This window comes from Ectorhizobium quercum (genome assembly GCF_026552795.1).
Taxonomy (GTDB): domain Bacteria; phylum Pseudomonadota; class Alphaproteobacteria; order Rhizobiales; family Rhizobiaceae; genus Ectorhizobium; species Ectorhizobium quercum.
The window spans coordinates 110328-223106 of record NZ_JANFPI010000005.1 but is presented as its reverse complement, the minus strand read 5'-3'; the positions used below and the strand labels follow the sequence as shown (position 1 = coordinate 223106).

The window sequence follows — 112779 nt, the reverse complement described above, 5'->3', positions numbered from 1 at the left end:
CACCTCGGTGAACTTGAAACATGGAGATTAAGAGATGTCCAAGACCCTGAAAATGATGACGACCGCCATTCTGCTTGGCTCGGCTGCTGCTGCACCGGTTGCCTATGCCCAGATGACGCCTGCGCCCTCGCAGGGGGCAGAAGACACCTCGCCCTCGGCCACGCCGACCCAGCCGGGCGCCGTGCCTGACGTGATGCCGTCCGCCCCGGCCACCCCGGGCGATTCCGCGGCCACGACCACGGAGACGCCGGGCAGCTACCTGACCGGCCAGGAGCCGGGCCAGATCGCCGCCACCAGCTATATCGGCCAGACGGTTCACAACAGCGCCGATGAGAGCATCGGCAAGGTGACGGACCTGATTCTCGATGGCGACCAGCGCGTGGTTGCCGCCGTGATTGGCGTGGGTGGTTTCCTCGGCATCGGCGAAAAGAATGTCGCCGTCCCGATCGACAGCATCGAGGCCGTTCGCGATCCGGAAAACGGTTCGCTGAAGCTGACGACGCTCGAAACCGCGGAAACGCTTCAGGCCGCACCGGAATTCAAGGCCGTGGTGACGCAGTAACCCCCATCGGCATGGCGCACGCCAAGTCGATACGATGGAAGGCCGGCATGACGCCGGCCTTTTTTCGTCAGTCCATTCTGTCGAGGGGGCGGACGTCCAGATTGTGGCGTTCCAGATAGGCGAGCGTCGCGGCGGCGTCGACGGGTTTGCCGAACAGGTAGCCCTGCCCGTAGCGGCAGCCGAGTGCCTTGAGCATGTCCGCTTCCGTTTGCGTCTCGATGCCTTCGGCCACCACGGCCAGGTCCAGCCCGTCGCACATGGCGATGATGGCGCGGATGATGTGCTCGCTCGCGCGGTCGGTCGCAATGCGCGAGACGAAGGCGCGGTCGATCTTGACCTTGTCGAAGGTGAAGTCGCGCAGGCGGCCGAGGCTCGACTGACCGGTGCCGAAATCGTCCAGCGAGATGCGCACGCCGGCCGAGCGCAGTTCCTCGATGATTCGATGCGCCGTGTCGGCGCTGGTCATCACGGCGGTTTCGGTGATTTCCAGCTCCAGCCGATTCGGGTCGAGGCCGACCCGCCGCAGGGTGGAGAGAATGTTCGCCGCCGTGCCCGGGTCCATGAGCTGCGCCGACGACAGGTTGAACGACAGGAACAGGTCCCGCGGCCAGGAGAGGGCGGCCTCCGCGGCCTTGCGCAGCAGCGTTTCGGACAGCGTGTCGATGAAGCCGCGTTCTTCCGCCAGCGGCACGAAGACGCCGGGCGAGACGAAGCCCAGATCCTTGTCGATCCAGCGCGCCAGCGCCTCGAAGCCCGTGGGCACGCCGTCGGCAATGCGGACGATCGGCTGGAAATGCACGTCGACGGCATCGGCGATGATGGCGTTGCGCAGCGTCTGTTCCAGTTGCGTGGCGCGCTTCATTTCCAGCGCGATCTCGTGCGAATAGACGGTGATCTGGCCGCGCCCGCGCCGCTTGGAGCGATAAAGCGCGGTCTCCGCGCTCTTCAGCAGGTCCTCGAACTCCTCTCCGGCGAACGGATAGACGGCAAAGCCGAAGGAGGCGGACAGGCGCACATTGCGGTCGCCGAGATCGTAGGGGGCGGACAGCACCTCGCGGATCATCTGCCCGATCTTTTCCGCGCCGGAGCGTTCGAAGATCAGCGGCAGGACGAAGGCGAACTCGTCGCCCTCGTGGCGCGTGACGATGGCGCCGTCGGGAATGCAGGCTTTCAGCCGGTGGGCCACCTGGCAGAGAATCTCGTCGCCAGCATCGCTGCCGAAGAGGTCGTTGATCGGTTTGAAGCCGTCGAGATTGGCAATGGCGATGGTGAACGGCGCGGGGTCGCTGGCGCGTTCCGCGGCCAGCTGGCGCACCTTGTCGCGCAGCCGGTAGCGGTTGCCCAATCCGGTGAGCGGATCGGTATAGGCCATTGTCTGCAATTCGTGCTGGCTGAGAGAATCAGCCAACGGCGGCAACGCCGACTTCATTCGGAACCTCGTGCTGTCTGGGCCCCGCAAGCATGCGCCCAATCCCTTAAGAATAACGAAACCGGCCACCCGCAGGTGGCTGGGGAAGAGATTCGGAATGCGGAGGAATGTCTTCGTGTTGGGCCGCGCAAGAGCCGTTCAATTGTGGGCAATTTGAGGCGCGAATGAGATTTTTCGGGTCATATGCGTTGATTTGGCACGATATTTGCCTCAAAAATTGACCCTGTGCGCCAAACGGGCGGAAATCTTGGCTTGCAGCGCCTTGCGGTCAAGTGCCGGGTGCGGACGTTAACCTCGTATCAAGGTTAACAGCATATTTCTTGCAGGAGTTTCCGGTGGGTTCCTGTGGGGTACTTGCGTTGTCCGTCAAGCGTAACAAGGATCGCGGCCGTTCCGCGTCTCTCGAGAAATGGCTGTCGCCCGCCGTTTTCGGCGTTGCCGCCTGGCTGGTTTTTCCCTCCGTGGCCGCCAGGGCCGATCTGGCGGCGCTGCTGACGGGCGCCGATGGCGGTGGCTCCGCCTGGCGCATGGTGCTGACGGATTCGCCGGCCGGCTCGCTCCACCGGTCCGAGCTGACGTTCGCCGACCTGTCCAGCGCCCCAGCGCTGGCGGGCAATTCCGGCATCGCCCTGCCGAACGGCGAGCGCATCGCCATGTCGAGCGGCCGCAAGGGCGAAGACGGGGTGACGCCCGACGAGGAGCGCGTCAACCGCTCCGCCAAGAAGGGGCGGGTGATGGCCGTCGAGCAGGTCCGGCCGCCGCGCAGTTTCACGGCGGGCGCGATCAGCGATCAGCGCGCCGGGCTGATTCTCGGCGCCCCGGCCGAAAAGCTGGAGCGCGTCGCCCTCGTCAAGCCGGACGCGGCCCGCAAGGTGGAGGTGGCGACCTTCTATCGCGCCCGCCCCGACGTTCCGGCCACGGCGTTGCCGTCCGCCATCGCCAGCCTCGTCACCAATAACGTGCCCGACAGCCTGGCCACGGCCTATGCGCCGCCCGCTCCCGACTTTGCAAGGGAATCGCCGTTCGACGCCATCCTGCGCGACGAGAGCGCAGGCCGCTTCGTGCCGAAGATCGGCCCGGGGGATCACGCCTGGGCGGCCAGCGTGCTTTCGCCCTCCGTCTTCAGTGCCGCCGAGCAGAAGTGTCTGGCCGAGGGCATTTATTTCGAGGCGCGTGGCGAAACCGTGAAAGGGCAGGCGGCGGTCGCCCAGGTCATTCTCAACCGCGTGCGCAATCCGGCCTATCCGAAGACCATCTGCGGCGTCGTCTACCAGAATGTGGACTGGACCAACGCCTGCCAGTTCTCCTTCGCCTGCGACAAGATCAAGGACGTCGTGACCGAGCCGGACCGCTGGAAGATCGCCCGCGACGTGGCGATGGCCGTCACCGCCGGAAAGATCTGGCTGGCGGAAGTGGGTTCGTCCACCCATTACCACGCCACCTATGTCCGGCCGCGCTGGGCGCGCACCATGAAGAAAATGGGCCGGATCGGCCTTCATGTCTTCTACAGAACCTATGGTGGTGGGTGGATATGATCCGTTCGCGGGCGGCCGGATCGGCCGTTGCGCGCCGATTCTTGCGGAAAGAATGGCCGTTTTGCGGCGTTTGAGACTTAAGTCTATGTTTTTCCCTGTTTAATTTGTGTTGAATCAAGGGCGGTCAATGCCTTGACTATGCGGGCGCTCAAAACTATGGTGCGCCCGACTTCAAAACGGGTAAGAAGGTATCAATCCTTGCCGTTTGCGCGTGCTTGGCAGGCTGAACAGGCGGAGCGGAAATGCCGGAAGACCGGGAAGACAGTCTTGACGAACGTCGCAAGCGCCTGGGTGCAAGCCTGAAGCGCATCAGGACCGACGAGACGATGGAAGCGAAGGCCGAGGCCAGCTCCGAGGAAAGCCGTAAGGGTTTTGCCGTGGCGATGAAGCTCTCGAGCGAGTTCATTTCCGCCATCGTCGTCGGTGCTGCGCTGGGCTGGTTCGTCGACTGGTATTTCGGCTGGACGCCGTGGGGCATGATCTTTTTCCTGCTTCTCGGTTTCTGTGCCGGTGTTTTGAATGTTCTGAGGGCGACGGGCGCCGTGCCGACGAGGCTGGCGGACACCCCGAGGGACAAGACTGACGACAGTAACCGGGACGGCGCATAGGCGCGGTTTCCGGGAAATGGTTCCGCCCTCGGGCGAGCATAGCGAGAGAGGCCTTTCAAGGTGGCAGACGATCCGACCCATCAGTTCGTGGTTTCCCCCATTGTTCCGATCGAAATCGGCGGTATCGATTTCTCCTTCACCAATGCTTCGCTGTTCATGGTGGCCACTGTCGCCTCGGCATCCGCTTTCCTCTATCTGTCGACTGCCCGCCGCGGGCTGATTCCCGGCCGCGCCCAGTCGGTGGCGGAAATGTCCTATGAATTCATCGCCTCGATGCTGCGCGAGGGCGCCGGAACGCAGGGGATGAAGTTCTTTCCCTTCGTGTTCTCCCTCTTCATGTTCGTGCTGACGGCCAATCTTCTCGGCATGGTGCCGTACTTCTTCACCGTCACCAGCCAGATCATCGTCACCTTCGCGCTCGCCCTGCTCGTCATCGGCACCGTCATCGTCTACGGTTTCTACAAGCACGGGACCGGCTTCCTGCATGTCTTCATGCCGCCGGGCGTGCCCGCCGTTCTTCTTCCGCTCGTATCCGCGATCGAGGTCGTGTCCTTCCTCTCGCGTCCGATCAGCCTTTCCGTCCGTCTTTTCGCCAACATGCTCGCCGGCCACATCACGCTCAAGGTGTTCGCGGGCTTCGTCGGCTCGCTTGGTGCGCTGGGCGCACTCGGCGTCGGCGGTGCGATCCTGCCTCTTCTGATGACGGTCGCCATGACCGCTCTCGAGTTCCTGGTTGCTTTCCTGCAGGCCTATGTCTTTGCGGTGCTGACGTGCATGTACCTCAACGACGCCGTGCATGGGGGAAGCCACTAAGGTCCACGTTAGGCGCCGCCGGCATCCCGGTTCGTGCGCCGCACAATCCAGCCGCAACAACCATTCTAAAGGAGTTCTTACATGGAAGCGGAAGCAGCAAAGTTCATCGGCGCAGGTCTGGCTTGCCTTGGCATGGCTGGTACGTCCCTCGCTCTGGGCAACATCTTCGGCAGCTACCTGACCGGTGCCCTGCGTAACCCGTCCGCCGCCGACAGCCAGTTCGGCCGTCTGGTGTTCGGCTTCGCCGTTACGGAAGCTCTGGGCATCTTCTCGCTGCTCGTTGCCCTTCTCCTCCTGTTCGCCGTCTGATTTTTCGGCGGGAGTTCGGATCACGGCCGGCCTGAAGCGCTTGCCGTGATCCTTTGCATCCGAGAATACACCTGGAGGTGAGCATGTTCATCAGCCCGGCATATGCACAAACTGCGCCGGACGAGGGAGCGACGCATACGGAAACCGGTACCGCCCACGAAGGCGCGTCCGGCGTTTTCCCGCCCTTCGACAGCCAGACCTATCCGTCCCAGATCCTGTGGCTGGTCATCACGTTCGGCCTGTTCTACGTGCTCATGCAGAAGGTCATCGCGCCGCGCATCGGCAGCATTCTGGAGCAGCGGCATGACCGTATCGCCCAGGATATCGACGAGGCCGGCCGCCTGAAGGCAGAAGCCGACGCCGCCGTCGAGACCTATGAAAAGGAACTGGCGGAAGCCAGGGCCAAGGCAGGCGAGATTGCCGCCGCCGCCCGCGACGACGCCAAGGCCAAGGCCGATGCCGAGCGCGCAGCGGTGGAAGCCGACCTGACGGCCAAGGTCGCCGCCGCCGAGGCCGGCATCGTCGAAATCAAGACCAAGGCGCTGGCCGAGGTTGGCACCATTGCCGAGGAGACGGCCTCCGCGATCGTCGAACGGCTGATCGGAACCCCGGTTTCCGAAGGCGAGCTGAAGGCAGCCGTCTCTGCCGCCAAGGAGGCCTGATCCCATGACGTTCGATGCAACATTTTTCGCATTCGTCGGCCTCATCCTCTTCTTCGTCCTTCTCGCCTTCCTGAAGGTTCCGGGCAAGGTCGGCAAGTCGCTCGACGAGCGCGCTCAGAAGATTTCCGAGGAACTGGCCGAGGCCAAGCGCCTGCGTGAAGAGGCGCAGCAACTGCTCGCCGAATACCAGCGCAAGCGCAAGGAAGCCGAAGCCGAAGCGGCCGGCATCATCGCCGCCGCCGAACGCGAGGCCACCGCGCTGACCGCCGAGGCCCGTCAGAAGACCGAGGAATTCGTCGTCCGCCGCAATGCGCTGACGGAGCAGAAGATCAAGCAGGCGGAAACGGAAGCGGTCAATGCCGTCCGCGCCGCCGCCGTCGATCTGGCGATCGCCGCCGCCGGCAAGGTTCTCGCCGGCAAGGCCGATGGCGCTGTTCGCGACGAGCTGTTCCGCAATGCTGTCGGCGAGGTGAAGACGCGCCTCAACTGAGACGCCTTCTTTTCGAGGATACAAAGCCGGTTGCGAAAGCAGCCGGCTTTTTCATTGGAGCAATTCCAGGAAAAGTGTGAAGCGGTTTTCCGTTTGGAATTGCGCAAAAACAAAGAGTGAGATCATTTCAACGTTTCCATGAAACGCTGAAATGATCCAGGGGAGCCGGGCCATGCGGGATGAAAAGGCGCTGTACGATCTGGCCGCGGCATTGCGCCGGTTCATGCCCGATCTCTGGCGGGAATGGCACATGCGGGCCGGAAGTCCCCTGCCGTCGCCGCTTTCCACCGATACCTGCGGTCGGACGAGCCTCGTCCTGCAAGGCGTGCTGGCGGATGCCGGCTTTCAGGCCGTCTGGCGTAGCGGCGCGGCCGATGCCGGTTGCGGCTTTTTCGACGGCGCGCGCTGGCGCAGCCATTCATGGATCGAATGCGGGCCGTTCGTCGTGGACATTACGGCCGACCAGTTCGGCGCCGCCCCGGTTGTCGTCGCACTGGTGACGGACGGGCGTTACAGGCCGGGCGGCGGTGATCGCGCCTCCGGGGCGGCCAGGTTGAACCGGCGGCGCTGTGCCGATACGGCCCTGCTGCGCTGGCGACAGGCGGTCGCACCGGGTCGCGAATCGGGCTGACGCGCCTATTCCTTGCGCAGCGGCCGGAAACTCATGCGGTGCAGGGCGCAGGGGCCGGTCTGCTCGATGGCGGCCCGGTGCCCGGCCGTCGGATAGCCCGCATGCTTTTCGAAGCCGTAGGCCGGGAACACGATGCCGGCCCGCGCCATCAGCCGGTCGCGCGTCACCTTGGCCAGAATGGAGGCGGCGGCGATCGAAACGCTGCGCGAATCGCCCTTCACCACCGCCTTGCCCGGCAGCCCGGTTCCCGGCGGAAGGTCCCTGCCGTCCGAAAGAACGAAGCGCGCGGCCACCGGCAGGGAAAGAATCGCGCGCCGCATTGCGTCGAGGCTCGCCTTGCGGATATCGGTTGCATCGATGCGCGCCGGCCCGGACGACGCGATGGAAACCGCAAGTGAGGTTTCGAGGACAAGGCTGAACAGCCGTTCGCGCTGCGCCTGCGAAAGCCGCTTGGAATCGTCGAGGCCGGGCGGGATGTTGTCGGGATCGAGAATGACGGCGGCGGCCACGACCGGCCCGGCAAGAGGGCCGCGGCCTGCCTCGTCCGTCCCGGCGACGGGCCAGCAGCCGAGCGCCTTCGCTTCCAGCTCGAAACTGAAATCGGGACCGGCGGGTTTCACGGCGGCGGGGAGCCCGGCAAGGAGCGGCGGAGAATCGGGGGGCGTGCGGCGTCTCATGCGGTATCAGTCGCACGCTCCCCCGATCTTCTGCAAGAGCCTCCGGCCGCGTGGGACCCATGCGGTGGACCGTGACGCGGCCGGAGGCGGCGGGGCGAGGCGGTGGCGTGCTCGACCCCGAACCGGTCCGGCCGAGGCGGCAGCCGGATCGGACACCGGTCCGCGATGGCGGCGCGGACCGGAATGGCGTGCCTCCCGGAGGGGAGGCGTGAAATGCGCAAGCGGCCTCAGAGCAGCGAAAGCTGCACGCCGCTGCCGTTCGGTGGAACGAAGAGATCGTCGCGCATGTGTATGCCGCGCCGATGCAGTTCCAGCCGCTTGGTGACCAGCTCGAAACGGCGGCTGATCTGCCAGGCATAGGGGCCGGCCCCCTTCATGCGCTTGCCGAATTCGGCGTCGTAATCCTTGCCGCCGCGCATGGAGCGGATCAGCGACATGACGTGCCGGTAGCGATCCGGATAGTTTCGCAGCAGCCAGTCGCGAAACAGCGGGCTGACCTCCAGCGGCAGGCGAAGCAGCACATAGCCGGCCTCGCCCGCGCCCGCCGCCTTGGCGGCTTCGAGGATGCGCTCGATCTCATGGTCGTTGAGCGCCGGGATGACGGGTGCCGCCATGACGCTCACCGGAATGCCGGCGGCGCTCAGCGCCCGGATCGCCTCCAGCCGACGGGCGGGCGTCGAGGCGCGCGGCTCCATCAGCCGGGCGAGCTTGCGGTCGAGCGTCGTCACCGAAATGCCGACCTTGGCAAGCCCCTGCGCGGCCATGCCGGCAAGAATGTCGATGTCGCGCATCACCATCGCGGATTTCGTGACGATGGCGACGGGATGCCGGGCGGCCGCCAGCACTTCGAGGATCTGGCGCATGATGCGCCACTCCTTCTCGATCGGCTGGTAGGGATCGGTATTGGTGCCGATGGCGATGGTGCGCGGCTTGTAGCCGGGTTTCGACAATTCGCGCTCCAGAAGCCGCGCGGCGTCGGGCTTGGCAAACAGCTTCGCTTCGAAATCCAGCCCGGCCGACAGCCCCATATAGCTATGGGTGGGGCGGGCGAAGCAATAGATGCAGCCGTGCTCGCAGCCGCGGTAGGGATTGATGGAGCGGTCGAAGGGAATGTCCGGCGATTCGTTGCGGGTGATGATGGTGCGGGGCTTTTCCACCTGCACCTCGGTGCGGAACGGTTCGAGCGATTCCAGCGTCTGCCAGCCATCGTCGACATCCTCTTTTGCCTGGGGTTCGAAACGGCCGGACGGATTGAGTGCGGCTCCCCGGCCGCGCCGCCGCTCGCCATCGACGCGCAGGCCGGAAGCGTCGATCAGCGCGTCGGCAATATCCGCCGTATTGGCAGGCGCGAATGCGGCCTGCCCTGTCAGGGACGACTGGTTCATGCGGTGGGCTCCGGCGAGGCTTCCTCTGCCTCGATGATTTTATTCCTACCGCTGAAAACGGAACATTGCAAGAACAAAAATGCGGAATTGGCCAATGGTGTTTCAGATGGCGTTTCGGGTTGCGATGCGATAAATGTGACACATGCTGACTGTGCTGATGGAATGCCGCGATCAGGAACCCGAACTCGCCCAGAGCCTTGCCGTGCTTGTCGCCGGCGCGGTGGAGGGGCTGGTCAGCGATGTCGTCGTTCTGGACCACGGTTCGAAGGACGGCAGCGAGCGGGTCGCCGACGCTGCGGGATGCCGCTTCCACAGCGACTGGAACCTGGGCGACGTGCTCGGTACGGTACGCGGCGAATGGCTGCTTTTGATGGAAGCCGGAGCGCGCCCCCAGTTCGGCTGGGTCGACGAGCTGTCCGAATATGTGACGCTCAACCGCGATCCGGCCCGCTTCTCCCCCTCGCGCACCTATCGCCGGCCGTTGCTGAAGCGTCTCATGCAGCCGTCGCCGCCGCTCGAAACCGGCATCGTCCTGTCGCGCAGCCAGGCGCTTTCCGTGGCGCGGGCGGATATGAAACTGTGCGAACTGGCGCGTGGCCTCAAGTCGCGCCGCTTGTCGAGCGAGATGATCCCGGCCTGGGCGGCCCGCAGTCCCCGTTAAAGCTGAAACGCTCTGACGTCAGGGTTTGCGGCGCAGATGCTCGTCGAGCCGCTGCATGATTTCCACGAAATTGCAGGGCGTGTGGCGGTAATCGAGCTGGTCCCGGAGAATGCCGTCCCAGCCGTCCTTGCAGGCGCCGGGCGAGCCGGGCAGGCAGAACACGAAGACCGTGCCGATCAGCCCGGCGGTCGCCCGCGACTGGATCGTCGATGTGCCGATCTTGTCGAAGGAAATGCGGTGGAAGACCTGCGAGAAGCCGTCCATGCGCTTGTCGAACAGCGGTTCCAGCGCGTCCGGCGTCACGTCGCGGCCGGTGAAGCCGGTGCCGCCGGTGGTGATGACGACATCTGCCGTCCCGTTTTCGATCCAGCCGAGCACGGTCGCGCGGATGCGCTCGCGGTCGTCGGGAACGATCGCGCGGGCGGCAAGGCGATGGCCGGCGGCACTGATGCGGTCGGCGAGCGTCTGGCCGGACCTGTCGTCCTCCGGCGTGCGGGTGTCCGAAACGGTCAGCACGGCGATGTCGAGCGGAATGAAGGGGCGCTGCGGGGCGTCGCTCATGTCTCGTCTCCCGAAACGGTGGTCAAGGCCTCGACGAACCAGCCGGGCTGGGCGGTGCGCAGGTTGCGTTCCGCGGCACGCGCCGCCTCACGGCTCTCGTAAAGGCCGAAACAGGTGGCGCCGGAGCCGGACATGCGGCAGAGCTGCGCGCCGGTCAGCCGCAGCAAGGTCTGGATGATGCCGATCTCCGGCACGCATTGCCGCGCCGGAGCTTCCAGATCGTTGCGCTGGCCGGCCAGGAATTCGCTCCAGTCCGGCAGGGAGAACGAGCCGGGCAGGGCATCCATCGGCGGATTGTCGCGCCGGTCGAGCCGGCGGAAGATGTCGGGTGTCGAGACCGGCTTCAGCGGATTGACGAGCAGAAGATGAAGCGAAGGCAGGCTCGGCGCCGGCGTCAGCTTCTCGCCGATGCCGCGGGCGACGGCCGGCCGGCCGGCGAGGCACATGGGTACGTCCGCACCCAGCCGGAGCGCCAGCGCGCCGAGCGCTTCCGCGTCGCTCTCCACGTTCCACAGCCGCATCAGCGCCCTCAGCGTCGCGGCCGCATCCGCCGAACCGCCCCCGATGCCGGCGGCGACGGGCAGGTTCTTTTCCAGATGCAGGGCAACCGGCGGAGCCGCGCCGCCGGCCTCGATAACGGTTGCGCGCAGCAGGTCGCGGGCCTTGAGGGTCAGATTGTTGCCATCCGTTTCCAGCCCGCCGGAAAAGGGGCCCGAGAGCATGAACGCATCCGCGTCCGCGATCCGGGCGCTCACGCGGTCGCCCCGGTCGGCGAAGGTCACGAGACTGTCGATCAGGTGATAACCGTCAGCGCGCTGCCCGATGACGTGCAGCGCGAGATTGATCTTCGCCGGAGCGATTTCGGCCGTCTGGTCCACGGATCGGCTTATTCGGCCGGGGGAACGATCAGGATCTGACCGGGCGCGAGGCGGTTCGGATAGCGTTGCAGCGCCGGATTGGCCCGGATGAGTTCGATGAAGCGGTTTCCGTCGCCATAGACCTTGACGGCGATCTTCCACAGCGTGTCGCCGGGCTCGACCGTGTAGGTATCCTCCGGCGCGCTTTCGGCCTTTTCCTTTTCGGCGGCGAAGGCGGCGCGGGCGGCCGCGGCCTGCGCGACCTCTTCCGGCGTCAGTTCCGGCAGGCCGTTCTTGATCTTTTCCTCGATCTTCGGGATATCGGCCAGTTCCGGGTTCAGCTTGAGGGCGTTCTGCCACTGGAAGCCCGCCTCGAGCCGGCGGCCGACGCGCCAATAGGCATCGCCGAGATGGTCGTTGATCGTCGCGTCGCCGGCGCGCAGCGAGGTGGCGCGCTCCAGTTCCTCGACGGCCTCGTCGAACCGCCCAAGGCGGTAATAGGCCCAGCCGAGGGAATCGACGATATAGCCGTCATCGGGGCGCAACTCGACGGCCTTGCGGATCATCTCCAAGCCCTGGTCGAGATTGCGGTTCATGTCGACCCAGGAATAGCCGAGATAGTTCAGGACCTGCGGCTGGTCGGGGTTGAGTTCCAGCGACTTGAGGAAATTCGGCTCGGCCTTGTCCCATTCCTTGAGGCGCTCGTAGGCGATGCCGCGCTGGAAGAAGATCGACCAGTTCTGCGGCCGGGCGTTGTTGCCGATCACTTCGACGGCCTTGTCGTAGTTCTCGGCCATCGCCTTGTAGTCCTTGGCCTCGGAAAGCACGCTGCCATAGGAAAGATAGCTGCGCAGATCGGTCGGATCGGCCTCGATCAGCGATTTCAGGTGCGAGCGCGCTTCCTCGACCTCGCCCGTCTGGGCGAGCGCCAGGCCGAGTTGCAATTCGGAAACCCGCCGCATCGGCGAGTTTTCCGGCACCTTGCGATAGTACTCGATGGCTTCCGCGGGCCGTTCCAGGTTTTCGGCCAGCCCGCCGAGCAGGATCAGCGTGTCGGCGCTCTGCGGGTCAAGCGCATGCGCGATCTGAAGGTAGAGGCTGACGACGTCCTCGGCACCCGGACGGTTCAGCGCGCCGCCGACAGAAAAGAGAACCGCGCCGGCGCCCTGCGCGGCATCCTTGACCTGCTGTTCCTGCGGCTCGTCCTGCTCGATGGCCGAGCGCAGCGCCTTCAGCGGTGCGTAATTGGAAATGACGGCCTCGCCGGCGGAGATGCTGTCGAGCGCCTTCTGCTTGTTGCCGGCGGCGGCTTCGAGCCGCGCCAGCGCCATGACGGAGCGCATGAACGTATCCGGCGCCGTGCCGGCGCCTTCGCGGTCCGTCACCGCCGCTGTCAGGAAACGGCGCGCCTTGTTCTGGTCGCCGGCCACGATGGCGATCGCGCCCGCATGGTAGTTGCGGAACAGGGCGTACCAGTCCGGCCCGCGCAGTCTTTCGAGCTGGGTGAGCGCTTCCGCGCCCTTGCCGGCGCCGGTCATGGACCATGCGGCCAGCAGGGAATTCATCAGCCGGTCGAGATCGTTCGGTCCGTTATATTTGAGGATCGCGTCGGCGGCGGCATAGTCCTTGCGGCGGATGGCGTCGGTCGCGCGCACCACGGTTGTCACGCGCTCGAAGGCCTTGCCGGTCTTCAGTTCCTCGGCGAGCTTGGCGCCTTCCTCGAAATCGCCGCTCATCAGCAGCGTGAACATCAGCCGTTCGCGGATCTCGACATGGCCCGGCTCGAAGGCCAGCGCTTTCCTGTAAAGCGCGGCGGCCATCTTGTAGTCCTTGTCGGTGTCGGCATTGCCGGCGGCCAGCAGCGCGCCCGAGAAGCTGTTGATGCTGTCGGGATCGAAGGTGCCGGTTTCGACCGTTTCCGGCTTCTCTTCCTGGGCATGGGCGGGAAGAGAGGTGAAACCGACAAGCAGGGCGAGCGCCGTACCGGACAACAAGCGAATGGCGGAACCTTGCCGCATGGAAAAGCCTTTCATCAGAAGTCACCGGCTGGTGCCGGGCGGACAGAACGGATTTCCGCAAGCCGAGTCATTCATACGCAGGATGGCTTTTTTGTAGCGATGCCGCAAGAAATCCGTTTTTCCATATCCTCAATTTACGCGGCCGATGCAGAAGTCGATCACTTCCATCATTGCGTCCTTGTGGGCCCCGTCGGGCAGCGGCGCCAGTGCGTCGCGGGCGATGGCGCCATAATGCTCGGCGCGGGCGATGGTGTCCGTCAGGCCGCTGTAGCGGGTGATCAGCCCGAGCGCCTTTTCGAGATTCTCGTCGCTGGTCTCGCCGTTCTCGATGGCCTTGCGCCAGAAACTGCGGTCCTCGGCCGTGCCGCGCCGCCAGGCAAGGATGATCGGCAGCGTGATCTTGCCCTCGCGGAAATCGTCGCCGACATTCTTGCCGAGGTCGGCGGCCTTGCCGCCATAGTCCAGGACGTCGTCGACGAGCTGGAAGGCGAGGCCGAGATTCATGCCGTAGGATTTCAGCGCGTTGCGGGTCGAGCGGTCGGTGCCGGCGATGATCGGGCCGACTTCCGCCGCCGCGGCGAACAGCGCCGCCGTCTTGGCGCGGATGACGGAGAGATAGTCGTCCTCGGTCGTTTCCATCTTCTTGGCGACGGAAAGCTGGAGCACCTCGCCCTCGGCGATGACGGCCGACGCGGTGGAAAGCACGTCGAGCGCGTCGAGCGAGCCGACATCGACCATCATGCGGAAGGCCTGGCCGAGCAGGAAGTCGCCGACGAGCACGCTCGCCTGGTTGCCCCAGATGGTGCGGGCGGTGGACTTGCCGCGCCGCAGGTCGCTTTCGTCCACCACGTCGTCATGCAGGAGCGTGGCGGTGTGGAGGAATTCGACGCTGGTCGCCAGCTTGATGTGGCCCTCGCCCTGATAGCCGAACATGGCGGCGGAGGCGAGCGTCAGCATCGGGCGCAGCCGCTTGCCGCCGGAGGAGATCAGGTGATTCGCCACTTCGGGGATCATCTGCACGTCGGAACCGGCCCTGGACAGGATGAGCTGGTTCACGCGCTCCATGTCCGGCCGCGTCAGGTCGACGAGGGGCTTGACCGAAGCCTGTTTGTTCTTGCCGTCTTCAAGCGGTATCACGACGCCCAAGGATGAAACTCCTGCTCACTGCGCCGCCGCGCCGTCCTGAAGGGGTGGCGTGGTCGCAGACCTGAAAAAATGCCGCATAACGTCCATCAATAAACCGGAATTGGGTTCGAGGCGTATGCACTGTGTTGCCCTAAGAATAAAAAGGGGCCGGTGGCACGGCAAGGGTGAATCGTTTCAGTCCAGAAAAATTGAGGAATCGGCCAATATGCGTGAACTGATCCGGACGAATGACGCAGTGATCCTTTCCTTCGCGGAAAGCCTGATGAAGGATGCGGGCATTGCCTGTATGATCGCCGACCAGTCCATGAGCGTTCTGGAAGGCTCGCTCGGGCTTCTGCCGCGCCGCTTCCTCGTCGAGGAGGCGCGCGGTGCCGAGGCCCGCCTGATCCTCGTCGAAGCCGGGCTGGAATCGGAGCTGGTCGCTTGAGCCTTGTCGAAGACATTCATGCCGAACCCGCGAGGGCCGAAACCGTCGATGCCTTCCACCGCGGGCGCTTCCACCTCGTCCAGCCGAAGGGCAGGGGGCACCGCGCCGGCGTGGACGCCATGCTGCTGGCCGCGCTCGTCGATGCCGCCGGCCCGGTTCGCGTCGCGGATCTCGGAGCGGGAGCGGGGGCCGCCGGCATGGCGGTCGCGGCGCGGATCGGCCAGGCGCAGGTGGTTCTCTACGAGCGCTCGCCGGATATGGCCGCCTATGCCCGCAAGAGCCTTGCGCTTGCCGAGAACGCCGCGATCAGCGATCGCGTGTCGGTCATCGAGGCCGATGTGACGCTGAAGGGGCGGGCTCGCGTCGCCGCCGGCCTGCCCGACGACACGTTCGATCACGTCGTCATGAACCCGCCCTTCAACGACGCGGATGACCGGCGCACGCCCGACAGGCTGAAGGCGGAGGCCCATGCCATGACGGAGGGGCTGTTCGAGGACTGGATCCGGACCGCCGGCGCGATCCTGAAGCCCGGCGGCCAGCTTTCGCTCATCGCCCGGCCGCAATCGATCGCCGACATCATCGCCGCCTGCGGGCGCCGGTTCGGCGGGCTGGAACTGACGGCGCTTCATCCGCGCCCCGGCGAGGATGCGGTGCGCATTCTCGCGACGGCGATCAAGGGGTCGCGCGCCCGGCTCCGGCTGCGGCCGGCGCTGGTGATCCACGACGGGGAGGCGCACGCCTTCTCCCCACTGGTGGACGATCTCAACAACGGCCGCGCGGCGCTGGCCCGCAACGGCCGCTGAGGCGATTCGTCCCGCCGGGCACTTGCGGTCGACCCCGGACGTCATACATGTGGGAAAACCTCCAACATGGATTCGTGCCGGAATGAAGAACCTCATCAAACGCCTGCTGCCGAAGCGCTTCCGCAAGGAAGGCACCGTCATCCCCGTCGTGCGCCTGTCCGGCGCGATCATGACGGGCGGCAGCGCCCTGCGTCCGGCGCTCAACCTCGCCTCGGTCGCGCAGATGCTGGACAAGGCCTTTTCCGTGAAGAAGGCGCCCGCCGTGGCCGTCATCGTCAATTCGCCGGGCGGCTCTCCGGTCCAGTCGCGGCTGATCTTCGCGCGCCTCCGGCAGCTTGCGGAGGAAAAGGACAAGAAGGTCCTCGTCTTCGTGGAGGATGTCGCCGCCTCGGGCGGCTACATGATCGCGCTGGCGGGCGACGAGATCATCGCCGATCCGACCTCCATCGTCGGCTCGATCGGCGTCGTTTCCGGCGGCTTCGGCTTTCCCGAACTGCTGAAGAAGATCGGCGTCGAGCGCCGGGTCTACACCTCCGGCGAGAACAAGGTGATCCTCGATCCGTTCCAGCCGGAAAAGGCAGCCGACATCGAATACCTGAAAACCCTCCAGCACGAGATCCACGACGTTTTCATCGGCATGGTGAAAGCCCGGCGCGCCGCGCGTCTCGCCGACGATCCCGACCTGTTCTCCGGCCTGTTCTGGACCGGCACGAAGGCGCTCGAACTCGGCCTGATCGACGGTCTCGGTGATCTGCGCGGCACGCTTCAGGCCCGCTACGGCAAGGATGTGAGGCCGGAACTGGTCACGGCGGCCAGGGGCTTCTTCGGCCGCCGCATTCCCGGTGTCGATGCCGGCGGACCGGAGCGTATCGCCGCAGCCGCCGCCGGCGGTCTTGCGCAGACCGTCGAAGAAAGGGCATTGTGGGCCCGCTTCGGACTGTAATCGCGGGCTTCGCATGACACGTATTCTCTTCTTCATCGCCGTTGCCGCGGCGGTCTACTGGTTCTACCGCCGCTTCACCGCGGATGCGAAAAGCCTGACGCGCAAGCAGAAGCGTCGGTCGCGGGAGGTGCGAAACCGCGCGCACGGCACGCTCGTGAAGGACCCGAAGACCGGCGAATACCGGGTGAAGAAGGACGACGAAGAGTAGGGGTTGCGAAAATCGGCCGGGGCGGCAGCCGCCCGGAACAGGGCGCGAGGCCTATTCGCGCTTGACCCCCGCGCTTCGGCGTGGCACTCGTCCGCATCCGAAAAACAAGCAAGCGCCTCCGTCCATGAACGCCACGAACCTGCCCGCTCACATGCATCCCTCGCGCTCCTTTCAGGGGCTGATCCTGACGCTCCAGACCTACTGGGCCGACAAGGGCTGCGCCATTCTCCAGCCCTACGACATGGAAGTGGGTGCGGGCACGTTCCACCCGGCCACCACGCTGCGCGCGCTCGGCCCGAAGCCGTGGAAGGCGGCTTATGTGCAGCCCTCGCGCCGCCCCTCCGACGGGCGCTACGGCGAGAACCCCAACCGTCTCCAGCATTATTACCAGTATCAGGTCATCCTGAAGCCGAACCCGTCGAACCTTCAGGAGCTTTACCTCGGCTCGCTGGCGGCCATCGGCCTCGATCCGCTGGTCCACGACATCCGCTTCGTGGAGGACGACTGGGAAAGCCCGACGCTCGGCGCCTGGGGTCTCGGCTGGGAATGCTGGTGCGACGGTATGGAAGTCTCGCAGTTCACCTATTTCCAGCAGGTCTGCGGCATCGAATGCGCGCCGGTGGCCGGTGAACTGACCTATGGTCTCGAACGGCTGGCCATGTACGTTCAGGGCGTCGACAACGTCTACGACCTGAACTTCAACGGCCGCGAGGGCGACGAGAAGATCACCTATGGCGACGTCTTCCTTCAGGCGGAGCAGGAATATTCCCGCTTCAATTTCGAATTTGCCGACACCGAACTGCTGCACCGCCACTTCATCGACGCGGAAAAGGAATGCCTGGCGCTTCTTTCCGCCGGCGCGCCCGGCGATTCGAACGGCCTGCACAAGTGCGTCTTTCCCGCCTACGACCAGTGCATCAAGGCGTCGCACGTCTTCAACCTGCTCGATGCGCGCGGCGTGATTTCGGTGACGGAGCGCCAGAGCTACATCCTGCGCGTGCGCACGCTGGCCAAGGCCTGCGGTGAGGCCTTCCTGCTGACGGAAGCCGGTGGCGTGAATGCCAGGCGCGAAGCGGCCTGACGGGCATGGCGCGCGGGCGGGGTGACATTTCCTGCTCGTCCGACTAGTCTCCGGGCAAAACATGAGCCGGAGGAGTCTCCCTGTGTCGACCTATATTCTTCTCGCGATCGTGGCGGTCGCGCTCTATGGCGTCTTTCTCTACAACGGCCTCGTCAGGGCGCGCCAGATGGCGGAGGAAGCGTGGTCCGGCATCGACGTGCAGCTCAAGCGCCGCGCCGATCTCGTTCCGAACCTCGTCGAAACGGTCAAGGGCTATGCTTCGCACGAGCGCGAGACGCTGGATGCGGTGATCGCCGCCCGTAACAGGGCCATCGCCGTTCCGGCGGGCGATGTCGAGGGCCGCGCGGCGGCGGAAGGCGTTCTGGGCCAGGCCCTCGGCAAGCTCTTCGCACTTTCCGAAGCCTATCCCGACCTCAAGGCCAACGAGAATTTCCTGGAGCTTCAGCGGGCCCTCGACAGTCTGGAGGGCGAGGTGCAGATGGCGCGCCGCTACTATAACGGCGCCACCCGCGACCTCAACGTCAAGGTCGAGAGCTTCCCGTCCAACCTCGTCGCCAGCCGGTTCGGCTTTGCCAAGAAGCCCTATTTCGAAATCGACGATCCGGCCGACCGCGCCGTTCCGTCCGTGACATTCTGAAGGCCGCAATGACTGCCGACAAACTGACCATCCTGCCGCCCGCCCGACCGCTTTCCGGCGCGGTGAGCCCGCCGGGCTCCAAGTCGATCACCAACCGCGCCCTGCTGCTGGCCGGACTGGCGAAGGGCGAGAGCCGGCTGACGGGTGCGCTGAAAAGCGACGACACGCTCTACATGGCCGAGGCGCTGCGCGCGATGGGCGTCGCGGTGGAGGAGCCCGATGCGACGACCTTCCTCGTCCGCTCGGCGGGCGTCCTGAAGGAACCGTCCGGGCCTCTCTTCCTCGGCAATGCCGGCACGGCGACCCGCTTCCTGACGGCTGCGGTTTCGCTGGCGAAGGGGCGCTTCGTCATCGATGGCGACGCGCACATGCGCAAGCGGCCCATCCTGCCGCTGGTCGAGGCGCTGCGCTCGCTCGGCGTCGCCATCGATGCGCCGACCGGCTGCCCGCCGGTGACGGTCGAGGCCACGGGCGCCTTCGCAAAGCACCGCGTCGTCATCGATGCCGGCCTGTCCAGCCAGTACGTGTCCGCCATCCTGATGGCGTCGGCGCTGGCCGATGCGCCCTTCGAGATCGAACTGGCCGGTGCCGAGATCGGTGCGCGCGGCTATATCGACCTGACGCTGGCGGCCATGCGGGCCTTCGGCGCGCGGGTGGAGCAGGTGTCGCCCGCCATCTGGCGCGTCGCGCCGACCGGCTATACGGCGACCAACTTTCACATCGAACCGGACGCCTCGGCCGCCACTTATCTCTGGGGCGCGGAAGTGCTGACGGGCGGCGCGATCGATATCGGCACGCCGGCGGACGCCTTCACCCAGCCGGATGCCCGGGCCCACGCGGTCATCGCCGCCTTCCCGCACATGCCGGAGGTGATCGACGGGTCGCAGATGCAGGATGCGATCCCGACGATTGCCGTCCTTGCCGCCTTCAACGAAAAGCCGGTGCGCTTCACCGGCATCGCCAATCTGCGCGTCAAGGAATGCGACCGCATCCGCGCGCTCTCCACGGGCCTGAACGCCATCCGCCCCGGCCTTGCCGAAGAGGAGGGCGACGAGCTGATCGTCCATGCCGATCCGTCGCTGGCCGGCCAGCGCCTGCCGGCGGAGATCGACACCTTCGCCGATCACCGCATCGCCATGAGCTTCGCGCTGGCCGGGCTGAAGATCGGCGGCATCGCCATCCTCGATCCCGGCTGCGTGGCGAAGACCTACCCGGCCTACTGGGATGCGCTCGCAAGCCTTGGCGTCGGATTCAGCCGCGAGGCCGCATGAAAACGCTTCTTCGCTTCTTCGTCGTCCTTGTCCTCGCCCTTGGCGCTGCGGCGGGCGCTGCACGGGCGCAGGAATATATTCAGTCCTACCACGCGGATATCGAGGTTTCTCCCGAAGGACCGCTGACGGTGGTCGAGACCATCCAGGTGCGGGCGGAAGGGCTCAATATCCGGCGTGGCATCTACCGCGATTTTCCCCTTTTCCAGACCGGGCCGGGCGGGGCGAGGCGCGAGGTCGATTTCAGGGTGATTTCGGTGGAGCGCGACGGCCAGCCGGAAAACTGGTTCACGGAAAGCATTTCCGGCGGCGTGCGCATCTATACCGGTGATCGCGACGTGCTCCTGGCCCGCGGCCCGCATGTCTACCGCATCACCTACGAGACGGGGCGGCAGATCCGCTATTTTGAGGATCACGACGAGCTTTACTGGAATGTCACCGGCAACGGCTGGCGGTTCGCCATCGCCGAAACCTCGGCCACCGTCACCCTGCCGCCGGGCACAAGCGTGCTGGAGACGGCGGTCTACACCGGCCGCCTGAACGAGACCGGCCAGGATGCCCGCGCTGTCGTCGAGGGCAACAGGGTTTCCTTCTCCTCGACCCGTCCGTTCCGGGCGGGCGAGGGGCTGACCATCGCCGTCAAGCTGCCGAAGGGCGTCGTCGCGCCGCCTTCGGCAAGCGAGGAGCGCCGGTGGTGGTTCCGCGACAACCGCGTGCTGATCGTCGGCATCGGCGGGCTGCTGGCGGTCCTCGCCTATTATTTCCGCGCCTGGACCGCGGTGGGGCGCGATCCGCCCGCCGGTGTCGTGGTGCCGCGCTGGGACCCGCCGGAGGGCATTTCGCCGGCGCTGGTCAACTACATCGACAACAAGGGTTTTTCCGGCCAGGGGTGGACGGCGCTGTCCGCCTCGGCGCTCGACCTCGCCGTCAAGGGTTACGTGACGCTGGAGGACCTGAAGCGGTCCATCGTCATCCGCCGCACGGACAAGCCGCTGTCCCCGCAACTGCCGGCGGGGCAGGCCGCGCTCCTGTCGGAAATCGGCGCGGCAGGCCGTGAACTCGTCATCGACAAGGCCAATGGCGAGCGGGTCCGCACGGTGGGCAGACGCTTCCGCGCGGCCATCGAGAAGGAGCATAGCGGTAAATATTACCGCAGCAATGCGGGTTACATCGCCGGCGGCCTCGCGCTTTCGGCGGCGGCTCTCGCCTGCCTTCTGGCGTTCGGGGGGCTGCGAGGCGACGAGGTGGCGCTGATGGTCATGCCGGTCGTGGTGGCTGTTTTCGCCGGCCTGATCGCGGTGAGGATCGGCAGGAGCTTCCGTCCGGGCGGTTCCCTCGCGAGCCGAATCGGCGCGATCATCGTCCTCGGCTTCATCGGCACCTTCTTGCTCAGCGTCCTCGGCACGCTCTTCGCGACGGTGATGACGGAAACGGCCGATCGCGCCGCGATTGTCACGCTGCTCGCCGGCGGCGGCATCGCTCTGGTCAATGCGCTGTTCTTCTTCCTGATGGGCGCCCCGACGCCGCTCGGGCGCCGCCTGATGGACGGGATCGAGGGGTTGCGCACCTATCTGAGGCTGGCCGAGAAGGACCGTATGAACATGGCCGGCGCGCCGGAAATGTCGCCCGCCCATTTCGAGAAACTGCTGCCCTATGCGGTGGCGCTCGGCCTCGAGAAGCCGTGGACGAAGACCTTCGAGACCTGGCTGGCCTCCGCCGCCGCGGGCGCTGCCGCCGCAACGAGCTACCAGCCGGTCTGGTACGCCGGCAATCTCGGCTCGTTTTCCGACCGGATCGGCAACTTCTCCTCCTCGATGGCGTCCACCATCGCTTCCACCATTCCCCAGCCGTCGCCTTCCTCCTCCGGTTCCGGCTTTTCCGGCGGCGGCGGTTTTTCAGGCGGCGGCGGCGGTGGCGGCGGCGGGGGTGGCTGGTAAGGCCCTTTCCGGCGAAAACCTGGCCCTTGCGGCGTGACATTTCCCCCGCGGCTTGCTAGAGCCTGCCGCAATCATTCCAACAGTCAAAGTCAGCGACAATGCCCGATCTTCTGCTTGAACTCCGCTCCGAAGAGATTCCCGCACGCATGCAGCGCAAGGCTGCCGGCGACCTGAAGAAGCTCGTCACCGATGCGCTGGTGGAAGCGGGCCTGACCTATGAGGGCGCGCGCGAATACTGGACGCCGCGCCGTCTGGCGCTCGACATTCGCGGCCTGACCGCCCGTTCCGCCGATATCCGCGAAGAGAAGAAGGGCCCGCGCACCGATGCCAACGAGAAGGCCATCGAAGGCTTCCTTCGCGGCGCCGGCCTTTCGTCCGTTGCCGAGGCGCAGGTGCAGAGCGATCCGAAGAAGGGCGATTTCTATGTCGCCATCGTCGAGAAGCCGGGCCGTCCCGCGCAGGATATCGTCGCCGAGGCGATGCCGGGCATCATCCGCAATTTTCCCTGGCCGAAATCCATGCGCTGGGGGGCCGCCTCCGCCCGGCCGGGGTCGCTGCGCTGGGTGCGCCCGTTGCAGTCGATCGTCTGCACGCTCGGCTCCGAACATGACGAGACGACCGTCATTCCGTTCGAGGTGGATGGCATCGTCGCCGGAAACGTCACCTATGGCCACCGTTTCCACGCGCCGGACGCGATCACCGTGCGCCGCTTCGAGGACTATGCCGCGTCGCTGGAGCGGGCCAAAGTGGTGCTCGACGCCGAGCGCCGCAAGGATATCATCCTGCACGATGCCCGCGATCTGGTCTTCGCCTCGGGGCTGGAACTGGTCGAGGACGAGGGCCTGCTGGAAGAGGTCTCCGGCCTCGTGGAATGGCCGCAGGTGCTGATGGGCTCCTTCGAGGAGGAGTATCTGGCGATCCCCTCGGAAATCATCCGCCTGACCATCAAGACCAACCAGAAATGCTTCGTCACCCGCGCGCCCGGAGCGGAGACACTGTCGAACAAATTCATTCTGGTTTCGAACATCGCCGCGACCGATGGCGGCCGGGAAATCGTCCACGGCAACGGCAAGGTCGTGCGCGCCCGCCTGTCGGACGCCAAGCACTTCTGGACCCGCGACCAGGGCGACCTGCCGGACCTCGGAACGCTGGAGGCCTCCGCCGCGAAATTCGGCCTCGATCTTGCCAGGCCGCTCGACCAGCGCATGGCCAAGCTGGACCATCTCAATGTCACCTTCCATGCCAGGCTCGGCTCGCAGGGGGAGCGCGTCAGCCGCATCCGGGCACTCGCCGCCGAACTCGGCAAGACCGTCTTCGCCGGCATGACGGAGACCGCGAAGGTCGCGGAGCCGGACATCGCGAAGCTTTCGGAAGCCGAATTCCTGAAGCTGGTGGACCGTGCCGCAGTGCTCGCCAAGGCCGACCTGCGCACCGAAGCGGTCGGGGAGTTCCCGGAGCTTCAGGGCGTCATGGGCCGCAAATACGCCCTGCTTCAGGGCGAGGCCGAAGCCGTCGCCGCCGCCATCGAGGACCATTACAAGCCGCAGGGCCCTTCCGACCGGGTGCCGGCCGGGCGCGTGGCGCTGACGGTGGCGCTGGCCGACAAGCTCGACACGCTGACCGGCTTCTGGGCCATCGACGAAAAGCCGACCGGCTCGAAGGACCCCTATGCCCTGCGCCGGGCCGCGCTCGGCGTGGTGCGCATCCTGCTGGAACGGGATATCCGCCTGCCGCTGCTGCCGGTTGTCGGCAATGCCGATCTTCTCACTTTCTTCCATGATCGCCTGAAGGTCTATCTGCGCGACCTCGGCGCGCGCCACGACCTGATCGACGCGGTGCTGACGTCCGAATCCGACGACCTGCTGATGATCGCCCGCCGCGTCGAGGCGTTGACGGCCTTCATCACCGGCGATGAGGGGTTGAACCTTCTGGCCGGAACCAAGCGCGCCACCCAGCTTCTCGCGGCGGAAGAGAAGAAGGGAGCCGTCGTCGGCGATACGATCGACGAGGCGCTTCTGAAGCTCGATGCGGAAAAGGCGCTCCACGCGGCAATCCGCACCGCCTCGGCCCAGGCGGCGGAAGCCGTGCAGGCGGAAGACTTCCGTGGCGCGATGAAGGCCCTGTCGGCGCTGCGCGCCCCGGTCGACCGCTTCTTCGAGGACGTGCTGGTCAACGACGAAGACCCGGCCATCCGCGCCAACCGCCTGGCGCTGCTGAAAGCGATCCGCGCCGCAACCGGCACGGTCGCCGATTTCTCGAAGATCGCCGGCTAAGGGGGCTGCCGTAGCATACAGAAGCCGCCGGAGTGACGCGGCGGTTCAAACTGCTGACAAACGGTTCATTGCCCACTTTCGTCATGGTCGGGCTTGACCCGACCATCCACCGCGCCGCTTGCGGCGTGGAGCCTTGGGGCTCGAGCCCGAGGGTGACAAAGGAGAGGGTACGTCAATACATTAAGCCGCCGGATCGCTTCGGCGGCTTTTTTTATCGCATTTCTACCGCAGGCGCAGTTCGAAGTCCGGGAAGTCGTTCGGCGGTGCGGCGGGGGCTTGCGGGGCGACGGCGGCGGTCGTTGCGGTGGAGTCGATGCCGTCGGCGGGGGGCGGGGCGGCGGCGACGGGGGGCGTATCGGTGCCGATCAGCGGCTTGCCGGTCATGGCCGCTTCCATTTCGGGCGTCAGCCTCTGGTAGAACACGGCCGGCGAGCCGCCCATCCACCTGTCGGTGCGCATGATGACGCGCTCGCCGTGGAAATCGCGGATTTCCTCTTTCTGCACGCCGCTTTCCAGCACGGGCACCTTGTATCCGGAATAGGTTTCCGGCGGCTTCGGCGCCGGGCAGTCGGGGCAGCTCATGCGGATGATGCTGCCGTTTCCAAGGCGCGTGCCGTTGATCACCTCGATGGACGAAGCGAAGGACGGTGCGGCGGCAAAGGTTGCGATGGCGGTCAGGGCAATCACGCGCATGACAGTTTCTCCCTCATCATGGGGAGACGATAGCGCCGCTTCGTTTCGATCCCGTCAGAAGAAAGGGTAAAATTTGAATGAAGCGGCCGCTTCCGGGCAAAAACGGCGGCGCGTGAGCAGCCCTTTCGCCCGTTCGTGCGCCAGAACGGGGCAGTATTCGTTTGCCCCGGGGCTCAGACCTTTTCGCGGGCCACGGCGCGCCAGCCGATGTCGCGGCGGCAGAAGCCGTTTTCCCAGTCGATGCGGTCGACGAGCGCATAGGCACGGGCCTGCGCCTCGGCCACGGTCGCGCCGGTCGCCGTCACGTTGAGAACGCGCCCGCCGGTCGCCACCAGTTGGCCGGACTTCAGAGCCGTTCCGGCGTGGAAGATCTTCTCGCCTTCGCCGGTTTCCGGCAGCGGGGCGATCGGCGTGTTCTTCTCGTAGGAGCCCGGATAGCCCTTCGAGGCCATGACGATCGTCAGCGCCGGGCCATCGTGCCATTCGGCGCTCACCCGGTCGAGCGTGCCGGTGGCGGTAGCGTGAAGGAGCGGCAGGAGGTCGGATTTCAGCCGCGTCATCAGCACCTGGCATTCCGGATCGCCGAAGCGGACATTGTATTCGATCAGTTCGGGGCCTTTTGCGGTGATCATCAGCCCGGCGAAGAAAACGCCGCTGAACGGATGGCCGTCCGCCGCCATCCCGGCGATCGTCGGCTCGATGATCTCCCTCATGGTGCGCTCGACCATCTCCGGCGTCATGACCGGGGCGGGGGAATAGGCGCCCATGCCGCCGGTGTTCGGGCCGGTGTCGCCGTCGCCGACGCGCTTGTGGTCCTGCGCGGTCGCCAGCGCCAGCGCGTGCGTGCCATCGGACAGCACGAAGAAGCTCGCCTCCTCGCCGTCGAGAAAGGCCTCGACCACCACTTCTGCACCCGCTTCGCCGAACGTGCCGGAGAAGCAGTCGTCGATGGCCGCCAGCGCCTCGTCGAGCGTCATGGACACCGTTACGCCCTTGCCGGCGGCAAGGCCGTCGGCCTTCACGACGATGGGCGCGCCCTGTTCGCGCACATAGGCTTTCGCGCTTTCGGCGTCCCTGAAGCGCTGATAGGCGCCGGTCGGGATGCCGTGGCGGGCGCAGAGATCCTTGGTGAAGCCCTTCGAGCCTTCGAGCTGTGCGGCGGCGGCGGAGGGACCGAAGACGGCGATGCCGTCGGCCCGCAGCCGGTCGGCAAGACCGGCGACCAGCGGTGCTTCCGGCCCGACGACGACGAGGTCGATACCCTTTTCCGTCGCGAAGGCGGAAACGGCGGCGTGCTCGTCCGGGTCGATGCCGGCAGGCTCGGCGTGCTCGAAAATGCCGGGATTACCCGGCGCGGCATAGAGCGTTTCGAGAAGCGGCGACTGCGCCAGCTTCCAGGCCAGCGCATGCTCGCGTCCGCCCGATCCGATCAGGAGCACTTTCATGGTCAAATCCCCGCGAGAGCCTTTAGTGCGTAAGACAAAACGTACCTTACAGGGGCGGTTAAGGGCAGGGGGCGAAAAGGTCAAGCGGAGATTGGGATTGAGCCCCCCTCATCCGGCTGCCGGGACCTTCTCCCCGTCGGGGAGAAGGGGAAAACGGAGACCTCGTGGCATACCCCTTCTACCCTTGGGGAGAAGGTGGCGGCAGCCGGATGAGGGGGGCTCCCCGGCTTTCCCTGTGGAATCGAACACCCCCGCGTTGCCATGCCGCATTTCCCCGCTAGATTGCCGGCTCCTCATAACGAATCCGAGAGTGACGATGGCCAACGACATTCAATCCCTGAGCGTGACGATCGCGGCGGTTATCGGTGCGAAGCCGGCGCAGGCAGCGGCCGCCATCGAGCTTCTGGACGGCGGCGCGACGGTGCCGTTCATCGCCCGCTACCGCAAGGAAGTGACCGGCGGTCTGGACGACACGCAATTGCGCGATTTGTCCGAACGCCTCGTCTATCTGCGCGAACTGAACGCGCGCCGCGCGTCCATCGTCGAATCGATCCAGACGCAGGGCAGGATGACGGACGAGCTTCTGGGCAAGCTCAACGCTGCCGCCACCAAGGCCGAACTGGAAGACCTCTACCTGCCCTACAAGCCGAAGCGCCGCACCCGCGCCGAAATCGCCCGCGAACGCGGCCTCGGGCCGCTGGCCGAAGCGATCCTCGAAAACCGCGCCGCCGACCCGTCGAAGCTTGCGGAAGCCTATCTCACGCAGGAGGTGCCGGACGTGAAGACGGCGCTGGACGGCGCGCGCGATATCGTCGCCGAGGGCATCGCCGAAAACGCCGATCTGCTGAAGGTGCTGCGCGACCATATGAAGGCCCGCGCCGTGCTGCGGTCGAAGGTGGTGGACGGCAAGCAGGAGGCGGGCGCGAAATTCTCCGATTATTTCGACCATGTCGAACGCTGGGCCACCGTTCCCGGCCACCGGGCGCTCGCCATGCTGCGCGGCTGGAACGAGGAAGTGCTGTCGCTGACCATCGAGGTGGATCAGGACGATCCCTCGCCGGTCAAGCCGGCCCAGGCGAAGATTGCGGCCGCTTGCGATATCCGTGATCGCGGCCCGGCCGACCGCTGGCTGATGGATGTCGCCGGCTGGACCTGGCGCGTCAAGCTGTCCGTTTCGCTCTCGCTCGACCTGATGCGCGAGATGCGCGAGCGGGCGGAGGAAGAGGCGATCCACGTTTTTGCCCGCAATCTCAAGGACCTGCTGCTGGCCGCACCCGCCGGCTCCCGCGCGACGATGGGGCTCGATCCGGGCATCCGCACCGGCGTCAAGGTGGCGGTGGTGGACGGCACCGGCAAGCTTCTGGAAACCGCGACGGTCTATCCCTTCCAGCCGCGGAACGACGTGCGCGGCGCGCAGGCCGAGCTGGCAGGACTCATCCGCCGGCACAAGGTGGAACTGATCGCCATCGGCAACGGCACGGCCAGCCGCGAGACCGAGCGGCTCGTCGCCGACCTGCTGGCGGACCTGCCCGCGCCGAAACCCACCAAGGTGATCGTTTCGGAGGCGGGGGCTTCCGTCTATTCGGCATCGCAGACGGCGGCGAACGAGTTTCCCGGCCTCGACGTGTCGCTGCGCGGCGCGGTGTCCATCGCCCGCCGCCTTCAGGACCCGCTGGCCGAACTCGTCAAGATCGAGCCGAAATCCATCGGCGTCGGCCAGTACCAGCACGATGTCGACCAGGGCAGGCTCGGCCGCTCGCTCGATGCCGTGGTGGAGGATGCGGTGAACGCCGTCGGCGTCGATCTCAACACGGCCTCGGCGCCGTTGCTCGCCCGGGTTTCCGGCCTCGGCGGCTCGCTGGCGGAAGCCATCGTCGCCCATCGCGATCAGGAAGGCCCGTTCCGCAGCCGCAAGGAGCTGATGAAGGTGCCGCGCCTCGGTGCCCGCACCTTCGAGCAATGCGCCGGCTTCCTGCGCATCCCGAACGGCGCGGAGCCGCTCGACGCCTCCGCCGTCCATCCGGAAGCCTATGACGTGGCGCGCCGCATCGTCGCCGCCTGCGGCCGCGACCTGCGCGCGCTGATGGGCGACAGCGCGGCCTTGAAGGCGCTCGACCCGCGCCGCTTCATCGACGGGAAATTCGGCCTGCCGACCGTGAAGGACATTCTTTCCGAGCTTGAGAAGCCGGGCCGCGACCCGCGTCCGAGCTTCAGGACCGCGACCTTTGCGGACGGGGTGAACGAGATTTCTGACCTGAAGCCCGGCATGATGCTGGAGGGCACGGTGACGAACGTCGCCGCCTTCGGCGCCTTCGTCGATATCGGCGTTCATCAGGACGGGCTCGTCCACGTCTCGCAGCTTGCCGACCGGTTCGTGAAGGACCCGCACGAGGTGGTGAAGGCGGGCGACGTGGTGAAGGTGCGCGTGGTGGAGGTCGATGCGAAGCGCAAGCGAATCGGCCTTTCCATGCGCAAGGACGACGGCAGCACGTCAGCGGCCTCGCCGCGCGGCGAGCGCCCGGCGCCCGGCGGGCGGCCGCCGGCGAAAATGTCGACCCGGCCGGAAAAGCCCGCGCAGGGCGCGCTCGGCGCCGCACTTGCAGAAGCATTGAAAAAGCGTTGAGAAAAACTCATCATGACGCGATCACTCAGAAGTGATTTCGTCACTTCAAAGGGCTTGCCTCGCTGGCGCAAGGGATTAAGTTTCATGACACGGGCATGAAAGTTAATGCGGTTCCGGGGGTGTTGAATGACCTCTTCCTTGCGTTTGCTATTGCATAAAATCATTGCGACCGGCTCCCTCCGGTTGACGGACCATTCAGGAGCGACGGAAACCTACGGAGATGGCAGCGGAAAGGCCGTCGCCATCCGCTTCACGGACGAGGAGGCGGAGGAGGCCGTCGCCAACGACCCGCTCCTCAAGCTCGGCGAAATGTACATGGACGGCCGGATGGTGCTCGAAGAGGGCGACATCTACGACTTTCTGGCGCTGGTGAAGGAAAATACCCGCAGCGAGGCGCTCACCTGGAAGATGGTCGGCCTCACCGTCGCTCGCATCGCCGCCGCACAGGTCAGGTCCCGGCTGCCGGTCAACCACAACCGCCGCAATGTCGCGCACCATTACGATCTGAACGCCAGGCTCTTCGACCTTTTCCTGGATCGGGACTGGCAATATTCCTGTGCCTATTTCAATCCGCCGGGCATTTCGCTGGATGAGGCGCAGCAGGCCAAGAAACGCCATATCGCCTCCAAGCTTCTGCTCGAGCCCGGGCAGAAGGTGCTTGAGATCGGCTCCGGCTGGGGCGGGATGGCGATGTATCTGGCGGAGGCCGCGGCTGTCGACGTCACCGGCATCACGCTTTCGGAGGAGCAGTTGCGCGTCTCGCGGAACCGGGCCGAAAAACGCGCACTGGCCGACACGGTGCGCTTCAAGCTTCAGGATTATCGCTATCTGCCGCCGCAGAAATACGACCGCATCGTTTCGGTCGGCATGTTCGAGCATGTCGGCATCGGCAATTACGGCCGCTTCTTCGGCAAGGTGGCCGAGGTGCTGGACGACAACGGCGTGATGCTGCTGCATTCCATCGGCCGACCGAAGCCGAGCTATGTCACCAACCCCTTCATCGAGAAGTATATTTTCCCGGGCGGCTATATTCCGGCCGTCGGCGAGGTGCTGCCTGCCATCGAGAAGGCCGATCTTCTCATTCGCGACGTGGAAATCCTGCCGCTGCACTACGGCCATACGCTGCGTCACTGGCGCGAGCGATTCGTGGCGCGCAAGGAGGAGGCGGTCGCCCTTTACGACGAGCGTTTCTTCCGCATGTGGGAGTTCTATCTGGCCGGCTCGGAAATGGCCTTTACCCACGAGGAACTGTTCATCTTCCAGATCCAGATCGCCAGGAACCAGAACGTCGTGCCTGACAACCGCGATTACATCGCCGAGGCCGAGGCCCGGTATCGCACCTTCGAGGCGGGCCGCCCGCCGCTGGAGCCGGTCGCGTTCTGAGCGTCGCGGGTCTCTTCGCGCCCCGCCGGTTAACGCGACGGTAAGCCTAACGGATTATTCTCCGCGCAGTTGAGCGGCCCCGCCGGTGGGCCGTTTTGTATTGCGTTTTCCGGAGACATGATCTGTGTTCAAGCCCGCATTCGTTCTTCTCGCCCTCGGTTTCCCTCTTCTCCATGCCGGAACCGCTGCCGCGGAAGGCAGTCTCTGGTCCGGAAACTGGGCGTTGACGCTCGGTGGAACCGGCTTCGTCGGCCCGAAATTCGAGGGCTCGAAGAAGAGTTCGTTCCAGTTCTCGCCGATCATTTCGCTCGGCAAGCAAGGGGAGGGCCCGCGTTACGTCTCCCGCAACGACAACGCGTCCGTGTCCCTGTTCGACCAAGGCGCCTTCCGCGCGGGTATCGCCGGCAAGCTCGTCATGCCGCGCGATGCCGACGACGAGCGGGAATTGCAGGGCATGCGGGATATCAAGCTCGGCGTGGAACTCGGCGGTTTCGCGGAAGTCTATCCGACGGAGAATTTGCGCGTCCGCGGCGAAGTGCGGCAGGGCTTCCGTAGCCATCACGGTGTCGTGGCCGATGTCGCGGCTGATGCCTTTGTCGATGTCACGCCGAACATCCGGGTTTCCGCCGGCCCGCGCATCCGCTTCGCCAGCGCCGACTACTTCGACCACTATTACGGCGTTTCCGCCGCGCAGGCGGCGTCGGGCGGCCCGAGCGCCTACAATCCGGGCGGCGGCGTTCATTCGGTCGCCGTCGGCGGCGCCATCGATTGGAAGCCGACCGACAGGTTCACGGCGTCCTCCTTCGTGGAATATCGCCGCCTGACGGGCCCCGCCGCCGATTCCAGCCTTGTGCGTGAACGCGGCTCGGCCAACCAGTTCGTGGTCGGCCTGTCCGCCAGCTACAAGTTCAATTTCACGCTGGATTAGACGCGGCTCTGGCCCGACCGGGATCGCGCCGGCCGCGTGAGGCTTGACCACGGCCGGGGCGGGCCGGTACTGGAAAGGGCAGGGGAGCCGCCGCATCGTGCCGGCAGCGCAGTCCCCGTCTTCGGGTACGGGAGCCTTCGATGGCGGAAAGTGCAGGCAAGGACTGGCGCGTGTCGGACGCGCCGTCTGAAAACTGGGTCTATCGTTTCCTGCCGCGCGGCCTTTGGCCCTATGCGCAGCTTGCGCGCTGGGACAGGCCGATCGGCTGGCAGCTTCTGATGTGGCCCTGCTTCTGGTCGTCGGCGCTCGCCGCCAACGTCGCCAAGGCGGAGCATCAGTTTTACCTGCCGCTGTTCGTCTTCCATCTGTTCCTGTTCTTCGCCGGCGCGGTCGCCATGCGCGGCGCGGGCTGCACCTGGAACGACCTCGCCGATCACGACATCGACGCGCAGGTCGCGCGCACCCGGTCGCGGCCGCTGCCCTCCGGGCGCGTCACCCGCTTTCAGGCGAAGCTTTTCATGGCCGCGCAGCTTGCCGTCGGGCTGCTGGTCCTGCTCCAGTTCAATACATTCTCCATCCTGCTGGCCATCTCCTCGCTGCTGGTCGTGGCGGTCTATCCCTTCGCCAAGCGCTTCACCGACTGGCCGCAGCTCTTTCTCGGCCTTGCCTTCTCCTGGGGCGCGCTGATGGGCTGGGCCGGCATGTTCGGCACGCTCTCGGTCGCCGCCGTCCTGCTTTATGCGGGAGCGGTCGTCTGGACCATCGGCTACGACACGATCTACGCCCATCAGGACAAGGAGGACGACGCGCTGGTCGGCGTGCGCTCGACGGCCCGGTTGTTCGGAAGCCGGACGAAGATCTGGCTCTGGCGGCTTTACGGCGCGACTTTCGTCGCCATCGCGGCCTCCTTCGCGCTGGCCGGTGTCGGCGCGGCCGCCTATCTCGGCCTCCTCGCCGCCGCCGCCGTGCTGGTCTGGCAGATCGTCGTGCTCGATATCGACGATCCCGTGCAATGCCTCGCCCTGTTCAAGGCCAACGGCCGGGTCGGCGCGCTGGTCTTCGCCGGATTGGTGCTTGCCCTTTTCTTCCTCCCGGGCTGAGCCGGGAGGCGAAACGGAAAGGACCCGGCTTCGTGGGAAGCCGGGCCCGGTCATGCGCGGGGCGGTGGATGTGCCGGAACCGGAGAGCGATCCCGCGGTTCAGGTCCGCGCGATGATCTCCTTGCCCTCGATCTTCATCGCCACGCCGAGCGAGCCGGTCTTGCGGCGAACGAGGAAGCGCGGGCGGCGGTTGGCGAAATAGGAATGGCGCCGGCGTTGCGTCGCCATGTCGGGGCGCGGCTCGCCGATATGGTCTTCCAGCGGGCGGGCGATGCCGTCGGCCTCGACCATCAGCATCGGCAGGCGGAAGGCCACCGACCATGTGCGCCAGTCGGCGGCGATGTCGCAGAGATCGTGCGCGACCAGCAGCGGAATGCACAGGTTCGGGTCCTGGTGGTGAAGCTCCAGCGTCACCGTCATGCCGCCGTCGCCGTGGTCGATGGCGCGGGCGGCAATGCCCTTGAATGCGCGGGTCGGCAGGGCGAAGGAGATCGGCAGGCCGCTGGAGGGCAGCATCCGGCGCAGGACGGCGCCGCGCTCGTCGAGCGTCACGCTGACATTGCCGTTTTCTCCGCTCAGCGCGTACTCCACCTGCTGTGGAAAACGGGCCGGATCGATCCGGAGTGCTGCTTCTGCCCATGCGGGCTTGAGAACCGTGTTAGCCATCGAGATTCTTTCCCTTGTCTTGCCTTCGGAGTCTTCCGCTCCTGAAGTGGCGGGACGTTTTCGTCCTCTGATGGCTCTCACGATATCGCCGCTCCGTTCGATACCGCTTAAAAATCGCGGTAAAGAAACCCTTGCCGTTTCTGATGGTTAGCGGTTTTGCCAACGGACAGGGTTGAGAAAGTGTTTCCTCCTGTCCCGCAAGGAGACGCAAGCGCCAGCCGGCCGGGCCGGGAATGTGTAAAGCTTCGGTTAAGGAAGCGGCGCTAGAATGGCCGCCTGATCGTGCGACGCGATGTTTGCGTTACGATACGGGCCATGACCTCGGCCTTTTCCATCAAAGGAATTGTTGCGTGGCCCTGTCGACCTATACCAGCTACCTCATCGTTTCGAAGGACGTGAACACGTCGCTCAACCGGGTGGCATCGCAGGCGATGGTCAAGCGCGACACGGAGTATTATCAGGCCAATATCGGCAACGTGACCTCCGTCGACGAGTTCATGGCCGACTACCGCCTCTATTCCTATGCGACGAAGGCTTACGGTCTGGAAGACATGACCTATGCCAAGGCGTTCATCCGCAAGGTGCTGGAAAGCGACCTGACGGACAGCAACAGCTTCGCCAACAAGCTGACCGACAAGCGCTACCAGGAATTCGCCGCCGCCTTCAATTTTACCGGCGGCACCAGGGCGGCCCAGTCCGGCGCCCAGGAGGCCGACCTGCTGGCGGCCTACGAGGCGTCGTTCAGTGCGCAGGAAGCCGGGATCAACGCCGAGACGAGCTATTACGATACAACCATCGACGCCATCACCAGCGTCGACGGTCTGGTGAACAACAGCCGGCTGATGAGCTACGTGCTCAAGGCCAACGGCGTCTATTCGGATTACTACTCGCAGGACAAGCTGAGGCAGTTCCTGACCAGCGACATGGACGATCCGTCGAGCTATGCCAATGTCGAATATGTGCAGAAGCGCGCGACGCTGCTTCAGGACAACAGCGACATGCAGCAGATCACCAGCGTGATCTCCAGCCGCAACACCCTCGTCAACGCCAATGCGAACATCGACGCGCAGCTCAACAATCCGGACTCGACGCTGACGGCAGAACAGCGCCAGCAGCTCGAGGCGACCAGAGCCGCCAACCAGCAGACGATCGCCGGTTACGACAGCACCCTTCAAAGTGCCGTGGGCACCACGGACACCGCCGAACTGGCCGCCATCCGCTCGCGCTACAGCGCGGCGATCAGCGAGAACACGCGCCTCGTCGGGGTCATCGATTCCTTCCTGGCGCTGAAGGAGCAGTTTTCCTTCAACGCCGACGGCTCGCTGGCGGGCGCCACCGCGCAGACGGCGGAACAGAAGGAGGCGGTGACGACGGCCTATCTTCAGAACGTCTCCACCGGCCCGTCCTACACGCTCTTTACCGCCAACAAGGCGCATTACGAGCAGGTCATCGCCAATGCCACGACCGTCGACGATCTGGTCAACGACGCGCGTGTCGTGGAATATATCAAGACGGCCTACGGCATCAGCGCCATCACCGACGCATCGACCCTTCGCGGCATGCTGCTGAGCGACCCGGACAATTCCGGCAGTGCCGCCGCGATCAAGGGCTTCCAGGATTTCCCGCGCCTGTTCAACTTCAATTCCGACGGCACCGTGAAAAGCGGCATGACCGCGCAGAGCAACGAGACGATCACCTACACGAATGCGCGGGGCGTCGAGGTGACGGTCAACCCGCTGGCGGATAGTGCGTCCCGCTACAGGGCGAACTATCTCACGGCCTTCCAGGACGACATCGACGTCGCGATGGAGAACTACGAGAAGCGCATCGACGCGGTGCAGTCGGTCGACGATCTTTTCACCACGAACACGAGCTACTGGCAGAGCAATTCCGTCCAGTCCAGCGACTATGCGACCTACAGCAAGCAGCCGGAACTCTGGCAGATGGCGCTGGATGCATTCGGCGTGGATTCGACCAAATATTCCGAACACAAGCTTCGCCGCATCCTGACCAGCGACCTCGACGATCCGAAGAGCTACGTCTATTCGTTCAAGGACGAGAACCTGGTGAAATTCGCCAAGGCGTTCAACTTCGACACCCAGGGCAATATCGACGTGCCGCAGCAGGCGCAGTCGGAGCAGGTCGTCAACGATCTCACCTCGGAATACAAGTCCCGCATGGTCCGCTTCCTCTCCGGCAAGGAAGCCGAGACTGCCGCCGAGAAGGCCGATGCGGAGATCGGATACTACAAGGAGCAGGTCGCGCGCATCACGACGGTCGACGAGCTTCTCGCCGACTCGCGGCTCGTGAACGTCATGCTCCAGTCGCGCGGCATCGACCCGACGTCGGTCACGACCGCCGATCTGAAGAAGATGTTCCTGTCGGATCTGTCCGATCCGAAGAGTTTCGTGAACCAGCAGGACAACAGGGAACTGGCGGAGCTGGTCGCCTCGTTCAACTTCGACAGCGAGGGCAATCTCACTCAGGACAAGGACGTCATCGGCACCGTGCAGCAGCGCGGAGACGTGATCGAGACCATCAACCTCTATGTCCGCCAGACGCTGGAGGAGAACGAAGGCAATGCCTCCGAGGGCGTGCGCCTGGCGCTCTATTTCCAGCGCAAGGCGCCGGACATCACCACCGCCTACAACTTCCTCGCCGACACCGCGCTGACGCAGTTCTTCACCACGGCCTTCAGCCTGTCCGACTATTTCTCCAGCATGGACGTGGATCGCCAGAAGGAGATGGTCGAGAGGATGGTCGACGTGAAGCGGCTGGGCGATCCGGATTACGTGCGCACGCTGGTCCAGCGCTACACGGCCCTCTACGATGCGGCCAATAACACCGTTTCCTCCGCGGCACTGACCCTGCTGACGTCGTAGTGCCGCGCCGGTTTTTCACAGCCTTTTTTCCGGGCCGGTTCGCATGCACCGGCCTCTTTCATATTCGCGGATTCGAGGCGTTGACGTATTTCGGCCTTCGATATATTCGGTGAAACATATCGAAAGGAAGATTGCCATGAAACGTTTCACCGTGTCCGCCCGCCTTGGCGGCTTCATGCTCATGCTGCTGGCGCTGTTCGCCACTGTCCCCGCCCAGGCCGCCGAAAAGGTCACGGTGTTCGCCGCCGCCAGCCTCAAGGACGTGCTCACCGCCATTTCCGACGACTGGAAGGCGGAAACCGGCAACGATGTCGTCCTGTCCTTCGCCGGCAGTTCGGCGCTCGCCAAGCAGATTGGCGAGGGCGCGCCGGCCGACGTGTTCATCTCCGCCGACCTCGACTGGATGGATAATGTCGAGCAGCAGGATCTCCTGAAGGAGGGCACGCGCTTCTCGCTGCTCGCCAACCGCATCGTGCTGGTCGCACCCGCCGATTCCACCGCTGCGCTGACGATCGCGCCCGGCTTCGACCTGGCCGGCACGCTCGGCGACGAGAAGCTTGCGATGGCCAACACGGACAGCGTTCCCGCCGGCAAGTACGGCAAGGCCGCGCTGGAGAAGCTCGGCGTCTGGGATGCCGTCGCACCCAAGGTTGCGCAGGCCGAGAACGTCCGCGCCGCGCTGCTGCTCGTCGCCCGCGGCGAAGCGCCGCTCGGCATCGTCTACGAAACCGATGCCAAGGTCGATCCGCAGGTGAAGATCGTCGACCGTTTCCCCGAGGATACGCACGCGCCGATCATCTATCCCGCCGCCGTTCTCAAGGATGCCAGCTCCCCGGTCGCCACCGCGTTCCTCGACGCGCTGAAGACGGACAAGGCGAAAGAGGCCTTCGAAGCCGCCGGTTTCACCGTTCTGGCGCAGTAAGCCGGAATGGACCTGTCCGATGCCGAATGGGTCGCCGTCGCGCTCAGCCTGAAGGTGGCGGTGGTTGCCGTCGCCTTTTCCCTGCCCGTCGGCGTGGCCGTGGCTGTGCTCCTGTCACGCAGCCGGCTGCCGGGCATGGGCATCCTCAACGGGCTCGTGCATCTGCCACTCATCCTGCCGCCGGTCGTCACGGGCTATCTGTTGCTGATCGCCTTCGGGCGGCGCGGCTTCTTCGGCGCGTTTCTCGACCAGTGGTTCGGGCTGGTCTTCTCCTTCCGGTGGACGGGGGCGGCCCTTGCCGCCGCCGTCATGGGCTTTCCGCTCATGGTGCGCTCCATCCGGCTTTCGCTGGATGCGGTGGACCGCAAGCTGGAGGCGGCGGCCGCGACGCTCGGCGCCAGCCCCGTGAAGGTCTTTTTCACGGTCACGCTGCCGCTCATCCTGCCCGGCATCGTCGCAGGCGCCATTCTCGGCTTCGCCAAGGCGCTCGGCGAATTCGGCGCCACGATCACCTTCGTCTCGAACATTCCGGGTGAAACCCAGACGCTCGCCGCAGCCATCTACACCTACACCCAGGTTCCCGGCGGCGATGCGGGCGCGGCGCGGCTGACGGCGATCTCGATCGTCATATCGCTTGCCGCCCTGATCGGCTCCGAATTCCTGTCGCGGCGGATCGCGCGGAGGGTCGGCGCATGACGTTGCAGGTCGACATCACCCAGAAGCAGGGCGATTTCACGCTCCGGGCCGCTTTTTCCGGCGCGGACGGCCTCACGGCGCTGTCCGGGCCGTCCGGTTCCGGCAAGACGACGCTCATCAACCTGATCGCCGGCCTCGTGCCGCTCCAGGAAGGCCGCATCGTCTTCGGCGGCACGGTGTGGAACGACACGCGCAAGGGCATCTTCGTGCCGCCGCACCGGCGCCGGATCGGCTATGTCTTTCAGGAGGCGCGGCTCTTTCCGCATATCAGCGTGCGTGCCAATCTGGCCTATGGCATGGGCCGCGTTCCCAAGGCCGAACGCCCGGCGCGCATGGCGCGCGTCGCCGGCCTGCTGCGGATCGACCATCTGCTGGATCGCCGTCCGTCCGGCCTCTCCGGCGGCGAGAAGCAGCGCGTCGCGCTTGGCCGCGCGCTTCTGTCGGCGCCCGACCTTCTGCTGATGGACGAGCCGCTATCGGCCCTCGACGCCGCGCTCAAGGCGGAAATCCTGCCCGATATCGAACGCATCCGCGATGCCGAAGGCATTCCCATCCTCTATATCAGCCACTCGATGGAAGAGGTGGCGCGGCTCGCGACGCGGGTCGTGGCGATGGAGGCGGGTCGCGTCGTCGCAACCGGCGGCCCGGAAGCGGCGCTCGCCAGCGCGATCCCGGGAAAGCGTGCCGGCGCCTTCCTTGACGCGACGATCGCCGAGATCATGGACGGGGAGGGGCTGATGCTGGCCCGCTCCGCCGCCGGGCCGCTCTATCTGCTTGCCGCGCCGGTTTCCGTCGGAAAGGCGGTGCGCGTCTTCGTGCCGGCGTCGGAGGTGATGCTGTCCGTCGGGCTGCCGCAGGAAATCTCCGCCCTCAACCGTCTTTCCGGAACCGTTGCCGGCGTCAAGGAAGGGGCGGCGTCCGTCACCGTGGAACTGGATTGCGGCGGCGAGACCGTGCTTGCCGAAGTCACCCGCCGCTCGGCCGAGCGGCTGGGGATCGCGCCGGGCGTGGCGCTCAACGCACTGTTCAAGGCGGTGCGCATGGAGCCCGAAAGCCTGTTCCGGCAGACGGGTCAGCCGGACCTTTCCGAAGCGGCCAGCGCCGAAGCGAGACAGTCTAGGTCGCTTTCGATGGTGCTGCGCGTCGCCTGCTCCATGCGGCGGTAGCGGGCGAGAAGTTCCTGACCGAACGGGGTCAGTTCCGCGCCGCCGCCGGCCTTGCCGCCGTGTCGCGTCACCACCGAAGGCTCGCGGAACATGCGGTTGATCTCATCGACCAGCATCCAGGCGCGGCGATAGGACATGTCCATCGCCGCCCCGGCCGCGCTGATCGAGCCGTGCCGCTCCACGAGTTCGAGAAGATCGGCCTTGCCCGGCCCGAGACGGAAACCGTTCGGAAAATCGATGCGCAGCGACGTTCTCGCAACCCCTTCGTTCATGATTGCGCCTTGAGCACCTTGTCCGGGTTCATGATGCCCGCCGGATCGAAGGCGGACTTGATGCGGCGCATGAGCTGCATCTCGATGCCATCGCCGCGCACCTCCGCCAGTTCGTCGCGCTTGATCTGGCCGATGCCGTGTTCGGCGGAAATGGAGCCGCCATGCCGGATGACGATGGCGTGGACGATGCGGTTGATCTCGTGCCAGCGGGCGAGGAAGGCCTGCTTGTCGGCGCCGATGGGTTGCGAGACGTTGTAGTGGATATTGCCGTCGCCCATGTGGCCGAAGGCGCAGATGCGCGCGCCGGGGATCGCCTCCATGACAGCGTCGCCCGCCTCGGCGATGAAGGCGGGTATCCGCGAAACGGGCACGGAAACGTCGTGCTTGATCGAGCCGCCTTCGGGGCGCTGCGATTCCGACATGCTCTCGCGCAGGTGCCACAACGCATCCTGCTGGGCGACGGAGGAGGCGATCACGGCGTCGTTGATGATGCCGCGCTCGAAGGCCTGTTCGAGAACGCTGGTCATCATCGCGGCGGCCGTTTCCTCGGAATCGGCGGTGGAGATGTCGATCAGCGCGTACCAGGGATGCACGCCATCGGGCAGCGGGTCGCGCACGCCCTCGATGTGCCTGACGGTGAATTCGAGACCGATGCGGGCGATGATCTCGAAGCCGGTCAGCGCCGTGTGGCACAGGCCGGAGGCGAGATCGAACAGGGCCAGCGCGTCTTCCGGCGTATTCAGCCCGGCAAAGGCCACCTGATGGCCGACGGGGCGGGGGAAGAGCTTCAGCACCGCCCCGGTGATGACGCCGAGCGTGCCTTCCGAGCCGATGAAGAGGTCGCGCAGGTCGTAGCCGGTATTGTCCTTCTTCAGCCGGCGCAGCCCGTCCCAGATCTCGCCGGTCGGCAGCACCACCTCAAGGCCGAGGCAGAGGTTGCGGGTGTTGCCATAGGCGAGAACGCCGGTTCCTCCCGCATTGGTCGCAAGGTTGCCGCCGATGCGGCAGGATCCTTCCGCGCCGAGCGACAGCGGAAACAGTCGGTTGACGCCTTCCGCCGCCTTCTGAACATCGGCCAGGATGACGCCGGCGTCGCAGACCAGCACGTTGGCCACCGGGTCGACATCGCGGATGCGGTTCATACGCTCGATCGAAAGCACCACGTCCGGCTTGTCCCGGCGCGGGATCTGCCCGCCGACGAGGCCGGTATTGCCGCTCTGCGGCACGATGGCCGTGCCGGTTTCGCTGGCAAGTTTCAGGATCGCCGCGACCTCCTGCACCGAGCCGGGGCGCAGGACGAGGGGCGAGGCGGCCGGGTAGAAGGCGCGCGGCTCGCGCAGATAGGGTTCCTGCGCCGCCGGTTCGCGGATCGCATAGGCGCTGCCGACGATGGCGGCGAAACGGTCGAGAAGGGCGCTGGAGGGAGCGGCGTCGGTCATGATGCTTCGTCTTTTTCCGGTCTCGGGGCGGCGGCGCGGGCCAGCCGGTCGTTGACGGCCTCGCCAAGGCCGGTCGGGGGAATGGGGGAAACGGCGATGGAGGTGGCGCCGGTCTCGTCGGCCCGCTTCATCAGTTCGAACAGGCGGGAGGCGGCCTCCGCCGGATCGCCCGCGGCGCTGAGCGCGAAGACGGCGACGGCCGCGTCCTCGCCCGGAACGGCAGCGGAGCCGAATTTCAGGAACGCCTCGCCGGGGCGCACCTCGGTGGCGCCGATGCGCACGGCGGCGCGCGGCGCGTAATGCGAGGCCAGCATGCCCGGCGCCTCGATGGCCGCCGACGCGGCCTGGCCGCGGCTGACCGGCACGCCCGCGACGCGCTCGATGTCGTCGACGGAAAGCCCGCCGGGCCGCAGGAGCCTCAGCGTGCCGTCGCCCTCCACCTTGACGATGGTGGATTCGACCCCGACCCGGGCCGGGCCGCCGTCGAGAATGAGTTCGATCCGCTCGCCCAGTCCCGCCTCGACATGGGCGGCGGTCGTCGGGCTGATCCGTCCGGAGGGATTGGCGCTCGGCGCGGCGAGCGGCTTTCCATAGGCGGCGATCAGCCTGCCGGCAAAGCCGCGTGGAACGCGGATGCCGACGCTCGGCAGGCCGGCGGTGGCTTCCGGCGCGATCGGGCTGCCGGCCCTGAGCGGCAGGACGAGGGTGAGCGGGCCGGGCCAGAAGGCTTCCGCCAGCCGCCGCGACAAGGGGTCGAAATCGGCATGACGCTCGGCCATGACGAGATCGGACATGTGGCAGATCAGCGGGTTGACGCTCGGCCGGCCCTTGACGGCGTAGATGGTGCGCACGGCGCCGGAATCGGTGGCGTCGGCGGCGAGCCCGTAGACGGTCTCGGTGGGGATCGCGACCGGCAGGCCGCGTGCGAGCACGGCAACCGCCTGCGCGAGCGAGGCTTCCTCCTGCCCTTCGATCTGAAGCGTTTTCGCCATTCCGTTCCGCCTTCCGAAGGCCCGAGTCCTTAGCGCGGAACGATACGGGCAATCAATCGTTTTAGCCGTGCAGGCGACGCGCAAAAGCACTTTTTCGTTGAGCGCTCTGTTCCCCCGCGGCATCGTGGGGGTGGGAGGTTCCGTTAATGCGCGGTTCAGGCGGCGCAGGCTAGAACGGATACATCAAGAGGTCGGCAGGCGCCGACCGATAACTGGAGGGATGCAAAAGATGAGCAGGCTTACCAAGACGCTTCTCTCGGCCGGTCTTTCGGCGATCATGGTTGTCGGCACGCTTCTGCCGGTCCAGGCCATGCCGCTGGTCAGGGCCCCGGCTGCGGTCGATGCCAATATTGAACTCGCCCAGTGGGACCGGAGGGACTACCGCCACAGGCCGCCGCCGCGCTACGACGACCGTCGGGGGCCGCCGCGCAACTTCAATCGCGCGCCGCCGCCGCGCCAGGGTTGGCATAACGGCCACCGCGGCTATCGCCAGGCGCGTCCGGGCTACCGTTATCACAACGGCTACTGGTTCCCGCTTGCGGCCTTCGCGGCCGGCGCCATCATCGGCGGCGCGGCTTCCCAGCCGACGGTTCCGCGTGCGGCTCCGTCCTCGGGCATCAACCCGCGGCATTACGACTGGTGTTCGTCGCGCTACCGCTCGTACCGGTCCTACGACAACACGTTCCAGCCCTATAACGGGCCGCGCCAGCAGTGCTATTCGCCCTATTTCTGAGCGCGGGAACGGTTTTCCATCCTTCGACGCCCGGCCTTCGTGCCGGGCGTTTGCATGTCCGGCACACTCTTTATTTGACGTTTACGTAAAATCCTCTTAACAGAAAACGGAAACGTTTCGCTAAAAGCTTTGCAAAGCGTTTCAGGGATTGGCAGGAAGTTCTTGCGATGCTCGACGGAGGCTGGGATCGCGAAACGCGCCGGAGGAGAGATATCGATGTCCGAACACCACATTCTCCTGGAACGGGTGGAAACCTATCCGGGTGTGCAGATCATCCGCTTCAACAGGCCGGAGAAGAAGAACGCGATCACCGAGGCCATGTATGCCCGCATGGCGGAGGCGCTGACGACGGCGAACACGGATTCCGCCGTCCGCGCCATCGCCTTTCTCGGCACCGACGGCTGTTTTACCGCCGGCAACGACATGAAGGATTTTCTCGCCTATGCGATGGGCGGTTCGCTGGCCCGTCCCGTCGCCTTCGACTTCCTCCAGGAACTGGCCGATAGCGCCAAGCCCATCGTCTCCGGCGTCGACGGCCTCGCCATCGGCATCGGCACGACGATCAACATGCATTGCGACCTGACCGTCGCTTCGCCGCGCAGCCTGTTCAAGGCGCCCTTCGTCGATCTCGGCCTGGTTCCCGAGGCGGGATCGAGCCTGATCGCGCCGCGCGTCATGGGCTACCAGCGCGCCTTCGCCCTGCTTGTCGCCGGCGAAGGCTTTTCCGGCGTCGAGGCGAAGGATGCCGGGCTGGTCTACCGCGTCGTCGAACCGGACGAGGTGGCGCCGGAAACCCTGCGCCTCGCCGCGCGCCTCGCCAGCCTGCCGCCGGAGGCGCTCGCCATCTCCCGGCAACTGCTGCGTGGTGATCGCGGCCCGCTGATGGAACGGATGAACGAGGAACTGGTCTCTTTCGCCGCCCGCCTCAGGAGCGCGGAAGCCCGCCGCGCCTTCGAAGCCTTCCTCAACCGGTGACGGAGCGGCGGCAGGGGACGGTCCCCCGCCGGTTCATTTCGAAAGCAGCGCCACCGTTTCCACATGCGTCGACCAGAGGAATTGGTCGATGGGCGTGACGCTGTTAATGCGATAGCCGCCGTCCGTGAGAAGTTTCAGGTCGCGGGCAAGCGTCAGCGGATTGCAGGAAACGGCCGCGACCCGCGAAATGCCCGAGCGCACCAGCTCTTTCACCTGCGCTTCCGCTCCGGCGCGGGGCGGATCGAAGACGAGGCCGTCATAGGCCTTGAGTTCGCTGGTCATCAGCGGCCGGCGGAAAAGATCGCGCTTCTCCACCGTCACCGGCTTCAGCCCCTGCGTGTTGCGTGCCGCATGGTCCAGTGCCGCCAGCGCCTTGCCGTCGCCCTCGACGGCGTGGACTCTCGTCCGGCGCGCCAGCCGCAGCGCGAACGTGCCGGCGCCGGCAAACAGGTCGGCGACCTTCTTTGCCTTCGAAAGATGCCCGAGCACGAGTTCGGCCATCGCGTCTTCCGCCGGCCGGGTGGCCTGCGTGAAGCCGGCGGGCGGCGGCACGACGGGAATGCCGCCGAAATCGATGAGCGGCTTCACCGGCTCGATCAGGATTTCGCCGTCGAGCGAGACGCGGGCGATGCCCCTGAGTTTCAGAACGGTCTGGGTCATGGCCCGGCGCTCCCTGTCGCCGGCCTTGCGGATGCCTTCGAAGCCGAGGTCGAGCCCGGTCGAGGTTTCCAGGACGGTGACGCGGAATGGATCGGGACCGGTCGCCAGCGAGGCGGCGATGGCACGGATATCGGCAAGCCGCGCCACGATGCCCGGCGCGGCGATGGGACATTCCGCAATCGCGATGATGTGGTGGCTGCCGGCCTGGTTGAAGCCGAGCAGCATGTCCTTTTCCGTCCGGCGCAGGGTGAAGACGGTGCGCCGCCGCTCGCCCGGCCGGGCGGGAATAAGCGCGCCGACCTCGGTGTCGAGGCCTTTGGCCTTCAGCGCATCCGCCACCAGCGCGCGCTTGAAGGCGCGGTAGGGCGCGTCGGCGTAATGTTGCAGCGAACAGCCGCCGCAGGCCCCGCCCTCGGCATCGGGGCCGAAGTGGCGACAGGGCGGTTCGCGCCGGTCGGGAGAGGCAACGGAAAGCGACATGATCGTGCCGTGGTTCCTGACCCGCGCGATGGCCGCGACCTCGCCGGGCAGGGCGAAGGGCACATAGACCGTGCCGCTGGCGGTGTGGGCGATGCCGTCGCCTTCGGCCCCGAGGCTGGCGATCGTGACCGTTTCCGTGCTCATGCTTTTCTCCCGGCGAGCAGGAACTCGCGGTTGCCGTCGCCGCCCTCGATGGGCGAGGGGATCAGTCCGAGGCTCGTCCAGCCCATGTCGAGCACCAGCCAGTCTTCCAGCCCGGCGGCGACGGCGGGCGCCGTTTCCGGCTCCTTCAGAAGTCCCGCCTTGCTGATCGCCTCCCGCCCCGCCTCGAACTGCGGCTTGACCAGCAGGACGCAGGACGCGCCGGGGCGCGCGAGCGTGAGCGCCGGCGCCAGCGCCAGTTTCAGCGAGATGAAGGAAACGTCGGAGACGATGAAGCCCACCGCAACGTTACCGATGTCGCCGGCCGTCAGGTGGCGCGCGTTCAGGCCCTCGATGTTCGCGACCTTCGGATGGGCGGCAAGCGTCGGATGCATCTGGCCGTGCCCGACATCGACGGCGGTGACGCGATCCGCGCCGCGTTCGAGCAGCACCTGCGTGAAGCCGCCGGTAGATGCGCCGACGTCGAGGCAGGACAGGCCCGCCGGCGACAGCGCGAAAGTGTCGAGCGCCGCCACGAGCTTCAGCGCCGCGCGCGACACATAGGCCTGCGCCGGGTCGTCGATGGCGATATCCGCATCGGCCGCGACGTTCGCCGCGGGCTTCGTCACCGTGCGGCCGTTCACCGTCACCGTGCCGCGCTGCACGGCGTCGCGGGCCCGCGAGCGGCTTTCGAAAAGGCCGCGTGCCAGCAGAAGCTGGTCGAGCCGCAAATCTTCGGTTTTCTGTCCCATGCGACCGTCAATGACCGGCCTTTGCGGCGCGCGCAAGAAAATTGTTGTGCAAAACCGCCCGGCGCGCCGCGAAAATCCGCCATGCGGCGGAACGCCGCGCGGGGAGGGCACTTTCTTGGGGAAGCGGGTTAACATGATTTCAATACAAGCGCCGGACACTTGGCAGCGAGTTTACTGCCGGACATTACGGCAGCGCCGCCATGAGGGCGGCCATCTCCCACTTCGTGTCAACGCAAGCATGCGGCGGCAACGCCGGTTCCGGCGGCGCCTCGCCGGCCATAGTTCTGGAATTAAGTCCGATGTCCCTGAAGAATCTCTCGCTCAACCTGAAACTGGTTCTGACGTTCATGGCCATCATGAGCGTGTGCGCCTTCGCGTCGGCCTGGGTCTTCTGGAGTTCCATGCAGAACAACATGGCATCCGACGAGGTCGACCGCTTCAGCGAGGTGATGCTGAAGGCCGACGATGCGCAGGCTGCGATGCTGGAACAGGCCGTCAACCAGCGCGGCTACCTGTTGCTGCGCAGCGAGGGTGCCTACAACGACGTTTTCGCCAGCCGCGACAGGATGCTGGCGGCGCTGGACGACGCCGCCCGGCTGGCCGACGGAGACGCGCAGGCGCTGGCCGGGCTGTCGGCCATGCGCCAGGCCGCCGACGCCTTCCACACGCAACTGGCCGTGCCGCAGCTTGCGGCCCGCAAGGATACCGGCATGCCGGTATCGGAAATCGTCGAGATCGGCGGGAGTGCCGCGCGTAATCATCTCGACGCCTTCCGCCAGGCCTTCACCGGCTTCCGGGAGGATGTCGGCGGGCGCCGGGAACTGCTGATGGCCGAGCAGAACGTGCGCCAGACCGGCATCTACATCGCGCTCGGGCTCGGCGGCACGCTGGCGGGCGTCGTCGCCCTCCTGCTCGTCTGGCTCCTGTCGCGCTCCATCGTCACGCCGGTCGTGGGCATGACGGCGGCCATGAGCCGGCTGGCCGAGGGCGACCACGACATCGAGGTGCCTGCCGTCGACCGCGGCGACGAGGTGGGCCGCATGGCGCGGGCCGTTCTGGTCTTCAAGCAGGCCGCCATCGACAAGGAGCGTCTTTCGGGCGAGACCGAGCGCATGCGTACCGAGAGCGAGGAAGAGCGCCGCCGCAACGATGCGGACCGCGCCGAGCGCGACGGCCAGACCCGTTTCGCCGTCGAGCAGCTGGCCGACGGTCTGCGGGCGCTGTCGGACGGCGATGTCTCCTATCGCCTCGACAGGGATTTCGCGCCGCATCTGGACGAGCTGCGCGTCGACTTCAACAATGCGCTGGAGAAATTGCAGGCGACGTTGAGGGCGGTCGGCACGACCGCCGCCACCCTGCGGGCCGGCGCCTCCGAAATCCTCTCGGCAACGGACGACCTCGCCCACCGCACCGAGCAGCAGGCGGCCTCCGTGGAGGAGACGGCGGCGGCGCTGGAGCAGGTCACGACCACCGTGCGCGATTCGGCCAAGGGTGCCGAACAGGCCGGCCAGCTCGTCGCCAAGGCGAAGGGCGAGGCGGAGAAGTCCGGCGATGTCATGCGCCGCGCCGTCTCGGCCATGCGGGAGATCGAGAAGTCGTCGGCGGCGATCGGCAGCATCATCGGCGTCATCGACGAGATCGCCTTCCAGACCAATCTTCTGGCGCTCAATGCCGGGGTCGAGGCGGCCCGTGCCGGCGATGCCGGCAAGGGCTTCGCCGTCGTGGCGCAGGAGGTGCGCGAACTCGCCCAGCGCTCGGCCAATGCGGCCAAGGAGATCAAGACCCTGATCAACGCGTCGAGCCAGCAGGTGCTCAACGGCGTCAACCTCGTCGACGAGACCGGCAAGGCACTGGAGGCGATCATCGTCGAGGTCGAGGAGATCGACGCCCATGTGTCGACCATCGTGATCGCTGCGCGGGAACAGGCGACGGGCCTTCAGGAAATCAATGCCGCCGTCAACACGATGGATCAGGGCACGCAGAAGAACGCCGCGATGGTGGAGCAGCAGACGGCGGCAAGCCATACGCTGGCCGGCGAGGCGCAGTCGCTGAACGACTTGCTCGCGCAGTTCAGGATCGACGGGGAAGCCGCCGTCGCCGGCGCTCCGCAGCCGCGCGCGCAGGGTTTTTCGCCCGCCGGGGCATCCGGTGCCGCCGCATCGCGTCCGGCGGCCCAGCCGGTCGCGCGCCAGCCGGTCCGCAAGATCACGACGCCGCAGGCCGCGCCCGAGACGGCCCGCCCGGTTCCCTCGCCGGCCCATGCGCTCGGCCAGAAGCTTGCCGGTGCGTTCGGCGCCCGGCAGGAAGAGGGCGGCAGGAGCGATCCGGACTGGACGGAGTTCTGAACCGCCCTGTCGCGACGGTTGCCTGCCGGAGCGTTTCGAGCAAAAATGTGAAGCGGTTTTGCGTTCGGAAAGGACGGGTGGACGATCCGGCGAACACGAAAGGGGATGGGAATGTTGTCCGAAAAGGTTCTCAGGGAGGCGCTGGCCGACCTCTTCGATTTCTCCCCCGTTCCCTTTTCCATTTCGACGATCGAGCATAATTCCCGCTATGTGAAGGTGAACCAGGCCTATCTTTCGCTGGTCGGGCGGAGCTGGCCGCAACTGGAGGGCCAGTCGCTGTCCATCGACCTTCCCTACGGCCTAGACGATCCGGCCCGGCTGCAACGCATGCATCTTCTGGAAACGCAGGGCTTTTACGACCTGGCCGAGGTCGAGATGATCGATTCCGGCAATCGGCTCATTCCAACACTGATCAGCGCGCAGAGGCGCCGCATTCATGGCGAGAGCTTCGACATCGAGTTCATCCTCGACAATTCCGCCCGAAAGGCTTTCGAGCATTCGATCATCGAGGCTGCCTTCACGGATTCCCTGACGGGCCTGCCCAATCGCCGCGCCTTCGACGACGCGCTGGCGAAGGCGCTCGACCGCCAGACGCCGCAGCAGAGCCTCGTTCTGGTCTATATCGACCTCAACGGCTTCAAGGGCGTCAACGATATCTACGGACACGCGGTCGGGGACGAATTGCTGCGCATTGTCGCCAAACGCCTGCGGGCCGCCATGAACGCCAGGGACTTCGTGGCACGGCTCGGCGGCGACGAGTTCGCGGCGATCCTGACGGTCCCGCGCGACAGAAAGCCGGTCGCGAGCCGCTTTTACGAGCTGGCGCAGGGCATCGTCGGCAATGTCGATCTCGATGGCGTCGCCCTGCCGGTCGGCGCCGCCGTCGGCGTGTCGGTCGCCGATGCCGTCGCCACGGCCGATTCCTTTCTCAACCACGCGGATTCGCTGATGTATCTGGCAAAGTCGAGCGGGAAGAGTATCGACGTGCGGATCGCGCCGTTCATGTCCTGAACGGTTCCCCGGGTGAGGGAGGCGCCATGCCCCCTCAGCCGGCGGTGCCGAAGCTGATCGCCTTGTGGTCGAGCGCGGCGAACACCGTCTTGACGATGCCGGTGCGGTCGAGCCCGGCATTGGCATACATGGATTCCGGCTTCGCCTGCTCCACCCATTCGTCGGGCATCGTCAGACAGCGCACCTTCAATCCGCTGTCGAGCAGGCCCTCGCCGGTCATGAAATGCAGCACCTGCGAGGCGAAGCCGCCGGCGGCGCCTTCCTCCACGGTCACGATGATTTCGTGATGTCGGGCAAGCTGGCGGATGAGATCGGTGTCGAGCGGCTTGGCGAAGCGCGCATCGGCGACAGTCGTCGAAAGGCCGGCGGCGTCGAGGTCCTCGGCAGCGTGCAGGCATTCGGCCAGCCGGGTTCCGAACGACAGCAGCGCCACCTTCGACCCCTGCTTGACGACGCGGCCCTTGCCGATGGCGAGGACCTCGCCGCGCGCGGGCATGTCGATGCCGACGCCCTCGCCGCGCGGGTAGCGGAAGGCGATCGGGCCGTCGTCGTAAGCGGCGGCGGTGCGCACCATGTGCTTCAACTCGGCCTCGTCGGCGGCGGCCATCACCACCATGCCCGGCAGCGTGGCGAGGAAGGCGGTGTCGAACGAGCCGGCATGCGTCGGCCCGTCGGCCCCGACGAAGCCGGCGCGGTCGATGGGGAAGCGCACGGGCAGCTTTTGCAGCGCCACGTCGTGGACGACCTGATCGTAGGCGCGCTGGAGGAAGGTCGAATAGAGCGCGCAGAACGGCTTGAAGCCCTCGGTCGCGAGGCCGGCGGCGAAGGTCACGGCATGCTGCTCGGCGATGCCGACATCGAAGCAGCGCTCCGGGAAAACCTCGGCGAGCTTGTCGAGGCCGGTGCCGGACGGCATGGCGGCGGTGATGCCGACGATCTTGTCGTCCTGGCGGGCTTCCTCCACCAGCGCATCGGCGAAGACGGAGGTGTAGCTCGGCGCGTTCGGCTTGGCCTTGGCCTGCGCGCCGGTGATGACGTCGAACTTGTTGACGCCGTGATACTTGTCGGCGGCCTCCTCGGCCGGGGCATAGCCCTTGCCCTTCTGCGTCACCACATGGATCAGCACCGGGCCCCGGGCGTTGTCGCGCACGTTGCGCAGCACCGGAAGCAGATGGTCGAAGGAATGGCCGTCGATCGGGCCGATATGGTAGAAGCCCAGTTCCTCGAACAGCGTTCCGCCCGTCACATAGCCGCGTGCATGGCCGACGGCGCGGGTGATCGCCCGGTCGATGGTCTTGCCGAGATAGGCCGTCAGCTTCCGCCCCAGGTCGCGGATGCCCATGTAGGTGCGGCCGGAGGCGAGCCGGGCCAGATAGGCGCTCATCGCCCCGGTCGGCGGGGCGATCGACATGTCGTTGTCGTTGAGGATGACGATCAGGCGGGCATCCAGCGCCCCGGCATTGTTCAGCGCCTCGAAGGCCATGCCGGCCGACATGGCGCCGTCGCCGATGATGGCGATGACCTTGCGGTCCGAGCGGTCGAGATCGGCAGCGACCGCCATGCCGAGGCCGGCGGAAATCGAGGTCGAGGAATGGCCAGCGCCGAAATTGTCGTATTCGCTCTCTGCCCTGCGGGTGAAGCCGGAAAGGCCGCCTTCCTGCCGCAGCGTGCGCATGCGCTCGCGCCGTCCGGTCAGGATCTTGTGCGGATAGCACTGGTGGCCGACATCGAAGATCAGCCGGTCGTCCGGCGTGTCGAACACCTTGTGGATGGCGATCGTCAGTTCCACCACGCCGAGGCCCGCGCCGAGATGGCCGCCGGTGCGGGACACGGAGTCGATCATCTCATCGCGCAGTTCGCGGGCGAGTTGCGGCAGGTCGCGGTCGTCGATCGTCTTCAGGTCCGACGGATAGTGGACCTGATCGAGAAGCGGCGTCTGCGGGGCGGGGGTGGATGTGGATTGCGTCACTGGCGGTTCTCTTTACTGGGTCCAGTCCGGGCGGTTCCGCTCGTTTCATCGGAGTTGGGCGATGGGCGGAATACGCTCGTCCGAACCGTTCTAGCGCAAATCAGCCCTGCGGCAAGGGGACAAACTCGTCTTCGTCGCCCGGAACGATGTCAAAACGCCCCGTGCGCCACTCTTCCTTGGCCTTTTCGATGCGCTCCCGCGAGGAGGAAACGAAGTTCCACCAGATGTGGCGCGGCGAATTCAGCGCGGCACCGCCGAACAGCATGATGTGACATCCCTCCGGCCCGCCTTCCAGCGTGATCGCGTCGCCGGGGCGGAACACGAGCAGCTGATCGGCGGCGAAACGGTCGCCCGCGACGCCGAGGCTGCCGGAAAGGATGTAGAGCGCCCGCTCCTCCTGCTTGGCGGGGAAGGGAAAACGCGCGCCGGCCTCAAGCGTCAGGTCGACATAGAGCGTGTCGGAAAAGGCCCGGACCGGCGATGCCAGTCCCTCGAACGAACCGATCACGACGCGACCGCGCGCCCCTTCGGCGGAAAATTCCGGCATGGAGGCGGCTTCGGTATGGGTGAATTCCGGGTCCATCTCCTCCAGCCTGTCGGGCAGGGCCAGCCAGGTTTGCAGGCCGGAGATGGAATGCGGATGGCCGCGCAGCTTTTCCGGCGTGCGTTCGGAATGCACGATGCCCTTGCCGGCGGTCATCAGGTTGATGTCGCCGGGCTTGATGACGAGTTCGGTGCCGAGGCTGTCGCGGTGCTTGATCTGGCCGTCGAACAGATAGGTGACGGTCGAAAGGCCGATATGCGGATGCGGTTGCACGTCGAGCGCCTGATCGGCCCTCAGCAGCGCCGGGCCCATGCGGTCGAAGAAGATGAACGGGCCGACGAGCCGCCGCCGGCGCGAGGGAAGCGCGCGGCGCACCTCGAAATTGCCGAGATCGCTGGTGCGCGGAATGATCAGGCTCTCGATGGCCGAGCAGGAAAAGGCGTCGCCCGCAACGGGATCGTCTCCGGGAAAGAAGGACATCGGTTCTCGCTCCTCGCTGGGGTTCCTCCAGACATCATATAGGTGTCCTCCCGGCCTGCACCAGCCCGCCGCGGTTCAATCGTCGTCGCAGACGCTCAACACTGTGTCTTCGCCGGCGCGGCTTCCCAGTTGGAGGCAGCCACCGTCGTGGCAGAGCTGCCAGCCGCCGCCGGTGGCGCCCGAAGCGGCCAGCGCGAGGGAGGGCAGGGGCTTCGTCCGCGGATGCCAGACGAGCCATCCGTCCCGCGCCACCGCGCCTTCGCCCGGCTCCATGCCGGCGCCCGAACCCCTGATCATCGCGGTTTCGAGCACCAGCCCGGCGGGCGTGATCCGCCATTCTTCGCGCCATCCGGTTTTCTGCACCGAATGCGTCCAGCCGAGGGAGAAGAGGCTGACGGCGAGCGTCACGGTCTTTCCCCCGGCAAGGATGCAGAGCGCGCTCATGTCGCCGGGGAAACGGCGCTTCTCGCTCGCCACCAGTGCTGGGCGATGATGAGGGCGGCGAGCGCGAAGCCGATTTCGTCGGTCAGCGGCAGGGAAAGCACGAGAAGCACGCCGGCCGCCAGCGCCAGCCCCCGTTCCCATAGTGCCGCCGGGCGGATGAGGAAGCCGACGACCGCCATGCCCCACAGGCCGATGGCCAGGCACGCCTTGGTGAAGACATAGGCCACTTCCACCGGATAGCCCCAGGCTTCCGCCATCGGCCCGGCGTCCTGAAGCATGAGCGAGGGCGTGTAGACGGCCATGAAGGGCACGACGAAACCGGCGGTGGCGAGCTTGGTCGCCTGTAGCGAGATGCGCAGCCCCGATGTCTTGGCCATCGGCGCGGCGGCGAAGCAGGCGAGCGCCACGGGCGGCGTCAGGTCCGCCATGATGCCGAAATAGAAGACGAACATGTGGCTGACGATCAGCGGCACGTCGAGCGCCAGCAGGGCGGGGCCGGCCAGCGACGAGGTGATGATGTAGTTCGGAATGGTGGGAATGCCCATGCCGAGCACGAGGCAGGTGATCATCGTCAGCACCAGCGAGAGGAACAGGTTGTTCTCGCCGATCCGGATGATCGCGCCGATGAAGGTGGAGGCGATGCCGGTCAGCGTCAGCGTGCCGATGACGATGCCGACGATGGCGCAGGCGATGCCCACCGGCAGGGCGTTCTTGGCGCCTTCGGCAAGCGAATCGCGGCAGATGATCAGCGTTTCGCGCCCGCCCTGCACGAAGAAGCAGGCGGCGACCAGCGCGGCGATGACGAGGAACAGGATGTTCACGCCGAATTTCAGGAAGGCCGAGGCCGCGACGCCGAGCGCCACCCAGAAGACGATGCGGAAGGCGAACGGGCCGATGCGGGCGGCCAGCGGCGTGCCGAGGATCAGCACCACCACCAGCGCCAGCCCCATCGTGCCGGCGAAGATCGGCGTGTAACCGGCAAACAGCAGGTAGACCAGCGCCCCGAGCGGCAGCATGAGCGCCCAGTCCTTCCTCAGCGCTTTCCACGGGTTCGGCAGGATGGCCCGGTCCATGCCGGACAGCTTCGCCTTGCCGGCCTCCAGATAGACCATCCAGAAACAGACGCCGAAATAGAGGACGGCCGGGATCAGCGCCGCCTTGACGACATCCGCATAGGGCACGTTCAGCGTTTCGGCCATGATGAAGGCGACCGCGCCCATCACCGGCGGCATGATCTGCCCGCCCATCGAGGAGGTCGCCTCCACGCCGCCCGAAAAGGCCGAGGAGAAGCCGAACCGCTTCATCAGCGGAATGGTGAACTGGCCGGAGGCGACGACATTGGCCACGCCCGAGCCGGACACGGTGCCCATCAGCGCCGAGGACATGACGCAGACCTGCGCCGGCCCGCCGCGCCAGGAGCCGACAAGCCCGAGCGCCAGGTCGTTGAACAGGTTCAGCATCCCGGCCCGTTCGAGGAAGGCGGCGAAGACGACGAAGATGAAGATATAGGCCGAGGAGACGTAGATCGGCGTGCCGTAGATGCCTTCGGTGCCGAAGCCGAAATGCTCGACGATCAGCTCGAAATCATAGCCGCGATGCTGGAACGGCGCGGGCAGGTATTGCCCGAAGAAGCAGTAGGCGAGGAATATGCCGGAGATGATGGTGAGCGGCAGGCCCATGAGGCGGCGCGCGCCCTCGAACACCAGCACGACCATGAGGCTTGCCACCACCAGGTCGAGGTCGGTGTGGAAGCCCGAGCGCTGGATCAGGTCGACATAGAAGATCCAGTTGTAGAGGCCGGTCGAAAAGCCGAGCAGCCCGAGCGTCCAGAACCAGACCTTGCCGGCGGTGCTTTTGGCCACCAGATTGCCGAGCAGGGTGAAGCCGAGCAGCAGCAGGAAGCCGACATGCATGGCGCGCACCACCTGGCTCGGCAGGCTGCCATAGGCCGCCGCCCATATCTGGAACAGCGAGAAGACGATGGCGATGGTGAAGACGGTCTTGCCGGCAAGGCCCTCGCCGAAACCGGACGGCAGGCCTTCGATGGCCTCCTCCGCGCTGCGCGGTGGGGCATTCGGGGCAGGTTGGGCGCTGATGCTCAATGTCGTTCCTCCGGCGACGTCGAATGGGCATGGCCACCGCCCGGTCCGGGCGGCAGGCGGTGCGCGCGGCCCTCCTCCCTGGCCGCGCGCGCAGCGCCCCCGCATCCGAAAGGGCCGGGGCACTGTCGGGAAACGGGACGGCGCCCCTTACTTGAGGACGCCGATCTCCCGGTAATAGCGCTCCGCGCCGGGATGCAGCGGCACAGGCATGCCCTCGATCGCCTTCGTCACGTCGATGGCCGTCGCGGCGGCATGCGAGGCCGCCAGCCGGTCGACATTCTCGAACAGCAGCTTCGTCATCTGATAGGCGGTTTCGTCCGAAACGCCCTCGTGGGTGATGAGGAAGTTGCCGACCGTTGCCGTTTCCACATCCTCCGTCTGGCCGTCATAGGTCCCGGCGGGAATGATGGCGGCGACATAGGGCGCGCCGATCTTCTCCACATCGGCGGCGGGCACCGCCACGACGTTGATCGGCAGAGAGGTCGCAAGGTCGCGGATCGAGGCGACGCCGAGGCCCGCCGATTGCAGCGTGGCGTCGAGCTGGCGGTTCTTGATCAGCTCCACCGATTCGGCGAAGGGCAGGTATTCGAGCTTGCCGAGATCGCCGTAGGCAAGACCGGCGGCCCTGAAGATCGCGCGGGCGTTGAGTTCCGTGCCGGAGGCAGGCGCCCCCACCGAAAGGCTCTTGCCCTTGAGGTCGGCCAGCGTCGTCACGCCTGAATCCTTCGAGGCGACGATCTGGATATAGTTGGAATAGATGCCGGCGATGCCGCGCAGCTTGTCGAGCTTGCCGGGAAAGCCCGCTTCGGTGTTGCCTTCCCAGGCCTCCTGAACGCTGTCACCCAGCGAGAAACCGAGCTCGCCGCGCCCGCGCTGCAACAGGTTGAGATTTTCGACCGACGCCTTGGTGGCCTGGACCTGGGTGCGCACCCCCGGGATCTTCTCGCTGTAGATTTCCGAAAGCGCGACGCCGAGCGGATAATAGACCCCCGAGGTGCCGCCGGTCAGAACGTTGATGAATTCGTCCGCGCGCGCGGTCGCAACGGTTGCGAGGCTCGAAAGAGCCACGATGCCTGCGCATGCAATACGGGTTGTGATATGCGTCATGATTGCTCCTCCCAAAACAAATCCTTCGGCTGCGACGATTTGACCGGATGGGAGGAGAAAGGTCAATGACCCCAAGGGGAAATTCTGTTGCCGTGCCGAAAGTCCGCGCCTTGCCCGGCGCGGGGCATGGACAATCAGCCGTTGTCCAGCGGTTCCGTGCCCTGCGGCTTGCCGGCGCGGTCGATGCGGATCTTCTCGATGCGGTTCTCGGCGGCGGAAAGAAGGGTCTCGCAATGCTTCTTCAGCGCTTCGCCGCGTTCGTAGATGGCGATGGATTCGTCCAGCGCCACGTCGCCGCGCTCCAGCCGCGCCACGATGTTTTCCAGTTCTGCCACCGCCTTTTCGAAGGAAAGGCCGGTGATGTCGGCGGGCGTGGCGATGTCGGTCATGGTCAACCCCGGATCAGTCTTGAAATATGCAGGCCGGCCGACTCGGCCAGACCTTCAAGATCATAGCCGCCTTCGAGCAGGCTGACGACCCGGTTGCCGGCGCTATCCTCGGCAATTTCCATCAGCCGGCCCGTCGCCCAGTCGAAATCCTCGCCGGTGAGGTTCAGATGGCCGGCCCTGTCGCGGTGATGCGCGTCGAAGCCGGCGGAAACGATGACGATGTCCGGGCTGAAGTTGCGAAGCGCCCGGAGGATGCGGTCGCGGAAGGCTTCGCGGAACTGGTCGCCGGAAGAACCGGCGGAAAGCGGAACGTTGACGACGTTTCCGGCGATGCCGGTTTCCTCCACCCGGCCGGAGAAGGGATAGAGCGGCGCCTCGTGGATCGAGGCGAACAGCGTGTCGGGATCGTTCCAGACGATCTCCTGCGTGCCGTCGCCGTGGTGGACGTCCCAGTCGACGATGGCGATGCGCTCGGCCCCGTGGGCGGCGCGGGCGTGCGCGGCGGCGATGGCCGCGTTGTTGAACAGGCAGAAGCCGGCGGTGCGGGCGCGGCCCGCATGATGCCCCGGCGGGCGGGAGGCGACGAAGGCGTTGTCGGCCGTGCCGGCAAACACGTCGTCGACCGCCGCTATCGCCCCGCCGACGGCGCGAAGCGCTGCCTGAAGCGTGCCGGCGGACCCGTAGGTATCCTCGGCCACCCTGCGGATGTCGCTCTCTTCCTCCGGCATCGAGCGCATGATGTGCTGTAAATACTCTTCCGTATGGGCCATCAGGACGGCGTCCTCGCTGGCGCGCGGCGCTTCCGCCCGCTCAAGCCGCGCGAAATTCGGATGTTCGAGCGCGAGCGCCAGCGCCCGCAGCCGGTCCGGATGCTCCGGATGGCCTTTCGGCACCTCGTGCCTGAGAAAATCCGCATGTTCGTAAAGGCGTGTCGTCATGCCGCTCGTCCGTTGGCGAAGGGAGTCTTGTTCTTTTCCCCGTCGACGTTTTAGATGCGGTTAAAGCTGGGGAAAAACAATGGCCACGAACGACGCTTTCGATACGATGGACATTCGCGTCGCCTATCGCGACGTCGACATGCAGGGGCAGATGCACAACGCCGCCTATCTGACGCTGGCGGAACAGGCGCTGGTCGATTTCTGGAGCCAGCGCCCGACGGTGGAGAGCGAGCCGGCTTTCGCGATGAAGCGCATGGAATGCGTCTTTCACAAGCCGCTCCACTATGACGATATCGCCCGCCTGCGGGTGGAGATCGACAAGATCGGCATGCAGACGGTCGGCTTTGCCGTGCTCATCGAGCGGGACGGCACGCTTGCCGCCCGCGTTGAAATCGTCTGGACGGCCTATGACCGGGACAAGGGCGAGGAGGCCCGCCTGCCGGAAGCCCTGCGCGACTGGCTCTACGATTTCCTGCCCTGAAACGGCAAGGCCGCTCCGGACCGCTGACAAAGGCTGTATCGCTCTCGTTCGTCATGGTCGGGCCTGACCCGTCCATCCACCGCGCCGCCTGCGGCGTGGATCCTTGGGCTCGAGCTCGAGGGTGACGAGGGAGTGGGGTGGTGGATACGTTGAGGCCGCCCGCAGGCGGCCCCGGTGTCTCCGATTTACCGGCGGACCGGCAGAAGCGGGTAGCCGGCCTGCACGGCGCGGGCGGCGAGCGCTGCGACGCCCGCCTTGACGAGATCGCCCGGGATGAAGGCCAGCGAGCCGGCGAAGGCCTTGGCGAAGGGCAGTCCCGTGACCAGCATCACGCCGAGGATGCCGCAGGCATAGAGCACGACCACGCCGCCGGCGACGGCGGCGATGAAGAAGTTGGCAAGCTGGGCGACGCTGCCCTGCGTGCTGTTGACGAAGCGCTGGGACAGAAGGCCGGTGACGAAGGCGGCGGGCAGCCAGCCGAGGAGGAAGCCGACGGTTGGCTGGGAGAAGACGCCGAGGCCGCCGCGGCCGCCTGACAGCACGGGCAGGCCGACGATGACGAGAAGGATGACCAGAGCCACGGCGAGCGCGCCGCGCTTCGCCCCGAGGATGACGCCCGCCAGCATGACGCCGAGCGATTGCGCCGTGATCGGCACGGGAATGAAGCCGAGCGGGATCGGCGGCAGCAGGCCGAGCGCCACGATGATGGCGGCAAACAGTGAAACGAGAACGAGATCGCGGGTATTCATGGTCTGGGAAACCTCCACTTCATTGACGTCTTAATGGCGGCGAAGGCCGCGCGCGTCAATGGCGGCGGCGATCTGGTCGGCCTCGCGGAGGGTCAGAATCACCAGGGGTGCGACCAAAGTCAGGGGCCGGACCTTCAGCCCGCGTGCCTTGTGCGCCTCGCGGATGGCTTCGTAGCGGGCGAGGATTTCCGGCACGAATCGCACGACCAGCCCGAAGGCCAGCCCGATATCGGCGGCGCGGACGAGGCCCGCCCGTTCCAGCGGCTGCGCCAGCCGGGTGATCTCGTCGATGAAATCCCCGACCGTCGTGGTGGCGGTGACGGCGGCGGCAAACAGCATCAGCGTCGTCAGCCGCAGCAGTTGCAGCAGCGCCTCTTCCGCCGAATTGACCATGAAACTGAAGGCGGCGACGATGGCGATGGTCAGGAAGACCGGGCGAAGGCGCCTGAGCGCCTCGGCCGCCGGCAGGCCGAGCGTGAAATAGACGAGCGCGCCGAGTGCGGGGCCGATAAGCAGAAGCAGCGGGTTGCGCGTCAGGAACAGGCTGATGCCGAGCAGGGCGAGAAACACGAGTTTCGGCCGGACGGGCAGGCGGTGGAGCGGGCTCGTGCCTTCGACGTAGAGCGACTTCATGCGCCGGCGATCTCTAGATAGCGGGCGACGGCCTCGGCCGGTGGCGCATCCGCCGCAAGCCGGCCCTCGTGGAAAAGAAGCACGCGGTCGAAACCGTCGAGCAGCGCCAGATCGTGGCTGATGACGATGAGCTGCTGCGAAAGCCCGGCCATCGTCCGTTCGACGAGGCGCCGGTTCTTCAGATCGAGCTGGTTGGTGGGCTCGTCGAGAATGACGAGGTCGGGGCCGGTGACGAGCACGGCGGCCAGCGCCGCAAGCTGAAGCTCGCCGCCGGACAGCTCGTGCGCCCGGCGCCGTTCCAGATGGGCGATGGCGAGCGCCTCCAGCGTTTCCGCGATCTTCGCCGCCCGCTGCGCCTTGTCGAGCCCGCGGTTCTTCAGGCCGAAATCCATGTCTTCGGCGACGATCGGCATGATGATCTGGTTGGCCGGGTTCTGGAAGATGTAGCCCGTGCGGCCTGCCAGCGTTTTCGCATCGGCCACCGTGTCGAGGCCGTCGAGCGTGATGCGGCCCCGGCTCGGCGCCACGAGCCCGTTGATCAGCCGCGCGAAGGTCGATTTTCCAGAGCCGTTGAGGCCGATCACGCCGATGCGGCGCTCGGCGAGCGAAAGCGTGAGCGGCTGAAGCACCGTGCGGTCGCCGAAATCGACGCCTGCGCCCTCGAAACGAATGTTCACGCTCTCTCCTTCCATCGGACCCGCAGGCTTATACTCCCTGGAGAATGAAAAGAGAAATCGGAACATAAAAAGAACATTGTCTTTTTGCGCCGTCTTTTCTACGCTGGTTTCATGGCGATTCCGGTTTCGAACAAAGATGCAAGGCGGTTTTTCATCGAAAGGCAGGGGCTTTCCGGCCCGCCCGGCCGTTCGCTCGGCAAGGAGGGGCTGTACGATCTCGTCACCCGGCTCGGTTTCGTGCAGGTGGACAGCATCCGCACGGTCGAGCGCGCCCATCACATGATCCTGTTCGCCCGTAACCAGACCTATCGCCCGGCCCATCTCGACGCGCTGATTGAGAAGGACCGGCTGCTGTTCGAGCACTGGACGCATGATGCGTCGATCCTGCCGTCCGCCTTTTTCCCCTACTGGAAATGGCGCTTCCTGCGCGAGGAGCCCCGTATCCGCGAAGGGTGGAGGAAGTGGCGCGGCGAGGGCTTCGAGGCCGTCTTCGAGGAGACGCTCGAACGCATCCGCACGAACGGCCCGGTCATGGCCCGCGACCTCAAGGCCGAGGATCACGTTTCGGGCGGCTGGTGGAACTGGCACCCCTCGAAGACCGCGCTGGAGTTCCTCTGGCGCACCGGCCATCTGGCAATTGCCGGACGCACGAACTTCCAGAAAGTCTACGATCTGTCCTCGCGGGTCCTGCCCGCCGACCTGCATGCCGCCGAGGTCGATCACGACGCCTTCGTGGATTTCGCCTGCCGCGGCGCGCTCATGCGGCTGGGCTTTGCCACGCCCGGTGAAATCGCCGCCTTTTTCGCGCTCGTCAGCCCGCAGGAGGCCCGGGACTGGGTTGCCGCCCATCGCGACGAGCTTGAGGAGGTCGCCATCGCACCGGCAGCGGGGGAAAAGCCGCGCCCGGCCTTCGCCTTCGCGGGCATTGCTGGCAGGATCGGGCAGGCGCCGGAACCGCCGGCCCGCATCCGGGTGCTTTCGCCGTTCGATCCGCTCTTACGCGACCGCAGCCGTGCCGAGCGCCTGTTCGGCTTCTTCTACCGCATCGAGGTCTTCGTGCCGGAAGGGAAGCGGCAATACGGCTATTATGTCTTCCCGCTCATCGAGGGCGACCGGCTGATCGGCCGCATCGACATGAAGGCCGAGCGCGGGGAAGGGGTCCTCTCGGTCCGGCGCCTGTGGTTGGAACCCGGCGTGCGGGCCTCGTCCGGCCGGCTCGAGAAGCTCGACGCCGAATTGCAGCGCGTCGCCCGCTTCTGCGGGGTGGAGCGGGTGGATTATCGGGACGGGTGGCGGGGGTAGCGGATATGCGGGCGGTTTACGCTTCCGAGGTCGCTCGTGTCACGCCGCCTCCGGCTACCCGCAATCTCCCCACAAGGGGGCAAAACGAAAGATGCGCCGGTTTCCCGGTTCGCAGGCGTTGAAGAGAGCCGGGCGATTGCCGCGGTTTTCTCCCCCCTTGTGGGGAGAGATGGCGGCAGCCAGAGGGGGTATCCGCCCGCCGCCGCTTCTTTTGCCTTGGAGGTCAGCCGATATCCGTCGCGGTGATCTTGATGCCGAAGCCTTCGAGGCCGACATAGTGGCGCTCGCGGGTGGTCAGCAGGCGGATCGAGGAAATGCCGAGATCCTTGAGGATCTGGGCGCCGAGGCCGATTTCCAGCCATTCATGCTCGCGGGAGCGGGCCTGCTCGTGGTCTTCCGGCAGGCTGCGCACCTTGCGCGCCCGCTCGCTCTGGCCGACGCCGACGGAGCCCTCGCGGAGGTAGACGATGACGCCGCGGCCGGCCTCGGAAATCTTCTGCATGTAATGCGCCACCGGCTGGCCGGCGCCGAACACGTCGTTGGCGACGTCTTCCGGGTGCAGGCGCACCGGAATGTCCTCGCCGTCGCGAATGTCGCCGAAGATGACGGCCATGTGCTGCATCGGGTCCCAGGGCAGCGAATAGGTCTGCGCCCGGGCCGGGCCGAAGGGCGTTTCGATGGTGAAGCTCGATTCCAGCTCGACCAGCGTTTCCTTGCGCTGGCGATAGGCGATCAGGTCGGCGACCGAAACCTGCTTTAACCCGTGCCGTTCGGCGAAATCGGCAACCTGCGGGCCGCGCGTGACGGTGCCGTCGTCGTTGACGAGTTCGCAGATCACGCCGATGGGCGGCAGGCCGGCCAGCTTGCACAGGTCGACGGCGGCTTCGGTATGGCCGGAGCGCATCAGCACGCCGCCCTCGCGCGCCACTAGCGGAAAGATGTGGCCGGGGCGGGTGAAGTCGGTGGGGCCGACATTCGGATTGGCGAGGTTGCGTACCGTCAGCGTCCGGTCCTCGGCGGAAATGCCGGTGGTGGTGCCGTGCTTGAAGTCGACGGTGACAGTGAAGGCAGTGGTGTGGGCGCTGTCGTTTTCCGCAACCATCGCGTTGAGGTTGAGGCGCTTGGCCTCCTCCTTCGGCATGGGCGCGCAGACGATGCCCGAGGTGTGGCGCACGATGAACGCCATCTTTTCCGCCGTACAATGAACGGCAGCGACGATCAGGTCGCCTTCGTTTTCACGGTCGTCGTCATCGGTGACGACGACGATTTCACCAGCTTCGAAGGCGCGGATGGCGTCCACGACGCGCTTCTGGTCAAAGCTCATCTCGGTTGTCCTTGCGTTATTTCAGGCGGCCGGTCTGGCCGCGGTCTCTCAGGTAATGGTCGGCGATGGCGCAGGCGAGCATCGCTTCGCCGACGGGCACGGCGCGGATGCCGACGCAGGGGTCGTGGCGGCCCTTGGTGCGCACCTCGACCTGCTGCCCGTCCGCGTCGATGGACTGGCGCGGCGTGAGGATCGACGAGGTCGGCTTGACGGCGAAGCGGGCGACGATCGGCGCGCCCGTCGAGATGCCGCCGAGAATGCCGCCGGCGTGGTTGGACAGGAAGAGCGGCTTGCCGTCGTTGCCCATGCGCATCTCGTCGGCGTTTTCCTCGCCGGTGATTTCGGCGGCCTCGAAGCCGTTGCCGATCTCCACGCCCTTGACGGCGTTGATCGACATCAGCAGCGAGGCGATGTCCTGGTCCAGCTTGCCGTAGAGCGGCGCGCCGAGCCCGGCGGGCACGCCGTCGGCGACCACCTCCACCACGGCGCCGACCGAGGAGCCGGCCTTGCGGATGCCGTCGAGATAGTCTTCCCAGACCGGCACGGTTCCGGGGTCAGGGCAGAAGAACGGGTTGCGCTCGACCTCGGCCCAGTCGAAGCGGCTGCGGTCGATCCTGTGCTTGCCGATCTGCACCAGCGCGCCGCGGATCGTCACGCCGGGCACGACCAGCCGGGCGAGCGCGCCGGCCGCCACGCGCGCCGCCGTCTCGCGGGCCGAGGAGCGCCCGCCGCCGCGATAGTCGCGGATGCCGTATTTGACGTCGTAGGTATAGTCTGCGTGCCCGGGACGGTACTGGCGGGCGATCTCGCCGTAGTCCTTGGAGCGCTGGTCGGTGTTCTCGATCAAAAGCGAGACCGGCGTGCCGGTGGTGGTGTGGCCCTGGCCGTCCGGGGAGGGCATGACGCCGGACAGGATGCGCACCTCGTCCGCCTCGCGGCGCTGCGTCACGAAACGGGACTGGCCGGGCTTGCGCCTGTCGAGAAAGGACTGGATGTCGGCGGAGGTGAAGGTCAGGCCGGGAGGGCAGCCGTCGACCACGCATCCGAGTGCCGGGCCGTGGCTCTCGCCCCAGGTGGTGACGCGGAAAAGATGACCGAACGTATTGTGCGACATGGGTATCCGAAATGCTTCTTGAGGCGCGATCGACGGGCACACTCTTAGTGGAAAACGCCCCTCAAGCAAAAGGCTTTATTTCCTTCAAGGGGTGACACAGCGGGCGTTTTTTCCGGACAATGCCTCACACGGCGAATTTCCAGCCCGTCTCGATGGTGCGCTGGGCGAAGTCCTCGAAGGACAGCGGCTTGGCGAAGGCGTAGCCCTGAAGCATGTCGCAGCCCAGATCGGCGAGCATGCGCGCGTGATCGAGCGTCTCGACCCCTTCGGCGACCGTTTCCACGCCGAGCGAGCGGGCGATGTCGATGATCGAGCGCACCAGCGCCCGCTCGCGCGTCGACGCCAGGATCGGCATGACGAGCTGGCGGTCGATCTTCAGCCGCTTCGGCTTCAGTTTCAGAAGGCTGACGATGGAGGTATGGCCGGTGCCGAAATCGTCGATCTCGATGTCGATGCCCAGCGCCTTTATCTGCTCCAGATTGATGTCGGTGATCGCCTCGCGGTCGTCGAGGAAGATGGATTCCACCAGTTCGAAGCAGAGTTCGCCCGGCGTGATCGACAGGCCCTTGAGGGTTTCGATCAGCGCCTCGTCGTGCAGCCGGCGCAGCGATACGTTGACGGAAACCTTGGGCACGTTGATGCCCATCGCCGCCCAGCGCATCCGGTCCTTCAGCGCCGTCTGCATCACCATCCGGTCGAGCGTGGCGACGACATTGAGTTCCTCGGCGATGCTCAGGAAGCGGTCCGGCGTGATGAGACCGTGGGTCGGATGATGCCAGCGCACGAGCGCCTCGACGCCGGTCAGCTGCATGGTCTTGGCGCAGAATTGCGGCTGATACCAGGCGGTGAACTCGTTGTTGTCGATGCCGGCGAGGATTTCGTCGGCCATGCGCTTGGCGTTGATGATTTCGGCCTGAAGGTTCTGGGTGAAGAACTCGTAGCGGTTCCGGCCCATGCGCTTGGCGCGGTAAAGGGCGATGTCGGCGTTGATGAGCACCCTGCGCGCGTCGACGTCGGTGCCCGAACCCTGCGCGATGCCGATGGAAACGCCGCAGCGGCAGGAGAAGCCGTCGATCTCCACCGGCTGGCGGATTTCCTGGACGATGCGGTTGGCCAGCGCCGTCAGGGCCGTGCGCGAATCCGTTCCCGGCAGGAGGATGACGAATTCGTCGCCGCCGATGCGGGCGACGAGGTTCGCCGCCGGCTCCGGCGTCAGGTGGCCGACATTCGACGTCAGGACCCGCGCCACATGGTTGAGCATCGCGTCGCCGGCGGCGTGCCCCAGCGTGTCGTTGATCTGCTTGAAGCGGTCGAGGTCGAGATGGAGGATGGCGAAGCTGACGCGCTTTCCCGCGCTTTCCTGTGAAAGCCGCTCGAGTTCGAGGTCCAGCTTGCGGCGGTTGCCGAGCGCGGTCAGCGGATCGTGGAGCGCGTTGTGCTCGATGCGGCTCTTGGCCGCTTCCAGCTCGACGTTCTTGACGTCGGCTTCCTGCTTGGCCGATTTCAGCGCCTGCGTCAGCAGCGTGTCTTCCGTCACGTCGATGGCGATGCCGATGATCTTGCGGCTGCCGTCGCGCCCGACATGCATCTGGCCGACGGAGCGGATGTAGCGGGTCTCGCCGTCGGGGCGGATGACGCGCACCACGAGCGCTTTCGTGCGTGCGCCGGGCTCGAATTCCGCAATGTTGGTTCGTGCCAGCACGCGGTCGTCGGGATGGATGGCGTCGAGCCAGTCCTTGTGGGTCACGATGCACCGTTCCGGCGGCACGCCGTAAAGCTGGCACATGCGTGCATCCCAGTATTCGGTTCCGTTCTCCAGATTGGCTTCCCATATGCCGCAATGATAGGATTCCAGCGCCAGGTCGAGCTTGCGCGAAAGGTCTTCGAGCTCCTGCTCGCGGCTGGAAAGCTCCTGCAAGGCGAGTTCGAGTTCGGCGTTCTTGATGTCGCTGAGTTCCTTCGCCTCGCGTAGCGTCTGGTTCAGCATCTCGTCCGATGTCACGTCCCAGATGATGCCGGTCGTGCGGGTCGAGGTGCCGACGCTTTCGTAACGCGAGCCGACCGAGCGCAGGCAGCGGATGGAGCCGTCGCTGGTCTGGATGCGGTAGGTCGTATTGTAGGTGCAGCCCGTCAGCTTGTCGTCGCAGAAATGCGCCCGCACCTTGTCGCGGTCCTCGGGCACGACGCGCATCAGCCATTGCTCCAGCGGGCTGACGATTTCCTCCGGCAGCTCGCCGTGCAGCATCGCCGCGCGCTCGTCCCAGTAGATGTCGTCCGAGCCGTCCTGCATCTCCCAGATGCCGATGTGGGAGGATTCCATCGCCAGGTTGTAGCGCTGCGAAAGCTCCAGCAGCCGGGCCTCGCGGCCCTGGAGCGCGACGATGTTGCTGTTGCGCTCCGCGATCAGCATGCTGGCGCCGAAGATCGGGATAATGATGGCGCAGCCGGCCAGCACGAGGGCGAAGCGGAACGCCGCCGCCTTGGCCCACGGGATGTCCCAGCCCGTTGCCGGCATGACCATGACTTCCAGCGCGCCGCCGTCGAAGGGAACGCGGCGGACCACCGGCGTCTCGCCCGCCATCTCCGGATCGCCGAACAGATAGGTCGGCGCGATGCCGTTGCCGCGTCCGGAAATATCGCGGATGGCCACGCGCATGTCGCGGATCTCGTGGAAGATCTCCGGGGTCATGACGGTAAAGCCGGCGGCATTGAAGAAATGGTTTTCGGCGATGATGATTTCGACCGTGCCCCAGAAGGTGCCGGTCGACTGGTTGAGCGGGTTGATCATCACCGGCGTCAGCAGGACCAGCTGGCCCTCCTGCGTCGCGATCAGCGAGGGCCGGCCCTTGTGGAGATTGGCTTCGGCATGCCGCATCTGGCGGCCCTCGCCGGCATAGCGCTCCGTCAGCGAAAGACCCGCCAGCCCGGTTTCGGGATGTTGCGGGAAGCTGTAGGCCAGCCTGGCCGCGGGCGCGATGTCGATCCGGGTGAAATAGGGGTTGGTGGCCAGAACGAACTGCGCCTCGTCGGCGAACCGGTGCATGGCCTCGTCGGGGTTCAGCGCAAAGGCGCGGGCGAGATTGCGCGCGGTGTTCTGGTCGGCCTTGATCTGGCCGGACAGGCGCTGCTGGAGGAAGAAGGCGGTCCGGTCGGCGTCCTCGTGCAGAGCGGTGCGATAGGTCTGGCTGTTCTGGCGGTCGAGGGCGACGCTAATGGCGACGATGGACAGCGCAATCAGACCCGCGCCAGCCACGGCGACGCCCGTTCGCTGCATGAAATCGCGGAAACGCCGTCGTTGGATAGCCCAGTAATTCAAACCCCGTCCCTTTTCGTTTCAAGGAAAGACGATAGAAAGGGGAGGTTAATTTAGCATTTCCCCATAATCCTTGAAATAGGCAAGGCAAGCTGAGCATAAACCGGCTACGCCCTTGAAAGGCGCCCGAAATAGGTCCATCAATCGTTGCCCTAATGTCATCTTGCGGGCCGCAATTCGCCATATTCAGGAGAGTATTCTTGCCGCGTCGCTCAAGAATGGATCGTAAGGGAGCCCGCTCCGTGCATATCATCCTAGCTCTGCTGATAACGGTCGGCGTCCTGCTGCCCGTGACCTCGTTCGCCCAGAGCGCCGATGTCGAGGCCAAGATCGCCCGGATCGACACCGACAAGCTGACGATCACGCTCGACGACGGCAAGAACTACGAGGTTCCGGAGGAGTTCAACTTCGGAGGGCTGGCGACCGGGCAGACGGTCGTCGTCTTCTACACCGTCGTGGACGGCCGGCGCATCGTGGACGACCTTCAGGTCAGCGAATAGGGCAGTTCCGGACGCAAAAGCGCGGCAGCGGTATTGCGTCCGGAATTGCGTGAAAACAGGGAAGTCGAGCGGTTTGGTGGTTCGGTGGAACGCCGGGCCGCTCGCGTCAGACCCAGCCGATCCGGCCCTCGCGCGGTGCGACCGACAGGATGCGGTCCTGCGGCGTTTCCGCAACGGCCGCCTGATCGGGCTCCAGACCGCCGACGAGACGGAACAGGCTGCGGATGACGCCGCCGTGGCAGACGCAGACGGTGGGGCGGTTGACGGAGGCGAGCCAGGAGCCTACCCGCCACGACAGAATTTCATAGCTTTCGGCAGCGGGGCCGGGGGGAATGAAATCCCACTTCGAGCGTTCGCGCTCGGCCACCCGCTCGGGAAAGCGCTGCGCGAGCTCCGCCAGCGTGAAGCCTTCCCAATCGCCGAACGAGACTTCCACCAGCCGTGCGTCGGTCGTGTAGTTGCGCGGGTCGAGGCCCATCGCGCTGCGCATGCGCTCCATCGTTTCGCGGGTCCGGCCGAGGGGGCTGGCGACGTAGTCGTAGGCCGCGGCGCTCGCCCCGAGAACCGCCTTCAGCGCCTCGCCGTTGCCGGTCGCCTGCGCCCGTCCGAGGCTGTTCAGCGGAATGTCGCGCTGCCCCTGCATACGCTGCTCGGCGTTCCAGTCCGTCTGGCCGTGGCGGATGACATAGATCAGCATGTCGGCTCCTGGTGGGGTGTTCAGGCGGCGATGGCCGGCGGCTTGCCGTGTCCCGCATCGTCCGGGACGAGGGGGAAAGGCGCCTCGCCGTGCGGCGGAAGCGCCCTGGGTCCCGCCCCTGACGATATCATTCCTTGACGACGGAAATATCCGGGGCGTCCACCGCCTTCATGCCGACCGTGTGATAGCCGGAATCGACGTGATGGACCTCGCCGGTCACGCCGGTCGACAGGTCCGACAGCATGTAGAGCGCCGACTTGCCGACTTCCTCGATGGTGACGGTGCGCTTCAGCGGCGCATTGTATTCGTTCCACTTGAGGATGTAGCGGAAGTCGCCGATGCCGGATGCGGCGAGCGTCTTGATCGGGCCCGCCGAGATCGCGTTGACGCGGATGCCGCGGCCGCCGAGGTCGACGGCCAAGTAGCGCACGGAGGCTTCCAGTGCCGCCTTGGCGACGCCCATGACGTTATAGTGCGGCATCACCTTTTCCGCGCCGTAATAGGTCAGCGTCACCATCGAGCCGCCGTCGTTCATGATGCGCTCGGCCCGCTTGGCGATGGCGGTGAAGGAATAGACAGAAATGTCCATCGTCCTGGTGAAGTTGTCGCGGCTGGTATCGAGATAGCGGCCGGTCAGCTCGTCCTTGTCGGAAAAGGCGATGGCGTGGACCACGAAGTCGATCTTGCCCCACTTCTTTTCCAGCGCGTCGAACACCGTGTCGATGCTTTCGAGATCGGTGACGTCGCAATCGCCGGCCATGAAGGCGTCGAGTTCGCCGGCGAGCGGCTCGACGCGCTTCTTCAGCGCCGTGCCCTGCCAGGTGAGGGCCAGTTCGGCGCCCGCGTCGCGTGCGGCCCTGGCAATGCCCCAGGCGATGGAACGATTGTTCGCAACGCCCATGATGAGGCCGCGTTTGCCTGCCAGCAGACCGGAAAGCTCAGCCATGTATTGCTCCCTGCTTCTTCTGCGCGGCGTCATGAAAAGCGCGGCGCCAGAATCGAAATTGCTATCGAAATGGTTCCGGCCCGGGTCTCTCCGTGGTGTCGGGAGGGTCCGGGCATCTTGAATGATGCCTATGGCATAGCCGGCGGGAGCGTTCAAGCGGGGCCGGATCATCTCGTGTAAGGCGCTGTAACAATGCTTGCTCGGCGCGTGGCGGCCTCAGATATACAGGCCTTCGCGCATGTGGCGCATCAGGTCCGTCACCTTGTCGTCCGGCTTTTCCCACAGGACGAGGCGCAGTTCCACCACCAGGTCGCCGCGCCGGTCTTCCGTTTCCGGCAGGCCCTGGCCCTCGATGCGGATGGAACGGTTGGAATCCGACCACGGCGGGATGCTGATGGCGACCGGCCCCTCGGGCGATTCGACGGTGCTTTCGCAACCCAGCACGGCATTTTCGAGCGTGACCGGAAGAACGGTGTGGATATCGAAACCCTCCACGTCGAAGCGCGGGTCGGGGGCGATCTTCAGCGTGACGCGCACGTCGCCGCGCTGCATGCCCTGGAAGCGGTGCCCCTGGCCCTCGATCCGCACCACATGGTCCCGGGTCATACCGGGCTCGAGCTGGACGCGCACCTCGCGCCCGTCGAACAGCGTCGCGTAGACCTTGCGGCCCGCGATCAGGTCGTCGATGGACACCGTGACGTCCGTGACGATATCGGGCGCCTTTTCCGGCACCGGCTCGATGCCGCGCAGGCGGCGGATCCAGTAGCTGATGAGATCGATCGCCTGAACCGACAGCGGCGCGGAAGATGCGCGGCCGGCCTCGGTCTCCTCGGGGGACGATGTCTGGGTGGTTTCCGTCGTCGCATCCGCGGGCCCGGCGCCGCCGTCATAGGCGCCCTGCTGCGGCGCGGCGTCCTGCTTCGGCGCCGTGTCCTGCGCCGCGCCCGCCGCGCCGGCCTTTTCGCCGGTGCCGAAGATGCGGTTCACCATCGCCTCGGCGCTGTCGTCGGAAGTCGCGCCGGACGTCTCCCGGGCGGCCTGCGCGGCGCGCTGGGCGTTCGCCCGCGCCAGTTCCTCCATCACCCGGGCGGCTTCCTCACGGGCGGCGTGGGCGCGTTCGGCCGCTTCGCGGGCGGCCTGCCGCTTCTGCATGATGGTTTCGCCGTCACCATCGGCCTTGCCGTGGCGGGCGTCGTAGCGGTTGCGTTTCTGCGGGTCGCGCAACAGTTCGTAGGCCGCGCCGATTTCCGCGAAGCGGGCAGCGGCCTGCGGGTCGTCCCGATTGTGGTCGGGATGCACGCTTTTCACCCGGGCCCGCCAGGCTGCCTTGATTTCTTCGTCCTGGGCGTCCTGCCTGACGCCGAGAACGGTATACGGATCGCGCATCGTGGCCACCGAAACTTCGACGGCCATGCCGCCGGTTCGGCACAGCCGCTACTCTACTCGAACACTCGTGCGCACGGCCCACGCAACCGGAAGACATGCCGCGGGCGCACTTACCCTGCTGCCGAGATTAAGCCAGAATTGCTAATCGATAGTTTATGGAGATGGGGGTCAGTTCTGTCGCGTAAAACGCACGAGCTTCCATTCGCCGTTGGCGTCGAGGCAGGTGTCGCCGGTAAAGGCGGCGATGCCGTCATAGGCGTGGCGCGTGGTGGAGAAGCTGCGGCACAGGGTGCCGCCGATGCGGTTCTCGTTGATGGCGGTGACGACGCCGGCGCTGCCGGTCGAGGCGTTGGCCCAGGGCAGGGGAGACTGGCCGAGCTTCGCCAGGTCGGCGGAGGTCACGGCATTGCGCACGGTGGCCTCGTCGGAAACCGCTTCCTGCGATTTCTTCTGCGGCACCGAATTCGTGGTGACGGAGGAGTCCGTGCGCGAATCGAAAAAGTCGAAGCTCATGCAGCCTGAAAGTGCCGCACACAAAAGCGACACGGCAAAAAAAGCACTGCCGATCCGAAGCGCACCCTTTCTGGTGTTCCGGCTTTTTGTTATGACGATCACCTTTCATCGTGTCGCTGGCCCTTGCCGGGCCAAGTTCGGAGCATTTTACTTAATATGACGGAGAATGGGTTAACAAGCGGTGACTTCACCGCCGAAGAGGAGCCGTTCGCCCTGTTCGAACGCTGGCTCAAGGATGCCGAAACCGCGGAAGTCAACGATCCCAACGCGGTGGCGCTCGCCACCGTCGACGAGACCGGCCTGCCGAACGTGCGCATGGTCCTGCTGAAGGGCTACGACACGGCCGGCTTCGTCTTCTATACCAATTTCGAAAGCCGCAAGGGCCGCGAAATCCTCGGCCAGAAGAAGGCCGCCATGTGCTTCCACTGGAAGTCGCTGCGCCGCCAGGTGCGCATCCGCGGGCCGGTCGAGCCGGTGACGGACGCCGAGGCCGATGCCTATTATGCGTCGCGCCCGCGCGGCAGCCGCATCGGCGCCTGGGCCTCGAAGCAGTCGCGCCCGCTCGAAAGCCGCTTCGCGCTGGAAAAGGCCGTGGCCGAATACACCGCGAAATACGCCATCGGCGAGATTCCACGGCCGCAATACTGGTCGGGTTTCCGCATCCGCCCGACCTCCATCGAGTTCTGGCACGACCGGCCTTTCCGTCTGCACGACCGCGTGCTGTTCGAACGCGGCGCGCCGGATGCGCCGTGGGGCAAGGCGCGGCTCTATCCCTGAGCTGTCAGGACATGCGGCCTGCCGGTTTCACCCGAAAACAGGCAGGCCGAGCACGGCAGCGGCGGCGATGAGGCCGAGGCAGATGCGCCGGAAGGTCGCCTCGCTCGCCAGGCCGAACAGCCGCGCGCCGGCGGCGATGCCGAGGCCGAAGCTCGGGCAGGCGATCAGCGCCACGGCGAAGGCTTCCTTCACGAAAAGCCCGTTGGCATAATAGCTCGCCGCTGAAAGCACCGAGCCGAGGCCGAAATAGAGCACGATGCTTGCCCGCATGCGGCTCGCGGGAAGCGCGCGGCCCAGCCAGTAGGCGACGACCGGCGGGCCGCTCAACTGCGCCGCGCCGCCGAAGAAGCCGGCCACCGCTCCCACCAGCACCGTCAGCGGCGTTTTCGGCCGGCCGCGATAGCGCCAGCCGGAAACGAGCAGGACAAGCATCGCGAAGACCAGGATGCAGATGCCCCAGCGCACCGAAAGCGGCGGCAGGTGCGCGAGTGCGGCGGCCCCCGCCGGAACGCCGACGAGCGCGCCGGCCAGCATGACGAAGGTCTCCCGCCGGTTGGCGTTGCGCCAGCCGTTCGGCAGCATGCCGGCGGTCATCACCGCGTCGGCCAGCAGCAGGGCGACGGTCGCGATCCGCGGCCCCACCAGCGCACTGGCCAGCGGCATGAAGATCAGCGCGCCGCCGAACCCCGAAAAACCGCGCGCCAGGCCGGCGAGGAAGGAAACGCCGACGAGAAGGGCGATGGCGCCGCTGGAAAGCCCGGAGGCTTCGAGGAAGGACATGGAACCGGTTTCCGGATGGGAGGCACGAAACGAAGACCGCGTGCCGTCGCAACGGCTACGCGCCCTCCGGTCTAGCGCTCCACGGCGTGGCTTTGCAAGGGTTCTCCCAAGACAGCCGCCCACCGCGAAAACGGTGGACAGCCGGTCCGAATCCTGATTATTTTTGCGTGAACAAATGGAGAACAAAATGTTTGCCGACCTGCAACGCCGCTTCGAGGACGCCTCGCGCCGCTATGCCGATTCGAACGGCATCCGCCGCGATGCCGACTGGTTCCTGCTCAAGCTTCACGAGGAGGTGGGGGAACTGACGCAGGCCTGGAACCGCCTGTCCGGCCGGGGCCGCGCCAAGGGCAGGAGCGAGGAGGAAAGGCGTCGCGATCTGGAGGACGAGACCGCCGACGTGCTGGGGCACATCCTGCTTTTCGCCCACAATAACGGTATCGACCTTGCCGCCGCCGTCGAGCGCAAGTGGCGGTTCAGGCCGGATGACGGTTGACGGGCTTCAGCGTTCGCCGAGGTCTTCGTACAGTCTGAGGAGGTAGCCATCGGGGTCGGCGACGGCGAACTGGCGGTTGCCGGTTTCGCGGGTATCGCGGCGATACCATTTCTCTTCGAGCGGCAGGTAGAGCGGCACGCCTGCCGCCTCGAGCCGGGGGAGGATGGTGCGGACGTCCGGAACGCGGATTTGCAGGTTGAGACCGCGCCCGAGCGGGCGTTCGAGCGGCGCGCCATCGACCGCGAAGGTGCGCCCGAGGCCGATCTGGTCGATCATCAGTTCGGCCTGATCGAGCGTCAGGAAGCTGAAGCCCTCTTCGGGACGCTCGTAGAGCACGGTGAAACCGATGAGGTTGCAATAGAAGGCGCGGCTGGCCTGCCAGTCGGTGACGGCCAGTTCGGGAACGAGCGCATTGCCCATCAGGCCCGGGTGCCGCCCACCGTGATCTGGTCCATGCGCAGGTGCGGCTGGCCGACGCCGACCGGGACCCATTGGCCGGCCTTGCCGCAATTGCCGATGCCGGTGTCGAGTTTCATGTCGTTGCCGACCATCGTGACGCGCTTCATCGCGTCCGGCCCGTTGCCGATCAGCATCGCACCCTTCACCGGCGCGCCGATCTTTCCGTCCTCGATCAGGTAGGCCTCGGTGCAGCCGAACACGAACTTGCCGGAGGTGATGTCCACCTGGCCGCCGCCGAAGGAGACGGCGTAAAGCCCCTTCTTCACCGAGGCGATGATCTCGTCCGGCGTCTTGTCGCCGCCGAGCATGTAGGTGTTGGTCATGCGCGGCATGGGCCGGTGCGAATAGCCCTGCCGGCGGCCGTTGCCGGTCGGCTTCATGCCCATCAGCCGGGCGTTCTGGCGGTCCTGCATGTAGCCGACGAGGCGGCCGTCCTCGATCAGCACGTTGTAGCCGGAGGGCGTTCCCTCGTCGTCGACGGTCAGCGAACCACGGCGCTCGCCGATCGTGCCGTCATCGACGACGGTCACGCCCGGCGCGGCCACCATCTCGCCCAGGAGGCCGGCAAAGGCCGAGGTCTTCTTGCGGTTGAAGTCGCCTTCGAGACCGTGGCCCACGGCCTCGTGCAGCATGACGCCTGGCCAGCCGGCGCCGAGCACCACGTCCATCGTGCCCGCCGGGGCCTCGACGGCCTGAAGATTGACGAGCGCCTGCCGCAGCGCGTCGTCGGCGCCCTTCTGCCAGTGTTCTTCGGTGAGGAAGGCGTCGAAGCCCATGCGTCCGCCGAAGCCGAAGCTGCCCGATTCCTGCCGGTCGCCTTCGCCGGCGACGACGGAGATGTTGAGGCGCGTCATCGGACGGATGTCGCGGACGCGGTGGCCGTCGGCGCGCAGGATCTCGACCACCTGCCAGCTTGCGGCAATGGAGGCCGTGACCTGCCGCACGCGGCTGTCCTTGTCGCGCAGATAGCGGTCGACGGTCTGGAGAAGCCTGGCCTTTTCCTCGAAGCTCGGGCTGCCGATCGGGTTTTCCTCGCCGTAGAGCTTGCGGTTGGTGCCCTGCGGCGGTTCGCTGTAGGTGCCGCCATGCCCGTGCGCGACAGCGCCCGCGGCATCGGCGGCGCGCCTGAGTGCTGCGGCCGACATCTCGCCGGCATGGGCATAGCCCACGGTCTCGCCCGCCACCGCCCGCAGGCCGAAGCCCTGGTCCGTGTTGAACGAGCCGCCCTTCAGCCGTCCGTCGTCGATGGTCAGCGATTCCGCCTGCGCGTGCTCGATATAAAGCTCGCCGTCGTCGGCCCCGTGCAGGGCGGAGGAGACGATGGACTGGATTTCGCTTTCGGAGCAGTCGAAAAGCGAGAGAAGGTCTGTGCTGGTCATGGCGGCTTCCGGGTCTGGCGGGGTCTGCCGCCTATATGGTGTCTGGTGCGGCGGCCCTCAAGGCAGGGAATCGTAACCTTCGGAAAAGCCGGCGAGATCGACCGGTATGCCGATGCGCTCGTCGTTGTCCGGCGATTCCTTCAGCGCGAAGATGGCGACGTCGCCCGCCCGCAGCGATTTCAGAAGGTCGTCCGGCACCTCGAATTCCAGCGTGCAGCCTTCCTGGAAGCAGCGCGTGAAATAGGCGCGGCCGGCCTTCTTGTCGTCGATGTAGAGATCGACGCCGTCGTGCAGCCAGACGCCGAGCGGGGCGAGAATGCGCATCAGGCGCACCTTGCGGTCGGCGGTCTTGAGAACGGCAACGGAAAGGCCCACTTCAGGCCGTTCCTGGTCGATGACGTTCTGCATGAGCAGGCATTGCTCGGCCTGCGCGCCGGGCGGCGTCTCGCACACCTGCGACCAGGCGCCGAAGGTCTTGCCGCCGGGCGGCTGCGCGCCGCTGGTGGACTGGCCGGGAACCGGCTGTCCGTTGCCCGGCGTCGCCTGTTGCGCGCCGGCCGGCACGGCGGCGAGCGCGGTGGCCGCGGCGAGAGCCAGAAGGCCGGCGCGCGCGAAGGAAGAAAGGCCCATGAGTACCTCTGGAATGCGAATCATTGCTGACATTCTTGGCGACCGTCGCCCGATAAGAAAAGGGCTTCCCCTTCATTTCCAACGGAACGGGGCGGAAATAGGACCATTTGGCCCCTTCCTCAAGCCATTGTGAGCGAAAGCGGCGGGTGACGAAATGGCATTGCCGTTTTTCGGCCCGATCTGTAGAGGAAAGAAAATGAAAAGCGGACCGAGCATGACCCCTGATGTGATCAAGCCCTCCCTGACGATACGCCTGTGCGGCCCGCGCGGCTTCTGCGCCGGCGTGGACCGTGCCATCCAGATCGTCGTTCTGGCGCTCAAGGCCTATGGCGCGCCCGTCTACGTGCGCCACGAAATCGTCCATAACCGCTATGTGGTCGAGGGACTGGAAGCCAAGGGCGCCGTCTTCGTCGAGGAACTGGACGAGATCCCGGCCGAACACCGCGCCCAGCCGGTGGTCTTCTCGGCCCACGGCGTGCCGAAATCCGTTCCGGCGGATGCCACCGCCCGCAATCTCTTCTATCTCGACGCGACCTGCCCGCTGGTGTCGAAGGTTCACAAGCAGGCCATGCGCCACCAGCGCCTCGGGCGCCATGTCATTCTGATCGGCCATGCCGGGCATCCTGAAGTGATCGGCACGATGGGCCAGCTTCCCGAAGGCTCCGTCTCGCTGGTCGAGACGGTCGAGGACGCCAGCGTCTGGGAGCCGCCGGTCGATCCGGACAATCTCGGCTTCGTGACGCAGACGACGCTGTCCGTCGACGATACGGCCGGCGTCATCGCAAGGCTTCAGGAGCGGTTCCCGGCCCTTCAGGCACCGGCGGCCGATTCCATCTGCTATGCCACCACCAACCGTCAGGAAGCGGTGAAGCAGGCCGCGCCCGGCTGCGATCTCTTCATCGTCGTCGGCGCGCCCAATTCGTCGAATTCGAAGCGGCTGGTGGAAGTGGCGCTGAAGGCCGGCGCAAAGCGCTCGCTTCTCGTGCAGCGCGCCTCGGAACTCGACTGGGACGAGATAGGCACGATCGGAACGCTCGGCCTGTCGGCCGGCGCATCCGCGCCGGAGGTCATCGTCGACGAGATCATCGCCGCCTTCAAGGAACGATTCGACGCGACCGTCGACCTGGCGATCACGACGGAGGAAAACGAGCATTTCCTCGTCAACCGCGAATTGCGCAGCCTTGAACTCACCGTCGCCGACATGGCCTTCGTCAACGGCGACCAGGCCCCGCCGCCGCGGGTTTGACCGGGCCGGACGTGGCCCCGGAAGCCACGGCCATTCGCTCCGCCCGCTCTTGACCTCGCCCGCCGCCGATGCCATCCCGTTCGGCGAACGAAGCAAAGCGGCGAGTCTTCAGGCGTGGCAGTCTATACCGATATCAACGAGGTCGATCTCAGGAATTTCCTCACCGCATACGATGCGGGGGATCTGCTGTCCTACAAGGGCATCGCGGAAGGGGTCGAGAACTCCAACTTCCTGCTGCACACGACGAAGGCCCCGCTGATCCTGACGCTCTACGAAAAGCGGGTGGACAGGGGCGACCTGCCGTTCTTCCTCGGCCTGATGGAGCATCTGGCAAGCCGCGGGCTGACCTGCCCCCTGCCGCTGCCGCGCAGGGACGGCGCGCTTCTCGGTGAGCTTTCGGGCCGTCCGGCGGCGCTGATCTCCTTTCTCGAGGGCATGTGGCTGCGGAAGCCGGAGGCCCGGCATTGCCGGGAAGTGGGCGCGGCGCTGGCTGCCATGCACCTTGCCGGCGCCGATTTCGCGCTGAAGCGGCCGAATGCCCTGTCGCTGGAAGGCTGGAAGGGCTTGTGGGAGAAATCCGCCGCCCGCGCCGACGAGGTGGAAAAGGGGCTGGAGGACGAAATCGGCGCGGAAATGGCCTTCTTCTCGCAAAACTGGCCGAACGACCTGCCGCAGGGCGTGATCCACGCCGATCTCTTTCCGGACAACGTCTTCTTCCTCGGCGACCGGCTCTCCGGCCTGATCGACTTCTATTTCGCCTGCAACGACATGCTGGCCTATGACGTGTCGATATGCCTGAACGCCTGGTGCTTCGAGAAGAACGGCGACTATAACGTCACCAAGGGCAGGGCGCTTCTGGAAGGCTACCGCTCGGTCCGCGCCCTGAGCGACGCGGAAATCGCCGCCCTGCCGACGCTGGCGCGGGGATCGGCGCTGCGCTTCTTCCTTACCCGCCTCTACGACTGGCTGACGACGCCGGCGGGTGCGCTCGTGGTGAAGAAGGACCCGCTCGAATATCTGGGCAAGCTGCGTTTCCACCGCGGCGTCGTCTCGCCCGGCGAATACGGGATCGACGTGTGATGAAGCATGTCGATATCTTCACCGACGGCGCCTGTTCCGGCAATCCCGGCCCCGGCGGCTGGGGCGCGGTCCTGCGCTATGGCGAGGTCGAGAAGGAATTGTGCGGCGGCGAGGCCGAGACGACCAACAACCGCATGGAGCTGATGGCGGCGATCTCGGCCCTGAACGCCCTGAAGTCGCCTTGCGAGGTCGATCTCTATACCGACAGCGCCTATGTGAAGGACGGCATTTCCAAGTGGATTTTCGGCTGGAAGAAGAACGGCTGGAAGACCGCCGACAGGAAGCCGGTCAAGAATGCCGAACTCTGGCAGGCGCTGGAGGAGGCCCGCGGCCGCCACAAGGTGACGCTGCACTGGGTCAAGGGACATGCCGGCCACCCCGAGAACGAGCGCGCGGACGAGCTTGCCCGGCGCGGCATGGAGCCCTACAGAAGAAAGTAGCGGTTCCGGGGGCTCTGCCCGGAACCGGTTCAAACAGGAGAAGCCGACGATGATCCTGCACTGCGTGTTTCTACGTCTCAAGGCTGCGACGACGGCGGAGGAGAAAGAGGCGCTCTATCGCGATGTCGCGAGCCTCAAGAGCGTGATCCCGGGTGTCGCCAGCATCAAGGCCGGCCCGAACGTCTCGCCGGAGCATCTCGACGGCGGTTTCCTCGACGGTTTCGTCGTGACCTTCGACACCACGGACGCCCGCGACCGCTATCTCGCCCATCCCGCGCACCGCGCCGTCAGCGAGCGGATCGTCCAGTCGCTGGATGGCGGGCTGGCCGGCATCATCGTCTACGATATCGAGATGTGAGACGGAGCGGGGTCCGTGCCTTCGTATTCACCACCTCTCCTTCGTCACCCTCGGCCTTGAGCCGAGGGTCCACGCCGCAAGCGGCGCGGTGGATGGTCGGGTCAGGCCCGACCATGACGAAAGAGAGCGATGAGCCGATTATCGGCTGCTTGAGGCGCGGGCCTTGCATCCCGCGCCTTCGCGTTTCCGCCGGAACGGCTCAGAGCTGCTCGAGGATGGACGAGGCGCTGGAGACCGTGGCCTGACCGGGGTTTTCCTCGACGGCGATGTGCTTCACCACGCCGTCGTCGACGATCATCGCGTAGCGCTTGGAGCGCACGCCGAGGCCGCCGCCGGAAAGGTCGATATCGAGGCCGAGCGCCTTGGTGAAGGAGGCGTCCCAGTCGGCCAGGAAGCGGATCTTGCCGAAGCCGCCGGAGGCCTGCGCCCAGGCACTCATGACGTGCCAGTCGTTGACGGCGACTACGGCGACGTCGTCGATGCCCTTCTCGACGAGCAGGTTGTAGTTTTCGACATAGCCGGGCAGGTGGTTCAGGGTGCAGGTCGGCGTGAAGGCGCCCGGCACCGCGAACAGCACCACCTTCTTGCCCTTGAAGAGCTGTTCGGTGGTGATCTCGGCCGGGCCGTCCGCCGTCTTTTCCTTGAAGGTCGCGGCCGGGATCGTGTCGCCGATGGCAATGGTCATGATAGTCGTCTCCTCGATTGGAGCGCGGCCGGGAAGCCGCGCTTTGCTCTCAAGGGACTATAGGTTGACGTCAGTCAAAAACAAGCGGCGTTTCCATCGCGCGCTGGCCGGAGACGGCAAGAAGCGTCCACGTCTTGCCCGAAAGCGTGTAGCCGCGCGGAAGTTCCTCGACGCGGAAGATCGCGTAGGTGTCGGACTTGCCCCCCTGTTCGAGCGAGGGGTCGAGATAGACGTAGCCTTCCGGGCCGGTCAGGTAGAAGGCGGGCCAGTCCCCGGCCTCGGGCAGGCGGACGGGAACGGTCACGGTCCGGCCGTCCGCGCCGATGCGCGGCTTGCTAGCGAAGAAGTCGGCCGAAGGCGCTTCGGGCAGGCGGGCCTCGGCCTTTTGCACCACGGCCTCCGCCTCGCTGCCCGCCCCTTGCAGCGGCACCTCGAACTCGGCCTGGAAGGGAATGCAGATTTCCTTGCAGATGCCGATGAAGGCGCTGGCCTTGAGCGTTCCGGTCTTCGCGTTTCCCTTGAGGGTGAAGGGCAGGGCGACGGGCCCGTCGTAACCGATGTCGCGCACGCCGTTCTGCCGGAAGGTCTTGGGCGGCGGAAAGCGCAGGGCGTCGAGCGAGAGCCCGCTTTCCGGCGCGATCGTGATCTGCGGCGGCGTCCCCGCATCGCCCGGCTCGCGCCAGTAGGTGATCCAGCCCGCCGTCGGCTCGATTTCGAGCGCGCCGCGGATGTGGCCGTCGGCGTCCGGCGGCAGGACGACGATGCGCATGCGCGCACCGGGATTTTCCGCCCAGCCGGAGATGCCCGCATCCGCAAGGGCGGGAAACAGGAGGAAGGAAACGAGGAGAGTGAGCGCGCGCATCGTTGTTTTCATGCCGCGGCTTTAGCGCATCGCCGCGCCGCTCTCCAGTCTCCGCGGCATGCCGGCCGATCATTTTCCGTTGATTCGGGTTGATTGACGCTGCCGGATGCCGCATCCTGCATGAACGGGTCACGAAGCCGCCTGAGGCCAGGCCGCGGCCCGAACGGAGGCATGGATGACCCTGTCGACGCTTGTGGACAAGAGAGAGCGCGGTTTTCTCGACGGCCATTTCCTGATCGCCATGCCCAGCATGGAGGATCACAATTTCTCGCGTGCCGTCGTCTATATCTGCGCCCATACGCAGGAAGGCGCTATGGGCTTCATCATCAACCGCTCCCAGGCATTGAGCTTTACGGATGTCCTGCTGCATCTCGACATGGTGGGGGACGACGAGGCGATCCGCCTGCCGGAAAGCGCCCGGCGGTTCCCGATCCAGAGCGGCGGTCCGGTGGAGACCGGGCGCGGTTTCGTCCTGCACAGCGACGACTATTCCAGCGAGTCGTCCATTCCCGTCAGCGACGAGATTTCGCTGACCGCCACGCTCGACATCGTCCGCGCCATTTCGGGCGGCAGGGGGCCGCGCAAGGCCGCCATGCTGCTCGGCTATTCCGGCTGGGGTCCGGGGCAGCTGGAACGCGAGATCTCGTCCAACGGCTGGCTGACCTGCCCGGCCGATGAGCGGTTGATCTTCGACACGCCGCTGGAGGCGAAGTACGATCAGGCGCTGGCGCTTCTGGGTATCAACCCCGCGATGCTGTCGCGCGAGGCCGGCCACGCCTGATCCCGCGAGGGCCCGGAACCAAATCGAATCTGCCGCGTTCTCCTTTCGACCATCGCATAACGCGATGGAACGAACAGAGGAGAAACACAGCGATGGGTAGCACCTCCGACAAGATCAAGGGTACCGCCAACGAAGTGGCGGGCAAGACCAAGAAGGCCGTCGGCAAGGCGACCGACAATCCCAAGCTCCAGGCCAAGGGCGCTGTGCAGGAAGGCAAGGGCAAGGCCCAGGTCGCCACCGGCAAGGCGAAGGACACGTTGAAGAACGCGGTCGACCGTCTGTAACAGTTCCCCCGCTTCGGCGGGTTCCGCCGCCGGCTCTCGCACCCCAAGGCCGCTCCCCTACGGCCTTGCGGGTGTGCGAAAGCCGGCGGCGTTACCGTATTCCGGTTTCATTTCCGTCTTCTTCGATACTGGAGATCGCCATGAGATTGTTCGCCTGCGATGCCTGCGGTCATACAATTCATTTCGACAATCGGTCCTGCGTCAATTGCGGCCACAATCTCGGCTTTGTTCCCGAGCGTCTGGCAATGCACGCGCTCGAACAGGGCGATGACGGGGCCTTGCGACCGGTGAACGAGCCGCAGGCCGCGCCGCTTCTGATGTGCGCCAACGCCGCCGCCGATATCTGCAACTGGACGGTGCCTGTCGGTGGAACGGACGGCTTCTGCCTCGCCTGCCGGCATAACCGTCTCGTTCCCAACACGGATACGCCGCAGGGGCTGGACCGCTGGCGGCGCATCGGCCAGGCGCAGCGGCACCTGTTCTATTCGATCCTAAAGCTGAACCTGCCGCATCCGACGCGCATGGAGGACCCGCAGGGCGGGCTGGTCTTCGACCTGCTGGAGGACCAGATCGACGACAACGGCAACACCGTCGCGGCGATGACGCTGCATGACGAAGGGCGGATCGCCATCCGTGCGGCCGAGGCCGACGACGCGGTGCGTGTGGCCGCCAAGGAGAACATGGACGAGCCCTATCGCACCATGCTCGGCCATTTCCGCCACGAGGTCGGCCATTTCATCTGGAACAAACTGGTGCGCGACGTCGGACGGCTGGAGGAATGCCGAGCCGTCTTCGGCGACGAGCGGCAGGACTACGCCGCCGCGCTCCAGTATCATTACGAAAACGGCCCGCCGCTCGGCTGGCAGCAGACCTATATCTCCTCCTACGCGACGACCCATCCCTGGGAGGATTTCGCGGAATGCTTCGCGCATTATCTCCACATCGCCGATACGCTGGAAACCGCCCATGCCTTCGGGATCGCCATCGATCCGCGCGGCCATGAGGAAATGGCCGTCGAGGTCGCCTTCGATCCTTACCGGGCGACCAGCGCCGCGCAGCTCGTCGCCGCCTGGGTGCCGCTCTCCGTCGCCATCAATTCGATTCAGCGCAGTCTGGGCGAGGGCGACATCTACCCCTTCGTGCTGACGCCGGCGGTCACGGCGAAGCTCGAATATATCCACCAGCTCGTGCAGGGGCAGGCGAATGCCGCGACCCTGCCGGTCCAGGCGGCATGACGCATCGGATTTGAATATGGCGGGCGGCGTACAGCAGCCCGCCGGGAGCCGGAAGAAGCCGGGCGAAGCTCGGCCCCGTCTAGGACAACAGAGCCCGACCGGCGCCGGCGCTCAGGCGCGCTTCTGTTGCAGGAAGCGTTCCTTCAGAAGCCTGAGGATCGAATCCGGGCTCATCGGCGCGCCGAACAGGAAGCTCTGTCCGTAGTCGCAGCCCATGCGGGCGAGATCGGCCACGTCCTCGGGCGCCTCGATGCCTTCCGCCACGACCTGCATCTTCATTTCCCGCGCCATCGAAATCACCGAACGCAGCATGATGCCGCGCTTTTCGCCCATGTCGTCGTTGAGCAGCGCCTTGTCCAGCTTGATCGTGTCGAAGGGGAAGCGGGTGAGATAGGCGAGCGACGAATAGCCGGTGCCGAAATCGTCGAGCGCTAGGGAAAGTCCCATTTCCTTGAGCTTGTCGAGCACGAGGCGGGCCTGTTCGGGGTTTTCCATCACCACGCTTTCGGTCAGCTCCAGCTTCAGCCGCTCGGGCTTGCACTGGGTCTTCGACAGCGCCGAGCGCACGTCGGTGCACAGTTCGCTGTTGAGCAACTGGGCGCTGGAAACGTTAACCGACAGGAAGATCGGCAGTTCGCCGGTCTGGTTCTCCCACGACATCAGGTCGGTGCAGGCCCGTTCCAGGGCGAAGGCGCCGAGCGCGCCGATCATGCCGGACAGTTCGGCGATCGGAACGAATTCGATCGGCGGGATCTGGCCGCGCTTGGGGTGTTCCCAGCGCATCAGCGCCTCGAAACCGGCGATCTCGCCGTCCGAAAGGCGGATGATCGGCTGGTAGACCATCGACAGTTCGCGCCGGTCGAGCGCGCGCCGCAGGTCGGTCTCGAGCTGGAGACGGTCGGCGCCGGTGTTGCGGAAGGCCGGGCGGAACGGCTCCACCCGGTTTCCGCCGGCCCGCTTGGCACGGTACATGGCCAGTTCCGCATCGGCCAGAAGGTCGCTGGCATGCGCCTGCTGGTCGACGAAGGAGGCTAGCCCGATGGAGGCCGTCAGGATGATCTCGCGGCCGGCGAAGTTGATCGGCACCATGATCGCCTTGGAGATCGCGTCGGCGAAATCCGCGACCTTCACGGGGTCGTTTTCCGATACGAGGATCAGGCCGAACTGGTCGCCGGAAAGCCGGGCCAGCGTGTCCTGCGGGCGCAGCAGGCGGCGCAGGCGGCGCGTCAGCGCGATCAGGATATTGTCGCCCGCCGCGATGCCGAGCGCGTCGTTGACGTGCTTGTAGCGGTCGATGTCGATGGACATGACGGTCGGCTTGACGCCGCTCGACGGAGCGATGGCGATGACCGATTGCAGGCGGTCGAGGAAGAGCTGGCGGTTCGGCAGGCCGGTCAGGTTGTCGTGCAGCGCATCGGCCAGCAGCCGGTCGATGGAGTTCTTCTGCTCGGTCACGTCGATGATGGTGCCGACGCAGCGGATGACCTCGCCGGTTGCGCCGACCACCGGCCGGGCGCGGATCTTCAGCCAGTGGAAATGGCCGTCCTCGGCGCGGATGCGGAATTCGTGGTTGAGCCGGCCCTTGCGGTGTTCCAGCAGCACGTCCAGCGTGGCGCGGAAGCGGTCGCGGTCGTCGGGGTGAAGGCGCGGCACCCAGTTGCGCACGGGGCCGTGCATGGTGCCGGGCTCCAGGCCGAGGCGGCCGGAAATGTCCGGCGTCGTCACCACCCGGTCACGCGCCACGTCCCAGTCGAACACGGTGTCGCCGGAGCCGGTCAGCGCCAGCGCCTGCCGCTCGAGATCGGAGAACAGCCCCTGCGAATAGGCGCCGCCGGCAAACGCGTGCTGCATCACGGTGAAGCCGATGAGCAGCACGATCAGCACGAGGCCGCCGCCGAGCGCCGGCTGGATGATGTCGTTGTCGAGCCGGCCCGTCACCGTCAGCCAGGCGCCGAACAGCCACACGAGGATGAGCGCCCAGGCCGGCACCAGCAGGATGGCGCGGTCGTAGCGGTTGAAACCGAGATAGACGATCAGCACGATGCCGGCGGTGGCCGTCAGCGCGAAGGACAGGCGCGCGATGCCGGCGGCGATGGACGGGTCGTAGATTGCCACGCCGAACAGCAGCGCCAGCCCGATGATCCACGCGAAGGTGACGTAGGAAAGATGCGTGTGCCAGCGGTTCAGGTTCAGATAGGTGAAGAGCAGGATCACCAGGCTGGAGGCCAGCGCCACCTCGGCCGAGGCCCGCCATATCTTCTGGTCGCCGGAGGTGATGCTGATGAGCTTTTCGAGAAAGCCGAAGTCGATGCAGACATAGGCCAGCACTGCCCATGCCAGCGCCGCGGCGGCCGGCAGCATGGAGGTGCCCTTCACGACGAAGAGGATCGTCAGGAACATGGCCAGAAGGCCGGAAATGCCCAGCACGATGCCGCGATAGAGCGTGAGCGAGTTAACCGTGTCCTTGTAGGCGTCAGGCTCCCACAGGTAGAGCTGCGGCAGGTCGGGCGAGGACAGTTCGGCGACGAAGGTGATGACGGAGCCGGGGTTCAGCGTGATGCGGAACACATCGGAATCGGGGCTGGGCAGCCGGTCGAGCGCGAAGCCCTCGGACGGGGTGATGGCGCTGACGCGCTGCGAGCCGAGGTCCGGCCAGAACAGTTTCGAGCCGACGAGACGGAAATGCGGCGCGACGATCACCCGTTCGAGCTGCTCGTCGGAAACGTTGGCGAGCGCGAAGACGGCCCAGTCGCCGTGATGGTCCTCTGTCGCCGAGCGCACCTCGATGCGGCGACGGATGCCGTCGGCGCCGGCGGCGGTGGAGACCTGGAACGCCTCGCCCTGGTTGGCATAGACCTCGGTGGTCGCCGTCAGGTTCAGCGCGGTGTCCTCGCGCGAAATCTTCACCGGCTCCACGGCGAATGCCGGGCGCGCGGCGGCAAGCGCCATGACGAGGGCTGCGGCCAGCAGGAAGAGGGCCGCAAGGCCCCTGCCGTTCAGGGCGGCCTGAAACCGACGCGCCATCATGAGGAGGCGCTTCGCCCGTCTTGGCGGTCGTTTTCCGCAATCAGGGAAAACATCAGGTGGTCGCGCCACTCGCCGTTTATTTTCAGATATTTGCGCAAAAGACCTTCCCGTTCGAAACCAGACTTCTCCAAAAGTCTTATGCTTCTTTCGTTATCCGGAATACAGGCTGCTTCGATCCTGTGCAACCGGAGACCCTCGAAGATGTAAGGTATTACGAGCCGAACTGCGGCGAACATATGACCTTTGCCCGCATGAACCGCACCCATCCAGTATCCGATCATGCAATTCTGCGCCGCGCCCTTGCGGATATGGCCGATGGTGATGCCGCCGAGCAGCGTCATGTCGCGGCTGTCGAAGATGAAGAGCGGTACGGAAAGCCCGGAGGCGTATTCCTGCCGGTTGCGGCTGACGCGCACGCGGAAACTGGCCTCGGTCAGTTCGTCGCTGCGCCATGTCGGCTCCCAGGGCTGGAGGAAGGCACGGCTGGCGTGGCGTAGACGGTGCCATTGCCTGAAGTCGCCGTAATCGGGCAACCGCAGGACAAGGGTGCCGTCTGCGAGTTCAGGATAGTCCGGCTGCCGCGACAGAAAGCGGAAGACCGATCTCGCCATTCATCCAACCTCCCGCTGCCGCACCGCTCGCGGTTCTGGATGCGCGGCAGGCACTGCATAGATTTGACTCGCGGCTTCTTCGAGCGCGCCTTGGCCTGAAATTACGCTTTCGCGCGCGAAAGTGAAGAGAGTATATCGGACGGTCCCGCCAGTTTGCCGAGCGGCCCGATGGCGGAGACCGTCGGGTTGCCCGAGAAGAACAGCCGTCCGGCCAGATCCGTCAGCCGGTCGGGCGTGATCGCGGCCAGCCGGTCGAGGATTTCCTGGTTGGGGATGGTGCGGCCGTAGAGGATCGCCTGCCGGGCGATCTGCCCGGCCCGGGCAACGGGGCTTTCCTGCGCCATCAGAAGTTGGGCGCGGGTCTGAGCGCGGGCGCGGTCGATCTCTTCCTGGCCGATGCTGTCGGCGGCGCGCGCCAGTTCGACGGCGATCACCTCGACCAGCTCGGCCAGGTCGTCCTCGCCCGTGGCGGCATGGACGCCGAAGATGCCGCTGTCCGAGAAGGACCAGTGGAAGGCGTAGACCGAATAGCACAGGCCGCGTTTTTCCCGCACTTCCTGGAAGAGCCGGGAGGACATGCCGCCGCCAAGGATGTTGGCGAGGATCTGCGAGGCGTAGAAGTCGCGCGCGTGGTAGGCGATGCCCTCGAAGCCGATCAGCACCTGCGCGTCCATCAGGTCGCGCTCCTCGCGGCTGTCGCCGCCGGTGTAGCGCGCCTTCTCGATCTCGGCCGTGGCGTCCGTCCCGGTCGGCAGGGCGGCGAACCGCTCCTCGACCTGCCGGACGAAGGCGTCGTGATCGATGGCGCCGGCGCCGACGACATACATCCGGTCGGTCGTGTAGTTGCGGGAAAGATAGGCGCGCAGGTCGCCGGTCGTGAAGCCGTTGACCGTCTCCGGCGTTCCGAGGATGGAGCGGCCAAGCGTCTGGTCCTTGAAGGCCGTCGCCGAGAAATGGTCGAACACCACGTCGTCGGGCATGTCGTCGGCGGCGCCGATTTCCTGGAGGATGACGTTCTTCTCGCGGACGAGTTCGTCCTCGTCGAAGGTCGATTCGGTCAGGATGTCGGCGAGGATGTCGACGGCGAGCGGCACGTCCTCCTTCAGCACGCGGGCATAATAGGAGGTGGTTTCCGTCGAGGTGGCGGCATTGAGTTCGCCGCCGGCGTTCTCGATCTCCTCGGCGATCTGCCGGGCGTTGCGCCGCTTCGTTCCCTTGAAGGCCATGTGTTCGAGAAGATGGGCGAGCCCGTGCTCGTTCGCCGTCTCGTCGCGCGAGCCGGATCGCACCCACACACCGAGCGCCGCGCTTTCCAGATGCGGCATCCGCTCGGTCACGACCGTCAGGCCGGAGGGAAGGCGCGTACAGTTGATGTTCGGGTTCGCAGCGGTTGCCTGGTCCATCAGTTTCGTCCTGCTCGTGTCAGACCGCCGATATGGGTTTCGACGCTGCGGATGTCGTTGTCGAGAATGTCGAACCGTTCCGGCCGTTCCATGAGGTCGCCGAGCCAGACGGGCAGGCCCGGATCGACGCCGCTCGCCTTCCTGACGGCGGCCGGGAACTTGGCGGGATGGGCGGTCGAAAGCGTCACCATCGGGCTGTCCGGCTTTTCGAACTTCTTCGCCACGAACAGGCCGATGGCCGTATGTGGATCGGCAAGATAGCCGGCGTCGGCAAGCGTGGTGCGGATCGTCTCCGCCACCTGCTTCTCGCTGGCCCGGGCGGCGCGGAAGTCGCGGCGGATGGCCTTCAGCGTGCCGGGCTCGATCTCGAAGCTGCCGGATTGCTTGAGGCCGGCCATCGCGGCGCGGACGCCGGCGGCGTCGCGCCCCGACGTTTCGAACAGCAGGCGCTCGAAGTTGGACGAGATCTGGATGTCCATCGAGGGCGAGGTGGTGGCCTTCACCGATTTCATTTCGTAGCGCCCGGTTCTCAGCGTGCGGGCGAGAATGTCGTTCTCGTTGGTGGCGATCACCAGCCTGCCGATGGGAAGGCCCATGCGCTTTGCCGCATAGCCGGCGAAGATGTCGCCGAAATTGCCGGTCGGCACGGTGTAGGAGACCTTGCGGTCCGGCGCGCCGAGCGCGAGGGCCGAGGTGAAGTAATAGACGATCTGGGCCATGATCCGCGCCCAGTTGATCGAGTTGACGCCGGACAGGCGGACGCGGTCGCGGAAGGCCCCGTCGTTGAACATGGCTTTCACCAGGTTCTGGCAATCGTCGAAATTGCCCTTTACGGCCAGCGCATGGACGTTTTCGGCGGCGGTCGTGGTCATCTGGCGCTGCTGCACCGGCGAGACCTTGCCCTCCGGGAAGAGGATGAAGACATCGGTGCGTGAACGGCCGGCAAAGGCGTCGATAGCCGCGCCGCCGGTGTCGCCGGAGGTCGCGCCGACGATGGTCGCGCGCGCGCCGTTCTTTTCCAGCGCATGGTCCATGAGCCGGGCGAGAAGCTGCATCGCCACGTCCTTGAAGGCGAGCGTCGTGCCGTGGAACAGCTCGAGAATGAAGGAATTCGGCCCGGTCTGGACGAGCGGCACCACCGCCGGATGGCGGAAGGTGGCATAGGCCTCGTCGATCATCGCGCGGAATTTTTCCGGCGCGATCTCGTCGCCGACGAAGGGTGACAGCACGGTGAAGGCGATGTCCTGATAGGACTTGCCGCGCAGCGCGCGGATCTCGCGTTTCGTGAACTGCGGCCATTCGCGGGGAACGTAGAGGCCCCCGTCGCGGGCCAGCCCCGCCAGCAATGCGTCCGAAAATGAGAGGACAGGTGCCTCGCCCCTGGTCGAAATATAATCCACGGCGTCTTCCCGAATTTTTGGCGGAGGAAACCGGCCCGGCCTCGATTTTCACACTCCCCGGCGAAAATGGAACCTTCGTGCGGCTTACCCTCGATTTTTCAGTGCGCCGCTGATATAGACCATCGGCATGGGTCAGGAAAGGCCCGTAACGTCGGATGTGACAGGCGGGTGACGCCTGAATGCTAAAGGGTCGGGTTTCCGTGTTGTCCAAAGTATCGTGCGCAGTGGTTTCCTTTACGCTTCTCGGCCTTCTGGCAGGCTGTAATTCCTCCTCCTCCCTTTCCGATACGGCCCCGCAGGGGCAGGCGTCGGACCTCCGGCAGGGAGCGTCCGTCAATTCCGTCGTGGTTCAGGCGACGTGCCCGCAGATCTTCATGCGCGACGCAACGGCCTCCCATCGCGTCTATGCCCGGGGCGGCGACGGCGATCCGACGAAGCTCGTCTACCAGGCGGCCTTCGCGGATACGACACGCTCCTGTACGACGGACGGCAACCAGATGACCATCAACGTCCTGGCGCAGGGCCGGATCGTCGCGGGTCCCGCCGGGTCGGCCTCCACGGTTTCGCTGCCAGTCCGCATCACCGTCACCGAGACCAACGCCATGCAGTTGGAAGAGCAGATCTATTCGCAGCTCGTCTCCTATCCGGCCGCCATACCGGCGGATTCCCTGTCCGGCCAGTTCCTGTTCCAGAAGCCCGACGTGACGATCCCGGCCAGTTCGGCGCAGAACGCCAAGGTCTATATCGGCTTCGATTCCGGCCCGGCCCCGAGAAACGCCCGCAACTGAGCGGCGCACCGCTCCGCTCACGCCGAAATATCCGGCAGCGCCGGCCGTCATGGGCCCTCGGTCTCTCCCGCATGGCGGGCAAATCCGACCCCGAGCGCACGCCAGCCGGCCAGCGCGACGAGCAGGATGCCGGCCGCCGCGACCCAGAAGGGCGCGACCAGAGCCGTCTCGCGCGGCACCATCCCGTCCAGCCCGCGGACGATCAGTCCCGACAGCAGCAGACCGAGCGGCATCATTCCCCAGGCCAGCAGGCGATAGACGCTGTTGACCCGGCCGAGGAGATGATCGGGAATCATCCGCTGGCGCGTCGAGACGGACACCGTGTTCCAGACCAGTCCCGTAAACTCGAACAGCGCCAGGACAATCGCCAGCGACACGGCGCCGGGCGCCAGCGCAATGCCGATGAAAGCGGGAACGGATGCGAGCAGCATCCATTGCGCGGCGGGTCCAGGGCCTATAAGGCGCACGATCCGCTCTCCCAGCAGCCCGCCGGCGATCCCGCCCACGGCCCCGGCGGCGAGGATCAACCCGTAGGCGGCGGAGGAAAGGCCGAGATTGTCCTGCACATGCAGGATCAGTGCGATCATCACCATCTGGAAGAACAGGTTCCAGAAGCCGGTCAGCCAGGCAAGCAGCCGCAGCAGCGGGGCGTCGCGCAGGAAGGCGATACCCTCGGCCAGTTCGGCACGCCAGTTCCGTTCCGTCGTCCGGCCGGGCTGAAAGTTTCCGGCGATGCCGGCCACGACCAGCGCCGCAGTGGCATAGAAAACCGTGTTGGCGGCAAAGGGCAGGGATAGCGCAAGCGCGATCATCGCCGCCCCGAGCGGCGGGCCGACGAGGGCGTTGCCCGTCAGTTCGACGCTCCACAGCCTGCCGTTGGCCGCTTCGAGCCGCGCATGCGGGACGAGCCCGGGAAGCATGGTCTGGGCGGCGTTGTCGCGAAAGACCTCGGCCGCGCCGACGACCAGAGCCGCCAGGGTCAGAACGGCGAAGGCCAATGGCGATGCGAGGCCGGTTTCCGGCGGCGCGGGCAGGGGCGTCGCCGCCCAGAGCACCAGTGCGGCGACGCCGAAAGCCGCGGCGCGCAGCACATCCATCCGCAGGATCAGTTTCCGCCGGTCGGTCCTGTCCGTCATGATCCCGGCCGGCAGGGCGAAGATCGCCCAGGGCAGCCGCAGGGCGATCGCCACCAGCGCGATCAGCAGCGGGTCGCGGGTGATGAGCGAAGCCGTCCACGCCCAGGCTATCGTGGCGATCCCGTCCGCGAGATTCGTCAGGCCGCTTGCGGCGATGAAGCGGGTGAGCGGCGCGCCGTTCATCGAGCGGGATCGTCGTATCTGGCGTCCAGTGTCGTTTCGTTCATCGTCGAGCCCTTGCCTTTCCGGTTCATTCGGCTGCACTCTGCATTCTCAAGTCAACTTGAGGTCAAGAGCCATGTCGCAATCCGGCCGGAAAAATTCCTCCGCCGAACTGACGGTCGGCCAGATGGCGGCACGTGCGGGGATCGCCGTCTCGGCGCTGCATTATTACGAGGCGGAGGGGCTGATCCGCAGCACCCGGACGCCGGCGGGGCATCGCCGCTATGACCGGCGCGAGCTGCACCGCGTCGCCGTCATCCGCATCGCGCAGTCGCTCGGCCTGTCGCTGGCCGAGATCCGGGCTATGCTGGACCAGGTGCCGCAGGGCAGGGCGGTCGGCCGGGCCGACTGGCAGGCGGCGTCCGAGGTCTGGCGCGCCGCTCTCGAGGACCGGATAGCGCGGCTCGTGCGCCTTCGCGATCAACTCGACCATTGCATCGGCTGCGGCTGCCTGTCGCTGGAAAGCTGCCCGCTCGGCAACGCAGGCGACAGGCTCGCTTCCGAAGGCAGCGTGTAGAAACATAATGTGGAAGGTTACATGACAGCCGGTCTCTCCATTTTTAAGCGAGCACGGATCGCATCGATTTTAGGTTTGAGAATATCATTGTTTTTCTCAACGTATATTGAACTAAAACCTCTTCTAATAATAATTTCGGAAATAAAACCAAGTTTTTCCCCTAATTTAATAAAATAAAGATGCGGGTCGGTTGTGTCAATTTTGACCGATTTTATTGCAGAGACAATGCCATCTTGCGTAACAGACGGACACTGGCACCGCTGCTGCACAAAGGCGGCCATCGACTCCGCATTGTCGTGGATGAAACCAAAGACAATTGATTCCGGTGTGCCGTCAGGTAGTTCAATTACATCATCGTTGGGTTCGTTGAGTGGAGGGTTATCGCCATCGATAACAGCTACCGCTTGCGCAGTGACCGTAGGATTTGCGTTGTGGTGCTTTAATACCTCAACAACAAACGGATATCCACCAGCCTTGTGCACTCGTACTTGATCAAAAATGTCGCGTGCATATTGCCGTAACATTTCCTCTACAAGATCTTTGGCGAAATCGTCTTCTACGAAAATCGCCGCATTCTGGGAAACTGTGCCTTTGAGCGCCCGCAGACTTTCAATTGTAAGCTTGCCCTGATAGGCCGTGCCGTCAATGCATGCCCAAATCGCCTTCGGCGGCAAAACGTCGAGTGCGTATTCCGAATGAGTCGTGAAGATAATTTGAGCTTTCTTTCGCGTTGCGACATCAAACAGATATTCGACCATCTTTCGCGTCGCCAACGGATGAAGCCCGTTCTCGATCTCCTCAATCAGAATAAGTGAGTTATCAGTCGCTCCCTCAATGCGCGACACCATTTCGATAATCGACGCCTCGCCGGCCCCAAAGTGGAATTGTGAGTAGTCGTTTTTTTGATGCATCCCAATAAGGATATTCTTTAGTGGATCGGATTTAAGCGATACGCGTTCGTAATTCTTCGCATCTTTACCAAGAATACGGCTAACGTAGCCTATTACCGCTTCATCAATCGGAGTTTTGACGATCTCGGTGTTCTTCGCAATGCCGACGAACTGCTTGAACTTTGTCTGCTCGTTAGCTGGAACGGTTCGCTGGATTGGAATCACAACCACATTGCGTTCCATAACTGTATCGCGCCGCCATTTGGCGGACACGAAACGAGCATTTCTCTGTATCCGTCCAGTCTTATTCATTTTCCGATCAATAATGTCATAGTCAATGCGCCAGTTTGCCATGCTGGTGTCACCGATATTAGACTTTGGAAAAAATTCACCGGGCTTGACGTCCTTGTAGGCAAGGGCAGCAGCACCGAGAATGGTAGATTTTCCGCCGCCATTCGTGCCAATGATTGCGGTAACTGGAAAGTCGAAATTGATCGTTTGGTTTGTGAAGCTTCGCACGTTTGAAAGTCGAAGATTTGGCAAATACTTCTCGTAGGAAAGCTTTTTGACCTTCTCTTCTAGACTCTCGATATCGCTCGGGCGCACGTCCATGATGTGTTCTCCTTTGTTACAATAACAGCCAACAGGACTGGAGCCGATTTCGGTAAAGCGACCGTTTCAGGGTGTGTTGCTGCGGCCGGCCGTATGGAACGCCTGCCCGGTCAGGCCACGCCGTCCCATGCGGCCAACGCCTCGATCGTGGCGGGCAGGTCGCTCATTCGTGCGATCACGGTTTCCGCGCCCGCGTCCATCAGGCGGCCGGCGTGGCTCGGATAGGTGTGCGAGGCGCCGGTGAAGCCGATGACCCGCATGCCGGCGCCGCGTGCGCCGGCGATTCCGTGGACGGAATCCTCGATCACCACCGTCCGTCGGGGATCGGCGCCCATCGACTTCGCGCCGTGCAGGAAGATGTCGGGCTTCGGCTTCGCCCGGTCGGGGCCGAGATCCTTGGCCGAAAAGATGTTCGGTGCGAACGCGTTGTAGAGCCCGACCTTCTTCAGCATCATGGCCAGCCGGTTCGTGCCGGAATTGGAGCAGATGCAGCGCGGCCCCGACAGGCGCGCCACGGCGTCCGCCGCGCCCGGGATCGCCTGCACGTCGCGCTCCAGCCGGATGTCGAGCAGCTTCTCCGACTTGTCGAGCAGCGAGGCCGACAGCGGGATCGAGACTTCCTTCTCGACGGCGAGGAGAATGTCGCGCCACACCAGGCCGGCGAATCGCTCGCCCATTTCCTCCGGACTGATCGGATAGCCCGCATCGCGCAGCAGCGCGGATTCGACCTCCGCCGCAATGATTTCGGAATCGACCAGCACGCCGTCGCAATCGAAAATAATGAGGTCGAAACCGCTCATCGTCGTTCTTCTTCCACTTTCGGAAATGGGGGCAGGGCCGCAAGGGCCCGTGAAACCCGTATGAAACTCGTGGCTGACCGGCTTTTAACCGAAGCGGGCCGCAGGCTCAACACCTGTGGCGCCAGAGCAATTCCAGGAAAAGTGCGCAGCGGTTTTCCGTCCGGAATTGCGTGAAAATAACAAGATGGAGCATTTCCGCGATTCGGAGAAAAGCGGAAATGCTCTATCGGCGGGTTTTCGCTTTTTTCGCCGCGACGCGGGGACGTTGAGACTTTCGTAACCATCTTCAGTAACCATAACGGACATCAGGTTTTCGAGTAAGCGTAACGAGCGAGTTCAAAAAATGGCGTCTGTCCTCCGTCTGGGCGAACTGTATCAGCAGTCCGCCGGCCCCCGGTCTCTTGTCGACACCATCATCAAGGGTGACTGCGTTGCTGCCCTCGAGGCGCTTCCCGACCAGTCGGTCGATGCGATCTTCGCCGATCCTCCCTACAATCTCCAGCTTGGCGGCGCGCTCACCCGTCCGGACCAGTCGCTGGTCGATGCCGTCGACGACGAATGGGACCAGTTCGCCTCCTTCGAGGCCTACGATGCCTTCACCCGTGCATGGCTGCTGGCCTGCCGCCGTGTCCTGAAGCCGAACGGCACGATCTGGGTCATCGGCTCCTACCACAACATCTTCCGCGTCGGCGCGACGCTCCAGAACCTCAATTTCTGGATCCTCAACGACGTTATCTGGCGCAAGACCAATCCAATGCCGAATTTCAAGGGCCGCCGTTTCCAGAACGCGCATGAGACGCTGATCTGGGCGAGCCGTGACCCGAAGGCCAAGAGCTACACCTTCAACTATGACGCGATGAAGGCGTCGAACGACGACGTGCAGATGCGCTCCGACTGGCTGTTCCCGATCTGCAACGGCGGCGAAAGGCTGAAGGACGCGGATGGCCGCAAGGTCCACCCGACCCAGAAGCCGGAAGCGCTGCTCGCCCGCATCATCATGGCCTCCACCAAGCCGGGCGACGTGGTGCTCGATCCCTTCTTCGGCTCCGGCACCACCGGCGCGGTCGCCAGGCGCCTTGGTCGCCACTTCGTCGGCATCGAGCGCGAGGACAGCTATATCGCGGCCGCCGCCGCCCGCATCGCCGCCGTCGAGCCGCTGGGCAAGGCGGAACTGACGGTAATGACCGGCAAGAAGGCCGAGCCGCGCGTTGCCTTCAACGTGCTGGTCGAAAGCGGACTCGTGCGTCCGGGACAGGTTCTGACGGACGCGAAGCGCCGCTGGAGCGCCATCGTCCGTGCCGACGGCACGCTGGCTGCCGGCGGGGAAGCCGGGTCGATCCACCGGCTCGGCGCCCGCGTGCAGGGGCTCGATGCCTGCAACGGCTGGACCTTCTGGCACGTCGAGGAACAGGGAAGCCTTCGTCCCATCGACGACCTGCGCGCCCGCATCCGCAAGGAGATGGCGGGGCTGGAGTAATCCCTGACTCCGATCCGCCTTGAAACCCCCTGACGGTTTCGTACCTTCAGTCCCGTCAGGGGACGTGGCGCCCGGTCCGGCAACGGACCGGGCGCAGCCTTGTCCAATATATGCCGATATCCCGTCTTTCGCGTTGAGCTTGCTCGCATGCGACCGGGCCGCGACAGGTTTCGGTCAAGGACTTACAGACCGTCGTAGGTCCTTCGGTCGATCAGGAAATATGCCGCCGCAGGATCTTCTCCACTTCAGGCATGAGCTTCAGGACATATGTTTTGGTAATGTGATGCTTGTCCCGATAGACGAGAACGGAGTCTTTGACTGCCCAGCACGATTCGGCGTCGCAAAACTGCTGCGAGAGGTCATAGAAGTTCACGTTGTCGATATTGATTTCCGTAGTGGGATCATGATCCGCCAGCAAGAGCTTGCGCGAAACCGAGCACTTGTTGAAATCATCGCTATTGAGGAAGACGCATGTCGGCACGTCCATTCCCATCCACGGATTGTCGCGCAGGGCGACGACGCTGATATTCTCCTGTCCAAGAGATTTCCATGCGTTCAGATAGCCCTGCGGAATATGCTCCCTGTCGCCCTGGCCTCTTGTCGCCGTCGTAAACACTAGCTCCGGCTTCAGTTCCTTGATCCTTGCCACGGCCTGCTTCGCCCATGCCGTGCAGGACGGATCAATATCGAATTCCTGCGCATCTATGCTGAAGAAGCAGGCGCTCTTCGTCATGTTGACGATCCGGAAATGCAGTTTCAGGCCGAGGTCGTTCAACACGGGCAGCCATTGCAGGCTATGGGAGCCGCCGACCAGGACGAGCGTGCGGGAAGCGTTCACATCGCCATAGGTGCATTCGATAACCTTTGAATTGGTTATGTTCTGGTGGCATCCGTCGTTGTAGGCGACCGGCAGATCCAGCCGCGCTATCACCGGAGCGGGAATGATGGAACCTTCGGCCGGCGTCGCCTCTCCGGTCATGAATTGTGCCAGCATTCTTTGGCCGTCGCGCACTTCAACCCTGTAGACATAATACCAGGTTCCAATCCCGATGACCGCTGGCAGAAGTATGGAAGCGCAGGCGACAACCGGAAGGACGAAGCCTCGAATGGCGTTCACAAACTTGCGCAGTGGACGTTCGGCCGCGACTGTCGTGAGCCATGCAAGGATACCCGACGCGAAAATGATGACCAGTCCCGCCGGAATGGTTACGGATTCCGTTTCGAACAGAAATCTGTAGGTGATGAGCAACGGCCAATGCCACAGATAGAACGAGAAGGAGATGTCGCCGAGCTGCACCAGAAACCTGTGTTTCAGGATTCCGATATTGCCGTCGTTCTGCGCCGAGACGATGATCGCAGTCGCCGCCAGCACAGGGATCAGGGCAACTGCGCCGGGAAACAGCCGGGAAACATCGATGATGGCGGCCATCAGGATAATGACGACAAGGCCGGCATAACCCAGTGCTTTTGCCAGTCCGCCGGAGAGTTTGATCTTTCGATAATGCAGGCCGAGCAGTGCCCCGGCGCAGAACTCCCAGATGCGCGCGCCTGTGTCGAAATAAGCCCAGGGCTGATTGAGACGGGTAATGATGACAGAATAGACGAACGAAGCGATGAAGATGACGCCAAGGCAGAAAGTCCAAGCCGATATTCTGGATACGCCGATGAGTTTTGAGACTTTGGCCGCGACGAAAAACACGAGCGGAATCAGGAAGTACAGCTGCATCTGTAGCGACAAGGCCCAGAATTGCTGGAAGGGAGATGCGGTGAAACCCTGCTGAAGATAGTCGGCTCCGCTTCTGGCGAGCAGCCAGTTTTCCAGGAACAGTGTCGAGGCGATGGCATGCTTGAGTTCGTCTCCCCAGATCGTACTGGGCAGAAATGCTATGCCAAGAAATATGGTCGAGACGATTACGACAGTGGCGCCAGGAAGTATTCTCCCGAGCGTTTTTACAATATAGTTAAATACATCTGTGAATTTCAGATCATGGAACTTGTCAAAGCTGGTGGCTATGAAGAACGCTGCAACAACGAAAAAGATATCGACACCGCCGGAAACGCGATGGAACCATATATGGTATACGGCCACCATGAGGGCGGCAACAAATCTAAGTCCTTGAATTTCATGAAGATACTTCTTGTCGGTAGCGGTACGACCCATATTTGCATCTCCAAGGATCAAAAAACTGACATCCTGACGTAGGTTTAAATCATATCGATGGCGTGTAAACAACCGTTTCGAAATTCGCCTGTACGACTATAAGGAAGCTTGCGGATTCATCTTGTCCTTTCGTTGCCGGCGTGCCGGGAAGCCGTGATGGTTCACAGAAAAATGGAACGGATGGACGCTCACTTCCGTCATGAATCCCGGTTCAATCGCTCGCCCGACGCGCGAATTGCTATCATCCGTACATTGCGAGACATTCTGCGGCTTACACAGCAATCCCGACCGCGGAGAGGTCGGCCTTGAGCTTTTCGGCGCCGGTGAAGCGGATGGCTTGCCAGCCGGCGGAGCGGGCGCCTTCCACGTTTGCCGCCACGTCGTCGATGAACAGCGTGTTTTCGGGCGTCAGGCCGAAGGAGCGGGCGTGGTGCCGGTAGATTGCGATATCCGGCTTGATGAGGCCGACTTCGGCGGAAACCGTGACGCCGCGCGGGGCGTTGAGGAAGGCGAAGCGCCCGCGGGCCTCGGCAAAGGTGTCGGCGGCGAAGTTGGTCAGCATGGTGACGTCGAAGCCGGCCTCGATCAGCGACAGCATCACGGCGACGCTGTCGTCCAGCGCACGCGGAACCATCTCGTGCCAGCGCTGGCGGAAGGCGCGGATGCGCGCTTCCTCCTGCGGGTGTCGGGCGATCAGTTCCGCCTCGGCCTCGCTCCACGGCCGGCCGCGGTCCTGCTCGAGATTCCAGTCGTGGGTGCAGACGGTTTCGAGGAACCGCCGCCGCTCTTCCGGATCCGGAATGATCTGGCGGAACGGCAGTTCGGGATCGTAATGGATCAGGACGCTGCCGATGTCGAAAACGATGTGGCGAATGGGGGTGGTCACTGTGCATGTCCCTGTGTCGGATCGGGGGTGGAGACGATAGCTGTCTCGATGATCTTTTTCATGACGGACGGAAGCGCCTGCGCCGCGAGATTGTCCAGCGGCTCCCACCAGCCGTCCTCCACGGCGCGTTCCGCGACGCCGGCCCTGTAGACGTCCACCCGCAATTCGAAATGGGTGAAGATGTGGACGACCGTGCCGCGCGGCTGCCAGCCGGCGGGGAAGGGGGCGGCGTCCGGGGAGGTCGCGCCATCGCGGCGGGAGGTGAAGTCCGTGACCGGAACCTGCGTCATGCCGCCGAGAAGGCCCTTGTCCGGGCGGCGCTGCAACAGCATGCGGCGCTGCGGCGAAACGGCGACGAAGGCTGCTGCCCGGCGCACCGGCTTCGCCTTCTTGGCCGCCTTGACCGGATAATGCTCCGGGTCGCCCACGGCCAGCGCGCGACAGTCCTCGCGGAACGGACAGAGGGCGCAGGCCGGCCGTTTCGGCGTGCAGATCGTTGCGCCGAGGTCCATCATCGCCTGGGCGAAATCGCCCGGCCGCTCCTGCGGCGTCAGCGCGGCGACCTTCGCCTTCATGGCGGGCTTCGAGCCGGGCAACGGATCGGAGATGGCGTAAAGGCGCGAGATCACCCGCTCGACATTGCCGTCCATCACCGCGGCGGGCTCGTCGAAGGCGATGGCGGCGACCGCCGCCGCCGTGTAGTCGCCGATGCCAGGCAGGGCCTTGAGCCCGGCCTCGGTCGCGGGGAACCGGCCGCCGTGTTCCGCGGCCACCGCCTCGGCGCATTTCTTCAGGTTGCGGGCCCGCGCGTAATAGCCGAGCCCGGCCCAGGCCGCCATCACATCCTCGGATCGGGCGGTGGCCAGGTCGTTCACGCCGGGCCACAGCGCCAGGAACTTCGCGAAGTAAGGCTTGACCGCGGCCACGGTGGTCTGTTGCAGCATGACTTCCGACAGCCACACATGATAGGGATCGGCCTTGACGCCGCGCGCGCGCATCGGCGGCGAAACCCGCCAGGGCAGGTCGCGGTGGTGGCGGTCGTACCAGCCGAGAAGGCGTTCGGCTTCCGGCGCGGTGGAGGTCTTGTCGAGCATGATTTGGGCCGTCTGGATTTTTGCCCTATAGTTGGACGATTGATTTGCCCGGTTCAACAGGGCCGGAGCCTTATACATGAGTTACAAGAGACGCGGCGAGAGACCGATTTCCGATATTGCCAACGGTATCATGGACCCCGTGCTGGCGCGGCGTGCCGGCATTTCGACGGCATTGCTCGGTTCCTGGGACGAAATCGCCGGTGCGGAATTCGCCGATTGCACCCGGCCGGAGAAAATCGTCTGGCCGCGCCGCGACGATCCGGGGCAGATGGGCGGCCATCGGCCCGGCCAGCTCATCGTCGCCTGCGAGGGCGCCCGGGCGCTGTTCCTGACCCATGCGCAGGATGAACTGATCGACCGCATCAACGGTTTCTTCGGCTATCCCGCCATCCGCCAGATCCGCATCGTCCAGAAGCCGGTGTCGCGCGCGCTTCCCCTGCGGCGTGTGGTGCGCCCGCTGCCGAAGGCCGCCGAAAAGCGACTCGAGGACATGATGGAAGGGATCGAGAGCGAGGCCCTGCGCGCCGCCATTACCCGTCTGGGAAAGGCTGTCCTCCAGCCCGGGCGGGCGGCGCGGAAGAAAACCGGCGAGTAACGGGAAATTAAAAGCCTCGTGGAGCCGCCCTGCAATCGGCTCCACGAGGCTTCCGTCCGGTTTTGACACTGGACGGGGGGTCCGGGGGATCGATCCGCGCCACGCGGCACGGCGTGTGCGGTCAATATCCGAAAATTGGTATGTGAAAGCTACAGCAGTTTTGCGGCGTTGAACGTCCCCCGTTTGGGGGGTGCCGTTAAATTTTTTTGGAGATACGGGGTTCAGTCGCCAGCGGAACTTATCATCCGGCGTCGCGCAGGCGTTCCGCCGTCTGCAAATCCACCGAAACGAGCTGAGAAACGCCCTGTTCGGCCATCGTCACGCCGAACAGCCGGTCCATGCGCGACATGGTGATGGGATTGTGGGTGATGATGACGAAGCGCGTCTGCGTGGAGGCCGCCATCTCGTCCATCAGGTTGCAATAGCGCTCCACATTGTGGTCGTCGAGCGGCGCGTCCACCTCGTCGAGCACGCAGATCGGTGCCGGGTTGGTAAGGAAGACGGCGAAGATCAGCGCCATCGCCGTCAGCGCCTGCTCGCCGCCCGAAAGCAGCGTCATGGTCTGCGGCTTCTTTCCCGGCGGGCGGGCGAGGATTTCGAGGCCGGCTTCCAGCGGGTCGTCGGACTCGATCAGTTGCAGCTCCGCCGTGCCGCCGTTGAAGAGATGGGTAAAGAGCCGCTTGAACTGCTCGTTCACGACGTCGAAGGCGGCGAGAAGCCGCTCGCGGCCTTCCCGGTTCAGGTTGCCGATGGCGCCGCGCAGCTTGCGGATCGCGTCGATCACGTCGTCGCGCTCGGCGATCAGAGCGTCGAGCTTGTCCGAAAGCTCCTTCGCCTCTTCCTCGGCGCGCAGGTTTACCGCGCCCAGCCGCTCGCGCTCCATCTTCAGCCGGTCGAGGTCGCGTTCCACCTCCCGCGTATCGGGCAGCGCCGCATCCGGCTCGATGCCGGCCAGTTTGTAAAGGCCCTGAGGCTGAAGGTTCAGCGTTTCGCGGATGCGGGCTTCCGTGTCCTCGCGCCGCTCGCGGGCGGACACCAGCCGTTCCTCGGCACGGCCGCGCTTCTCGCGCGCCTCGGCCAGCGCCGCCAGCGCGGCGGCGGCGCGGGTATCGGCATCGCGCTGGAGGTTTTCGGCCTCGACCAGCCGGTCGGCGGCCTCGCGGCGCGTTTCCTCGACCGTGGCGATTTCGCTCAGCAGACCGTGCCGCCGGGCTTCGAATTCCTCGGGCGCCTCGTCGAGCGCCTCGATCTCGTCGCGCGCTTCCGCCTCGCGCTCCCGCAGGGTCGCGATATGGGACGCGGCGCTCGCGGCGCGGTTCTGCCAGAGGCGGCGCTCGTCGCCGATGGCGGCAAGGCGGCGGCGGCGGGCCTCGTTCTCGCGGGCGAGACCTTCGTGGCGGGCCCGCGCCTCGGCGACCTCGCTGCGGCCGGCGGCCACGGCAAACTGCTGCTCGGCAAGCTTCGCATCGAGGCCGGAAAGATCAGGCGCTTCGGTCAGCCGGGCGCGGGCCTCCTCCTCGGCAACGGCGATTTCCCCGATTTGCGCCTGTACCTGGTTGCGGGCTTCGGCCATCACGTCGCGGCGGCGGGCGAGATCCCCGAAGGCCCGTTCGGCGGCGGCGAGCGCCTCGCGCGCCTCGGCCGCGATGCGGGCAGCGAGCCGGACGACCTCGCGCGCCGTCGAGACGCTGCGTTCGGTCTCGCGGATCGTCTCGCCGGCCCGCGCCAGCGTCTCCAGCGCCTCGGCAAGCTGCTCGCGGGCCTCGTCCGCCTCGGCCTCGATTTCGGCAAGGCGGTTCTTCTGGGCAAGGCGAAGGGCGGCGGCGGAAGGCGCGTCGGCGCCCTTGACGTGGCCGTCCCAGCGAAAGACCGCCCCGTCGCGCGTCACCAGCGACTGGCCGGGCTTCAGCAGGCCCATCAGCCGTTGCGCGTCGGCAGGCTCGGCAAGTCCGGTCTGCGCCAGACGGCGGGCAAGGGCGGCGGGCGCGGACACCAGCGCGGAGAGCGGCGTGACGCCTGCCGGCAGTGGTGCGTCGTCGCCCGGCGCGTCCGTTTCCGTCCAGTAGGCGGGAGCCCGGGCGTCGAGTGGGCTGTCGAGATCCTCGCCGAGAACGGCGCCGAGCGCGGTTTCGTAGCCGCGCTGCACCTCGATCAGGTCGGCCACCGGAATGAAGCCGCCGGAAGGCGCGCTTGCCGCCAGCATGCCGGAAATGGTGCGCGCCTCCGTCTCCAGCGCCGCGGTACGGGCGCGGGCCATGTCGGCGGGCGGGCGCAGCGAGGCTTCCTGCGCGCGCGCGTCGGCCAGCGAGGCTTCGGCATCCTCGACGCCGATCTGGGCTTCTTCGAGTGCTGCGTCCGCGTCGGCGACGGCAACGCGCTTTTCCTCCGGGTCGGGCAGGGCGGCAAGGTGCCGGTCGATGCCGTCGAGTTCCTGTGCCGCCTCGGCGTCCTGCCGTTCCAGACGCTGCCTGCGTCCGGCGAGATCGGCCAGCATCCGCTCGACCTGGCTGCGCCCGGCGGCGGCCTCCGCCCGCTCCGCGGTCAGGCGGGTGAGAAGCGCCTCGGCGTCCGAAAGCGTCGCCGCGGCGGCCTCGAAAGCGGCGCGGGTCTCTTCCGCCTCGATGCCGGAATCGGCCAGTTCTCCGACGATCTGATCTTCCTCGGCGGCCAGCCGTTCGAGAATGGCGGCATTGTCGGCGACGAGCCGTTCCTCGCGTGCCACGTCCTCGCCAAGCTGGGCAAGGCGGCGGGTCAGCTCGTCGCGACGCCTGAGAATGCGGCTTGCCTCCTCGTCGAGCTGGGAACGGGCGATTTGCAGGCGCTGGAGTGCTGCGGCGGCGCGGGCCTCGGCCTCGCGCAGTTCCGGCAGCTTCAGGGTCGCGATTCCTTGAGCCTTGGCGGCCTCCATTTGCGCCTGCGCCTTTTCGGCCACGAGGCTGGTCGCGTCGTTCAGGGCCGTGTTGGCTTCCGTTTCGGCCTCCTGCGCCTGCTTCCAGCGGATATAGAGCAGGATGGCCTCATGCTCGCGGATCGACGCGGACAGCGCCTTGAAACGATTCGCCTGACGGGCCTGCCGCTTGAGGCTTTCGATCTGGCTGTCGAGCTGGGCGGTCACGTCCTCCAGCCGGTCGAGATTGGCCTCGGTGGCCTTCAGGCGCAGTTCCGCCTCGTGGCGGCGCGAATGCAGGCCGGAAATGCCGGCGGCTTCTTCCAGAAGCTGGCGGCGCGCCTGCGGTTTCGCCTGGATGAGTTCGCCGATCCGGCCCTGGCCGACCATCGACGGCGAGCGCGCCCCGGTCGAGGCGTCGGCGAACAGAAGCTGCACGTCGCGCGCCCGCGCCTCCTTGCCGTTGATGCGGTAGACGGAGCCGTTCTCGCGCTCGATGCGGCGCGAGACCTGGATTTCGTCGGTGTCGTTGAAGGCGGCGGGCGCGGTGCGGTCGGCATTGTCGAGCCACAGCGCCACTTCCGCCGTGTTGCGGGCCGGCCGGTTGCCCGAGCCGGAAAAGATCACGTCGTCCATGCCGGAGGCGCGCATGTTCTTGTAGGAATTCTCGCCCATGACCCAGCGCAGCGCCTCGACGAGGTTCGACTTGCCGCAGCCGTTCGGCCCGACGACGCCGGTCAGCCCCGGCTCGATGACGAACTCCATCGGCTCCACGAAGGATTTGAAGCCGGTCAGGCGCAGGCGGGTGAACTTCATGGGCGGCCCGCCGTTTTGCCGCGGAGTTTCCCCTCCGGTTGCCGTATCCCCCGCGAGGGCAGGGTCATGGCACGGGAAACGAGCCGGTGGGGCTTCTCCTTCTCCCCGGCGGGGAGAAGGTGCCCGAAGGGCGGATGAGGGGGGCAGGCGCACAGCGCCTGCCCCGAAAGGCCCCTCATCCGGCTGCCGCCACCTTCTCCCCGCCGGGGAGAAGGCGCAAGAGCCGAGAGCCTCGGTGTCATCTGTAATTCGTCTCCCCCCTTGTGGGGGAGATGGCCGGCAGGCCAGAGGGGGTTCGCGCGCGCGCGCAAATCCTCGCCCGCCGTAAGGCGGACGTCAGGCGAAGCTGTCGATGATGGCCGACATTTCGTCAACCGACATGTCTCCCGAATAGACCTTCCCGTTGATGATGAAGGTCGGCGTGGCATTCACGCCGAAGTCCCTGGCGCCGCGCTCGCGCACTGCGTTCACATCATCCAGAAGCTTCTGGTTCGTCAAGCAGGTGTTGAAGCTTTCCTCGGAAAAACCGGCCACGCGGGACATCTGGAGCAGCGCCGCGCGTCCGTCCTGTGCGCCGGCCCAGGTGGTCTGCTGCTTGAACAGCATGGAGACGAAGGGGAAATACTGGCCTTCCGGGGCGCAGCGCGCCAGCATGAAGGCGGCCGCCGCGCGCGGATCGAACGGGAATTCGCGGACGATGAACTGCACCTTGCCGGTGTCGACGTATTTTTCCTTGATCGCGTCGAAGGTGTTGGCGTGGAAATTCGCGCAATGCGAGCACGTCATCGACATGTATTCGACGATCTTGACCGGGGCGTCGTCCTCGCCGATCGCCATTTCGGGCAGGGAGCCGGGCTTCAGGACTTCGCTCATGTCGACCTCGCGCTGCGGCTGCGGAGCGTCGGCGCGGGCGGGGAAGGCGATGGCGAGCGGCAGCGAGGCTGCGGCCATGCCGCCGAGAAGAACGCGCCGGGAAACGCTGGTGTCGAATATCTGCATGGTCTGGAACCTTTGGCCAAGGGTTGGAAAGAGTGGTTCTTTATCCGATATAGCGAGCGATGACGGCAAACAAGCGGCAGAGCGGGTGACGCTGCGTCAAACAAGCGTGATTTATGCGACACCCGCGCCCATTGCCGCTTTCGCCGTGCGAAAAACAGCGCCTGCGGTCGTTTTCAACCTTCCGCATTTGCTGTAGAGCATTGAAAAAACTGCCTTCGGGCTGGAGGCGTCCGGAAAATGGGAGGCGGCTTTGCGGTTGCGCGGGCAGGCGGCAGGCAAGTCGGGGACTGGCGAATGGTGAAGTGGGTCTACACATTCGGCGACGGCAAGGCGGAAGGCTCCGCCCGCGATGTCGCCCTTCTGGGTGGCAAGGGGGCCAATCTCGCAGAAATGGCGAGCCTCGGCCTGCCCGTGCCGCCGGGCCTGACCGTCACAACCGAAGCCTGCAACTGGTTCTACAACAACGGCCGCGTCCTGCCGCCGGGCCTTCAGGAGGAAGTCCTGAAGGGGATCGCCGGCATGGAGGCGATCACCGGCCGCCGCTTCGGCGATGCCGGGCGCCCGCTTCTCCTGTCGGTCCGCTCCGGCGCGCGCGCCTCGATGCCCGGCATGATGGATACGGTGCTGAACCTCGGCCTCAACGACGATTCGGTGCAGGCGCTCGGCCACGACGCCGGCGACGCCCGCTTCGCCTGGGACAGCTACCGCCGCTTCATCCAGATGTATTCGAACGTCGTGCTCGGCCTCGACCACGAGCTGTTCGAGGAAATCCTGGAGGACGAGAAGAACCGCCTCGGCCATGAGTTCGACACCGACCTGACGGCGGTCGAATGGCAGCACGTCGTGTCGCTTTACAAGGAAATGCTGGAAGAGGAACTGGGCGAGCCGTTTCCGCAGGAGCCGCACGAGCAATTGTGGGGAGCGGTCTCCGGCGTGTTCTCGAGCTGGATGAACGCCCGCGCCGTCACCTATCGCATGCTGCACAACATTCCCGAAGCCTGGGGCACGGCCGTCAACATCCAGGCGATGGTGTTCGGCAATCTGGGCACGTCGTCGGCCACCGGCGTCGCCTTCACCCGCAATCCCTCGACCGGCGAGAAGACGCTCTACGGCGAGTTCCTCGTCAATGCCCAGGGCGAGGACGTGGTGGCCGGCATCCGCACCCCGCAATCGATCACCGAGGAGGGCCGCATCGCTTCCGGCTCCGAGCGCCCCTCGATGGAAAAGCTGATGCCGCAGACCTTCGCGGCCTTCCGCGAGATCTGCGACCGGCTGGAAGCCCATTACCGCGACGTGCAGGACGTGGAGTTCACCATCGAGCGCGGCAAGCTGTGGATGCTCCAGACCCGTTCCGCCAAGCGGACCACCCGTGCGGCGATGAAGGTCGCGGTGGACATGGTCGCGGAGGGGCTGATCACCCGCGAGGAGGCGATCGCCCGCATCGAGCCTTCCTCGCTCGACCAGCTGCTGCACCCGACCATCGACCCGAAGGCCGGGCGCGACGTGATCGGTTCCGGCCTGCCGGCCTCGCCCGGCGCGGCGACCGGGGAGATCGTCTTCACGGCCGAGGAGGCCGTCGCGGCCGAGGCCGAGGGCCGCAAGGTCATTCTGGTGCGCATCGAGACGAGCCCGGAGGACATCCACGGCATGCACGTTGCCGAAGGCATTCTGACGACGCGCGGCGGTATGACCAGCCACGCCGCCGTGGTGGCGCGCGGCATGGGCATCCCCTGCGTCGTCGGCGCCGGCACGATGCGGGTCGACCTGCGCAACGGCCGCCTGATCGGCATGGGCATGACGCTGGAAAAGGGCGATGTCATCACCATCGACGGTTCTTCCGGCCAGGTTCTGGCCGGCCGGGTGGCGATGCTCCAGCCGGAGCTTTCCGGCGATTTCGGCCGGCTCATGGAATGGGCCGACGGCCTGCGCCGGATGGATATCCGCACCAATGCCGACACACCGTCCGATGCGCGCGCGGCGCGCAGCTTCGGGGCGGAAGGCATCGGCCTTTGCCGCACGGAGCATATGTTCTTCGACGGCGGACGCATCCACGTCATGCGCGAGATGATTCTGGCCGAGGACGAAAAGGGCCGCCGGGCCGCGCTGGACCGGCTTCTGCCCATGCAGCGGCAGGATTTCACCGAGCTTTTCGCCATCATGCACGGCCTGCCGGTGACGATCCGCCTGCTCGATCCGCCGCTGCACGAGTTCCTGCCGAAAACCGGGAAGGAAACGCGCGAGGTCGCGGCGGCGATGGGCATGGATGAGGCCGTTCTCGGCCAGCGGCTCGATGCGCTGCACGAGTTCAATCCGATGCTGGGTCTGCGCGGCTGTCGCCTTGCCATCGCCTATCCCGAAATCGCCGAAATGCAGGCCCGCGCCATCTTTCAGGCGGCGGTGGAGGCGGCCCGCGAAACCGGCGCCGCCGTCGTGCCGGAAATCATGGTGCCGCTGGTCGGCCTGCGCTCGGAAATCGATTACGTGAAGGGGGTGATCGACCGCGTCGCGCAGGAAGTCACGGGCGAGGCGGGCCTGCGGATCGACTATCTGGTCGGCACGATGATCGAGCTGCCGCGCGCCGCCCTTCAGGCGCACGCGATCGCCGAGGCGGCGGAATTCTTCTCCTTCGGCACCAACGACCTGACGCAGACCACCTTCGGCATTTCGCGCGACGACGCCGCCCGTTTCATGACGATCTACCAGAGGAAGGGCATCGTCGATCACGATCCCTTCGTCTCGCTGGACTTCGACGGCGTGGGCGAATTGATGGAGATCGCCGCGACCCGCGGCCGCCGCACCCGCCCGAAGATGAAGATCGGCATCTGCGGCGAGCATGGCGGCGATCCGGTCTCCATCCGCTTCTGCGAGAATATCGGCCTCGACTACGTGTCCTGCTCGCCGTTCCGCGTGCCGATCGCGCGGCTGGCGGCGGCGCAGGCGACGATTGCGGCGAAGGCCGTCCGTCTCGGCGATGCCTGAGCCGGGCGGATTATTTCCGGTCGACGATCACCCGGCGTTCGACGACGATCGGCGGCCGCCATGCCATATGTTGCGACATGCGGATCGAATTCGCCCGTGCCTCGGCGCGGCGGTCGAGCTCGATCCGCTGGAGGCATTCGGCGAAGGCGTCGTTCCCTTTCCGGAAACCGTAATTCACGCAGCGGGCCTCGTCGGCCGCGCGCCGCTGTTCGGGCGTCATCGTCTGGCAGGAGGCGCAAAGCAGGGCCGCTGCCGCCACCACCATCGCGTTCAAGACCGGTTTCATGGGCGTTCTCCTGATGACAGGTTTCTTTTACAGTGGAGATATACCACTATCCGCCGCAGGCAAGCCCGAATCCGCCCCGGCGATGTCATGAGTTTCTAGCAGGTTCTGTCTTCATGGCCATACGCTTCGAAAGGCCCGTTTCGCGTTCCGCCTTCTGGGCCAGGCGCCTTGGTTTTCTGGCGGCGCTGCTGTTCCTGGCGATTTTCGCTGCCTTTCGCACCGGATTCCTGTCCGTGCCGGACTTCACCCGCCTTGCCCTCATGTCCGCCGGTCTGGCCGCCCTGGCGGTGCTGCTGGCAGTAATCGGCCTGGCGCGGCTGTGGCAGGTGGGCGCGCTCGGCGGCATCGCGGCCTTCAGGGGGCTGGTCTATGCGGCGGTTCCGCTGACGGCCGCCGGCATCGCCGCCGCCGCCTATCTCGTCGCGCCGCCGGTCTACGATCTCTCGACCGATCCGGCCGACCCGCCGCCGATCCTGAAGGCCGTCGCCGCCGATCAGGAATGGCTGCCCCGCGTGCAGACGCAGGCCGGGGTGGCGAAGGGCAGGGTGGTCTATGCCGATCTCGTCGGGCGGCGGTTCGACGGCGCGCCCGACCGCGTCGCCGCCGCGGTGCGCAGGGCAGCCCGCGCGGCGCGCATCGTCATCGTGGCCTCGGAAGGCGAGGAGCAGGCCGGCGCCGAGCCGGAGGCCCTGCCGGTGCCCGGCATCCGGGGCGGAGGCGCCGTTCCCGGTGCGCCGCCGTCGATTCCGGTGCCGCTGCCGCGCCCCGAGCCGCAGCTTCTGGCGGCCCCGCCTTTGCTGGTCGGGAAACCCGGCGACGTTCTTTTCCAGGGACAGACGCGGACGCTGATTTTCGGCCTGCCCTTCGATGTCGTCGTGCGCCTGCGCGAGGAGGAGGACAACACGCTGGTCGACGTGCGCACCGTGGCGCGCTACGGCGACAGCGATTTCGGCATCGGCGCGCAGATCATCCGTGCCTTCCTCGACGCGCTCGAGACGGAAATGCTGGGGCTCGGCTGAACCGCCGTCTCAGGCGGGTTCGTAGATGCCGTCGAGGGCGGGCGGCCCGTTCGTCTTCACTGCGCCCTTTTCCACCAGATCCTCGATATGGGCGAGCACCGAAAGCGCCGCCGCGCCATGAAGCAGGGGATCGGTCTCGCGGTAGATGACCTTCACCATGTCGGCGATCGTGCGGTCGCCGGCCAGAATCCGCGCGCGGATCGCCCGCTCGCGCATGCGCCGGTGGGTGCGCAGGCCGCGCAGGAAGGCGGCGGGCTCCGTCACCGGGCCGCCGTGGCCGGGCAGGTAGACGCGGTCGTCGCGTTCGAGCAGCTTTTCCAGCGAGGCCATGTAGTCGCCCATCGAGCCGTCCGGCGGCGCGACGATGGTGGTCGCCCAGGCCATGACGTGATCGGCGGAAAAGACGATGCCCGTGCCGTCCAGCGCGAAGGCGGCGTGGTTCGCCGTATGCCCCGGCGTGTGCAGCGCCGTCAGCGCCCAGCCGTCGCCGGCGACGGTCTCGCCGTCGGCGACCGTCAGGTCGGGCCGGAAGGCGGTGTCGGCGCTTTCGGAAAAGGGATTGGCCTCGCCCTCGTGCAGCGGGCGGGAGGGCCGGTGCGGCCCCTCGGCCACGATGATCGCGCCGGTCCGTTCCTTGAGGCGCCGGGAAAGCGGCGCATGGTCGCGATGCGTGTGGCTGACGAAGATATGGCTGACCGGACGGCCGTTCACGGCTTTCAGCAGGGCGTCCAGATGCGCGTCGTCCTCGGGGCCGGGATCGATCACGGCAAGCGTGTCGCGCCCGACGATATAGCTGTTCGTGCCGTGAAAGGTGAAGGGCGAAGGATTGTTGACCGTGATGCGCAGCACATCCGGCCCGGCGGGCACGGCCTTGCCATGCGCCGGCTCGAACGCTTTTTCGAAAAGCGGATCGCTCATATCGTCTGCCTCATCCTGACGGGCGCCCATCGCGCGCGACGTGCTTAACATGGCGAAACGGCAGGCGTCACGGAAAAGCGTTCTCTTTTCCGCCACCGAGGGAGCCGCGGCCGGACCGGCGGAGGGAAACCTCCATTTTTTCCCGAACGGCGGATTGCCGCCCGGTTCGACTTTTGCTAATCACCGCCGCGTCGGGCCGCTCTGCCGCCTGACTCGTCTGTTGGGGCGTAGCCAAGCGGTAAGGCACCGGTTTTTGGTACCGGCATTCCCTGGTTCGAATCCAGGCGCCCCAGCCACGACTTGTTTTCCGTAAACCGGATGCGCGGCGATTGTTGGACAATGCCGGTGGCGATGGCGTGCCCGCGCGGTTTTGCGCTTCGGGGCTGCAAGCCTCTTGCAAGTGTGCGGGCGTGGTTGTAACGGCATCGCGTTCGCCGGCCATGAAGCCGGTGCCTTGCGTTTTTTGTCGTCGAAGCTGTGGCGCTTGCGCCGCCGAATTGCCCCGGATGTCCGTTCCATGCGCCCGCGCGATATTGCCGTCTACCTGTTTCTCGCCATCGTCTGGGGGCTTTCCTTTCTCGTTCTGGTGAAGGCGGTCGAGGCTTTCGGCTGGATCGGGGCGGTGACGCTGCGGGCGCTCATGGCTTCGGCGACGCTCTACGCCCTGGCGCGGGCCCTGCGCCGGCGGCTCGATTTTTCGCTGGGGTGGAAGCCGCTCTTCGTCGTGGGCGCGACCACGGTCGCCGGCCAGTTGATCGGCCTGTCCTATGCCGCGCCGCTGATCGGCACCGCCATGTCGGCCATTCTGGTCGCGACCATTCCGCTGTTTTCCATGATCATCGGCGCCTTCTGGGGGCTGGAGCGCATCAATGCCCACCGCCTTGCCGGTCTGGCGCTCGGCATTTTCGGCATCGTTCTGCTGGTCGGCTTTCCGGCCGCGCCGGTCACGCCGGCTTTCCTGTTCGGCTGCGCCGCCGCGCTGTTCGGCTCGTTTTCCGCCGCCTTCGGCAGCAATTATGCCAGCCGCTGGCTCGGGCGCGCCGGATCGTGGGAGGTGACGATCGGCGCCTTCTTCTTCGGCGGCCTCATGACCTTTCCCTTCCTCGCCGCCGTGCCGGTGCCGGCGCTGCCGCACGCGGTGGATCTCGTCTGGCTGGTCGTCCTGGCCTGCGGCATGAGCGCGCTGACCTATGTGCTCTATTTCGGCCTCGTCGCCTCCGTCGGCGCGACGCGCGCCATCAGCGTCGAATTCGCGGTCACGGCGGTTGCCGTCGCTATCGGCGCGCTGGCGCTGGGGGAACCCTTCTCGCTCATCCAGGCGGCCGGCGCGGTGGTGATCGTGGCGGGCTGCGCCATCGTCCTCGGATTGTTCCCGATGGCGCGAAGCGCCGGGCCCCGCGTGGAGCATTGAGGGCATCGTGCATGCCGGGGGCGGAAAGAAAACCGCATCGAGGCCGTCGGGCCTCGATGCGGTGCCTGTTCTTTCCGGGACGATCAGTCGCCGCCGAGGAATTCCTCGCAATAGCTCGGCGCACCGTTCACGCCGGGCTTGTCGATGATCGTGCGCACGGAGCGGATCACATAGTCCGGGGAGACGGTGAGCTGGACTTCGCAGCGCAGATATTCGGTGCGCGCGGGCGAAAGAAGCGCGCCGCGCCTGCCGCCGCTGCCTTCGGCATATCTGGCCTGGACCGTGCGGGTCCTGTAGCCGCCGCGCCAGGTGTAGATCGTGGACGCGCCGATCTGCTGGTCGGTGACGGGCGGGCCGAATTTGGCGAAGAAGGCGCCGGCCTGCTGGCCGTTCCAGCGTTTTTCGATGCCGTTCTGGGCGCCGGTCGCGGTGACGCAGCCTCCCAGTGCCAGGGCAAGGCCTGCAAGCGTGATGATGCGGATGTTCATCTGTCTCGTTCCATGAGAATCGCGTGGTTGAAGCGGCTTGCCGGTCCGGCGTCGGGCGCTCGGGAAATACGGCTTGCTAACCTTGCTCTATCGTCAAATCATACGCTGTCAAATGGATGCCATAGTGTTTGCCCCGTTTTTTTGAACGGGTGAGGCCCCGGTGTCACGCTCTTTTCCCGCGACAGCCGGCCGCACCGGTTTTTTTGCGCGCGGCCCGGTTTTTTTGCCGGCAGGCGCTTGTGCGGAACGGGAAGCCGGACTATAGACAGCGCCGCTGGTCACGGAGTGTAGCGCAGTCTGGTAGCGCACCACGTTCGGGACGTGGGGGTCGCGTGTTCGAATCACGCCACTCCGACCAGCCGAAAAAATCCCCTTTCCCTCGCAATTCATATCCTCGATGCCGCCATCGGCGCGTTGTTTCATGCTGCCTTTTTTTGTCGCAAGGCGCTTGTGCGGAGAGGGAAGCCGGTCTATAGACACGCCGCTGGTCACGGAGTGTAGCGCAGTCTGGTAGCGCACCACGTTCGGGACGTGGGGGTCGGAGGTTCGAATCCTCTCACTCCGACCAGCCGGCATCTCCCGATTTCCCGAACGGTTTCTCCTGAATATGGCGCATCCGCGCGCGTTTGCCGGTCCGCTGCCCAAGCCCCGGAGCAGGCGTCCGCGACGACGGCCGGCGGCGGCTGCGTCCGGCTGGAATGGTGCACGGCCGGATAATTTTTTCCTCACAGCGGGCGTCGGACAGTCGAATTTTCCTGTTTTCGGGAAAGAGAGAATTTCATCCCTGTCCTTGCCGGGCGCAAGTTGAGAGATTGCGCCACTCTGGCCCGGCCGCATGGCCGGCGCTGTCGATGCGCGAGGATCGTACCGCCATGACCGTTTCCGAAACCGTTTCCGCCGAAGACCTGTCGCGGCGCCTGGCGTCGCTCGATCTCGCCGGGCGGCTGTCGCTCGCCGCCGCAATTCCCGGCCGCACGGTCTTCACCACCAGTCTCGGCATCGAGGATCAGGTCATCACCGCCGCCATCGGCGAGGGCGGGGTCGATATCGATGTGGTGACGCTGGAAACGGGCCGCCTCTTTCCCGAAACCCTGGCGCTGATCGACGAGACGGAGGCGCGCTACGGCCTTTCGATCCGCCGTTATCATCCCGACGCGGCCGATGTGGAGGCCTATGCCGCCCGCTATGGGCTGAACGGCTTCTACGAGAGCGTCGAGGCTCGTCATGCCTGCTGCGACGTGCGCAAGTTGAGGCCGCTGAAACGGGCGCTGGAGGGCGCGTCGGTCTGGATCACCGGCCTGCGCCGCGGCCAGTCCGGCAACCGTGCCGCCATTCCCTTCGCCGAATACGATGCCGCGCGCGGACTTTTGAAGGTCAATCCGCTGGCGGACTGGGATATCGAGGCGATCCGCGCCCATGTCGCGGAAAATGCGGTGCCGGTCAATCCGCTGCATGGCCGCGGCTACCCTTCCATCGGCTGCGAGCCCTGCACGCGCGCGGTTCGCCCCGGCGAGCCGGAGCGCGCCGGCCGCTGGTGGTGGGAGAACGACGTGAAGCGCGAATGCGGCCTGCATGTCCCGGAAGCGGCGGCCTCCGAACTGCCCCGCGCCTGAGCCGTTCGTGCTGGCGCATTTTGTCGCGCCCCGCTCCTCCCGCCCCCATAGGTCGCTTTTTTCGCGCATATGGGGAAAATCCGTGCTATCTTCACCCTTGCAATGACCAATTCGGAAGGAGGCGTCATTGTGATGGAACCTTTCGGATGCAAAAGACTTATCGCCGGTGAAGAAGCACCGGCGTTCCCGAAAGGATAATGGTCTTCCTTCGCTCGCTTATCGCCGGGCACCCGGGTCTTCTGATGTAAAAGTCACGCGTTCTTCAGTCCGGTGTCCTGAACGGAAAGGAAAAGGTGAAGAACATGCCTATGGTCACGATATCCATTTCCCCGGAGCAGGTCGCTCATTTGCGCATCGCGGTTGAAAGCGGTGCCTATGCATCCGACAGCGAAGCCGTTCGCGACGCGCTGGTCATGTGG

The 112779-nt window shown here is 65.6% G+C and carries 104 protein-coding genes, 3 tRNA genes and 1 pseudogene (1 of these 108 cut by a window edge); 55 read left to right on the top strand and 53 right to left on the bottom strand.

All coding sequences use genetic code 11. The features are described from left to right. The first annotated feature begins 34 nt into the window (after positions 1–34). On the top strand, positions 35–562 hold the full coding sequence (locus tag NOF55_RS16165; RefSeq protein ID WP_306410060.1) for a PRC-barrel domain-containing protein: 528 nt from the start codon (positions 35–37) through the stop codon (positions 560–562). 67 nt (positions 563–629) lie between these two features. Here the strand turns inward: NOF55_RS16165 and NOF55_RS16160 are convergent, their stop codons facing one another. After that, entirely contained in the window at positions 630–1991 is a 1362-nt protein-coding gene (locus NOF55_RS16160; protein ID WP_306410061.1) for a putative bifunctional diguanylate cyclase/phosphodiesterase, read from the bottom strand. 359 nt (positions 1992–2350) lie between these two features. Here NOF55_RS16160 and NOF55_RS16155 point away from each other — a divergent pair, with 359 nt between their 5' ends. From NOF55_RS16155 to NOF55_RS16125, 7 genes are all read left to right on the top strand, one after another. Continuing rightward, positions 2351–3526: a cell wall hydrolase gene (locus NOF55_RS16155; protein WP_306410062.1), complete on the top strand. Its 1176-nt coding sequence runs from the start codon at positions 2351–2353 to the stop codon at positions 3524–3526. A gap of 242 nt (positions 3527–3768) precedes the next feature. Further along, positions 3769–4134 carry an AtpZ/AtpI family protein gene (locus NOF55_RS16150; RefSeq protein ID WP_306410063.1) on the top strand — a complete coding sequence of 122 codons (366 nt, stop codon included), beginning with the start codon at positions 3769–3771 and terminating at the stop codon, positions 4132–4134. 60 nt (positions 4135–4194) lie between these two features. Continuing rightward, positions 4195–4947 carry a F0F1 ATP synthase subunit A gene (locus tag NOF55_RS16145; RefSeq protein ID WP_306410064.1) on the top strand — a complete coding sequence of 251 codons (753 nt, stop codon included), beginning with the start codon at positions 4195–4197 and terminating at the stop codon, positions 4945–4947. 81 nt (positions 4948–5028) lie between these two features. Continuing rightward, on the top strand, positions 5029–5256 hold the full coding sequence (locus tag NOF55_RS16140; protein WP_183793373.1) for a F0F1 ATP synthase subunit C: 228 nt from the start codon (positions 5029–5031) through the stop codon (positions 5254–5256). 83 nt (positions 5257–5339) lie between these two features. Continuing rightward, positions 5340–5918 (top strand): F0F1 ATP synthase subunit B, encoded by a 579-nt coding sequence (locus tag NOF55_RS16135; protein WP_306410065.1) that lies wholly within the window; start codon positions 5340–5342, stop codon positions 5916–5918. Between the two features lie 4 nt (positions 5919–5922). Then, positions 5923–6408, top strand: a complete 486-nt coding sequence (locus NOF55_RS16130) for a F0F1 ATP synthase subunit B (protein ID WP_306410066.1) — start codon at positions 5923–5925, stop codon at positions 6406–6408. A gap of 172 nt (positions 6409–6580) precedes the next feature. After that, entirely contained in the window at positions 6581–7039 is a 459-nt protein-coding gene (locus NOF55_RS16125; RefSeq protein ID WP_306410067.1) for a hypothetical protein, read from the top strand. 5 nt (positions 7040–7044) lie between these two features. On the opposite strand, the gene rnhB is transcribed toward NOF55_RS16125, so the two are convergent. Further along, the gene (gene rnhB, locus NOF55_RS16120; RefSeq protein WP_306410068.1) at positions 7045–7716 is read right to left on the bottom strand and encodes a ribonuclease HII; all 672 of its coding nucleotides are present in this window, start codon (positions 7714–7716) and stop codon (positions 7045–7047) included. 227 nt (positions 7717–7943) lie between these two features. Next, the gene (locus NOF55_RS16115) at positions 7944–9101 is read right to left on the bottom strand and encodes a PA0069 family radical SAM protein (RefSeq protein WP_306410069.1); all 1158 of its coding nucleotides are present in this window, start codon (positions 9099–9101) and stop codon (positions 7944–7946) included. A 142-nt stretch (positions 9102–9243) separates the two neighbouring features. On the opposite strand from NOF55_RS16115, the gene NOF55_RS16110 reads away from it, so the two are divergent. Then, a complete protein-coding gene (locus NOF55_RS16110) occupies positions 9244–9762 on the top strand; it encodes a glycosyltransferase family protein (RefSeq protein WP_306410070.1) in 519 nt (172 codons plus the stop codon). 18 nt (positions 9763–9780) lie between these two features. On the opposite strand, the gene moaB is transcribed toward NOF55_RS16110, so the two are convergent. From moaB to NOF55_RS16090, 4 genes and pseudogenes are all read right to left on the bottom strand, one after another. Beyond that, positions 9781–10323 (bottom strand): molybdenum cofactor biosynthesis protein B, encoded by a 543-nt coding sequence (gene moaB, locus NOF55_RS16105; protein WP_306410071.1) that lies wholly within the window; start codon positions 10321–10323, stop codon positions 9781–9783. Then, positions 10320–11201: a 4-(cytidine 5'-diphospho)-2-C-methyl-D-erythritol kinase gene (locus NOF55_RS16100; protein WP_306410072.1), complete on the bottom strand. Its 882-nt coding sequence runs from the start codon at positions 11199–11201 to the stop codon at positions 10320–10322. The genes moaB and NOF55_RS16100 overlap by 4 nt, the downstream gene beginning before the upstream one ends. A 176-nt stretch (positions 11202–11377) precedes the next feature. Next, positions 11378–13198, bottom strand: a pseudogene (locus NOF55_RS16095) (tetratricopeptide repeat protein); the annotation flags it as partial. 129 nt (positions 13199–13327) lie between these two features. After that, positions 13328–14344: a polyprenyl synthetase family protein gene (locus NOF55_RS16090; protein WP_306410074.1), complete on the bottom strand. Its 1017-nt coding sequence runs from the start codon at positions 14342–14344 to the stop codon at positions 13328–13330. Positions 14345–14549: 205 nt separating this feature from the next. On the opposite strand from NOF55_RS16090, the gene NOF55_RS16085 reads away from it, so the two are divergent. The 9 genes from NOF55_RS16085 to glyS all read left to right on the top strand — a co-directional run bounded on the left by NOF55_RS16085 (position 14550) and on the right by glyS (position 23921). Further along, positions 14550–14771 (top strand): putative signal transducing protein, encoded by a 222-nt coding sequence (locus tag NOF55_RS16085; RefSeq protein WP_306410075.1) that lies wholly within the window; start codon positions 14550–14552, stop codon positions 14769–14771. Continuing rightward, on the top strand, positions 14768–15574 hold the full coding sequence (locus NOF55_RS16080) for a tRNA1(Val) (adenine(37)-N6)-methyltransferase (protein WP_306410076.1): 807 nt from the start codon (positions 14768–14770) through the stop codon (positions 15572–15574). Before NOF55_RS16085 ends, NOF55_RS16080 begins: the two co-directional genes overlap by 4 nt. A gap of 82 nt (positions 15575–15656) precedes the next feature. Further along, positions 15657–16517 carry a S49 family peptidase gene (locus NOF55_RS16075; protein WP_306410077.1) on the top strand — a complete coding sequence of 287 codons (861 nt, stop codon included), beginning with the start codon at positions 15657–15659 and terminating at the stop codon, positions 16515–16517. Positions 16518–16530: 13 nt separating this feature from the next. Further along, positions 16531–16725: an NfeD family protein gene (locus NOF55_RS16070; RefSeq protein WP_306410078.1), complete on the top strand. Its 195-nt coding sequence runs from the start codon at positions 16531–16533 to the stop codon at positions 16723–16725. A gap of 124 nt (positions 16726–16849) precedes the next feature. After that, on the top strand, positions 16850–17806 hold the full coding sequence (locus tag NOF55_RS16065) for a glycine--tRNA ligase subunit alpha (RefSeq protein ID WP_306410079.1): 957 nt from the start codon (positions 16850–16852) through the stop codon (positions 17804–17806). Between the two features lie 82 nt (positions 17807–17888). After that, on the top strand, positions 17889–18443 hold the full coding sequence (locus NOF55_RS16060; RefSeq protein WP_306410080.1) for a LemA family protein: 555 nt from the start codon (positions 17889–17891) through the stop codon (positions 18441–18443). An 8-nt stretch (positions 18444–18451) separates the two neighbouring features. Then, positions 18452–19714 carry a 3-phosphoshikimate 1-carboxyvinyltransferase gene (locus NOF55_RS16055; RefSeq protein WP_306410081.1) on the top strand — a complete coding sequence of 421 codons (1263 nt, stop codon included), beginning with the start codon at positions 18452–18454 and terminating at the stop codon, positions 19712–19714. After that, on the top strand, positions 19711–21648 hold the full coding sequence (locus tag NOF55_RS16050; RefSeq protein WP_306410082.1) for a DUF2207 domain-containing protein: 1938 nt from the start codon (positions 19711–19713) through the stop codon (positions 21646–21648). Before NOF55_RS16055 ends, NOF55_RS16050 begins: the two co-directional genes overlap by 4 nt. 98 nt (positions 21649–21746) lie before the next feature. Continuing rightward, positions 21747–23921 carry a glycine--tRNA ligase subunit beta gene (glyS, locus tag NOF55_RS16045; RefSeq protein ID WP_306410083.1) on the top strand — a complete coding sequence of 725 codons (2175 nt, stop codon included), beginning with the start codon at positions 21747–21749 and terminating at the stop codon, positions 23919–23921. A 222-nt stretch (positions 23922–24143) separates the two neighbouring features. Here glyS and NOF55_RS16040 read toward each other — a convergent pair whose 3' ends face one another. Together NOF55_RS16040 and purD are read right to left on the bottom strand one after the other, a co-directional pair. Next, entirely contained in the window at positions 24144–24614 is a 471-nt protein-coding gene (locus NOF55_RS16040) for a plant virulence effector HPE1-like domain-containing protein (protein ID WP_306410084.1), read from the bottom strand. A gap of 173 nt (positions 24615–24787) precedes the next feature. Next, positions 24788–26059, bottom strand: a complete 1272-nt coding sequence (gene purD, locus NOF55_RS16035; protein ID WP_306410085.1) for a phosphoribosylamine--glycine ligase — start codon at positions 26057–26059, stop codon at positions 24788–24790. A 316-nt stretch (positions 26060–26375) separates the two neighbouring features. Here purD and NOF55_RS16030 point away from each other — a divergent pair, with 316 nt between their 5' ends. The 4 genes from NOF55_RS16030 (at position 26376) to ubiA (ending at position 32093) form a co-directional block, all read left to right on the top strand. After that, complete coding sequence (locus tag NOF55_RS16030) at positions 26376–28682, top strand: Tex family protein (protein ID WP_306410086.1); 2307 nt, start codon at positions 26376–26378, stop codon at positions 28680–28682. Between the two features lie 126 nt (positions 28683–28808). Next, entirely contained in the window at positions 28809–30065 is a 1257-nt protein-coding gene (locus NOF55_RS16025; protein ID WP_306410087.1) for a cyclopropane fatty acid synthase, read from the top strand. Positions 30066–30189: 124 nt separating this feature from the next. After that, positions 30190–30993, top strand: coding sequence for a MipA/OmpV family protein (locus NOF55_RS16020; protein ID WP_306410088.1), 804 nt, complete (start codon positions 30190–30192; stop codon positions 30991–30993). 140 nt (positions 30994–31133) lie between these two features. Next, positions 31134–32093 (top strand): 4-hydroxybenzoate octaprenyltransferase, encoded by a 960-nt coding sequence (ubiA, locus tag NOF55_RS16015; protein WP_306410089.1) that lies wholly within the window; start codon positions 31134–31136, stop codon positions 32091–32093. Between the two features lie 99 nt (positions 32094–32192). Here the strand turns inward: ubiA and NOF55_RS16010 are convergent, their stop codons facing one another. Continuing rightward, entirely contained in the window at positions 32193–32759 is a 567-nt protein-coding gene (locus NOF55_RS16010) for a DUF6101 family protein (RefSeq protein WP_306410090.1), read from the bottom strand. Positions 32760–33109: 350 nt separating this feature from the next. Here NOF55_RS16010 and NOF55_RS16005 point away from each other — a divergent pair, with 350 nt between their 5' ends. The 4 genes from NOF55_RS16005 (at position 33110) to modC (ending at position 38425) form a co-directional block, all read left to right on the top strand. After that, positions 33110–35641: a DUF1217 domain-containing protein gene (locus NOF55_RS16005; RefSeq protein WP_306410091.1), complete on the top strand. Its 2532-nt coding sequence runs from the start codon at positions 33110–33112 to the stop codon at positions 35639–35641. A gap of 136 nt (positions 35642–35777) precedes the next feature. Further along, entirely contained in the window at positions 35778–36563 is a 786-nt protein-coding gene (modA, locus tag NOF55_RS16000; protein ID WP_306410092.1) for a molybdate ABC transporter substrate-binding protein, read from the top strand. A 6-nt stretch (positions 36564–36569) separates the two neighbouring features. Beyond that, positions 36570–37259 (top strand): molybdate ABC transporter permease subunit, encoded by a 690-nt coding sequence (gene modB / locus NOF55_RS15995; RefSeq protein WP_306410093.1) that lies wholly within the window; start codon positions 36570–36572, stop codon positions 37257–37259. Continuing rightward, the gene (gene modC / locus NOF55_RS15990) at positions 37256–38425 is read left to right on the top strand and encodes a molybdenum ABC transporter ATP-binding protein (protein ID WP_306410094.1); all 1170 of its coding nucleotides are present in this window, start codon (positions 37256–37258) and stop codon (positions 38423–38425) included. Before modB ends, modC begins: the two co-directional genes overlap by 4 nt. Here the strand turns inward: modC and NOF55_RS15985 are convergent. From NOF55_RS15985 to NOF55_RS15975, 3 genes are read right to left on the bottom strand one after another with little or no spacing between them, the layout of a single operon-like run. After that, positions 38332–38697 (bottom strand): winged helix-turn-helix domain-containing protein, encoded by a 366-nt coding sequence (locus tag NOF55_RS15985; protein ID WP_306410095.1) that lies wholly within the window; start codon positions 38695–38697, stop codon positions 38332–38334. The genes modC and NOF55_RS15985 overlap by 94 nt on opposite strands. Next, positions 38694–40136 (bottom strand): FAD-binding oxidoreductase, encoded by a 1443-nt coding sequence (locus NOF55_RS15980; RefSeq protein ID WP_306410096.1) that lies wholly within the window; start codon positions 40134–40136, stop codon positions 38694–38696. The genes NOF55_RS15985 and NOF55_RS15980 overlap by 4 nt, the downstream gene beginning before the upstream one ends. After that, the gene (locus tag NOF55_RS15975; RefSeq protein WP_306410097.1) at positions 40133–41128 is read right to left on the bottom strand and encodes an L-threonylcarbamoyladenylate synthase; all 996 of its coding nucleotides are present in this window, start codon (positions 41126–41128) and stop codon (positions 40133–40135) included. Before NOF55_RS15975 ends, NOF55_RS15980 begins: the two co-directional genes overlap by 4 nt. A gap of 229 nt (positions 41129–41357) precedes the next feature. Between NOF55_RS15975 and NOF55_RS15970 the strand changes: the two genes are divergently transcribed. Together NOF55_RS15970 and NOF55_RS15965 are read left to right on the top strand one after the other, a co-directional pair. Beyond that, positions 41358–41861 carry a BA14K family protein gene (locus tag NOF55_RS15970; RefSeq protein WP_306410098.1) on the top strand — a complete coding sequence of 168 codons (504 nt, stop codon included), beginning with the start codon at positions 41358–41360 and terminating at the stop codon, positions 41859–41861. Between the two features lie 216 nt (positions 41862–42077). Continuing rightward, a complete protein-coding gene (locus NOF55_RS15965) occupies positions 42078–42836 on the top strand; it encodes a crotonase/enoyl-CoA hydratase family protein (protein ID WP_306410099.1) in 759 nt (252 codons plus the stop codon). Positions 42837–42869: 33 nt separating this feature from the next. Here the strand turns inward: NOF55_RS15965 and NOF55_RS15960 are convergent, their stop codons facing one another. Further along, on the bottom strand, positions 42870–44120 hold the full coding sequence (locus tag NOF55_RS15960; RefSeq protein WP_306410100.1) for a class I SAM-dependent RNA methyltransferase: 1251 nt from the start codon (positions 44118–44120) through the stop codon (positions 42870–42872). Further along, positions 44117–44869: a TlyA family RNA methyltransferase gene (locus tag NOF55_RS15955; RefSeq protein ID WP_306410101.1), complete on the bottom strand. Its 753-nt coding sequence runs from the start codon at positions 44867–44869 to the stop codon at positions 44117–44119. The genes NOF55_RS15960 and NOF55_RS15955 overlap by 4 nt, the downstream gene beginning before the upstream one ends. 299 nt (positions 44870–45168) lie before the next feature. Between NOF55_RS15955 and NOF55_RS15950 the strand changes: the two genes are divergently transcribed. Next, positions 45169–47214 (top strand): methyl-accepting chemotaxis protein, encoded by a 2046-nt coding sequence (locus NOF55_RS15950; protein ID WP_306410102.1) that lies wholly within the window; start codon positions 45169–45171, stop codon positions 47212–47214. A 111-nt stretch (positions 47215–47325) separates the two neighbouring features. Beyond that, the gene (locus NOF55_RS15945; RefSeq protein ID WP_306410103.1) at positions 47326–48225 is read left to right on the top strand and encodes a GGDEF domain-containing protein; all 900 of its coding nucleotides are present in this window, start codon (positions 47326–47328) and stop codon (positions 48223–48225) included. Between the two features lie 34 nt (positions 48226–48259). Here NOF55_RS15945 and dxs read toward each other — a convergent pair whose 3' ends face one another. The 7 genes from dxs to NOF55_RS15910 form a co-directional block, all read right to left on the bottom strand. Further along, positions 48260–50194 carry a 1-deoxy-D-xylulose-5-phosphate synthase gene (gene dxs, locus NOF55_RS15940; protein WP_306410104.1) on the bottom strand — a complete coding sequence of 645 codons (1935 nt, stop codon included), beginning with the start codon at positions 50192–50194 and terminating at the stop codon, positions 48260–48262. Positions 50195–50294: 100 nt separating this feature from the next. After that, positions 50295–51218: a pirin family protein gene (locus NOF55_RS15935; protein ID WP_306410105.1), complete on the bottom strand. Its 924-nt coding sequence runs from the start codon at positions 51216–51218 to the stop codon at positions 50295–50297. 75 nt (positions 51219–51293) lie between these two features. Then, positions 51294–51662 (bottom strand): DUF1850 domain-containing protein, encoded by a 369-nt coding sequence (locus tag NOF55_RS15930; protein WP_306410106.1) that lies wholly within the window; start codon positions 51660–51662, stop codon positions 51294–51296. Then, positions 51659–53764 carry a TRAP transporter permease gene (locus tag NOF55_RS15925; RefSeq protein WP_306410107.1) on the bottom strand — a complete coding sequence of 702 codons (2106 nt, stop codon included), beginning with the start codon at positions 53762–53764 and terminating at the stop codon, positions 51659–51661. Before NOF55_RS15925 ends, NOF55_RS15930 begins: the two co-directional genes overlap by 4 nt. A gap of 147 nt (positions 53765–53911) precedes the next feature. Then, complete coding sequence (locus NOF55_RS15920; protein WP_306410108.1) at positions 53912–54871, bottom strand: TAXI family TRAP transporter solute-binding subunit; 960 nt, start codon at positions 54869–54871, stop codon at positions 53912–53914. A 134-nt stretch (positions 54872–55005) separates the two neighbouring features. Next, positions 55006–55260, bottom strand: coding sequence for an exodeoxyribonuclease VII small subunit (locus tag NOF55_RS15915; RefSeq protein ID WP_306410109.1), 255 nt, complete (start codon positions 55258–55260; stop codon positions 55006–55008). A 2-nt stretch (positions 55261–55262) separates the two neighbouring features. Further along, positions 55263–56198, bottom strand: a complete 936-nt coding sequence (locus tag NOF55_RS15910) for a histone deacetylase family protein (RefSeq protein WP_306410110.1) — start codon at positions 56196–56198, stop codon at positions 55263–55265. A 79-nt stretch (positions 56199–56277) separates the two neighbouring features. On the opposite strand from NOF55_RS15910, the gene NOF55_RS15905 reads away from it, so the two are divergent. After that, complete coding sequence (locus tag NOF55_RS15905; RefSeq protein ID WP_306410111.1) at positions 56278–56679, top strand: acyl-CoA thioesterase; 402 nt, start codon at positions 56278–56280, stop codon at positions 56677–56679. 185 nt (positions 56680–56864) lie between these two features. On the opposite strand, the gene NOF55_RS15900 is transcribed toward NOF55_RS15905, so the two are convergent. Genes NOF55_RS15900 through NOF55_RS15890 form a run of 3 tightly spaced genes read right to left on the bottom strand, consistent with a single transcriptional unit; the run spans position 56865 to position 58738 of the window. Further along, positions 56865–57428, bottom strand: coding sequence for a biotin transporter BioY (locus NOF55_RS15900; RefSeq protein WP_306410112.1), 564 nt, complete (start codon positions 57426–57428; stop codon positions 56865–56867). A 30-nt stretch (positions 57429–57458) separates the two neighbouring features. Further along, a complete protein-coding gene (locus NOF55_RS15895; RefSeq protein ID WP_306410113.1) occupies positions 57459–58061 on the bottom strand; it encodes a CbiQ family ECF transporter T component in 603 nt (200 codons plus the stop codon). Further along, entirely contained in the window at positions 58058–58738 is a 681-nt protein-coding gene (locus tag NOF55_RS15890; protein WP_306410114.1) for an energy-coupling factor ABC transporter ATP-binding protein, read from the bottom strand. The genes NOF55_RS15895 and NOF55_RS15890 overlap by 4 nt, the downstream gene beginning before the upstream one ends. 111 nt (positions 58739–58849) lie before the next feature. On the opposite strand from NOF55_RS15890, the gene NOF55_RS15885 reads away from it, so the two are divergent. Then, the gene (locus NOF55_RS15885) at positions 58850–60040 is read left to right on the top strand and encodes a winged helix-turn-helix domain-containing protein (protein WP_306410115.1); all 1191 of its coding nucleotides are present in this window, start codon (positions 58850–58852) and stop codon (positions 60038–60040) included. 223 nt (positions 60041–60263) lie between these two features. Here NOF55_RS15885 and ribB read toward each other — a convergent pair whose 3' ends face one another. The 3 genes from ribB to NOF55_RS15870 form a co-directional block, all read right to left on the bottom strand. After that, positions 60264–61364, bottom strand: a complete 1101-nt coding sequence (gene ribB, locus NOF55_RS15880) for a 3,4-dihydroxy-2-butanone-4-phosphate synthase (RefSeq protein ID WP_306410116.1) — start codon at positions 61362–61364, stop codon at positions 60264–60266. Between the two features lie 16 nt (positions 61365–61380). After that, a complete protein-coding gene (aroC, locus tag NOF55_RS15875) occupies positions 61381–62478 on the bottom strand; it encodes a chorismate synthase (protein WP_306410117.1) in 1098 nt (365 codons plus the stop codon). A gap of 124 nt (positions 62479–62602) precedes the next feature. Then, positions 62603–65731 (bottom strand): bifunctional diguanylate cyclase/phosphodiesterase, encoded by a 3129-nt coding sequence (locus NOF55_RS15870; protein WP_306410118.1) that lies wholly within the window; start codon positions 65729–65731, stop codon positions 62603–62605. 278 nt (positions 65732–66009) lie between these two features. Between NOF55_RS15870 and NOF55_RS15865 the strand changes: the two genes are divergently transcribed. After that, positions 66010–66291, top strand: a complete 282-nt coding sequence (locus NOF55_RS15865; protein ID WP_306410119.1) for a DUF1344 domain-containing protein — start codon at positions 66010–66012, stop codon at positions 66289–66291. A 106-nt stretch (positions 66292–66397) separates the two neighbouring features. Here the strand turns inward: NOF55_RS15865 and NOF55_RS15860 are convergent, their stop codons facing one another. The 4 genes from NOF55_RS15860 to NOF55_RS15845 all read right to left on the bottom strand — a co-directional run bounded on the left by NOF55_RS15860 (position 66398) and on the right by NOF55_RS15845 (position 69935). After that, the gene (locus NOF55_RS15860) at positions 66398–66988 is read right to left on the bottom strand and encodes a histidine phosphatase family protein (RefSeq protein WP_306410120.1); all 591 of its coding nucleotides are present in this window, start codon (positions 66986–66988) and stop codon (positions 66398–66400) included. 127 nt (positions 66989–67115) lie between these two features. Beyond that, a complete protein-coding gene (fabI, locus tag NOF55_RS15855) occupies positions 67116–67934 on the bottom strand; it encodes an enoyl-ACP reductase FabI (protein ID WP_306410121.1) in 819 nt (272 codons plus the stop codon). A 216-nt stretch (positions 67935–68150) separates the two neighbouring features. Further along, positions 68151–69347 carry a DnaJ C-terminal domain-containing protein gene (locus tag NOF55_RS15850; RefSeq protein ID WP_306410122.1) on the bottom strand — a complete coding sequence of 399 codons (1197 nt, stop codon included), beginning with the start codon at positions 69345–69347 and terminating at the stop codon, positions 68151–68153. Positions 69348–69488: 141 nt separating this feature from the next. Then, entirely contained in the window at positions 69489–69935 is a 447-nt protein-coding gene (locus NOF55_RS15845; RefSeq protein WP_370868915.1) for an RT0821/Lpp0805 family surface protein, read from the bottom strand. Between the two features lie 54 nt (positions 69936–69989). On the opposite strand from NOF55_RS15845, the gene pdxH reads away from it, so the two are divergent. Beyond that, the gene (pdxH, locus tag NOF55_RS15840) at positions 69990–70610 is read left to right on the top strand and encodes a pyridoxamine 5'-phosphate oxidase (protein WP_306410124.1); all 621 of its coding nucleotides are present in this window, start codon (positions 69990–69992) and stop codon (positions 70608–70610) included. Positions 70611–70637: 27 nt separating this feature from the next. Here pdxH and NOF55_RS15835 read toward each other — a convergent pair whose 3' ends face one another. Beyond that, positions 70638–71390 carry a sulfite exporter TauE/SafE family protein gene (locus NOF55_RS15835; protein WP_306410125.1) on the bottom strand — a complete coding sequence of 251 codons (753 nt, stop codon included), beginning with the start codon at positions 71388–71390 and terminating at the stop codon, positions 70638–70640. A gap of 187 nt (positions 71391–71577) precedes the next feature. Between NOF55_RS15835 and NOF55_RS15830 the strand changes: the two genes are divergently transcribed. After that, the gene (locus NOF55_RS15830) at positions 71578–71886 is read left to right on the top strand and encodes a MazG nucleotide pyrophosphohydrolase domain-containing protein (protein ID WP_306410126.1); all 309 of its coding nucleotides are present in this window, start codon (positions 71578–71580) and stop codon (positions 71884–71886) included. A gap of 6 nt (positions 71887–71892) precedes the next feature. Here NOF55_RS15830 and NOF55_RS15825 read toward each other — a convergent pair whose 3' ends face one another. The 3 genes from NOF55_RS15825 to NOF55_RS15815 are packed head-to-tail and all read right to left on the bottom strand — an operon-like array spanning position 71893 to position 74354. Then, a complete protein-coding gene (locus NOF55_RS15825; protein WP_306410127.1) occupies positions 71893–72306 on the bottom strand; it encodes a bleomycin resistance protein in 414 nt (137 codons plus the stop codon). Next, positions 72306–73724, bottom strand: coding sequence for a metalloprotease TldD (gene tldD / locus NOF55_RS15820; protein ID WP_306410128.1), 1419 nt, complete (start codon positions 73722–73724; stop codon positions 72306–72308). Before tldD ends, NOF55_RS15825 begins: the two co-directional genes overlap by 1 nt. Positions 73725–73781: 57 nt before the next feature. Then, positions 73782–74354, bottom strand: coding sequence for an invasion associated locus B family protein (locus NOF55_RS15815; RefSeq protein WP_306410129.1), 573 nt, complete (start codon positions 74352–74354; stop codon positions 73782–73784). Positions 74355–74568: 214 nt separating this feature from the next. Between NOF55_RS15815 and ispH the strand changes: the two genes are divergently transcribed. The 4 genes from ispH to NOF55_RS15795 all read left to right on the top strand — a co-directional run bounded on the left by ispH (position 74569) and on the right by NOF55_RS15795 (position 77478). Then, positions 74569–75600 (top strand): 4-hydroxy-3-methylbut-2-enyl diphosphate reductase, encoded by a 1032-nt coding sequence (gene ispH, locus NOF55_RS15810; RefSeq protein ID WP_306410198.1) that lies wholly within the window; start codon positions 74569–74571, stop codon positions 75598–75600. A 114-nt stretch (positions 75601–75714) separates the two neighbouring features. Then, complete coding sequence (locus NOF55_RS15805) at positions 75715–76680, top strand: homoserine kinase (RefSeq protein ID WP_306410130.1); 966 nt, start codon at positions 75715–75717, stop codon at positions 76678–76680. After that, positions 76680–77120, top strand: coding sequence for a ribonuclease HI (gene rnhA, locus NOF55_RS15800; RefSeq protein WP_306410131.1), 441 nt, complete (start codon positions 76680–76682; stop codon positions 77118–77120). The genes NOF55_RS15805 and rnhA overlap by 1 nt, the downstream gene beginning before the upstream one ends. Positions 77121–77169: 49 nt before the next feature. Then, positions 77170–77478 carry a Dabb family protein gene (locus NOF55_RS15795; RefSeq protein ID WP_306410132.1) on the top strand — a complete coding sequence of 103 codons (309 nt, stop codon included), beginning with the start codon at positions 77170–77172 and terminating at the stop codon, positions 77476–77478. A 199-nt stretch (positions 77479–77677) separates the two neighbouring features. Here the strand turns inward: NOF55_RS15795 and NOF55_RS15790 are convergent, their stop codons facing one another. Both NOF55_RS15790 and NOF55_RS15785 read right to left on the bottom strand, forming a co-directional pair. Continuing rightward, positions 77678–78163 carry a peroxiredoxin gene (locus NOF55_RS15790; RefSeq protein ID WP_306410133.1) on the bottom strand — a complete coding sequence of 162 codons (486 nt, stop codon included), beginning with the start codon at positions 78161–78163 and terminating at the stop codon, positions 77678–77680. Positions 78164–78233: 70 nt separating this feature from the next. Then, positions 78234–79025 carry a protein-disulfide reductase DsbD domain-containing protein gene (locus NOF55_RS15785; RefSeq protein ID WP_306410134.1) on the bottom strand — a complete coding sequence of 264 codons (792 nt, stop codon included), beginning with the start codon at positions 79023–79025 and terminating at the stop codon, positions 78234–78236. A gap of 175 nt (positions 79026–79200) precedes the next feature. Between NOF55_RS15785 and NOF55_RS15780 the strand changes: the two genes are divergently transcribed. From NOF55_RS15780 to NOF55_RS15770, 3 genes are all read left to right on the top strand, one after another. Beyond that, positions 79201–79806, top strand: coding sequence for a YqgE/AlgH family protein (locus tag NOF55_RS15780; RefSeq protein ID WP_306410135.1), 606 nt, complete (start codon positions 79201–79203; stop codon positions 79804–79806). 92 nt (positions 79807–79898) lie between these two features. Continuing rightward, positions 79899–80090 carry a CsbD family protein gene (locus tag NOF55_RS15775; RefSeq protein ID WP_306410136.1) on the top strand — a complete coding sequence of 64 codons (192 nt, stop codon included), beginning with the start codon at positions 79899–79901 and terminating at the stop codon, positions 80088–80090. A 140-nt stretch (positions 80091–80230) separates the two neighbouring features. Continuing rightward, positions 80231–81325, top strand: a complete 1095-nt coding sequence (locus NOF55_RS15770) for a zinc-binding metallopeptidase family protein (protein ID WP_306410137.1) — start codon at positions 80231–80233, stop codon at positions 81323–81325. Positions 81326–81436: 111 nt separating this feature from the next. Here NOF55_RS15770 and NOF55_RS15765 read toward each other — a convergent pair whose 3' ends face one another. The 4 genes from NOF55_RS15765 to thrC form a co-directional block, all read right to left on the bottom strand. Further along, the gene (locus NOF55_RS15765) at positions 81437–84349 is read right to left on the bottom strand and encodes an EAL domain-containing protein (RefSeq protein WP_370868926.1); all 2913 of its coding nucleotides are present in this window, start codon (positions 84347–84349) and stop codon (positions 81437–81439) included. Next, positions 84349–84963 carry a GNAT family N-acetyltransferase gene (locus tag NOF55_RS15760; RefSeq protein ID WP_306410139.1) on the bottom strand — a complete coding sequence of 205 codons (615 nt, stop codon included), beginning with the start codon at positions 84961–84963 and terminating at the stop codon, positions 84349–84351. The genes NOF55_RS15765 and NOF55_RS15760 overlap by 1 nt, the downstream gene beginning before the upstream one ends. Positions 84964–85064: 101 nt before the next feature. Further along, the gene (locus tag NOF55_RS15755) at positions 85065–86366 is read right to left on the bottom strand and encodes a M16 family metallopeptidase (RefSeq protein ID WP_306410140.1); all 1302 of its coding nucleotides are present in this window, start codon (positions 86364–86366) and stop codon (positions 85065–85067) included. Continuing rightward, on the bottom strand, positions 86366–87766 hold the full coding sequence (gene thrC, locus NOF55_RS15750; protein WP_306410141.1) for a threonine synthase: 1401 nt from the start codon (positions 87764–87766) through the stop codon (positions 86366–86368). The genes NOF55_RS15755 and thrC overlap by 1 nt, the downstream gene beginning before the upstream one ends. 224 nt (positions 87767–87990) lie before the next feature. On the opposite strand from thrC, the gene NOF55_RS15745 reads away from it, so the two are divergent. Further along, the gene (locus NOF55_RS15745; RefSeq protein WP_306410142.1) at positions 87991–88554 is read left to right on the top strand and encodes a hypothetical protein; all 564 of its coding nucleotides are present in this window, start codon (positions 87991–87993) and stop codon (positions 88552–88554) included. Between the two features lie 47 nt (positions 88555–88601). Here NOF55_RS15745 and NOF55_RS15740 read toward each other — a convergent pair whose 3' ends face one another. Then, positions 88602–89954, bottom strand: a complete 1353-nt coding sequence (locus NOF55_RS15740; protein WP_306410143.1) for an MFS transporter — start codon at positions 89952–89954, stop codon at positions 88602–88604. Positions 89955–89988: 34 nt separating this feature from the next. Between NOF55_RS15740 and soxR the strand changes: the two genes are divergently transcribed. Next, positions 89989–90429, top strand: coding sequence for a redox-sensitive transcriptional activator SoxR (gene soxR, locus NOF55_RS15735; protein WP_306410144.1), 441 nt, complete (start codon positions 89989–89991; stop codon positions 90427–90429). A 17-nt stretch (positions 90430–90446) separates the two neighbouring features. Here the strand turns inward: soxR and NOF55_RS15730 are convergent, their stop codons facing one another. Both NOF55_RS15730 and NOF55_RS15725 read right to left on the bottom strand, forming a co-directional pair. Continuing rightward, on the bottom strand, positions 90447–91931 hold the full coding sequence (locus NOF55_RS15730) for an ATP-dependent nuclease (RefSeq protein WP_306410145.1): 1485 nt from the start codon (positions 91929–91931) through the stop codon (positions 90447–90449). A gap of 110 nt (positions 91932–92041) precedes the next feature. Then, complete coding sequence (locus NOF55_RS15725; RefSeq protein ID WP_306410146.1) at positions 92042–92731, bottom strand: HAD family hydrolase; 690 nt, start codon at positions 92729–92731, stop codon at positions 92042–92044. Between the two features lie 343 nt (positions 92732–93074). On the opposite strand from NOF55_RS15725, the gene NOF55_RS15720 reads away from it, so the two are divergent. Then, the gene (locus NOF55_RS15720) at positions 93075–94208 is read left to right on the top strand and encodes a site-specific DNA-methyltransferase (RefSeq protein WP_306410147.1); all 1134 of its coding nucleotides are present in this window, start codon (positions 93075–93077) and stop codon (positions 94206–94208) included. Between the two features lie 211 nt (positions 94209–94419). On the opposite strand, the gene NOF55_RS15715 is transcribed toward NOF55_RS15720, so the two are convergent. From NOF55_RS15715 to mutY, 3 genes are all read right to left on the bottom strand, one after another. Beyond that, positions 94420–96369, bottom strand: coding sequence for an acyltransferase family protein (locus NOF55_RS15715; RefSeq protein WP_306410148.1), 1950 nt, complete (start codon positions 96367–96369; stop codon positions 94420–94422). A gap of 271 nt (positions 96370–96640) precedes the next feature. After that, positions 96641–97255, bottom strand: coding sequence for an HAD family hydrolase (locus NOF55_RS15710; protein WP_306410149.1), 615 nt, complete (start codon positions 97253–97255; stop codon positions 96641–96643). Then, positions 97252–98349 carry an A/G-specific adenine glycosylase gene (mutY, locus tag NOF55_RS15705; protein WP_306410150.1) on the bottom strand — a complete coding sequence of 366 codons (1098 nt, stop codon included), beginning with the start codon at positions 98347–98349 and terminating at the stop codon, positions 97252–97254. The genes NOF55_RS15710 and mutY overlap by 4 nt, the downstream gene beginning before the upstream one ends. Positions 98350–98425: 76 nt before the next feature. Here mutY and NOF55_RS15700 point away from each other — a divergent pair, with 76 nt between their 5' ends. Further along, positions 98426–98944: a DUF721 domain-containing protein gene (locus tag NOF55_RS15700; RefSeq protein ID WP_306410151.1), complete on the top strand. Its 519-nt coding sequence runs from the start codon at positions 98426–98428 to the stop codon at positions 98942–98944. A 241-nt stretch (positions 98945–99185) separates the two neighbouring features. Here the strand turns inward: NOF55_RS15700 and smc are convergent, their stop codons facing one another. Continuing rightward, positions 99186–102647 (bottom strand): chromosome segregation protein SMC, encoded by a 3462-nt coding sequence (smc, locus tag NOF55_RS15695; protein ID WP_306410152.1) that lies wholly within the window; start codon positions 102645–102647, stop codon positions 99186–99188. Positions 102648–102983: 336 nt separating this feature from the next. Then, positions 102984–103646 carry a DsbA family protein gene (locus NOF55_RS15690; protein ID WP_306412341.1) on the bottom strand — a complete coding sequence of 221 codons (663 nt, stop codon included), beginning with the start codon at positions 103644–103646 and terminating at the stop codon, positions 102984–102986. Here NOF55_RS15690 and NOF55_RS15685 point away from each other — a divergent pair. Next, on the top strand, positions 103645–103842 hold the full coding sequence (locus NOF55_RS15685) for a hypothetical protein (protein ID WP_306412340.1): 198 nt from the start codon (positions 103645–103647) through the stop codon (positions 103840–103842). The genes NOF55_RS15690 and NOF55_RS15685 overlap by 2 nt on opposite strands. A 98-nt stretch (positions 103843–103940) precedes the next feature. Beyond that, positions 103941–106625: a pyruvate, phosphate dikinase gene (gene ppdK, locus NOF55_RS15680; protein WP_306412339.1), complete on the top strand. Its 2685-nt coding sequence runs from the start codon at positions 103941–103943 to the stop codon at positions 106623–106625. A 10-nt stretch (positions 106626–106635) separates the two neighbouring features. Here ppdK and NOF55_RS15675 read toward each other — a convergent pair whose 3' ends face one another. Then, a complete protein-coding gene (locus tag NOF55_RS15675) occupies positions 106636–106911 on the bottom strand; it encodes a hypothetical protein (RefSeq protein WP_306412338.1) in 276 nt (91 codons plus the stop codon). Between the two features lie 113 nt (positions 106912–107024). Between NOF55_RS15675 and NOF55_RS15670 the strand changes: the two genes are divergently transcribed. Next, positions 107025–107930, top strand: coding sequence for a DUF1499 domain-containing protein (locus NOF55_RS15670; protein WP_306412337.1), 906 nt, complete (start codon positions 107025–107027; stop codon positions 107928–107930). 9 nt (positions 107931–107939) lie between these two features. Here the strand turns inward: NOF55_RS15670 and NOF55_RS15665 are convergent, their stop codons facing one another. Beyond that, positions 107940–108848 carry an MBL fold metallo-hydrolase gene (locus tag NOF55_RS15665; RefSeq protein ID WP_306412336.1) on the bottom strand — a complete coding sequence of 303 codons (909 nt, stop codon included), beginning with the start codon at positions 108846–108848 and terminating at the stop codon, positions 107940–107942. 221 nt (positions 108849–109069) lie between these two features. Here NOF55_RS15665 and NOF55_RS15660 point away from each other — a divergent pair. Beyond that, positions 109070–109144 (top strand) — tRNA-Gln (locus NOF55_RS15660). 221 nt (positions 109145–109365) lie between these two features. After that, a complete protein-coding gene (locus tag NOF55_RS15655; RefSeq protein WP_306412335.1) occupies positions 109366–110259 on the top strand; it encodes a DMT family transporter in 894 nt (297 codons plus the stop codon). Between the two features lie 83 nt (positions 110260–110342). Here the strand turns inward: NOF55_RS15655 and NOF55_RS15650 are convergent, their stop codons facing one another. Further along, positions 110343–110747: a hypothetical protein gene (locus NOF55_RS15650; protein ID WP_306412334.1), complete on the bottom strand. Its 405-nt coding sequence runs from the start codon at positions 110745–110747 to the stop codon at positions 110343–110345. A gap of 281 nt (positions 110748–111028) precedes the next feature. Between NOF55_RS15650 and NOF55_RS15645 the strand changes: the two genes are divergently transcribed. The 4 genes from NOF55_RS15645 to NOF55_RS15630 form a co-directional block, all read left to right on the top strand. Further along, positions 111029–111105 (top strand) — tRNA-Pro (locus tag NOF55_RS15645). A gap of 133 nt (positions 111106–111238) precedes the next feature. Then, positions 111239–111315 (top strand) — tRNA-Pro (locus tag NOF55_RS15640). A 304-nt stretch (positions 111316–111619) separates the two neighbouring features. Then, a complete protein-coding gene (locus tag NOF55_RS15635) occupies positions 111620–112360 on the top strand; it encodes a phosphoadenylyl-sulfate reductase (RefSeq protein WP_306412333.1) in 741 nt (246 codons plus the stop codon). Positions 112361–112662: 302 nt separating this feature from the next. After that, a protein-coding gene (locus NOF55_RS15630; protein WP_306412332.1) for a ribbon-helix-helix domain-containing protein crosses the window boundary here: on the top strand, positions 112663–112779 show its 5' end (the start). Its footprint extends 153 nt past the window's final position; the window shows 117 of its 270 coding nt (coding positions 1–117); its start codon is at positions 112663–112665; the stop codon falls past the right edge of the window.

Coding starts and splice junctions, on each gene's coding strand:
- aroC (WP_306410117.1), bottom strand. CDS start 62,478: ATGTCGCACAATACGTTCGGTCATCTTTTCCGCGTCACCACCTGGGGC.
- tldD (WP_306410128.1), bottom strand. CDS start 73,724: ATGACCAGCACAGACCTTCTCTCGCTTTTCGACTGCTCCGAAAGCGAA.
- NOF55_RS15970 (WP_306410098.1), top strand. CDS start 41,358: ATGAGCAGGCTTACCAAGACGCTTCTCTCGGCCGGTCTTTCGGCGATC.
- NOF55_RS15850 (WP_306410122.1), bottom strand. CDS start 69,347: ATGGCCGTCGAAGTTTCGGTGGCCACGATGCGCGATCCGTATACCGTT.
- NOF55_RS15730 (WP_306410145.1), bottom strand. CDS start 91,931: ATGGACGTGCGCCCGAGCGATATCGAGAGTCTAGAAGAGAAGGTCAAA.
- NOF55_RS16125 (WP_306410067.1), top strand. CDS start 6,581: ATGCGGGATGAAAAGGCGCTGTACGATCTGGCCGCGGCATTGCGCCGG.
- NOF55_RS16150 (WP_306410063.1), top strand. CDS start 3,769: ATGCCGGAAGACCGGGAAGACAGTCTTGACGAACGTCGCAAGCGCCTG.
- rnhA (WP_306410131.1), top strand. CDS start 76,680: ATGAAGCATGTCGATATCTTCACCGACGGCGCCTGTTCCGGCAATCCC.
- NOF55_RS15635 (WP_306412333.1), top strand. CDS start 111,620: ATGACCGTTTCCGAAACCGTTTCCGCCGAAGACCTGTCGCGGCGCCTG.
- ubiA (WP_306410089.1), top strand. CDS start 31,134: ATGGCGGAAAGTGCAGGCAAGGACTGGCGCGTGTCGGACGCGCCGTCT.
- NOF55_RS15780 (WP_306410135.1), top strand. CDS start 79,201: ATGACCCTGTCGACGCTTGTGGACAAGAGAGAGCGCGGTTTTCTCGAC.
- NOF55_RS15915 (WP_306410109.1), bottom strand. CDS start 55,260: ATGACCGACATCGCCACGCCCGCCGACATCACCGGCCTTTCCTTCGAA.
- NOF55_RS16050 (WP_306410082.1), top strand. CDS start 19,711: ATGAAAACGCTTCTTCGCTTCTTCGTCGTCCTTGTCCTCGCCCTTGGC.
- NOF55_RS15835 (WP_306410125.1), bottom strand. CDS start 71,390: ATGTCCTTCCTCGAAGCCTCCGGGCTTTCCAGCGGCGCCATCGCCCTT.
- NOF55_RS15965 (WP_306410099.1), top strand. CDS start 42,078: ATGTCCGAACACCACATTCTCCTGGAACGGGTGGAAACCTATCCGGGT.
- NOF55_RS15690 (WP_306412341.1), bottom strand. CDS start 103,646: ATGCAGATATTCGACACCAGCGTTTCCCGGCGCGTTCTTCTCGGCGGC.
- NOF55_RS16010 (WP_306410090.1), bottom strand. CDS start 32,759: ATGGCTAACACGGTTCTCAAGCCCGCATGGGCAGAAGCAGCACTCCGG.
- NOF55_RS15795 (WP_306410132.1), top strand. CDS start 77,170: ATGATCCTGCACTGCGTGTTTCTACGTCTCAAGGCTGCGACGACGGCG.
- NOF55_RS15815 (WP_306410129.1), bottom strand. CDS start 74,354: ATGGGCCTTTCTTCCTTCGCGCGCGCCGGCCTTCTGGCTCTCGCCGCG.
- NOF55_RS15755 (WP_306410140.1), bottom strand. CDS start 86,366: ATGGACCAGGCAACCGCTGCGAACCCGAACATCAACTGTACGCGCCTT.
- soxR (WP_306410144.1), top strand. CDS start 89,989: ATGTCGCAATCCGGCCGGAAAAATTCCTCCGCCGAACTGACGGTCGGC.
- rnhB (WP_306410068.1), bottom strand. CDS start 7,716: ATGAGACGCCGCACGCCCCCCGATTCTCCGCCGCTCCTTGCCGGGCTC.
- moaB (WP_306410071.1), bottom strand. CDS start 10,323: ATGAGCGACGCCCCGCAGCGCCCCTTCATTCCGCTCGACATCGCCGTG.
- glyS (WP_306410083.1), top strand. CDS start 21,747: ATGCCCGATCTTCTGCTTGAACTCCGCTCCGAAGAGATTCCCGCACGC.
- fabI (WP_306410121.1), bottom strand. CDS start 67,934: ATGGCTGAGCTTTCCGGTCTGCTGGCAGGCAAACGCGGCCTCATCATG.
- modB (WP_306410093.1), top strand. CDS start 36,570: ATGGACCTGTCCGATGCCGAATGGGTCGCCGTCGCGCTCAGCCTGAAG.
- NOF55_RS15790 (WP_306410133.1), bottom strand. CDS start 78,163: ATGACCATTGCCATCGGCGACACGATCCCGGCCGCGACCTTCAAGGAA.
- mutY (WP_306410150.1), bottom strand. CDS start 98,349: ATGCTCGACAAGACCTCCACCGCGCCGGAAGCCGAACGCCTTCTCGGC.
- NOF55_RS15920 (WP_306410108.1), bottom strand. CDS start 54,871: ATGACGCATATCACAACCCGTATTGCATGCGCAGGCATCGTGGCTCTT.
- NOF55_RS15725 (WP_306410146.1), bottom strand. CDS start 92,731: ATGAGCGGTTTCGACCTCATTATTTTCGATTGCGACGGCGTGCTGGTC.
- smc (WP_306410152.1), bottom strand. CDS start 102,647: ATGAAGTTCACCCGCCTGCGCCTGACCGGCTTCAAATCCTTCGTGGAG.
- purD (WP_306410085.1), bottom strand. CDS start 26,059: ATGAAAGTGCTCCTGATCGGATCGGGCGGACGCGAGCATGCGCTGGCC.
- NOF55_RS16110 (WP_306410070.1), top strand. CDS start 9,244: ATGCTGACTGTGCTGATGGAATGCCGCGATCAGGAACCCGAACTCGCC.
- NOF55_RS15985 (WP_306410095.1), bottom strand. CDS start 38,697: ATGAACGAAGGGGTTGCGAGAACGTCGCTGCGCATCGATTTTCCGAAC.
- NOF55_RS15885 (WP_306410115.1), top strand. CDS start 58,850: ATGGCGATTCCGGTTTCGAACAAAGATGCAAGGCGGTTTTTCATCGAA.
- pdxH (WP_306410124.1), top strand. CDS start 69,990: ATGACGGAGAATGGGTTAACAAGCGGTGACTTCACCGCCGAAGAGGAG.
- NOF55_RS15655 (WP_306412335.1), top strand. CDS start 109,366: ATGCGCCCGCGCGATATTGCCGTCTACCTGTTTCTCGCCATCGTCTGG.
- NOF55_RS16085 (WP_306410075.1), top strand. CDS start 14,550: ATGCGTGAACTGATCCGGACGAATGACGCAGTGATCCTTTCCTTCGCG.
- NOF55_RS16070 (WP_306410078.1), top strand. CDS start 16,531: ATGACACGTATTCTCTTCTTCATCGCCGTTGCCGCGGCGGTCTACTGG.
- ispH (WP_306410198.1), top strand. CDS start 74,569: ATGACCCCTGATGTGATCAAGCCCTCCCTGACGATACGCCTGTGCGGC.
- modA (WP_306410092.1), top strand. CDS start 35,778: ATGAAACGTTTCACCGTGTCCGCCCGCCTTGGCGGCTTCATGCTCATG.
- NOF55_RS15685 (WP_306412340.1), top strand. CDS start 103,645: ATGGTCTGGAACCTTTGGCCAAGGGTTGGAAAGAGTGGTTCTTTATCC.
- NOF55_RS15980 (WP_306410096.1), bottom strand. CDS start 40,136: ATGACCGACGCCGCTCCCTCCAGCGCCCTTCTCGACCGTTTCGCCGCC.
- NOF55_RS15665 (WP_306412336.1), bottom strand. CDS start 108,848: ATGAGCGATCCGCTTTTCGAAAAAGCGTTCGAGCCGGCGCATGGCAAG.
- NOF55_RS16040 (WP_306410084.1), bottom strand. CDS start 24,614: ATGCGCGTGATTGCCCTGACCGCCATCGCAACCTTTGCCGCCGCACCG.
- NOF55_RS15785 (WP_306410134.1), bottom strand. CDS start 79,025: ATGCGCGCGCTCACTCTCCTCGTTTCCTTCCTCCTGTTTCCCGCCCTT.
- NOF55_RS16140 (WP_183793373.1), top strand. CDS start 5,029: ATGGAAGCGGAAGCAGCAAAGTTCATCGGCGCAGGTCTGGCTTGCCTT.
- NOF55_RS15825 (WP_306410127.1), bottom strand. CDS start 72,306: ATGGGCAATGCGCTCGTTCCCGAACTGGCCGTCACCGACTGGCAGGCC.
- NOF55_RS16055 (WP_306410081.1), top strand. CDS start 18,452: ATGACTGCCGACAAACTGACCATCCTGCCGCCCGCCCGACCGCTTTCC.
- NOF55_RS15775 (WP_306410136.1), top strand. CDS start 79,899: ATGGGTAGCACCTCCGACAAGATCAAGGGTACCGCCAACGAAGTGGCG.
- NOF55_RS15770 (WP_306410137.1), top strand. CDS start 80,231: ATGAGATTGTTCGCCTGCGATGCCTGCGGTCATACAATTCATTTCGAC.
- NOF55_RS16130 (WP_306410066.1), top strand. CDS start 5,923: ATGACGTTCGATGCAACATTTTTCGCATTCGTCGGCCTCATCCTCTTC.
- NOF55_RS16075 (WP_306410077.1), top strand. CDS start 15,657: ATGAAGAACCTCATCAAACGCCTGCTGCCGAAGCGCTTCCGCAAGGAA.
- modC (WP_306410094.1), top strand. CDS start 37,256: ATGACGTTGCAGGTCGACATCACCCAGAAGCAGGGCGATTTCACGCTC.
- NOF55_RS16160 (WP_306410061.1), bottom strand. CDS start 1,991: ATGAAGTCGGCGTTGCCGCCGTTGGCTGATTCTCTCAGCCAGCACGAA.
- NOF55_RS16135 (WP_306410065.1), top strand. CDS start 5,340: ATGTTCATCAGCCCGGCATATGCACAAACTGCGCCGGACGAGGGAGCG.
- NOF55_RS15950 (WP_306410102.1), top strand. CDS start 45,169: ATGTCCCTGAAGAATCTCTCGCTCAACCTGAAACTGGTTCTGACGTTC.
- NOF55_RS16165 (WP_306410060.1), top strand. CDS start 35: ATGTCCAAGACCCTGAAAATGATGACGACCGCCATTCTGCTTGGCTCG.
- ppdK (WP_306412339.1), top strand. CDS start 103,941: ATGGTGAAGTGGGTCTACACATTCGGCGACGGCAAGGCGGAAGGCTCC.
- NOF55_RS15715 (WP_306410148.1), bottom strand. CDS start 96,369: ATGGGTCGTACCGCTACCGACAAGAAGTATCTTCATGAAATTCAAGGA.
- NOF55_RS15670 (WP_306412337.1), top strand. CDS start 107,025: ATGGCCATACGCTTCGAAAGGCCCGTTTCGCGTTCCGCCTTCTGGGCC.
- NOF55_RS15830 (WP_306410126.1), top strand. CDS start 71,578: ATGTTTGCCGACCTGCAACGCCGCTTCGAGGACGCCTCGCGCCGCTAT.
- NOF55_RS16115 (WP_306410069.1), bottom strand. CDS start 9,101: ATGAACCAGTCGTCCCTGACAGGGCAGGCCGCATTCGCGCCTGCCAAT.
- NOF55_RS16030 (WP_306410086.1), top strand. CDS start 26,376: ATGGCCAACGACATTCAATCCCTGAGCGTGACGATCGCGGCGGTTATC.
- NOF55_RS15765 (WP_370868926.1), bottom strand. CDS start 84,349: ATGGCGCGTCGGTTTCAGGCCGCCCTGAACGGCAGGGGCCTTGCGGCC.
- ribB (WP_306410116.1), bottom strand. CDS start 61,364: ATGAGCTTTGACCAGAAGCGCGTCGTGGACGCCATCCGCGCCTTCGAA.
- NOF55_RS15905 (WP_306410111.1), top strand. CDS start 56,278: ATGGCCACGAACGACGCTTTCGATACGATGGACATTCGCGTCGCCTAT.
- NOF55_RS15700 (WP_306410151.1), top strand. CDS start 98,426: ATGAGTTACAAGAGACGCGGCGAGAGACCGATTTCCGATATTGCCAAC.
- NOF55_RS16065 (WP_306410079.1), top strand. CDS start 16,850: ATGAACGCCACGAACCTGCCCGCTCACATGCATCCCTCGCGCTCCTTT.
- NOF55_RS15945 (WP_306410103.1), top strand. CDS start 47,326: ATGTTGTCCGAAAAGGTTCTCAGGGAGGCGCTGGCCGACCTCTTCGAT.
- NOF55_RS16025 (WP_306410087.1), top strand. CDS start 28,809: ATGACCTCTTCCTTGCGTTTGCTATTGCATAAAATCATTGCGACCGGC.
- NOF55_RS15675 (WP_306412338.1), bottom strand. CDS start 106,911: ATGAAACCGGTCTTGAACGCGATGGTGGTGGCGGCAGCGGCCCTGCTT.
- NOF55_RS15960 (WP_306410100.1), bottom strand. CDS start 44,120: ATGAGCACGGAAACGGTCACGATCGCCAGCCTCGGGGCCGAAGGCGAC.
- NOF55_RS15865 (WP_306410119.1), top strand. CDS start 66,010: ATGGATCGTAAGGGAGCCCGCTCCGTGCATATCATCCTAGCTCTGCTG.
- NOF55_RS15955 (WP_306410101.1), bottom strand. CDS start 44,869: ATGGGACAGAAAACCGAAGATTTGCGGCTCGACCAGCTTCTGCTGGCA.
- NOF55_RS15930 (WP_306410106.1), bottom strand. CDS start 51,662: ATGAGCGCGCTCTGCATCCTTGCCGGGGGAAAGACCGTGACGCTCGCC.
- NOF55_RS15650 (WP_306412334.1), bottom strand. CDS start 110,747: ATGAACATCCGCATCATCACGCTTGCAGGCCTTGCCCTGGCACTGGGA.
- NOF55_RS15860 (WP_306410120.1), bottom strand. CDS start 66,988: ATGCTGATCTATGTCATCCGCCACGGCCAGACGGACTGGAACGCCGAG.
- NOF55_RS15895 (WP_306410113.1), bottom strand. CDS start 58,061: ATGAAGTCGCTCTACGTCGAAGGCACGAGCCCGCTCCACCGCCTGCCC.
- NOF55_RS15760 (WP_306410139.1), bottom strand. CDS start 84,963: ATGGCGAGATCGGTCTTCCGCTTTCTGTCGCGGCAGCCGGACTATCCT.
- NOF55_RS15935 (WP_306410105.1), bottom strand. CDS start 51,218: ATGTCCTTCTTTCCCGGAGACGATCCCGTTGCGGGCGACGCCTTTTCC.
- NOF55_RS15720 (WP_306410147.1), top strand. CDS start 93,075: ATGGCGTCTGTCCTCCGTCTGGGCGAACTGTATCAGCAGTCCGCCGGC.
- NOF55_RS15975 (WP_306410097.1), bottom strand. CDS start 41,128: ATGGCGAAAACGCTTCAGATCGAAGGGCAGGAGGAAGCCTCGCTCGCG.
- NOF55_RS15910 (WP_306410110.1), bottom strand. CDS start 56,198: ATGACGACACGCCTTTACGAACATGCGGATTTTCTCAGGCACGAGGTG.
- NOF55_RS15900 (WP_306410112.1), bottom strand. CDS start 57,428: ATGAATACCCGCGATCTCGTTCTCGTTTCACTGTTTGCCGCCATCATC.